Origin of the sequence: Mycolicibacterium arabiense (assembly GCF_010731815.2) — a bacterium.
GTDB lineage: Bacteria > Actinomycetota > Actinomycetes > Mycobacteriales > Mycobacteriaceae > Mycobacterium > Mycobacterium arabiense.
In genome coordinates this window covers 2,357,309-2,470,886 of the sequence record NZ_AP022593.1, presented here as the reverse complement: position 1 = coordinate 2,470,886, position 113,578 = coordinate 2,357,309, and the positions used below count along the sequence as shown (strand labels likewise).

Below are 113,578 nucleotides of genomic sequence, written 5' to 3'. Positions count from 1 at the left end.
GTACCGGCATCGCCCGTTACCGCGACATCCAGGTGCAGCCGACCGAGGAAGCACGGGCTGCTGCGTACACGATCCCGTCCTACGAGGATCAGTACTACAGCCCGGACTTCGGCCAGAGCTCCGGCCAGGCCGTGCCGCTGGACGACTACGGATTCAGCGACTACCGCTAGTCACCTACGACGGAGAAGCCCCCGCTTTCGAGCGGGGGCTTCTTCGTGTTTCGGGCGAGCAGACGCTAAAGCCCCTCATCCGTGCCGATCGAGGGGTTTTTACGTCTGCTCGCGGGGGTCGGTGGCCGAGTTATCCCCAGATCGTCAACGGGGCGGTGTCGCGACCGACGTCGCGGCGGCAGCCTTGAGGCGTGTACGTACACGACCTGATCGACCAGGCGGGCGGCTTGGTGACGACGTCACAACTCACTGCAGTGATGTCGCGGAAGATGCTGGCCACCCACGTTCGTACCGGGGACATCGTGCGGGTGTGCCACGGCGTGTATGCCCGGACGCCGCCGGACATCATGGGAACGCTGGCGGCGCTGGACTTGATGGCTGGCCAGTCGCTCGTCGCCTGCATGGGTACCGCGGCATGGCTGTACGGATTCGACACCGAGCGCGACGGCCGGGTCCACGTGCTCGATCCCGCGGTTCGGCTGCGCCCCACCACGGGCGTCATGGTTCACCAACGCGCGGGCGCCCCGCTGCGCCGAGTCGAGGGCAGGCTTACGACGGCGCCGGCATGGACCGCCGTCGAGGTGGCGCGGACCTTGCGGCGGCCGCGCGCACTTGCCACGCTCGACGCCGCACTGCATGTCGAGGCGTGCACGGTGGCCGAACTCGAGGCGGCGGTGCACGAGCAGAAGGGGCGGCGAGGGATCGTCGGAGTGCGAGAGATGTTGTCGTACGCGGACGGTCGCGCCGAGTCGCCGATGGAAAGTGAAGCACGCTTGGTCTTCATCGACCACGGTCTGCCGCGACCGGAACTGCAATTCGAGATCCTCGATCATTGCGGCCACCTCTGGCGAGCCGACTTCGCCTGGGTCGACGCGAAGGTCGTCGCCGAATACGACAGCATGGAGTGGCACGCGAACCCGCAGGCCTGGAAGCGCGACCGGATCAAGGCCGAGCGGTTACGGGATTGCGGGTACACCACCGTTCCGATCGTCGTGGACGACGTCCGGCGTCAGCCCTACGAGTTGGCGAGCCGGATTCGCCGCCTCGTCACGTGAATGAGGTCGGCGCGAGCAGACGCAAAGTCCCCTGAGTCAGTCCAAGGGAGGGGCTTTTGCGTCTGCTCGCGGGAGGAAGCGGGCCAGCGAGGGACGTCGGTGACACGACCTAGACTGGCGGCGTGTTGATCGGCTCGCATGTCCACAACGACGATCCGCTGGCCGCCGCAGAGGCGGACGGCGCCGACGTCGTCCAATTCTTCCTCGGCGACCCGCAGAGCTGGAAGAAGCCCAAGCCGCGCGAGGACGCGGAGGTGCTCAAGGCGTCGACGACGCCGCTGTACGTGCACGCGCCCTATCTGATCAACGTGGCGTCGGCCAACAACCGCGTCCGCATCCCGTCGCGCAAGATCCTGCAGGACACCTGCGACGCCGCCACCGAGGTGGGCGCCACCGCGGTCATCGTGCACGGCGGACATGCCGACGACAAGGACATGGAGGCCGGCTTCGAGCGGTGGGCCAAGGCGCTCGACCAGCTCAAGACCGACGTGCCCGTCTACCTCGAGAACACCGCGGGCGGCGACCACGCGATGGCCCGCCACTTCGACACCATCGCCCGGCTGTGGGACCGCATCGGCGACATGGGCATCGGCTTCTGCCTCGACACCTGCCATGCCTGGGCCGCGGGGGAGGCGCTCATCGACGCCGTCGAGCGGATCAAGACCATCACCGGACGCATCGACCTGGTCCACTGCAACGACTCTCGCGACGCCGCGGGGTCGGGCGCCGATCGGCACGCCAACTTCGGCATGGGCCAGATCGATCCGCAACTGCTCGTCGCCGTAGTCAAAGCCGCCGACGCGCCGGTCATCTGCGAGACGTCGGATGAGGGACGCAAGGACGACATCGCGTTCCTGCGGGAGAACCTCGGCTGACGTGTCACAGACGGCGGCGCGGTCGGGTTAGAGCGCGGTCGCGTTCTTGGCCGCTTCGATAGCGTCGTTCTCCGCGATCACCGTGACGACGGTCGACACGGCGGTCTTCGGGGTCCAGTCCGGGTTGAACAGGCCGAACGATCCCTCGACCGGATCGCCGTCGGCCCTGTCGAGCAGGGTGTGGATGAACGACGGCCCCGCATACGACAGCGTCCGCCAGCCCCGGAGGAAGTCGCCGATGTAGGCGGCCTGGTTGGCGTCGGACACCTCCGACGACGGCTGTCCGTACTCGGTCGCCCAGATCTTCTTGTGACCGTCGCCATTGGCGACCATCAGCGCGTAGATCCGATTGGCCTGCGTGATCGGCGCCTCGTACATGTACCCGCCCTGGGAGAACGGGGTCGTGTACTGGTACGGGTGGAATGACAGGGCGTCGAAGTAACCCGCTGCGCCGGCGGCGTACATCCCCTCGACGAACTTCACCGGGTTCACCGTCAGGCCGAACCAGTCGATCGTCGAACCCACCGATGCGGCGACGACGACGGCGTTGGGGTCTGCAGCCTTGATCGCGGTGTAGGCCGCCTTCAGCAGCGCGGTGTACTGGGCGGCGTTGGGCCCGGGCGCCCAGAACGTGATGGCGTTCGGCTCGTTCCACACCTCCCACGCCGTCACCTTGCCCTTGTAGCGGGCAGCCGCGGCACCGGCGAACGCGGCGAACTGCGCGTTGTCGGCGGGCATCCCGGCCAGCGGCAACGTGTTCGGGACCGACGCCCACACCGGCGGCGAGTTGAGGATGCCGAGCACCTTGATGTTCCGGGCTGCCGCCCCGTTGATGACGCGGTCGACCGCGCTCCAGTCGTTCCAGCCCTGAATGGGTTGGACGGCGGCCCACGGCACCAGGACGCGGAGGTCGGTGATGCCGACGGACTGCAGCGCGTCGAAGGCCTTGTCCAGGTCGGCCTGCGAGTAGAACAACAGATCCGGCACGTGGATGGCGACGCTGGTCGCCCGCTGGTCGATGGAATTCGCCGCGGGCGGCACGATCGTGACCGACACCGTCGTGGTCGTCGACGCGCCCAGCGCGTCCCGCACCGTCACGGTGAACACGTCGGTGTCGACTCCCGGGGTCACCAGTGCGGTGTAGCGGGCGTCCACCGAGGGTGTGTAGGTGTAGGCGCCGGTGACGGCGTCGACCTTCAGGACGCCCTTCTTGGGGCCCGTGACCACGGTGTAGGTGAGTGCGTCGCCGTCCGGATCGCTCGCCGTGACGACGCCCGTCACGGTTCCGATCGCCGACGACGAACTGCCAACGGTGGCACCGCCGGTCACCGGCGGGCGGTTGCCTGCCGGGTACGGCGCGATGGGCGCCGACAGGGTGAACGTCGCCGTGCCGCCGTACCCGTCCGAGACGGTGATGGTGAGTGCCTCGACCTTCGAGGCGGCGGTGGCGTCCGGCGCCGAGGCGGCATCGCGCGCTGCCGTCGTCGGGGTGTAGGTGAAGCTGCCGTTCGCTCCGATGACCAGTGTGCCCTTCTGCGGCGTCCCGGCGGTGAACGTCAGAGGGTCGCCGTCGGGGTCGACGGCGGTCAGGGTGCCGGTCACGATGCCCGTCTTGCCATCGGTCTGGGTCACGGTGGCCGAGCCGCCGGTGGGCTTGGCGTTGGCAGGGCTGATGCTCACGGTCACCGCCGTGGTCACGACGCCGCCGTGCCCGTCGCTGACGGCGACGGTGAAGGTGTCCTGCTTGTCGGCGATGGTGGCACCGAGCTTCGACGCGGCGTGGCGTGCGGCGGCAGTGGGGGTGTAGGTGAACCCGCCTGTGGCCGTAAGTGTCACGGTGCCCTTGCTGGGTCCGACGGACGTCGAGTAGGTGAGGCCGTCCCGGTCCGGGTCGGCGCCCGTGACGCTACCGGTGACGACACCCGTCGAACTGTTGGGCGTGCCAACGGTCTTGGTGATCGTGGGCACCGCGTTCTTGGGGCTGATGTCGACCGTGACGGTGGTCGTGACGACGCCACGCCTGCCGTCGGTCACCGTCACGGTGAACGTGTCGGTGGTGACGCTGGCCGGCGCGCCGACCGTCGAGGCGTTGTGCCTGGCGGCAGCGTTCGGCGTGTAGGTGTAGCCACCCGTGGCCGTGAGTGTCAGGGTTCCCTTGGTCGGGGCTCCGGAGACGGTGTAGGTCAACGGATCCCCGTTGGGATCGGCTACCCCGAGGGTGCCGGTGACGGCGCCCGTGGTCGCGTTCGGTGCGCCCTTCGTCGGGGTTCCTGCCACCGGGGCTGCGTTCGGTGCGGTCAGCGTGACGACGTGCACGGCGCCGGAGGCGCGGTCGGTCACGTACAGCTCGGTGCCGTCGGGGCTGACGGTGGCGCTCGGACGTTGGGAAGCGTCGACGATCGGGTGGGTACCGACCGCGCTGAGCAGGGTCCCGGTCGACGTCGAGAACGCGCCAACGCGACCCGCTGCATCCGTCACCACCAACGCGGTGCCGTCACGGCTGACGGCCAGGGAAACCGGTGGCAGGCCGCCGATCGGGATCACGCTGGTCACGGTGCGGCTGCTGACGTTGATCACCGACACAGTGCCGTCCTCGGTGCCGACGTACAGCTTTCCGTTGTCCGGGCTGACCACCGATGACGTTGCCTTGCCTGCCAATCGGGTGACCTGGGTGGTCGTCGTCGAGGTGGGGGCGAACGACAGGACGGCGGTGCCGCCGGTGGGCGTGTCGGTGGTGACGTAGACACGCGTGTTGTCGGGGCTGGCGGAGATGCTCGTCGGACGGTAGCCCGTCGGCATCTTGGTCGTCGTGACGATGGCGTTGGTCGAGGTGTTGACGCGCACCACCTTGGCCGAGTCGTAGCTCGCGACGTACAGCGATGCCCCGGTGGGGCTCATCGTCAGCGCGGTGGGCTTGGTGACGGCGAGGGTTGCCTTGACCAGTCCGGTCGCGGTGTCGATGACCTTGACGGTGTTCCCTGCGGAACTGGACACGTAGAGGCGGGTGCCGTCCTGCTTGACGGCCACGCCGTCCGGTGTACTCCCGACCGACCAGGTGCCGATGACCTTGGCGGTCGTCGTGTCGATCACCGTGATGGTGCCCGCGTCCCGATTCGTCACGTAGACACGGGTATTGGTGGCTGCAACCGCGCCGGCGCCGTTCACTCCGGTGACGTCGGTGCGGACGCCGACCGGGATCGCGCTGATGGGGATGTCGATCTGGACAGGGACCTTGTTGACGCCGTCGGAGACGGTGACCGTCATGGCGATGGTGCCTGCCCCTAGGGGGTTGACGCCCGCGATGATCCGCTGCGCTGCCGTCGGGGTGTAGGTGAACGTCGACGTGGTGGCGTTGTAGACGAACGTCCCGGCAGAGGGTTTGGCGGTGACGGTGATGGTCGGCTTCACGCCCTCGGGGTCGGAAGCGACGATCGTGCCCGTCACGGCGCCGGTGAGGGGGTTGGGCACCAGGAACGTCCCCGTGGCCGTCGGAGCTTGATTCACCACGGCCGCGGCGACGACCTGGGCTGAGGCCAACCGCATGGCCGTGGGCGCGGGTTCGGTCACCGCTGCGGTGCCGATCTCGCGGCGGGCGGCCGCGAGGAACATCCACGCCAGCGGCGATTCCGTCCAACCGCGCTGCATCGCCGACAGCCATGACGTGAGCGCGGGGGCCACGACATTGCTCAGGACCGTCGATACGACGTTCTGCACGGGAGCGACGGCGACGGCGGGTGCCGGGGGAGTCGGGGTCAGCGACACCGGGGCGATGGTCGTGGACGAGGGCGCCTGGGCTGCGGGCGCGGTCGTGACGGTCGACGGCGTTTGCGCCGAGGTGGCCGGGGTTGCGGACGACTTCGGTTCCGTGGCCGACGAGGAGGTGGCCGCAGTTCCGCCGACGGTCGCGACGGGAGCGGTGTCCCGGGGTGCCGTGTCGCCGTCGTCGTGCCGCGGCTTGTTCTTGCCGTCCGGCTCCGTCGGGTTCGAGCCGTAGGTCGACGTCTGCGCCCCACCGGAGTGCGAAACGATCACGCCGGGTGCGACGTCCACGGTCGTGGCCGAACCGGCGGTAGGCGCGGGTGTGGGGGTTCCGGTCGTCGCGGTAGTCCCGGGCAGGGTCGGGGTCTGCGGCCCGGCGTCGACCGTCGACGGCGCGGCCGTGTCGGTGGCCGACGGTGACGAGCCGGCGGCGGGTGCGCCGCTGCCGGTGTCCTGGGTCGCCGAGGTCGTCGCGTCACCAGTTGCTTCCGGGCTCGCCCAGGCGATGCCCGCCGGTGTGGCGATGGCGGTGCCGACGCCCAAGGCGACGGCAAGGGCGCCCACTCGACCTACGAAATTGCTGTATTGCATGACCCTCGACCCCATTGCTCTGCTGCGAACACCTGCGACCGCGGACGCAATCGCCGGAAGATGGACGTCAGCCGCACCGGGCTGACGCTGCCGTTAGTTTACCCTTTTGTGACCGTTGCTGCTCAATCTTGAAATAGGTTTGCTGTACCCATCAAGATCGGCTGAATGCACTGATCAGACGCGTTTTTGCAAAGGGTGCCGCAATGGCGAAAAGTGTTTGCCGGGAGGAATCAAGACAATGGTACGAAAATTGTTTGGTCGGTTAAGTTTGGGATGACTGGTCAACGGTTACTTCGGGCCTTCAAGATCGTTCGAGAACTTTGCGGAAGACGAGCCCCGGCAAATCCGATCCGCGGCATGGAGCCGACGACGAGCCGGGCATGGCGACAGTGAACCTCCGCTAAACGGAAGACCGCCACGACGTGAACTAGCCTGACGAGGTGTCCGCAGTCGACCAGGCGTTCGCGCTCACGCCCGCGCCGGCCTCGGACAAGCGAACGCGGCCGTGGATCCTCGTCTTGCGGTGGGCCGCGATCGCGACATGGGCGTTCGTCATCGTCTACCGCACCGTCACCGACGGCTTCGCGTTCAACCGGGAACTGCTACTCCTCTACATCGCGACGGGCTTGCTCGTCGCCAGCATCGGGCGCGGCCGTCGCATGCTCTACGTCGTCCGCGACTGGCTGCCGTTCGCGGTGGTCCTGCTCGCCTACGACCTGAGCCGCGGCGCTGCGACGCTCGTCGGCAGGCCGACGCTGTGGCACTGGCAGGCCGATGCCGACCGGTGGTTGTTCGGCGGGACGATGCCCACGGTCTGGCTGCAGGAACGCCTCAAGGTGCCCGCCACCCCGTGGTGGGAGGTGGTCATCAGCACCGTCTACATGTCCTTCTTCATCCTTCCGTACGTGGTGGCGGCCGTCCTGTGGCTGCGCAACCGCGACGAGTGGAAGGCCTTCGTCAAGCTGTTCGTCGGGCTGTCGTTCGCGGCGCTGGTCGTCTACGCGCTGGTGCCCGCGGCGCCGCCGTGGGCAGCTGCCCGGTGTACGGCGGCCGACGTCGCCGGTGGTCCGTCCGGACCGAGGTGCATGTTCCGTTCCGCGCGCGGCGTTCCCGACGGCGGAATCCTCGGCGCCATGCAGACCAGCCAGGACGGCGCGAATCCTTGGATCGAGCGGATCGTCACGCGCGGCTGGGGCAAGCTCAACCTGCATTCGGCCGGCGCGCTCATCGACCAGGGGCAGGCGAACGTGAACCTCGTTGCCGCGATCCCGTCGCTGCACGCCGGGATGTCCGCCGCCATCGCCGCGTTCCTGTGGCACCGGGTCAACAAGAAGTGGCGCCCGGTGCTCGTCGCCTACGTACTCGTCATGGCGTTCACGCTGGTCTACACCGCCGAGCACTACGTCGTGGACATCCTGCTGGGCTGGGCGTTCGCGTTCGTGGTCGCCGTGGCGATCAACCGGCACACCGCGTGGCGGCGTCGGCGGTCAGACGCCCGTGAGATAGACCTTGCGCAGAGTCTCGGTGACCGTCCAGACGGTCTCGGCGCCGGCCGCGAGCCGGACCACGTCGCCAGCCTGCAGATGCAGGGTAGGGCTGTCGTCGGCGAACGCGACGGTGGCTGACCCGGCGAGTACCACGAACACCTCCTCGGCCTCGACGTCGCTCATCTGGCCTGGCGTCATCTCCCACACGCCGATCTCGAGCCCTGCCAGTTCGGTCACGGGTCGAGCGGCGGTCGTCGGCGCACCGTCGAGTGACTGTTCGGCCGGGACCGGCGCGCGGTCGAGGTCGATGGTGGCAGCATGGACGACGGTGTTCGGTTGCACCCGAACACTGTGCCGCCTGGGCCCGCGCGTGTCACGTCGGGGAAACGACCGTATTACGCATCTTGTGCGATTGTCGGCAAAATGTAACAGTGGGGGCATGGCTGATACCCACGTCGTCACCAATCAGGTTCCGCCGCTGCAGGACTACAACCCGGCGACCTCGGAGGTGTTGGCGGAGGCCCTCGTTCGCGAGGGCGGCGGGTGGGGTGCCGACGAGGTCAACGAGCTGGGCGAACTCTGCGGGACCGCGCAGGCGCAGCGCTGGGGTGAACTGGCCGATCGCCACCGTCCCGTGCTGCACACCCATGACCGCTACGGCAACCGCGTCGACGAAGTCGAGTACGACCCCGCCTATCACGAACTCATGACCGTCGCCGTGACCCACGGTCTGCACGCGGCGCCGTGGGCGGACGACCGGCCGGGTGCTCACGTGGTTCGCGCGGCGAAGACGTCGGTGTGGACACCCGAGCCCGGCCATCTCTGCCCCATCTCCATGACCTACGCGGTCGTGCCCGCGCTGCGCTACAACCCCGAACTCGCCGCGGTTTACGAGCCGCTGCTCAGCAGTCGCGTCTACGACCCGGAGATGAAGATCCCCAACCGCAAGCGCGGCATCACCGCCGGCATGTCGATGACCGAGAAGCAGGGCGGTTCCGACGTCCGGGCGGGGACCACCGAAGCCGTGCCGAACGGCTTCGGCACCTACAGCATCACCGGGCACAAGTGGTTCACCTCGGCGCCCATGTCCGACGTCTTCCTCGTGCTGGCCCAGGCTCCCGGCGGGCTCACCTGCTTCCTGTTGCCGCGCGTGCTTCCCGACGGCACCCGCAACCGGATGTACCTGCAGCGGCTCAAGGACAAGCTCGGCAACCACGCCAACGCCTCCAGCGAGGTCGAGTACGACGGCGCGATCGCCTGGCGAGTGGGCGAAGAGGGCCGGGGCGTGCCGACCATCATCGAGATGGTCAACCTCACCCGGCTCGACTGCACACTCGGCAGCGCGACCAGCATGCGCACCGGCCTGACCCGTGCGGTGCACCACGCGCAGCACCGAAAGGCGTTCGGCGAGTATCTGATCGATCAGCCGCTGATGCGCAACGTCCTGGCCGACCTCGCCGTCGAGGCCGAGGCGGCGACGATGCTCGCGATGCGGATGGCCGGTGCCACCGACAAGGCGGTGCACGGCGACCAGCGCGAGACCCTGTTGCGGCGCATCGGGCTGGCCGCGGGCAAGTACTGGGTGTGCAAGCGCGCCACCCCGCACGCGGCGGAGACCATGGAGTGCCTCGGCGGCAACGGCTACGTCGAGGAGTCCGGGATGCCCAGGCTGTACCGGGAGGCCCCGCTGATGGGCATCTGGGAGGGCTCGGGGAACGTCAGTGCACTGGATACGTTGCGCGCCATGGCAACCCGGCCGGAATGCGTAGAGGTGCTGTTCGACGAACTCGCGACCGCCGCGGGTCAGGACCCCCGCTACGACGCACACGTGACGGCGCTACGCCAGACACTCGGGTCCGCGGGCGACGTGGCGACGATCCAGTACCGCGCGCGCAAGGTCGCCGAGGACATCGCGCTGGCGCTGCAGGGCTCGCTCCTGATCCGGCACGGGCACCCCGCGGTAGCAGAGGCGTTCCTGGCCAGCAGGCTCGGCGGGCAGTGGGGCGGTGCGTTCGGGACCTTGCCGACCGGCCTGGACCTGGCGCCGGTCATCGAGCGCGCGCTGGTCAAGGGATGACGGCCCGCCGCGAGCGTGCGCGAACTCGGGTTCTGGGGCGGCGTGTCGCCCGCAGACACGCACACTCGCCGAGGGTGGTGACGACCGCATGACGCACGCGATCCGGCCGGTCGACTTCGACGACCTCAAGACGATGACATACGAGGTGACCGACCGCGTCGCTCGGATCACCTTCAACCGGCCCGAGAAGGGCAACGCGATCGTCGCCGACACCCCGCTGGAACTCTCCGCACTCGTCGAGCGGGCCGACCTCGATCCGGCGGTGCACGTGATCCTGGTGTCCGGCCGGGGCGAGGGGTTCTGCGCGGGGTTCGACCTGTCCGCCTATGCCGAGGGTTCGTCGTCGGCGGGTGGCGGCAGTCCCTACGAGGACACCGTGCTGTCGGGCCGCACCCAGGGCATCAACCACCTGCCCGATCAGCCGTGGGATCCGATGATCGACTACCAGATGATGAGCCGGTTCGTCCGCGGGTTCTCCAGCCTGATGCACGCCGACAAGCCGACGGTGGTCAAGATCCACGGTTACTGCGTGGCGGGCGGCACCGACATCGCACTGCACGCCGATCAGGTGATCGCCGCGTCGGACGCCAAGATCGGCTATCCGCCGATGCGCGTCTGGGGAGTGCCCGCCGCGGGCCTGTGGGCACACCGGCTGGGCGATCAGCGCGCGAAACGCCTTCTCTTAACCGGTGATTGCATCTCGGGAACCCAGGCGGCCGAGTGGGGGCTCGCCATCGAAGCACCCGAGCCTGCCGACCTCGACGAGCGGACCGAGCGCCTCGTCGAGCGGATCGCCGCGATGCCGGTCAACCAGCTGATCATGGCGAAGCTCGCACTGAACACCGCGCTGCTGCAGCAGGGCATCGCCACCAGCAGGATGGTCAGCACCGTCTTCGACGGCGTGGCTCGGCACACTCCCGAGGGGCACGAGTTCGTCGCCCGGGCACGCGAACACGGCTTCCGCGACGCCGTGCGGGCTCGCGACGAGCCCTACGGCGACGCGGGACGCCGCACCTCCGGGGTATGACCGATGTCGCCGCCGCGCAGGGACCACGCCCCTCGCGCGGGGACGCGCCGACGGCGCTGGCGCGCATGACCGCGCGCTCGGTGGTGCTGAGCGTCCTCCTGGGAGCCCACCCCGCATCGGCATCGGCGGCCGAACTCATCCGCCTCACAGCGGACTTCGGGATCCGCGAGTCGACGCTGCGGGTGGCCCTGACCCGGATGGTCGGGGCCGGCGACCTGATCCGCTCTGCCGACGGGTACCGGCTGTCGGCGCGCCTGCTAGCACGGCAACGGCGACAGGACGATGCGCTGGACCCGAAGCCCAGGCCGTGGGATGGGACGTGGACCACCGTCGTCGTCACCAGCGTGGGTACTGACGCACGCAATCGGGCGGCACTGCGGACCACCCTGTGCGAGATGCGGTTCGGCGAACTGCGGGAGGGCGTCTGGATGCGCCCAGCGAACCTCGATCAGGCGGTGCCCGATGCGCTGCGTGACCGGGTGCGCGTGCTGACGGCGCGGGACGACGACCCCGTCGACCTCGCAGGCCGCCTGTGGAACCTGTCGGGCTGGTCGGCGACCGGGCACCGGCTCCTCGACGAGTTGCGTTCTGCACCAGCCATACCCGGCCGTTTCACCGCCGCGGCCGCCATCGTGCGTCACCTGCTGACCGATCCCGTGCTGCCCGACGAGCTGCTGCCAGCCGATTGGCCCGGCGCCGCACTGCGGGCCGCGTACCTCGACTTCGCCGCCGATCTGACGGCGCGACGCGACGACACCGAGCTGATGGAGGCGACATGACCGGAGAGATCAAGGACGGCGGCGTTCGGGTGGAGCGCCACGGCCCGGTGACCACGGTGATCATGAACCGGCCTGCGGCCCGCAACGCCGTGAACGGGCCTGCGGCCGCCGAGTTGTACGCCGCGTTCGACGAGTTCGATCGCGACGACGATGCCTCCGTCGCCGTCCTGTGGGGGGACAACGGGACGTTCTGTGCCGGAGCCGATCTCAAGGCGTTCGGCACGCCCGACATGAATCCGGCGCACCGCACCGGCCCCGGCCCGATGGGACCGACCCGAATGGTGTTGTCGAAGCCGGTGATCGCGGCGGTCAGCGGATACGCCGTGGCCGGCGGGCTCGAACTGGCGCTGTGGTGCGACCTGCGGGTGGCCGAGGAGGACGCCACCTTCGGCGTCTTCTGCCGGCGGTGGGGCGTGCCGTTGATCGACGGGGGCACCGTGCGTCTGCCCCGGCTCATCGGTCAGAGTCGGGCGATGGATCTCATCCTCACCGGCCGCGCGGTCGGGGCGCAGGAGGCGCTGCAGATGGGTCTCGCCAACCGGGTCGTCGGCAAGGGCGACGCGCGCCGCGCAGCCGAGGAGTTGGCGGCCGAACTCGCTGCGCTGCCACAGCTGTGCATGCGCTCCGATCGGCTGTCGGCGATGGGGCAGTGGGGCATGTCCGAAGCCGAGGCCATCGACACCGAGTTCGCCAGCCTGTCCCGGGTCTCGTCCGAATCACTAGCTGGCGCACGGCGTTTCGCCGAGGGCGCCGGGCGGCACGGCAGCCAGGACTGACCGCGCGGGCTCAGCCCCTGTCGACCTTGTTGCCCGAGCCGCGGTCCTCGACCTTCGGCTCACCCTCGCGGTAGCTGACCGTGTTGTTCAGGCCGACCACGGTGAGGCTGTCGTCGACCCTGTCGAACGTGATCTTGTTGTCGGCCCCGCCGACGTTCACGCTGGCGCACGTGCCCTTGACGGTGAGGGTGTTGTTGGAGCCACCGACGTTGAGCGACTTGCCATCCGAGCAGTCGATGTCCGCGGTGGTGCCGAACGAGCCGTAGTTGATGGTGTTGCCGATCTCGACCTGTGCGCCCGAGCTGCCTGCAGATCCGGAGGGGGAGTTCGAGTCGCTGCCGTCGGCGCCGCAGCCGGTGAGTCCCCAGGCCGCGGCGGTGATGCTCAGCGCTGCGATCAGGATCCGGGAGTGGGCGCGCATGCAGTCCCTCGCTTCGTCGGCGGCGGCGTCAATTCGACGCCGCACCAAGACTACGCGGGGACGCGGTCGATCCGGTTGGTCATGCCGAGTTCGCGTCCGCGGTCCCAGACCTTCGGCGCGCCGGTGCGGTAGTACACCGTCTGATCGAACCCGTAGACCGTGATGTCGTTGACGACGTTGTCGGCGATGACGGTGTTCGAGGAACCCTGCACCGAGACGCCCCAGCACGAGCCCTTGGCGGTGATGAAGTTGCTGGTGCCCACGATGATCAACGCCGCGTCGTTGCAGTCGATGGTCTGGGAGATGCCCTGCCCGGTGATGTGGGTGTCACCGTTCTTCGCGGCCGCCGACGGCGCACCGGCGATCAGCCCGGAGGCCACCGTCACCGAGACCGCGGTCATCGCGACCGCGAGCGTGCCCGCCGACTTCGGCGCCTTGATGCTCATGGTGCTCCCCTCGCCGACAGCGATTCCGATCGTCGCAGCCTACGTTGCCCGACCGCGCCCGCGTCAGCGGTTCGCAGCAACCAACCCGGGTCGACCGGTGAACCGAGCCGGCGGCCAGGTGAACGGTTAGAGTCATTAGTTGGTCCACGCCCCCGCGGCGACCGAAGAACCGACCCCCGACCGAAGGACGCGTGACTCATGGCAGCTCGGTCGGAGGCAGTCTCCGCGGGCGGCCGCACGAAGAGTCCCACCAGAACCACCAAGCTGAGCCGCGACGCCATCGTCAACGCCGCCCTGACGTTCCTGGACCGCGAAGGCTGGGACGCACTCACCATCAACGCCCTGGCCAACCAGCTCGGCACCAAGGGGCCGTCGCTCTACAACCACGTACAGAGCCTCGACGACCTGCGGCGGACCGTTCGGATGCGCGTCATCGACGACATCATCGGCATGCTGAACAACGTCGGGCAGGGGCGTACCCGCGACGACGCCGTGGTCTCCATGGCCAGCGCCTACCGCAGCTATGCCCATCACCATCCGGGGCGCTACTCGGCGTTCACCCGGATGCCACTGGGCGGGGACGACCCCGAGTACACCGCGGCCACCCGCGCCGCGGCCGGGCCGGTCATCGCGGTGCTCGTCTCCTATGGGATCGACGGCGAGAACGCGTTCTATTCGGCGCTCGAATTCTGGTCGGCGCTGCACGGTTTCGTGCTGCTGGAGATGACCGGCGTCATGGACGACATCGACACCGACGCGGTGTTCACCGACATGGTGTTGCGGTTGGCCGCCGGCATGGAGAGGCGATGAGCGCACGTCTCAGCGCGTCGCCGCACGTCGGCCGGGATCGTCGTCTAACGTCGCTGGCGTTCACCGTGACGCGGTGACCCGCCCGAGCGAACGCCGGGTGACGGGTGCCCCAACTTCGACTTCGACGAAGTGGACCCATGTCACCTGCAGCGATGGCGCCATGGCGGCGCTTTGACCTGCGCCATGCGCGACGGGTATCGTGGACACTCGTGCCTGGCCAAGGCGCTTGCGATCGAAGAAGTACCTGCAAGCATGCCTGCACGCCGGGCCAATTCGCATGTTCACCGCGCATCGAAGCAATGATGCGCGCGAGCGCGCGACACGCCCGGTCGCGGGGGACGCGACAGGACTGAAACCGCAGTACAGAGACTTGAGCACGACCCGAATACAGCAAGCAGCACCACGGAGAGACACAGAAAGCCGGTACATGCCAACCATCAACCAGCTGGTCCGCAAGGGCCGCCGCGACAAGATCGCCAAGGTCAAGACCGCGGCCCTCAAGGGCAGCCCGCAGCGCCGCGGTGTGTGCACTCGCGTGTACACCACCACCCCGAAGAAGCCGAACTCGGCGCTTCGCAAGGTGGCGCGCGTGAGGCTGACCAGCGCGGTCGAGGTCACCGCCTACATCCCGGGTGAGGGCCACAACCTGCAGGAGCACTCGATGGTGCTGGTGCGTGGCGGTCGTGTGAAGGACCTCCCCGGTGTGCGCTACAAGATCATCCGCGGCTCGCTCGACACCCAGGGTGTCAAGAACCGCAAGCAAGCCCGCAGCCGTTATGGCGCCAAGAAGGAGAAGAGCTAATGCCGCGCAAGGGGCCCGCGCCGAAGCGCCCGCTGGTCAACGACCCGGTCTACGGATCGCAGCTCGTCACCCAGCTCGTCAACAAGGTGCTGCTGGACGGGAAGAAATCCCTCGCCGAACGCATTGTCTATGGTGCGCTCGAACAGGCCCGTGAGAAGACCGGCACGGACCCCGTGGTGACGCTCAAGCGCGCCATGGACAACGTCAAGCCGGCCCTCGAGGTTCGCAGCCGCCGCGTCGGTGGTGCCACCTACCAGGTGCCCGTCGAGGTCCGTCCGGAGCGTTCGACGACCCTCGCACTGCGCTGGTTGGTCGGCTTCTCCAAGCAACGCCGCGAGAAGACCATGGTCGAGCGCCTGGCGAACGAACTCCTCGACGCCAGCAATGGCCTCGGTGCCGCAGTCAAGCGCCGCGAGGACGTTCACAAGATGGCCGAGGCGAACCGGGCCTTCGCGCACTACCGCTGGTGATCTCCGGCCCGCGGTCGTGCTGACCGCAGGGCGCTACACACACCTAACTAGCAAGCGAAAGAGTGGGATTTAGCCGTGGCACAGGACGTGCTGACCGACCTCACCAAGGTCCGCAACATCGGCATCATGGCGCACATCGACGCCGGCAAGACGACGACGACCGAGCGCATCCTCTACTACACCGGTATCAGCTACAAGATCGGTGAAGTTCACGATGGCGCGGCCACGATGGACTGGATGGAGCAGGAGCAGGAGCGGGGCATCACCATCACCTCCGCTGCCACCACCTGTTTCTGGAATGGCAACCAGATCAACATCATCGACACCCCCGGGCACGTCGACTTCACCGTCGAGGTGGAGCGTTCGCTGCGCGTGCTCGATGGCGCCGTCGCCGTCTTCGACGGCAAGGAGGGCGTCGAGCCCCAGTCCGAGCAGGTGTGGCGCCAGGCCGACAAGTACGACGTTCCGCGCATCTGCTTCGTCAACAAGATGGACAAGCTGGGCGCCGACTTCTACTTCTCGGTCCGCACCATGGAAGAGCGCCTCGGCGCCAACGTCATTCCGATTCAGCTGCCGATCGGCTCCGAAGGCGACTTCGAGGGCGTCATCGACCTGGTCGAGATGAACGCCAAGGTGTGGCGCGGCGAGACCAAGCTCGGTGAGACCTACGAGACCATCGACATCCCCGCCGAACTGCAGGAGCGTGCCGACGAGTACCGCACCAAGCTGCTCGAGGCCGTCGCCGAGACCGACGACGCGCTGATGGAGAAGTACTTCGGTGGCGAGGAACTGACGGTCGCAGAGATCAAGGCCGCCATCCGCAAGCTGACGGTCAACTCCGAGGCCTACCCGGTGCTGTGTGGCAGCGCGTTCAAGAACAAGGGCGTGCAGCCCATGCTCGACGCCGTCATCGACTACCTGCCCTCGCCGCTGGACGTCGAGTCGGTCAGTGGCCACGCCCCGGGCAAGGAAGAAGAGATCCTCGTCCGCCGTCCGTCGACCGACGAGCCCTTCTCCGGCCTGGCGTTCAAGGTCGCGACGCACCCGTTCTTCGGCAAGCTGACCTACGTCCGCGTCTACTCCGGCACCGTGGAGTCCGGCAGCCAGGTCATCAACGCGACCAAGGGCAAGAAGGAGCGTCTGGGCAAGCTGTTCCAGATGCACTCCAACAAGGAGAACCCGGTCGAGCGGGCCTCCGCCGGGCACATCTACGCCGTGATCGGTCTGAAGGACACCACCACCGGTGACACCCTGAGCGATCCGCAGCACCAGGTCGTGCTCGAGTCGATGACCTTCCCCGATCCCGTGATCGAGGTCGCCATCGAGCCCAAGACGAAGAGCGACCAGGAGAAGCTGTCCCTGGCCATCCAGAAGCTCGCCGAAGAAGACCCGACCTTCAAGGTGCACCAGGACGACGAGACCGGCCAGACCGTCATCGGCGGCATGGGCGAACTGCACCTCGACATCCTCGTCGACCGCATGCGTCGCGAGTTCAAGGTCGAGGCCAACGTCGGCAAGCCGCAGGTCGCCTACAAGGAGACCATCAAGCGCGCGGTCGACAAGGTCGAGTTCACCCACAAGAAGCAGACGGGTGGCTCCGGCCAGTTCGCGAAGGTCCTCGTCAGCATCGAGCCCTTCTCGGGTGAGGACGGCGCGACCTACGAGTTCGAGAACAAGGTCACCGGCGGCCGCATCCCGCGCGAGTACATCCCGTCGGTGGATGCCGGTGCCCAGGACGCCATGCAGTACGGCGTGCTGGCCGGCTACCCGCTGGTGAACTTGAAGCTGATCCTGCTCGACGGCGCATACCACGACGTCGACTCCTCGGAGATGGCCTTCAAGATCGCCGGATCCCAGGTGCTGAAGAAGGCTGCCGCGCAAGCGCAGCCGGTCATCCTGGAGCCGGTCATGGCCGTCGAGGTCACCACCCCGGAGGACTACATGGGTGAAGTGATCGGCGACCTGAACTCCCGCCGTGGCCAGATCCAGGCCATGGAGGAGCGCAGCGGTGCGCGCGTCGTCAAGGCGCAGGTTCCGCTGTCCGAGATGTTCGGCTACGTCGGCGACCTCCGGTCGAAGACCCAGGGCCGGGCGAACTACTCCATGGTGTTCGACTCGTACGCCGAAGTTCCGGCGAACGTGTCGAAGGAGATCATCGCGAAGGCCACCGGTCAGTAGTCCGGTACTTTGCAGACCACACAACTGAACACATCAACACACCTGCTTTAAGTAAAAGCACCAACAAGTCCAGGAGGACACCACAGTGGCGAAGGCGAAGTTCGAGCGGACGAAGCCGCACGTCAACATCGGGACCATTGGTCACGTTGACCACGGCAAGACCACGCTTACGGCAGCAATCACGAAGGTTCTGCACGACAAGTACCCCGATTTGAACGAGTCGCGCGCATTCGACCAGATCGACAATGCGCCCGAGGAACGTCAGCGTGGTATCACGATCAACATCTCCCACGTGGAGTACCAGACGGAGAAGCGCCACTACGCGCACGTCGACGCACCTGGTCACGCTGACTACATCAAGAACATGATCACCGGTGCCGCCCAGATGGACGGTGCAATCCTCGTGGTCGCCGCCACCGACGGCCCGATGCCGCAGACCCGTGAGCACGTGCTGCTCGCCCGCCAGGTCGGCGTGCCCTACATCCTGGTCGCGCTGAACAAGGCCGACATGGTCGACGACGAGGAACTCCTCGAGCTCGTCGAGATGGAGGTCCGCGAACTGCTGGCCGCCCAGGAGTTCGACGAGGACGCCCCCGTCGTGCAGGTCTCGGCGCTCAAGGCCCTCGAGGGCGACCCGAAGTGGGTCGAGTCCGTCGCTAAGCTCATGGAGGCCGTCGACGAGTCCATCCCGGACCCGGTGCGCGAGACCGAGAAGCCGTTCCTGATGCCCGTCGAGGACGTCTTCACGATCACCGGCCGTGGCACCGTGGTGACCGGTCGCGTCGAGCGTGGCGTGATCAACGTGAACGAGGAAGTGGAGATCGTCGGCATCAAGACGACCACCACCAAGACGACCGTCACCGGTGTCGAGATGTTCCGCAAGCTGCTCGACCAGGGTCAGGCCGGCGACAACGTCGGTCTGCTGGTTCGTGGCATCAAGCGCGAGGACGTCGAGCGCGGCCAGGTCGTCGTGAAGCCCGGCACCACGACGCCGCACACCGAGTTCGACGGCAGCGTCTACATCCTGTCGAAGGACGAGGGTGGCCGTCACACGCCGTTCTTCAACAACTACCGTCCGCAGTTCTACTTCCGTACGACGGACGTGACCGGCGTGGTGACCCTCCCCGAGGGCACCGAGATGGTGATGCCCGGTGACAACACCGACATCTCCGTCAAGCTGATCCAGCCCGTCGCCATGGACGAGGGCCTGCGCTTCGCGATCCGCGAGGGTGGCCGTACCGTCGGCGCCGGCCGTGTGACCAAGATCAACAAGTAGTCGTTGGTCTGAACCAGTACCGCTGAAGCGGCGCTCACCTTCGGGTGGGCGCCGCTTTCGCGTCAGCGGGCCTGCGACCCGCTACGCTGCGCTGATGACTGAACCCCCCGTGGTCGCGGCGTCTGATGCCGACGGCGAGGCGACGGGCGCCGCGCGGGCGCGGTTCACCGTGCACGCATTCACCGACGTCGGGCTGCGGCGCCGCCGCAACGAGGACGCCGTCCTGGTCGGCGGGTGGCTGTGCCAGACCCACGACGGCACCCTGGTCACGATGAACTTCGCGCCCGCGCCGCCATTCGTGTGCGCCGTGGCCGACGGCATGGGTGGTCACGCCGGGGGCGACCTGGCCAGCCGGGTCGCGATGAACCTGGTGGCCGCTGCGTTCCGAGACTGGCGCGGTGCCGACGACGTGTCGGATGCACTGCTCGCGATCAACGATCAGGTCCGCGCGGTCGGGATCGAGACCGAGCTGCAGGGGCTGGGCACCACCATCGCCGGGTTGTGCTTCCTGACCGACCAACTCGTCGTCTTCAACGTGGGGGACAGCAGGATCTACTCGATCTCCAACGGCGCTCTCGAACAGTTGTCGGTGGACGACTCCGTCTTCGACACCAATGGCCGACCGACGAACATCGTGACCCAGTCGATGGGGCAGGTTGCGCCGGTGCGTCCGCACGTCCTCGAACTCCCGCTGCGGGAGGGCACGTTCCTACTCTGCTCGGACGGCGTGAGCGGGCTGATGAGTGACGACGAACTGCACGACGCGATCCAGCCTGCCGACGTCGCCGACTGGGGCGCCCGGATCGTCGAGACGGTGCGTGCCAACGGCGCCGACGACAATCTCTCGTTCGTCATCGTCGAGGTCGCGGCGACCTAGCGTCCTGTCCAGTTTGGGATCGGTAGCCGACGCACCGGCGTTAATCTGACCTGCGAATAAGTCAGTCGACGCGAGGAGCGAGTCATGTTGTGGCGGTACGTGAAGGCACAGCTGATGGTGCTGCTGTGCGGCGGCCTGGTGGGTCCGATCTTCCTGGCGATCTTCTTCGCCACTGGCCAGGACCCGTTGATGAAGTGGATGTTCTGGGCGGGCCTGCTCGTCACGGCCATTGACGTCCTGGTTGCCCTCGCGCTGGCCAGCTACGGTGCAAAGCGGGCCGCGAGAACCGAGATGCTGGAGTCCAGCGGCGTCGTCGCGCTGGCGCAGATCACCAACATCCACGAGACCAACACCCGGATCAACGAACAGCCGCTGGTCAAGCTGGACCTGCGAATCGAGGGGCCGGGCCTCACGCCGTTCACGGCCCAGGACTCCGTGGTGGCGTCGATCTCGCGGCTGCCGATGATCACCGGCCGCAAGCTCGTCGCGCTCGTCGACCCCGCCACCAACACGTTCCAGATCGACTGGAACCGCAGCGGATTGATCAACGGCCTGGTGCCCGCACAGTTCACGCTCGCGGAGGACAACCGCACCTACGACCTGTCGGGGCAGGTCGGGCCGCTGATGGAGATCATGCAGATCCTCAAGGCCAACGGCGTGCCCATGAACGGCATGATCGACATCCGGTCCAATCCGGCCGTGCGCCAGCAGGTCATGAGCGTCGTCCGTCGCGCCGCGGCCCAGCAGGCGCCGCCGGCGCAGATGCCCACGCCGGCGGCGACAGCCCCGGCGCCGGCCGGGGGATTCGGCGCCCCGCCCGTGTCGGTCTCGCAGCGGTTGCAGGAACTCGAGACGCTGCGCGCCACCGGCGCGATCACCGAGTCGGAGTACGCGTCGAAGCGGCAGGAGATCCTCGCGGACCTCTAGCCACTTTCGCCGAAATGGCATTCCCTGTCGTTGAGCAGGTTCCTCACCGACGGGGAACGTCATTTCGGCGGAAATTCCAGTGAGCGGGCGTTACTAGAACACGTTTCAGTTCGGCTGCTAGCCTGAGCGCGCGGGTTTGACGAAAGGACTGGCGATGGCGGCAGGCAACGGAACGCTCGAGGGACGCGTGGCATTCGTGACCGGGGCTGCTCGCGGCCAGGGTCGGGCCCACGCGGTGCGGCTGGCCCAGGAGGGCGCCGACATCATCGCCATCGACATCTGCGCGCCGGTGTCCGACACGATCACCTATCCCGCCGCCACCAGCGAGGAACTCGCCGAGACCGTACGGGCCGTGGAAGAGGCCGGACGCAAGGTGCTGGCCCGTGAGGTCGACATCCGCGACCTCGCCGCCCAGCAGCAAGTCGTGGCCGACGGTGTCGAGCAGTTCGGCCGACTCGACATCCTCGTCGCCAATGCAGGCATCCTCAGTTGGGGCCGCATGTTCGAGATGTCCGAGGAGCAGTGGGACACCGTCATCGACGTCAACCTCAACGGCACCTGGCGCACCATCCGCGCTGCCGTGCCCGCGATGATCGAGGCCGGCAACGGCGGGTCGGTCATCATCGTCAGTTCATCGGCGGGACTGAAGGCCACCCCGGGCAACTCGCACTACGCGGCCTCCAAGCACGGGCTGACCGCGATCACGAACTCGCTCGCACTCGAGGTGGGGGAGTTCGGCATTCGGGTCAACTCGATCCACCCGTACTCCATCAACACGCCCATGGTCGAACCCGACGCGATGATGGAGGTCTTCAAGAACTACCCGACCTACCTGCACAGCTTCGCGCCAATGCCGCTCAAGCCGGTCAACCACGACGGCAAGCCGGGGCTGCAGGAATTCATGTCACCGGAAGAGGTTTCGGACGTGGTGGCGTGGCTGGCAGGCGACGGCTCGATGACGATCTCGGGATCGCAGATCGCCGTCGACCGCGGCACGATGAAGTACTGACCGCTTTTCGACGGATCAGTTCGGCAGGACCAGCACTGGCACGGGGCTGTGCCGGACGATCTTGGTGCCCTTGGATCCGAGGAACACGCGCGCGATCGGGCCCTGGGGCGACGTACCGAGTGCCAGCAGCTCACCGTCGACCCATTCCGCGGCGTCGAGGGCCTGCGCCCAACCGTTGCCCGTCACGACCTGAAGCTCCACGTTGTCACCGACGACGCCGTCGGTCCGCAACGCCTGCAAGGTCTCTCGCGCCTGCGCGGCCCACGACTCCAGGATCGAGTCCTCCGCGTGCAGCCCCACCTCCGGCGGAAACATCGTGCGCCCCCTCACGGCGAAGGTGATGACGCGCATCGGCACGTCGAGCCGGGCCGCCAGGGCCGTCACGCGTTCGACGACCTGAAGCGACCCCGGTGTGCCGGGATAGGCACACGTGATCCTGGTCAGGCCATGCGTTTTCGAGCCCCGGTAGCCCCGTGGACTCACGGCCAGCGGCACCGGCGACGAATGCAGCAGCCGGTCCGCCGTCGACCCGATGACCACCTGGCCGAGCTGCCCGTCCGAGGCGGACCCGAGCACCAGCGCCTCGGCGCCCAATTCCCCGACCGCATCGACGAGTCCGCCCGACGCCGAGCGGTGTGCGAACTTGTGGAACGTCACCTCGAGTTGGGGGTCGATCGTGCCGATGCAGTCGCGGGCCTGGGCGGCGGAGTCGGCGGCCAGCCGGTCCGCGTAATGCGCGTACTCGGCGTCGATGCGTGCGGGCGATGGCGTGGTCCACGGCTTCGGGACCACGGTGACGACGGACAGCGACGTCTTGAGCGTCCTGGCCGCCTCCGCCCCGAGGTGCAGTGCGGACAGACCGGCCTTGCCTGCGAGGTACCCGACGACGACAGTCATGCGCGATCCGCCTGCGCTACTCGCTGGGAAGTCACGGCTCGTCCCGCGGCGTCACGACGTCCACACCGGGTGCCGCGGATTCGATGATGCCGTCACCGCCGTCGTTGAGCGCACTGTGGTTGCGCCCCCAGACGAAGTAGAACGCCAGCACCACGGCCACCCATGCACCGAACGCGATCCACGTGTACCAGTGCAGGCTGTAGAGGATGTAGGCGCAGGCGAGGATCGACAGGATCGGCGTCACCGGGTACAGCGGGACCTTGAAGCCGCGCGGCAGATCGGGTTCGCGCCTGCGCAGGATGATGACCCCGACCGACACCACGATGAAGGCCGTCAGCGTTCCGATCGAGACCATGTCGGCGAGCTTGTCGAGCGGGATGAACCCGGCCAGCAGGCTCACCACGATCGCCACGATGATCGTGTTGTTCACCGGCGTCATCGACCGCGGGTTGACCTTCGCAAACATGGCGGGCAGCAGGCCGTCGCGGCCCATCGCGAACAGGATGCGGGTCTGGCCGTACATCGTCACCAGCGTCACCGAGAAGATCGAGATCACCGCGCCCGCAGCGATCACCGTGCTGGCCCATTGGCTTCCGGTGATCTGGTCGAGGATGACCGCTAGGCCCGCTTCCTGACCCTCGAACGCCTCCCACGGTTGGGCGCCGAGCGCGGCGAACGACACCAGCAGGTAGAAGCCGGTGACGATCAACAGAGCGGCGATGATGGCGCGCGGCATCGTGCGCTGGGGATCCTTCACCTCGTCTCCGGCGGTGGAGACGGCATCGAGACCGATGTAGGAGAAGAAGATCGTGCCCGCGGCGAGGCCGACGGCCGCGGAGCCCATCGGGGCGAAGTCAGCGAACCGGTTGGTCTGAAATGCCGTGAACGCGATGACGATGAACATGGCCAGCACGCTGAGCTTGATGATCACCATGATCGTGTTGGCCCTGGCGGATTCCGACGCGCCGCGAATCAGCAGCAGCATGCACATGACGACCAGGATGATCGCGGGCAGGTTCACGATCCCGGGCTCGGCGTCCCACGGCGCTGCGGTGATCGCCTGCGGCAGGCTGAACCCGAAGAGGTTCTCCAGCAACTTGTTCAGGTACTGACTCCACCCCACCGCGACCGCCGCCGTCGAGACGCCGTACTCGAGCAGCAGGCACGCGGCGACGCCCATCGCGACCAGTTCGCCCATCGTCGTGTAGGCGTAGGAGTACGTCGAACCCGATACCGGAACGGCAGAAGCCATCTCGGCATAACAGATGGCAGCGAGACCGGCGGCCACACCGGCGAGCAGGAACGAGAGGATGACCGCCGGACCCGCCTCGGGCACTGCTTCGGACAGGACGAAGAAGATGCCGGTGCCAACGGTGGCGCCGACGCCGAACATCGTCAGCTGGAAGACGCCGATCGTGCGCTTGAGGTGATCGGAGGCGCCATGGGCGACCGGAGCCCCGAGGACGGGACGGCGCCGCAACATCTGATCGGTCAGCTTCACCGGCGGGGATGTCATGCTGCCTCCAGGTCGGGGAGATTCAGGCGGGTGCCGACGTGACATGCCCCTCGGCCAGTACGGCGGCGAACTGGTCGACGACCCAGTCGATCTCCTCCTCGGTGATCACCAGGGGTGGTGCAAAGCGCAAAGTGGAACCGTGAGTGTCCTTGACGAGAACACCGCGGGCGGCCAGGCGCAAGCTGACGTGCTTGCCGGAACCGATCGCGGGATCGACGTCGACGCCCGCCCACAGCCCCAGACCGCGCACGGCGAGCACGCCGTGGCCGATCAACCCGTGTAGGCGCGCGTGGAGTCGCGCACCGAGTTCGGTTGCTCGGGACTGGTATTCGCCGCGGCGGAGCATCTCGACCACGGTGGTTCCGATCGCGGCCGCCAGCGGGTTGCCCCCGAACGTCGACCCGTGTTCGCCCGGGTGCAGCACGCCGAGGACGTCGCGGTCGGCCACCACGGCCGACAACGGGACCACGCCGCCGCCGAGCGCCTTGCCCAGCAGGTACACGTCGGGCACGACGCCCCAGTGGTCGCACGCGAACGTGCGTCCGGTGCGGGCGAGACCGGACTGGATCTCGTCGGCGATCATCAAGACGTTGCGCTCCGAGCAGAGCCGGCGGACCCGGGGCAGGTAGTCCTGCGGCGGCACGACGATGCCTGCCTCGCCCTGGATGGGCTCGATCAGCACGGCGACCGTGTGGTCGTCGATCGCGGCGGCCATCGCGTCCGCGTCACCGAACGGCACGGAGCGGAACCCGGGCGTGTACGGCCCGAACCCGCGCCGGGCCGTCTCGTCGTCGGAGAAGCTGATGATCGTGGTGGTGCGTCCGTGGAAGTTGTTGCGCGCCACGATGACGTTGCCCTCGCCTGCCGGCACGCCCTTGACGTCGGTTCCCCACTTGCGGGCCACCTTGAGCCCACTCTCGACGGCCTCGGCGCCGCTGTTCATCGGCAGCACCATGTCCTTACCGCACAGCTCGGCGAGCGCTGCGCAGAACGGCCCCAGCCGGTCGGAGTGGAAGGCGCGGCTGACCAGCGTGACGGCGTCGAGCTGTGCGTGGGCGGCGGCGATGATCTCGGGATTGCGGTGACCGAAGTTCACCGCGGAGTACGCGGCGAGGCAGTCGAGGAAGCGCCTGCCCTCGACGTCGGTGATCCACGCGCCGTCGGCCGTCGTGGCGACGACGGGCAGCGGCGAGTAGTTGTGGGCGGCGTAGCGGTCGTCGAGGGCGATCGCGGCCGCCGTGCGCGACGGCGCCTCGCTTCCCGCGCGCTCGCTCACCGCGGTGGCCATGTCGTCCAGGATGCTCATCGATATACCTCCAGCGTGCAGCATTTGACGGATCCGCCGCCCTTGAGCAGTTCGGACAGGTCGACGCCGATGGGCTCGAAGCCCGCGTCGGCGAGTTGAGCGGCGAACCCGGTGGCGGCAGCGGGGAGCACCACGTGCTTGCCGTCGGAGACCGCGTTGAGGCCGAGGACGAAGGCGTCGGCGCTCGCGACCTCGATGGCGTCGGGGAACAGATCCTGGATGCGCGCTCGCGCGTCGTCGCCGAACGCCGGCGGGTAGTAGGCGATGGTGGTGTCGTCGAGCACCGCCAGCGCGGTGTCGAGGTGGTAGAAGCGCGGGTCGACGAGTTCGAGGCTCACCAGGGGCAGTCCGATTGCGCGCTCGACCTCGTCGTGGGCGCGGCGGTCGGTGCGAAAGCCGTAGCCCGCCAACACGATCGAGCCGGCGACCAGGAGGTCACCCTGCCCTTCGTTGACGTGCTCGGTGTGCACCGGATCGAAGCCGTGCGCCGCCATCCACCGTGCATATGCCGCTGCCTCGCCCGCCCGCTGGGGGTAGGCGAAGCGTGCCACCACGGCACTGTCGCCGACGACGAGGCCACCGTTGGCGGCGTACACCATGTCGGGCAGTCCGCCGACGGGCTCGACGAGGTCCACGGTGTGGCCGAGCGAGAGGTAGGTCCGGCGCAGTTCGTCCCACTGACGCACGGCCAGATCCGCGTCGACCGAGGCGGTGACGTCCATCCACGGGTTGATGGCGTACTCGACGGCGAAGTAGCTCGGGGCGGTCATGGCGTACCGGCGCAGCGACGCAGTGCGTGAGCGCGGGGTGGTGGTGTCGGGTGTTGGTTGGCTGGCGACATCGGCGATCGTCATGAAAGCAACGATATGGACCGGGCTGTGCGCAATCAATCGCCACTCATTGCGCGTCGACCATCGATCCATTGCTTCAAGGCTATGCTGGCGGCGATTCGTTGCACGGAAGCGGAGGACTGCGGAGATGGACCGTTTGGACGAGACCGACGAGGCGATTCTCGCCGAGCTGACCGAGCACGCCAGGGCGACGTTCGCGGAGATCGGTGAGCGGGTGAACCTGTCCGCCCCCGCGGTCAAGCGGCGGGTGGACCGCATGCTCGACAACGGGGTGATCCGTGGCTTCACCACCGTCGTCGACCGCAGCGCCATCGGCCGGGGGACCGAGGCCTACGTGCAGGTGTTCTGTCACGGCACGATCGCGCCCGACGAACTGCGGCGCGCATGGGAGGACATCCCCGAAGTCGTTAGCGCCGCAACGGTCACCGGCACCTCGGACGCCATGCTGCACGTGCTCGCCCGCGACATGCGGCACCTCGAGGAGGCGCTCGAACGCATCCGCGCCAGCGCCGACATCGAGCGCAGCGAGAGCATCGTCGTACTGTCCAACCTCATCGAGCGCGCGCATCCCTGACCGGCATCGATCCGGGGTGGGGCACGACAGTCGGGCCCCATCGTGTAAGAAAGCCACCGTGAGCAACAGTGCAGGCATCGTCATCGTCGGTGGTGGTCTGGCGGCCACGCGAACCGCCGAGCAACTCCGTCGTGCCGAGTTCGCCGGTCCGATCACGATCGTCAGCGACGAGGACCACCTGCCCTACGACCGACCGCCGCTGTCGAAGGACGTGCTGCGCGGCGAAACCGACGACGTGCTGCTCAAGCCCGCCGAGTTCTATTCCGAACACCACATCACGCTGCGACTCGGTTCGGCGGCCACCGCGCTGGACACCGCGGCGCAGACGGTCACGCTGGCCGACGGCGACGTCGTCCCGTACGACGAACTCGTCATCGCGACTGGGCTGACGCCCAAGCGCATCCGGTCGCTGCCCGACCTCGAGGGCGTGCGCGTGCTGCGGACCCTCGACGAGAGCCTGGCGCTGCGTCGGCATGCCGGCTCGGTGAAGCGGGCCGTCATCATCGGCGCGGGCTTCATCGGCTGCGAGGTCGCGGCCAGCCTGCGCAAGCTCGGCGCCGAGGTGACCATCGTCGAACCGCAGCCCGCACCGCTCGCCTCGGTGCTCGGCCAGCAGATCGGCGAACTAGTGGCCAGGCTGCACCGCGCCGAGGGCGTCGACGTGCGCTGCGGCGTCGGCGTCGCAAGCGTGACCGGCTCCGGACACGTCGAGAAGGTGCAGCTGTCCGACGGCACCGAACTCGACGCCGACGTCGTCGTGGTCGGCATCGGCTCCCGGCCTTCCACGGACTGGCTCGAGGGCAGCGGCGTCGAGATCGACAACGGCGTGGTGTGCGACGTGCACGGCAGGACGTCGGCACCCAACGTGTGGGCCGTCGGCGACGTCGCGTCGTGGCAGGATGCCACGGGACATCAAGTGCGCGTGGAGCATTGGAGCAACGTCGCCGAGCAGGCCCGGGTGATCGTGCCCGCAATGCTCGGCGGCGACCCGCCCGACGTGGTCGTGGTGCCGTACTTCTGGAGCGACCAGTACGACGTCAAGATCCAGTGTCTCGGCGAACCCGAGGCCGACGACGTCGTGCACGTCGTCGAGGACGACGGCCGCAAGTTCCTGGCCTACTACGAGCGCGACGGTGTCGTCGTGGGCGTGGTCGGCGGCGGCATGCCCGGCAAGGTCATGAAGGCGCGCAGCAAGATCGCCAACGCCGCCCCGATCGCCGACGTCCTCCCCGCTTCGTAGCGATTCGTGCACGCTCCGTTGCGCTGAGCGCGCCGCAGCGTGCACGAATCGCTAGAACTGCCCGAGGTAGAACCGGCTGCCCTGGTCGTCGGTGCACAGCGCCGACAGGCCGTAGGACTGCCGCGACGGCTCCTCGATCACCGTCCCGCCGGCCTCCCGCACCCTGGCGACGGCGGCCTCGACGTCGTCGACCGTCCACATCGGGACCGTAACCGACCGGTCGCTTCCCCCGGCGACACCCGCCATCGGGTGGGTCTCCCTGATCTCCCAGCCGTCGTCGACGCGGCCCGGTTGAAACGACCAGAACAGCAACCGGCTGAAGAACGCCTTGAACTGCCCGGAGTCGGGCACGTGATAGGTGATGTACGAGAGTTCGCCGGGGCCTGCGCCATTGAGGTCCGGGCGGGGCAGTCCCGGCCGGGGCTGGAACACCGCGAACGGCCCGCCCGCAGGATCGGTGGCGTCGAGCACGGTGCCGAAGTCGAACTCGATGGTCTGCCCGACCTGACCGCCGCCGTCGACGATCGACCGGCTGGCGCCCGCCAGGTCTCCGACGGCGTAGCAGCACAGCATCGTCGGGGCGCCGGGCACCGAGAACAGTCCGATCGGCGCGACGGTGTTGGTGACGCGGTTCGTCGGGGCGTCGTAGACCCAGCCCAGCACCTGACCATAGAACGCGGCGGCGCGGTCGGCGTCGGGGGTCCACAGCGAGACGAAGCCGACGTCACCGTGCTGGATTGGCGTCGGTGCGCCGGTGGCAGGCCCGGTCAGCATCCAGCGGTGTCCGAAGGGGTCGACGATCGTCGCGTTGCGCGACCCGTGCCCCTCCCCGACGTCCTGCACCACGGTGGCGCCTCGCCCCCGGACGCGGGCCAGCGCGTCGTCGGTATCGGGCACGGCGAGCATCATGCTGACCGAAACGTTCTGTGCCGCAGGCGCTTTGAGACCCAACTCCGGGTACTCGTCGGCCAGGTAGAGGATGCCACCCGAGAGGGCGAGTTCGGCGTGGCCGACGCGGCCGTCGTCCATCACGAACGGCTCGCCGACGACCTCGGCTCCGAAGGCGTCGACGTACCACTGGATTGCGGCCCGGGCGTCGGGTACCGCCAGGTAGGGGATCGCGGCGCCGCGCGGGCTGATGGCCTCACGGGTCTCGTTGAGTTCGGCGAGCGCAGAATCGGTACCGCTCATCACGACGTCTCCTGTTCGATTGGGCAGTGCGAGTGCGGATTCCAGCCGTGACCGCAGGCTTGCGGCGAAGCCGGGGTCCGGCTGGACCGGAAGGTCACCGTCACGCAGGACGGTCAGGGGGTCGTTGCCGTCGGGATGGTCGAACCGGGTCATCGCGCCCCTCCTTCCGGGTAGTGCTTCTTGAAGGCGCGTCGGGCGCGCACCAGCAGTGCCTCGGTGGCATGCACGGTGCGGCCGATCAGCTCGGCGCACTCCGGCACCGAGCGGTCGTCCATGTAGCGCAGCGCGAGCACCGTGCGGTGGTGCTCGGGCAACCGGGCGAGCACGCTCTCGGCGACGATGCGGTCGACCTCGGCGTCCCACCGGTCCTCGCCGTCGGGCTCGGGCAGTTCGGCGACGGGGTCGGTGAAGCGGTCGTGCCTGCGGCGATAGTGGTCGGCCAACTTGTGGCGTGCCACGCCGATGAGCCACGGCACCGTGATCGGCGGCGGCGCCTCGTCACTGCGTGCGCTCCACTTCCGCGCGGCGTCCATCGCCGCGAGGAACGTGTCCGACGTCAGATCCTCGGCCGTCGCCCGGTCGGCGCACCTGCGTACGAAGTACCCGTACACCGATGGGAGCGCCTCGTCGTACAGCGTCAGCAAGGCACGGGGGGCGTCGTAGCCTTCCGCTTCGTTGCTCACACCCTCATCGTCGCCGTTGGGGCCCGAACTCCGACGCCCCATTCGCGAATTCGGCGCGCGAGTCCGCGCCCACTGCGGATCGGCGCGCCGAAGTCACAGGTCGCCGAGGCCCGCGCTGACGGTGTCGAAGGCGGCGGTCAGTGCGCCGGGCAGGGATGCCGACTCGTCGGCCAGCCAGTGCCCGTACGCCGCCAGCGCGACCCCGAGCATCGTCCACGCCACGGTCTGCGGGACCAGGTCGGCGACCCGTGCGTCGAGCCTGCGGGCGACGAACGCCGCGACGACGGTGCGCCATCCCGCGTACATCGTCATCGAGTGCGCCTGCAGGGCGTCGGTCTCGAGGATCACCCGCATCCGCTGCCGGTGCCGTGCCGTCTCCGCGTCGTCGAACTCGTTGAAGGCCAACAACGCCGAGCGCAGGGCGGCCCGTAGGGGAACGTCGTCCGGGACGGCGTCGAGCAGATCGCGCAGGTGACCGAGGTGGGCGTCGAAGTCGCCCCACGGGATGGCGTTCTTGGAGGGGTAGTAGCGGAACAGGGTGCGGCGCGCGATGCCCGCGGCCTGGGCCACGTCGTCGACGCTGACCTCGTCGAACCCGCGTTCGGCGAATAGATCGAGCGCTACGTCGGCGATGTGATCCTGCGTGGTCGAGCGGCGCCTGCCCACGCGCGGCGCGACGTCGCCGGCAGCGGGGGCCCGGCGTTCGGATGCATTCGCCACGAATTCGCCCTTCCGTTTCGGCACTCGATGCCATATTCTTGCGACCTGGGTCACAATCGACGAGACCCACGACGCGAAAGGTACACATCATGGAGCAGGCGCAGCAGGCATCCGTGCAAGATCACGTCCAGGATGAACTCGTCACCGAGAGCCTCGTCGAAGAGGTGTCGATCGACGGCATGTGCGGGGTCTACTGACCATGTCGGCGTCCACCGCGGCCTTCGAGTCGGGGTCGGAGTCGACCGTGCCCGACGGCCCGGTGGTCCCCGCGCCGCGGTTCGATCCCGACGCCGGCTGGCGGCTGCACCACCAGGTGGCAGTGCGGCCCGAGCCGTTCGGGGCGTTGCTGTATCACTTTGGCACCCGCAAGCTTTCGTTCCTCAAGAACCGGAAGATCGTCGAGGTGGTCAACGCGCTGGGTGATCATCCCGACGCGCGCGCAGCCCTGCGTGCCGCCGGCATCGACGACGACCAGCAGGCGCCTTACGTGCACGCGCTGGGCGTGCTCGTCCAGTCCAAGATGCTGGTCCCCAAGGAGACTTCATGACCACCGTTGAATCGGCGCCCGCCCCGGCGATACAGCACGTGCCCCGGCTCGTCGACCAGTTCGAGAAGGGTCTCGACGCGCCGATATGTCTCACGTGGGAATTGACCTACGCGTGCAACCTGTCGTGCGTGCACTGCCTGTCCGCATCGGGCAAGCGCGACCCCCGAGAGCTGAGCACGCAGCAGTGCAAGGACGTGATCGACGAACTCGAGCGCATGCAGGTGTTCTACGTGAACATCGGCGGCGGCGAACCCACTGTGCGATCGGACTTCTGGGAACTCGTCGACTACGCGACCGAGCATCACGTGGGCGTCAAGTTCTCCACCAACGGGGTTCGCATCACGCCCGAGGTCGCGGCGAAGCTGGCAGCCAGTGACTACGTCGACGTGCAGATCTCGCTCGACGGCGCGACCGCAGAGGTCAACGACGAGGTGCGCGGACCCGGTTCGTTCGCGATGGCGATCCGCGCGCTGGAGAACCTCGCCGCCGCGGGTTTCCGCGACGCCAAGATCTCGGTGGTCGTCACGCGGCACAACGTCGACCAGCTCGACGACTTCAAGGATCTCGCAGACCGGTACGGCGCGACCCTGCGCATCACCCGCCTGCGGCCGTCGGGCCGCGGCGCCGACGTGTGGGACGAACTGCACCCCACCGCCGCGCAGCAGGTTCAGCTCTACGACTGGCTGGTCGCCCGCGGTGAAGGCGTCCTCACCGGCGACTCGTTCTTCCACCTGTCCGGCCTCGGCGAGCCCGGCGCACTGGCCGGGCTCAACCTGTGCGGCGCAGGCCGCGTGGTGTGCCTGATCGACCCGGTCGGCGACGTCTACGCCTGCCCGTTCGCCATCCACGAGAAGTTCCTGGCCGGAAACATCCTCACCAGCAATGGTTTTCAGGACGTCTGGCAGAACTCGCAGCTGTTCAACGAGCTGCGCGAACCGCAGTCGGCCGGTGCGTGCAGCGGATGCGGCCACTACGACGCGTGCCGCGGCGGATGCATGGCGGCCAAGTTCTTCACCGGTCTGCCGCTGGACGGGCCCGACCCGGAGTGCGTGCAGGGTTACGGCGAGCCCGCGCTCGCGGCCGAACGCAGCAAGCCGAAGTCGAGTGTCGACCATTCCCGATCCGGTGGCCGCAAGGGTCCGATCCCGCTCAAACTGCTGGTCGTTCCACCGTCGGCGCCCCCCAAGTCGTACTGCAACGAAAGTCCCGTCTGACATGGCCCGTGACATCTGGTTCGAAACCGTGGCGATCGCGCAGCAACGCGCGAAGAAGCGTCTGCCCAAGTCCGTCTACTCGTCGCTGATCTCCGCGAGCGAGAAGGGCTTGACCGTCTCCGACAACGTCGAGTCGTTCTCCGAACTCGGCTTCGCCCCGCACGTGGTCGGTGCTGCGGAGAAGCGGGACCTGACGACAACGGTGATGGGACAAGAGATCTCGATGCCGGTGATCATCTCGCCGACCGGCGTGCAGGCGGTGGATCCCGAGGGTGAGGTGGCCGTCGCGCGCGCAGCCGCGGCGCGTGGCACGGCCATGGGACTGTCCTCGTTCGCCAGCAAGCCCATCGAAGAGGTGGTGGCGGTCAACGGCAAGGTCTTCTTCCAGATCTACTGGCTCGGCGGTCGCGAGGCGATCCTGGAACGCGCGCAGCGCGCCAAGGAGGCCGGCGCGGTGGGTCTGATCACCACGACCGACTGGAGCTTCTCGCACGGCCGCGACTGGGGCAGCCCGAAGATCCCCGAGCAGATGAACCTGCGCACCATGATCAAGATGTCGCCGGAGGTGCTCACCAAGCCCCGATGGCTCTGGGACTTCGGCAAGACCCTGAGCCCGCCCGACCTGCGGGTTCCCAACCAGGGACGGCGCGGAGAGCCCGGACCTGCGTTCTTCGAGGCCTACGGCGAGTGGATGGGCACGCCGCCTCCGACCTGGGAGGACATCGCGTGGCTGCGCGAGCGGTGGGACGGCCCGTTCATGATGAAGGGGATCGTCCGGGTCGACGACGCGAAACGTGCTGTGGACGCGGGCGTTTCGGCGATCTCGGTGTCCAATCACGGCGGCAACAACCTCGACGGCACCCCGGCGGCGATCCGTTGCCTACCTGCCGTCGCGGCAGCGGTGGGCGATCAGGTCGAGGTGTTGCTGGACGGCGGCATCCGACGCGGCAGCGACGTGGTCAAGGCCGTAGCGCTCGGCGCCCGCGCGGTGATGATCGGCCGGGCCTACCTGTGGGGTCTGGCGGCCAACGGTCAGGCCGGCGTCGAGAACGTGTTGGACATCCTGCGCGGCGGAATCGACTCGGCGCTCATGGGCATGGGTCACTCCTCGATCCACGACCTCACGCCGGACGACATCCTGGTACCCGAGGGATTCACTCGCACGCTCGGAGCCTGACCTCGGCGCCGTCGCACCCGATTGGGGCTGGCGTGGCTCACGGGGCTGACGTGATGGCCCATCGGGTGCCGACGCGCCCGAGGTGAAGATGGATGCAGTTCATACGCCAACAATCGGCGCACGGCAGGTGAATTCGGCCTACCATCGGCGGGTGGCTTTACCCGGGGGGCTTGGGAACTCGACGTCGAGGCAGCTGAGCAATCTGTCGCCCGCGTTGATCGTTCCCATTGGTGCGCTGGAGCAGCATGGGCCACACCTGCCACTCGACACCGACACCCGCATCGCCGTTGCCGTGGCTACGGCGGTTGCTGGCCGGCTGCCGGGCGACTGGACGCTCGCGCCTGCCGTGAGCTACGGCTCCAGTGGTGAGCACCAGGACTTCCCGGGCACCATCTCCATCGGTACGGCTGCGCTGCGACTTCTGCTCCTGGAATTCGGCCGGTCGGCGTGTCAGTGGGCCTCGCGCGTGGTGTTCGTCAACGGCCACGGCGGCAACGTCGCGGCGCTGCGGGAGGCGGTGGGTTTGCTGCGCGACGAAGGGCGCGATGCCGCCTGGTGCTCGTGCACCGTCCGCGGCGGCGATGCCCACGCGGGCCATACCGAAACGTCTGTATTGCTACATATTTCGCCGGAAGACGTGTGGCTCGACGAACGCGTTGCCGGAAACGGCGCGCCACTGGCCGAACTGCTGCCCCGGATGCGGGAGGGCGGCATCGCCGCGGTGAGTCCCGTCGGAGTGCTCGGCGACCCGACCACCGCCACCGCCGCCGACGGTGAGACGTTGCTGGGGGAGATGGTGAACGGCGCCGTCGCCGCCATATCCGCGTGGGCTCCGCGGCCCGACGGGATGCTGAGGTGACGGGGCCGCGCCTGCCCGACGGCTTCGCGGTACAGGTGGATCGGCGTGTCAAGGTGCTCGGTTCCGGTGCGGCGCTGCTCGGGGGTTCCCCCACACGACTGTTGCGGCTGGCCCCGGCCGCCCAGACCATGCTCCGAGGTGGCAGGCTCGAGGTGCACGATGCGCAGAGCGCCCAGCTGGCACGCACGCTCCTCGACGCCACCGTTGCGCACCCCCGGCCCGCGTCGGGCCCGTCGCATCGCGACGTCACAGTGGTGATTCCGGTGCGCGACAATGCATCCGGGGCCCAGCGGCTGGTGCGGGCGTTGCGGGGGATGCGGGTGATCGTCGTGGACGACGGCTCGGCCGTGCCGATCAGGCCGTCGGACTTCGACGCGCAGCGGTGCGAACTCCAGGTGCTGCGCCACCCCACCAGCAGGGGCCCGGCCGCCGCCCGCAACACCGGTCTGCAGGCAAGCGGTACCGACCTGGTCGCTTTCCTGGACTCCGACGTGGTGCCGCGCCGCGGATGGCTCGAGGCGCTGCTGGGGCACTTCTGCGACCCCGCCGTGGCGCTCGTCGCCCCCCGCATCGTTGCGCTGCACGAGCCAGACAACCTGGTCGCGCGCTACGAGTCGGTGCGCTCGTCGCTGGACCTCGGCCAGCGGGAGGCGCCCGTGGTGCCGTTCGGCACGGTGTCCTACGTGCCGAGCGCCGCAATCGTCTGCCGTCGGCAGACCCTGGCCGACGTCGGCGGCTTCGACGAGACGCTGCAGTCGGGCGAGGACGTCGACCTGTGCTGGCGGTTCATCGAAGCCGGTGCCCGACTGCGCTACGAGCCGATTGCCCTGGTAGGGCACGACCACCGCACCCAGCTCCGAGAGTGGTTCACCCGCAAGGCGTTCTACGGGTCGTCGGCAGCACCGCTGGCCGTTCGGCACCCGGGTAAGACGGCCCCGCTGGTGATCTCCGGGTGGACGCTGCTGGCGTGGCTGCTGCTCGCCATGGGTTCGGGCATCGGCTACCTCGCCTCCACGCTGGTGGCCGTGCTGACCGGGCGGCGCATCGCCAAGGCGCTCAGCTCGGTCGACACTGCGCCCAAGGAGGTCGCCGCAGTCACCGCCCATGGCCTCTGGGCCGCGGCGTTGCAGCTGGCGTCGGCGATCTGCAGACACTACTGGCCGCTGGCACTGGTCGCCGCCGTGCTGTTCAAACGGTGCAGGCAGGTGGTCCTGGTCGCCGCCGTGGTGGACGGTGTCGTCGACTGGGCCACCAGGCATGCCGACGCCGACGGCGACGCCCACCGCGTGGGGCTGCTGAGCTACCTGCTGCTCAAGCGTCTCGACGACATCGCCTACGGTCTCGGACTGTGGACGGGCGTCGTCCGCGAGCGTCACCTCGGCGCTCTCAAGCCGCAGATCCGGACCTGAGAATCCACGCGAGAAGGATCGACACCGTTGCACGCTGATGTGCTCGTCGTGGGCGCGGGCAGCGCAGGCTGCGTTCTGGCCGAACGACTCTCGGCCGACCCCGAATGCCGCGTGGTGGTCGTCGAATCCGGGCCCGGGCCGTCCGATCCGCGGGTCATGGCGCAGATCAGCGACGGGCTGCGACTGCCCATCGGCGACGCCAGTTCGGTGGTCCGCCGGTACCGCACGACGCTGACCGACCACCCGCCGCGCTCGACGACGATCATGCGAGGCGCCGTCGTCGGCGGCTCCGGCGCCGTCAACGGTGGCTACTTCTGCCGCGGACTGCCCGAGGACTTCGACGCCTGGCAGCTGCCCGGGTGGAGCTGGGACGACGTGCTGCCACACTTCCGTGCCATCGAGACCGACCGCGACGTCGACGGCCCGCTGCACGGCACCGATGGCCCGATGCTGATCCGCCGCGTGCACGAATTCGAAGTGGGGGCACGTGCTTTCGTCGATGCCGCGCGCGAACTCGGTTACCCCTGGCTCGAGGACCTGAACGGGTCGTCACCCGGCGCACCACTGGAGCCCGGTGTGGGAGCGGTTCCGCTCAACATCGATCGAGGTACCCGCGTGGGCCCCGGCGGCGCCTTCCTCGGTCCGGCCGCTGGCCGGCAGAACCTGCGGGTGCTCGACCGGACGGACGTCACCCGGTTGCGCATCGAGCGGGGCAGAGTCGTCGGCGCCGAGTGCCGCGGACCCGACGGGGACGTCTTGGTAACCGCCGACCGAATCGCGTTGTGCGCGGGCGCGATCGGATCGGCGCACCTGCTGATGCTCTCGGGTGTCGGTCCGGCGCGCACGCTGACCGACGCGGGAGTGCCCGTGGTGGCCGACCTCCCCGTCGGGACCAGATGCGCCGACCACCCCGAACTGGTGTTGCCCGTCGACTGGCCCGCCGCCCCAGGGCGTCCGCCGCTCGAGGCGGTGCTCGTGACCGAGGACGGTCTGGAGATCAGGCCGTACACGACGGGCTTCGGCGCGATGACGGGCGGGCCAGGCGACGACCCCGAGGATCGCCCACATCTCGGCGTGACGTTGATGCGGCCCCGGGCGCGGGGTGTCATCACCATCGTGTCCGCCGACCCCGCCGTGCCGCCGCTGATCGAGCACCGCTACGACGCGGAACCGGCCGACGTCGCCCTACTCGAGGCCGGCGCCGAGCTGGCCCACGACCTCGCGGGCACGGGATACACGGCGCGGCAATCGTTCTGGTCGACGTCGCAGCACCTGTGCGGGTCGGCACCGATGGGCCTCGACGACGACGCGGTGCTCGACCCGCAGTGCCGAGTGCGCGGCGTCGAGGGGCTCTGGGTCGTGGACGGCTCGGTGATGCCGAGCATCACCGGGCGGGGTCCGCACGCGACGATCGTCATGATCGGCCACCGCGCAGCCGAATTCGTCAGTCGCTGACCGGTTCCGGAGCGTTCCGTCGCCGCGTGAGCTGCTGCACTGCCTTGAGTTGACGGCCGTCCCGGCCTGGCGCCCAGAGTCCCACCAGCACCGCCGCGACGGTGATCACCGACGCGAGGACCAGCAGGGAGGCGTTCATCGACTCCACGAACGCCGACTGCGCGATCTCGGCCAGCCGGGCGCCGGAGGGTCCCATCTGGTCGGCGACGGCCAGCGCCTGGGCCAGTGAGTCCGTCGCGGGCGCCCGCACCTGCTCGGGCAGACCGCCGAGTCGTGACCCGATCAGGTTGCCGTACTGCGCGGCCAGGATCGAGCCGGCCACCGCGATGCCGAGGGCGGCGCCGATCTCGCGGGTCGCGTCGTTGACCGCCGAAGCGACGCCCTGCTTCTCGTCGGGTACCGCACCCATGACCGCCGACGTCGTTGGTGCGGTGCACAATCCGATGCCGGTGCTCATGACCAGCAACGGCCATGCGAGCTGCAGGTAGGGGGAGTCGATCTCGAGCAGGCGCATCGACATCAGCCCCGCGGCGATCAGGATCAGTCCCACGGTCAGGACCAGCCGCAGCCCCAACCGGGGTAGATACCAGTTGTTGGTCGCGCTGAGGATCAGGACCGGTCCGATCAGCGGGGCGATGGCGACCGCCGTCTTCAGCGCGCTGTAGCCCATCACCAGCTGGATGTACTGAATGGACACGAAGAAGAAGCCGAAGTTGGCGAAGAACAGGATCGTGATGCCGACGGCCCCGGTGGCGAAGTCCGGCCTGCCGAACAGCCGGACGTCCAGAAGCGGATGGGTCAGGCGCAGTTCGACCACGGCGAAGGCCGCGGCCAGCGCGAGGCCCGCGGCCATGCAGCCGTAGACCAGCGGGTCGGTCCATCCACGCACCGGCGCCTCGACGACGCCGAACACGAAGACCGCCACCGCGCCGCCGATCAGGGCCGCGCCGCGCCAGTCCAGCGGCGTGGCGTTCTCGTCGCGCGAGGACGAGACGGTGAGGGTCAGGACGAACAGGACGGCGGCAGCACCGGCGAAGCACCAGAAGATCGACTGCCAGGCGAAGAAGTTCAGCAGCAGCCCCGAACCCAGGAAGCCCAGCACGGCACCGGAGCCGACGACACCGGCCCAGATGCCTACTGCCTTGTTGCGCTCCGACTTCGGGTAGGCGGCGGTCAGCAGGGACAGCGTGGCGGGCATGACGAACGCCGCGCCGGCACCCGCGACCGCCCTGGCGACGATGATCTGCATTGGGCTGTCGAAGATCACCGGCGCGAACGAGGCGACGGCGAAGATCGCAAGGCCGATCTGCAGTGCGCCGCGGCGGCCGTACCGGTCTCCGACCGCACCGGCGGGCAGCAGCAGGCAAGCGAGCACCAGCGTGTAGCCGTCGACCACCCAGGTGAGTTGGGTCTGGGTGGCGGAGGTGTCGACCGCGATGTCACCGAGCGCGGTGTTGAGGGCGATCATCGACGAGACGACCAGGCTGACGTCGAGGCAGGCGACGATCAGCAGCCAGACGCGGGCCCGAGATGACATGGCGGCCATGGCGGCGTCGGTAGGCTGATCTGGCCGGGCGAGAGCGTCGACCACGCGCGACTCCCTCCGGATGGGATATTTTCAAGACATTCCGTCTTGATGCGAGACTAACAGTCTTGTTTCCCGCGTTGGAGGTGACTCAAACCGATGACCGCTGGACGCACCGACCCCAGGCCTGCTCGGTCGCGGGCCCGCTTGCTCGACGCGGCCACGGCGCTGCTGAGCGCGGGCGGCCCCACGGCCGTGACCGTGGACGCCGTCACCCGCGCATCCAACGTCGCGCGCGCCACGCTTTACCGTCACTTCCCGAGCGGGAACGATCTGGTGGCAGCGGCGTTCCACGCGCTGATCCCGCCGGCGCCCATCCCGCCCGACGAGGGCTCGCTGCGCGACCGCCTGGTGGCCATGGTGCAGGCCCAGGCCGAACTCATCGCGGAGGCGCCGGTCAGCATCGCCGCGATGTCGTGGCTGGCACTCGGCGGCGACATGGAGCAGCTGCCCTGGGGCCGCCACAAGGGATCGGCAGAGAGCCAGGAAGTGCAGACCCTGCGCGAACGGGTGGCCGAGCAGTACGCGGCACCGTTCGACGCCGTGCTCGACAGCGACGTCGCGATCGCCGCGCTGGGCGAGGTCGACCGGACCCGCGCCGCAGCGCTGCTACTGGGGCCCATCGTGCTCGGCAAGCTGAGCACGCTGCCCGACTTCGACTACCGGCAGATCGCCGAGGTTGCCGTCGACGGCTTCCTCGCCACGCACGTGATCAACCGCGAAATTACTTGAGCGAGTAGCGAATCGGCAGGTGCTTGAGCCCGCCGACGAAGGTCGTCGCACTCAGCTCGGCGGTGCCCGTCAGCTCGATCGACTCGAGTCGCGGCACCAGTTCGGTGAACAGGCTGTTCATCTCCATCCGGGCCAACGCGGCGCCGAGACAGAAGTGGACGCCGTACCCGAAGGCGACGTGCTTGTTCGGGTCACGCCCGACGTCGAAGCGGAACGGCTCGTCGAAGACGTCCTCGTCGCGGTTGCCCGAGACGTAGGCCAGATACACCGAATCACCCTTGGCGATGTCGACCCCGCGGACCGTGGTGTCCGCCGTCGCCGTGCGCATGAACTCCTTGACCGGCGTGGACCAGCGGATCATCTCCTCCACGGCGGTGCCCATCAGACCGGGGTCGGTACGGAGCCGGTCGAGTTCGGACGGGTTCTCGATCAGGGCGAGCAGGCCACCGGAGATCGCGTCCTTGGTCGTGTCGTGGCCCGCGCTCGCGACGATCACGTAGTACGAGGCGGTGTCGATCTCCGACAGCGGCTCCCCGTCGATGCGCCCGTTGGCGATGGCGGACGCGAGATCGTCAGTCGGGTGTTCCCGCCGCGCCGCGGTCAATTTCGAGAAGTAGCCGAAGAAGTCGAGCAGGACGGCCATCTGCTCCTCGGGCGTCGTGCCCCGCTTGTACTCGTCGTCGTCGCCGCCGAACATCTCCTGGGTCAACATGTGCATGCGCCCGTAGTCCTCCTCGGGCAGGCCGAGCAGCGACATGATCACGTACAGCGGGAACTGCACGGCGATGTCGGTGACGAAGTCGCAAACCGGACCGATGTCGCGCATGTGGTCGACGTAGCGCTTGGCCAGTTCGTCCACCCTGACCTTGAGGTCGCGCATGGCCTTCGGCCGGAACCAGTCGGCGCCGATCGCTCGCACCTTGCGGTGGTGCGGATCGTCCATGTGGATCAGCGTGCGCAGTCCCATGCCCGCGTCGAGCTGCGCCTTGGCGTAGTCGTCGGCGGCAGCGGTCGAGAGCAGTGGTCGCGGTTCGCTGATGAACAGCTCGTTGTCCCGCTCGATCGCCATGATGTCCGCGTGCTTCGTGATCGCCCAGAATGGCCGGTACGGCGGATTGTCAATCCAGGCAACGGGATTGTTCGCGCGCAGGTGGGTCAGCGCGGTATGTAGCCGCTCGTCGTCGGCGTATGCCTTCGGGTCCGCAAGGACCTTCGCTGCTTCGTCCATCGTGGGCGTGCTCATGTGACTCCTCGCTTGCGGGCTGCGCAGTTGACGGGTGTCAACGGAGTCTAGGTGCGCGGGCGGGCGGCCACGGCCGGTTTGCGCGGATCGACTCCGAGCGCATCAGTACGCTCGGCGATCGTGGTGTCCCTCCGGCGGTGTCGTCCGATCGCGTTGCTCGCCGTCGCGCTCCTGATCGGGGGTTGCGGGGGAGCGGGATCGTCGACGGACTCCTCCGCACTGCCACCGGATCCGGCCGTCGTGACCACCGCGCAGGGCGACGTGCGCGGTGTCGTCGCTCCCGATCACCGGTTCTTCGGTGGTCTGCCGTACGCCGCGCCGCCCGTTGGCGCGCTGCGGTGGCAACCGCCCGCACCCGCGCAGCCGTGGACCGGCCTGCGCAAGGCCACCCGCGTCGGGCCGCGCTGCATCCAGGACGTCGGCGATCCCGAGATCGGCCGCCAGACCGACGAGGACTGCCTGACGCTGAACGTGTGGACACCGCCTGCGAACCAGGACGAGCGCAAGCCGGTGATGGTGTGGATCCACGGCGGCGCGTTCATCAACGGCAGTAGTGGCATCTACGACTCGAAGTGGCTCACGACGCGCGGTGACATCGTCGTCGTCACCCTCAACTACCGGCTCGGCGCACTCGGGTTCCTCGCGCACCCCTCGCTCGGGCCCGCGGGTGCGGTCGGCAACTACGGGCTGGCCGACCAGCAGGCCGCACTGCGCTGGGTGCACGACAACATCGCCGCGTTCGGGGGCGACCCCGACAAGGTCACGATCGCGGGGGAGTCCGCGGGCGGGATGTCGGTGTGCGACCACCTCGTCGCACCCGGGTCGAAGGACCTGTTCGACGGAGCGATCATCCAGAGCGGCCCGTGCCAGGCCCAACTGGCACTGCCGGAGGCGGAGCGGATCAGCGTCGACTACGCGCGCGACGTCGGGTGCGGTGACCCGGCGACGGCCGCCGCGTGTCTGCGCGCGGTGCCCGCGAAGCAGTTGCGCGACCCCGTCGAGTACTTCCGGATCGGCGACGACGCCCTCAGCGGTCCCGTGACGGGCACGACGACCCTGCCCGTCGACCCGATGGCCGCCTTCGCCGCGGGGGACGCCGCGCGCGTGCCGCTCCTGATCGGTAGCAACCGCGACGAGTTCACCCTCTTCCTCGCGCTCGAGTACCTCCGCGGCCAGGACCTGCTGCCCGCCGAGTACCCGGGCGTGCTGGCGCAGACCTTCGGCCGCGGTGCCGACGCGGTCGCGGCCAGGTATCCGCTGGACCGCTACGGCGGCAGCGCACCGCTGGCCTACTCGGCTGCCGTCACCGACGGGGAGTTCACGTGCGTCGACCAGCGCATCACCGCCGACCTCTCCCGCGAGTCGCCGGTGTACGCCTACGAGTTCAACGACCGCAAGGCGCCCACTCCCGAGCCGTTCCGGACGTTGCCCTTCCCGGTCGGCGCGAGTCACTCACTCGAGCTGCGGTACCTCTTCGACGTCGGCGGGGCGCCGCCGCTGAACCCTGCCCAGCAGACGCTGTCAGACCAGATGATCGACTACTGGAGCGAGTTCGTCCGCACCGGAGCGCCCGGGGTCGAGGGTCTACCGGAGTGGCCCGAGGCCGGCGACGACCCCGCGCGCAGCGACCGGCTGTCGTTCGTCCCCGACGACACCCACGTCGCCGACGACTTCACCCGGGTGCACCAGTGCGACTTCTGGGCCACCCTCCAGCGCTAGCGGTGCACCGAGCCTGCTGTCAGATCGCGATCTGGCGGGAAAACGCGATCTCCCCGCAGTCTCGGCGGGGGTTGGGCCCGGCTCGGGAGCGGCCCGGTAAAGTCGCCCTGACCGCACGTTGAACGTGCTCGCATGGCTTCGCCGGGGGATTTGGACGACGCCCGGATCTGAGGCATACTGTTCGGGTTGCCTCGAGCCGGGACGGGGACCTTCGGGTCTGCCTGGTAGAGGCATGCGACCAGTGTCCTCAGGGATGCATCCGGTCCCAACCTCGAACGTGACGAAATCAGTCGCGAGCGAGTGCGCGTGAGGGCGACACACCCGACCGCGGGGGTCGGTGAACCACAGATACGTAAACAGCGGCGGCACAGCCAGCGCGCGCACCTCGGGGCAACCCGGGGGCGGCGCAACAGACCAGGCCCTGACGGGGCCCGTTAGTAGTGAGGTAGGAGAAGCGTGGCGGGACAAAAGATCCGCATCAGGCTGAAGGCCTACGACCACGAGGCCATTGACGCCTCTGCGCGCAAGATCGTCGAGACGGTCACCCGTACGGGCGCCAGTGTGGTCGGCCCGGTGCCGCTGCCGACCGAGAAGAACGTGTACTGCGTCATCCGGTCTCCCCACAAGTACAAGGATTCGCGGGAGCACTTCGAGATGCGCACCCACAAGCGTCTCATCGACATCCTCGACCCGACGCCGAAGACCGTTGACGCACTCATGCGCATCGATCTGCCGGCCAGTGTCGACGTGAACATCCAGTAGGAGAACCAGAAACCATGGCACGTAAGGGAATTCTGGGCACCAAGCTGGGCATGACTCAGGTGTTCGACGAGAACAACAAGGTCGTTCCCGTCACGGTCGTCAAGGCCGGCCCCAACGTGGTGACCCGCATCCGCACCCCCGAGCGCGACGGCTACAGCGCCGTCCAGCTCGCGTACGGCGAGATCAGCCCGCGCAAGGTGACCAAGCCGGTCACCGGTCAGTTCGCCGCGGCGGGCGTCAACCCCCGCCGTCACCTCGCCGAGTTGCGGCTCGACGACGAGGCTGCTGCGTCGGAGTACGAGGTCGGTCAGGAGCTGACCGCCGAGATCTTCGTCGACGGCGCGTTCGTCGACGTCACCGGCACCAGCAAGGGCAAGGGCTTCGCGGGCACCATGAAGCGGCACGGGTTCAAGGGTCAGGGAGCCTCCCACGGCGCCCAGGCCGTGCACCGTCGTCCCGGCTCGATCGGTGGCTGCGCCACCCCGGGTCGCGTCTTCAAGGGCACCCGGATGTCGGGCCGCATGGGCTCCGACCGGATCACCACGCAGAACCTGAAGGTCCACAAGGTCGACGCCGAGAACGGCGTCATCTTGATCAAGGGCGCCATCCCCGGCCGCAACGGCGGACTCGTCGTGGTTCGCAGCGCGATCAAACGAGGTGAAAAGTAATGGCAGCGAAGAGCATTGACGTTCGCACCCCGGACGGCAAGACCGACGGCAGCGTCGATCTGCCCGCCGAGCTGTTCGACGTCGAGCCGAACATCGCGCTGATGCATCAGGTCGTCATCGCGCAGCTGGCCGCCAAGCGGCAGGGCACGCACTCGACCAAGACGCGCGGCGAGGTCTCCGGTGGCGGCAAGAAGCCGTACCGCCAGAAGGGCACCGGCCGCGCCCGCCAGGGCTCGACGCGTGCGCCGCAGTTCACCGGCGGTGGCGTCGTGCACGGCCCGCAGCCGCGCGACTACAGCCAGCGGACCCCGAAGAAGATGATCGCCGCCGCACTGCGCGGGGCGCTCTCGGACCGGGCCCGCAACGACCGGATCCACGCGGTCACGGAGCTGATCAGCGGACAGACGCCGTCGACGAAGGCGGTGAAGACGTTCCTCGGATCGCTCACCGACCGTCGCAAGGTGCTGATCGTGATCGGCCGCAGCGACGAGATCGCCGCGAAGAGCGTGCGCAACCTGCCCGGCGTGCACGTGATCTCGCCGGACCAGCTCAACACCTACGACGTGCTCGACGCCGATGACGTCGTGTTCAGCGTCGAGGCCCTGAACGCGTACATCTCGGGCGCGAAGACCAAGAGCACAGAGGAGGTGTCTGCCTGATGGCTACCGTGACCGATCCCCGCGACATCATCCTGGCCCCGGTCATCTCGGAGAAGAGCTACGCCCTGATCGAGGACAACGTGTACACGTTCATCGTGCACCCCTCCTCGAACAAGACGCAGATCAAGATCGCGATCGAGAAGATCTTCGACGTGAAGGTCGACTCCGTGAACACTGCCAACCGGCAGGGCAAGCGCAAGCGGACCCGCACCGGCTACGGCCAGCGCAAGGCCACCAAGCGCGCCATCGTGACGCTGGCCGCCGGCAGCAAGCCGATCGATCTGTTCGGAGCACCGGCCTAATCGGCCGGGAGTTAAGGATTCACTAGACATGGCTATTCGCAAGTACAAGCCGACGACCCCCGGTCGCCGCGGTTCGAGCGTCTCCGACTTCGCCGAGATCACCCGATCGACGCCGGAGAAGTCGTTGGTCCGCCCGCTGCACGGCACCGGCGGTCGCAACGCCCACGGTCGCATCACCACCCGGCACAAGGGTGGCGGCCACAAGCGCGCCTACCGCGTCATCGACTTCCGTCGTCATGACAAGGACGGCGTCGACGCCAAGGTCGCTCACATCGAGTACGACCCCAACCGCACCGCGAACATCGCACTGCTGCACTACCTGGACGGCGAGAAGCGCTACATCATCGCGCCGCAGGGACTGAAGCAGGGCACGATCGTGGAGTCGGGCGCCAACGCCGACATCAAGCCCGGCAACAACCTGCCGTTGCGCAACATCCCCGCCGGTACCGTCATCCACGCCGTGGAGCTGCGGCCCGGTGGCGGCGCGAAGATGGGCCGCTCCGCCGGTGTCAGCATCCAGCTGCTCGGCAAGGAAGGCACCTACGCGACGCTGCGCATGCCCAGCGGTGAGATCCGCCGCGTCGACGTGCGCTGCCGCGCCACCGTCGGCGAGGTCGGCAACGCCGAGCAGGCGAACATCAACTGGGGCAAGGCCGGCCGCATGCGCTGGAAGGGCAAGCGCCCGACCGTCCGTGGTGTCGTCATGAACCCGGTCGACCACCCGCACGGTGGTGGCGAGGGCAAGACCTCCGGTGGTCGTCACCCGGTGAGCCCGTGGGGCAAGCCAGAAGGCCGCACCCGCAAGAACAAGCCGAGCGACAAGCTCATCGTCCGACGCCGGCGCACCGGCAAGAACAAGCGCTAGGCCGGGAAGGAAAGAGCTATGCCACGCAGCCTCAAGAAGGGTCCGTTCGTCGACGACCATCTGTTGAAGAAGGTCGACGTTCAGAACGACAAGAATACGAAGCAGGTCATCAAGACCTGGTCGCGTCGATCGACCATCATCCCTGACTTCATCGGTCACACCTTCGCCGTCCACGACGGTCGCAAGCACGTGCCGGTGTTCGTCACCGAGTCGATGGTCGGACACAAGCTGGGCGAGTTCGCCCCGACGCGAACGTTCAAGGGTCACATCAAGGACGACCGGAAGAGCAAGCGGCGCTAATGACCACTGCAATCACTGAATACCCGTCCGCGACGGCGAAGGCGCGCTTCGTGCGCGTCTCGGCGTCCAAGGCACGCCGGGTGATCGACCTGGTACGCGGCAAGTCCGTGTCCGACGCGCTGGACATCCTGCGGTGGGCACCGCAGGCCGCCAGCGAGCCGGTGGCCAAGGTCATCGCGAGCGCAGCTGCCAACGCGCAGAACAACGACGGACTCGACCCGTCGACGCTCGTGGTCGCCGCCGTCTACGCAGACGAGGGCCCGACCGCCAAGCGCATCCGTCCGCGTGCCCAGGGCCGCGCCTTCCGGATCCGCAAGCGCACCAGCCACATCACGGTGATCGTCGAGAGCCGCCCGTCGAGGGACCAGGGCTCGAAGGGTGCCGGATCGGCTGCCGCAGCGCGCGCACGTCGTGCGCAGGGCAGCAAGGCCAAGAGCACGCAGGGACAGGCTCCGGCCAAGGCGTCCGCCAAGAAGGCCGATACGAAGGCCGACACGACTACCGAAGCGTCTGACGCGAAGGGAGGCTCGGAGTAGTGGGCCAGAAGATCAACCCCCACGGCTTCCGGCTCGGCATCACCACCGAGTGGAAGTCCCGGTGGTACGCCGACAAGCAGTACTCGGACTACGTCAAGGAAGACGTCGCGATCCGCAAGCTGCTGGCCACGGGTCTCGAGCGCGCCGGCATCGCCGACGTCGAGATCGAGCGCACCCGTGACCGCGTCCGCGTCGACATCCACACCGCGCGTCCCGGCATCGTCATCGGTCGCCGCGGCACCGAGGCCGACCGCATCCGCACCGACCTGGAGAAGCTGACCAAGAAGCAGGTCCAGCTCAACATCCTCGAGGTGAAGAGCCCGGAGTCGGTCGCGCAGTTGGTCGCTCAAGGTGTCGCCGAGCAGCTGAGCAACCGCGTGGCGTTCCGCCGTGCGATGCGCAAGGCGATCCAGTCGGCGATGCGCCAGCCCAACGTCAAGGGCATCCGCGTGCAGTGCTCGGGCCGCCTCGGTGGCGCCGAGATGAGCCGCTCGGAGTTCTACCGCGAAGGCCGGGTGCCGCTGCACACGCTGCGCGCCGACATCGACTACGGCCTCTACGAGGCCAAGACCACGTTCGGTCGCATCGGTGTGAAGGTCTGGATCTACAAGGGCGACATCGTCGGTGGCAAGCGCGAGCTGACCGCCGCGGCACCGGCAGGCGCCGACCGTCCCCGTCGCGAGCGTCCGACGGGTGCCACCCGTCCGCGCCGCAGCGGCGCATCGGGCACGACGGCCACGAGCACCGAGGCCGGCCGCGCTGCGTCCGGTTCGGCCGGGGACGAATCGCCCGCCATCGCCGAGGCGACCGTGGGCACCGAAGCTGCCGCAGGTGCAGCCGAGAGCACTACGCAAGAGTCAGGGAGCTAGCACATGTTGATTCCCCGCAGGGTCAAGCACCGCAAGCAGCACCACCCGCAGCAGCGCGGCATCGCCAGCGGTGGCACCTCGGTGAGCTTCGGTGACTACGGCATCCAGGCCCTCGGCCATGCCTACATCACCAACCGGCAGATCGAGTCCGCTCGTATCGCCATCAACCGGCACATCAAGCGTGGCGGCAAGGTGTGGATCAACATCTTCCCGGACCGCCCGCTGACCAAGAAGCCCGCTGAGACCCGCATGGGTTCCGGCAAGGGTTCGCCGGAGTGGTGGGTCGCGAACGTCAAGCCCGGCCGCGTGCTGTTCGAGCTGAGCTACCCCGACGAGAAGGTCGCGCGCGAGGCACTCACGCGCGCCATCCACAAGTTGCCGATCAAGGCACGCATCGTTACCAGAGAGGAGCAGTTCTGATGGCAGTGGGAACTTCGCCTGGCGAACTGCGCGAGATGACCGACGACGAGCTGACCGGTCGGCTCCGGGAGTCGAAGGAAGAGCTGTTCAACCTTCGCTTTCAGATGGCCACCGGCCAGCTCTCGAACAACCGTCGGCTCCGCACGGTGCGACAGGAGATTGCGCGCGTCTACACGGTGTTGCGCGAACGTGAGCTGGGTCTGGCGTCTGGACCCGTTGGTGAGGATTCGTAATGGCAGACAACGGTAGTGAAACCAAGAGCGGTGCGAAGGGTCCGGCGTACACGCCCAAGACCGAGAAGCCCCGCAACCGTCGCAAGACCCGTATCGGCTACGTGGTGAGCGACAAGATGCAGAAGACCATCGTCGTCGAGCTGGAGGATCGCAAGAGCCACCCGCTCTACGGCAAGATCATCCGCACGACCACCAAGGTCAAGGCGCATGACGAAGACGGCGTCGCCGGCGTCGGCGACCGGGTGTCCCTGATGGAGACCCGTCCGCTGTCGGCGACCAAGCGCTGGCGCCTGGTCGAGGTCCTCGAAAGGGCCAAGTAACACACGCCTTACGCACACGCCCGGTCCGTATAACGGACCGGGCGTTTTGCGTTGCCATCCGCCCCGGGGGGATATGGTGAGGATGACTAATTGTCACGTGTGTCAAAAATTGGGGGTCATGTCCGGTGGACAAGCGCGCATACGGCATGAGCGGGGTGGTCGCCGCTGCGGGCATCGGGTTGGCTCTGGTGACCGGTCCCGGCATCAGCGCCGCGGAACCGTCGGCATCGGATGCACCCGGACCCAGTTCGTCGTCGCCGTCGGCCGGCGCGTCGAACGCCGATGCCCCGTCGTCGAATACGACGCCCTTGCAGGGCTCTTCGGCCACGGGTCCCGCGCGGGACGGTAGCGGCGCGTCCGACACCTCCGCTGACTCCGACCCGGCCACCGACTCCGAACCGGCCACCGACCCGGTGACCGATCGCGACGAGTCCGACGATCCCGCCGATCCGGAACCCGAGGTTCCGTCGGATGCGGACGGGGATGCCACGGGAGAAGTTCCGGTCGAACCCGACGGCGACGTGACCGAACCTCGGGAGCCGGAGCCCACCGGCGGCGCCGACGGCGACCACGGATCGGACACGGCCGTGTCGACACCCTCACCGGCGCAGCATCAACCCACTCCCACGAACGCCACCAACGCCCCGGTGGGCGGCTCGAATTCCGCCTCGGGCACGGACGTCGAGACCGATCGGCCGACGGAACCGGCGTCGCCATCTGTCGAGATCGTGGTGATCGCCGAACCGGCCGACCCCAGCCCGGTCTCGGAGACGACGACACCCGAAGTCGCCGTGATCGCCGCACCCGATGTGCCAGAACGGCTTTCAGCGCAACCCGCCGGCATCGTCGCGACCCTGCTGAGCACGATCGACGCCACCGGTGCGCCAGGACCCGTCGAATCGCCATCGCTGTGGGCCGTCCTGGCATGGGTACGCCGACAACTCGGCGTCGCGACCATCTCCCAGACCGGCAATCAGTCGACGACGTCGGCGACGACCTCCACCGCGCCCGTCACCACCATCAACGTAAAGGACTACGGCGCAGTCGGAGACGGGATCACCGACGACTCTGCCGCCATCAAGGCCGCGCAGGCGGCGCTGTCGTCGGGCGAGCGGCTGTACTTCCCGCAGGGGAACTACCGGTTCGCCCAACAGCAGCCCGCCGGCAACGCAGCGGTCCTGCTCAAGGGACTGTCGAACGTGACGGTCGAGTTCGCGCCCGGTGCCCGGCTCTTGATGGACAACCTGGACGCCGCCGGACACGGCACGAGCCACGGCATCCGCATCGAGGGCTCGGCGTCCCACGTGGCGATCATCAACCCCACCGTCGAGTGGGTCACCCGGCCATCCGCACGCAGCTTCGGTGACGGAATCTCGGTGCTCGGCTGGCCATCCGACTCCCCGCCGCCGGCGGGTTGGACGGGCTCGACCGGCACCGTGCAGTTCGTGTCGATCGTCAACGCTCGCGTGGTCAACGCACCGCAGACCGGAGCGGTCGTGATGGGAGCGTCCGACGTGACCGTCACGAACTTCACCGCCATCGGAACGCTGGCCGACGGGTTGCACTTCAACGCGAATCGCCGCGTCACGGTCGACGGTCTCGTCGCGCAGAACACCGGCGACGACGGTCTGGCCTTCGTGACCTATTACGACCCGACTCAGCAATGGACCTACGGACCCGGAGACGGTCCGTTCAATCAAGCCGGCCTCGGCGAATGGAACAACGGCGGTTCCGTCGCCTCCCACATCACGGTGACCGGTGGCTCCGCCAGCGGCGTCCGGGTCCAGGGTGGCTACGACATCACCATCAGTGACGTGACGGTGACCGGCAAGGACTACGGAATCCAGCTCAACTCCGCCAAGGCGGTCGGCCCGGGTGACTGGACGAGCCTCGCGTCGCGCGACATCCACTTCTCAGACGTGACGATCGACGGCGCCCAGACCGGAATCGTGCTGGCCACCAATAACATCGACGGCACTGAGGCCTCCATGTGGTGGGACTTCGGAGGCTCGTCGTTTACCGACGTCGTCATCCGCGGTTCGAAGAACTGGTCGCTCGCCGTCGAGACCCCCGCGGTGACGACGAGCAAGTTCGCCGGCATCACGCTGCGCAACGTCTACGCCGAGAGCCTGGCCGCCAGCGGACCGACCGTCGGCGGCAACGGCGGAATCCTGCTGGCCTCGCTGCGCGACTCGGTGATCGACGGCGTACGACTCGTCGCCGACCACCCGAGTGACGTCATCGTCACGGGCGCTGGCGCGATCCGCGGGGCGCTCGACGTCGCCGGCCTCCCGTCGGCGAACCTGACGATCGACGACCTGGTGCTCGAGGGTCCCGGACGGATCCTCGTCCAGGACATCGCCGGAGTGACGTTCGGCAACGTGTCGTCCAGCGGTGCGGACGGCAGCGCCGTCGTGCTGTACCGGGTCAAGGACGCCTCCTTCGAGAACATCACGGCGTATCTGCCAGGACGCGGCACCGGGTCGGGCTACGGCGTACAGATCCTGCAGGTCTACGACCTCGACATCGCGAACATCACGGTGACGATGGACGACCACGTCGGGACGTCATGGTGGGCAGTGGAACTCGGCGGCGGCAACCCGGATCAGGACGTCGCAGGCCAAGGTGTCCGCATCGAGAACGTCACGTACGTCAGCGGTCGCGACGACGTGGACTCCGACATCGTCGTCCAGGGCGGCCCCTACGGGCCCGTCGACTGGTACATCAATGCTCAGTGGCGCCACGAAGGCGAGGCCACGCCGCAGTGGCGATCAGCGACGTACGGCGACACCACCCCGCTCTGACACGCGCTCTGCACCCGCTACTTCTGCACCCCGGTCTCGTGATGCCCGCGCTCGGTGTTCACCCGCCACGGGTCGACTTCGGCTCCGAAGTACCGGTCGACGCTGTGCATCGCGCTCAGCATCGCGTGGTCCTGATTGTCGTAGCGATGCATGCCATTTCGGCCGATCGGGTGCAGCGTCGGATGGCTCTGTCGGAGGTAGTCGCGAATGCGAGCGACGTTCCGTTCGCGCGTGGGATCGTAGACCGGATAGGCGAACCGCGACCGGACGATCATCAGGTGGTCGATCACCGGGTCGTCGAAGCCGAGTGCACGCAGGTCCTGCTCGACGATTGCGCCCAAGCCCGCGTCGCTCGCCACCCACGTGTCTTCGTCGGGCAGGGTGAAGTACTCGAGGCCGAGGTAGCTGCCCTTCCAATCGTGCGGGGCGAGCGCACGGGACCAGTGCCCGTAGTTCTGGATTCGTCCGACCCGGAACTCACTGCCGGGGGTGTAGACCCAGTTGTAGGGCATGTCGTACTGCTGGCGCAACGCAACGGCCACCGTGATGACCGCGCGATGGCGCAGGGCCGCCGCGACCGCACGGATGTGCCTGGGCGGCGCCGGGTCCAGCGTCTCGACCAGCAACCGCAGCGGCATACTCGAGAACACGGCGTCCCCGGAGACGGTCTGGCCGTCGTGTAGCTCCAACGTCCAGCCCCGGCCGTCGTACCGCACGGCGCAGACCTGGGAATGGAGATTGGGAATGGTGCCCGACTCTGCGAGCCTCGCCGCCGCTGCCTCCCACAGTTGGCCGGGACCGAACCGGGGGTAGCGAAACACGTCCTGCTCAGCCGGATCGTCCGCCCGGGGTGTGCGCCAGGTAATCGGCTTGATGCGCTGGTTCGCCCAATCGCTGGCGATCTCCGCGGGATCGGCCAGCCAGGTCTTCCGCACGTAGCCGTCGAAGAACTTCCGATACCAGTGTCGGCCGAACTCGTGGGTGCCCCACTCGCGGAAGCTGGCCGTGCCGGGGGTCGGGACGTCATGCCAGAGCCGGGACCACAGCAGGCTGCCTGCGCCGCGCATTCCCTTCGCGATGCCCATCTGCGTCAACAGATCACGCCCGACGAGCGGGTACCGGACGAAGTGACCGTCGACGAGCATGGCCGAGCGCCGGGGCACCGAGATCCACTCGTCGGGCGGGAGTAGCGACTTCCAGAGGTCGAGGATCTCCTCGCTCTGGGTGAAGAACCGGTGACCTCCGGGGTCGATGCGCCATTCTCCGTCGGTCGGCGTGCGGGCCAGACCGCCGACGTGGTTCGTCGCCTCGAAGATTCGCGGTGTGGCTCCCCGTTCGACCAGCTTCAGGGCAGCGGTGAGCCCGGCCGGACCCGCGCCGACGATCAACGGGTTTCCGTTCGACACCACGGTGACTACCGACCCCGGAGTTGGGGCAGGCGTCGGTAGTCGGCGACGATGTCGTCGATGCGGCTACCCGTGAGGTCGTTCAAGGGCGTCGTCAAGAAGATCAGTTGCGCGTACTGACTCTGGAACGGCAGGAACCCGCTCAGCAGTGGCTCCGGAGTCGTTCGGATGACCAGGTCGACCGCGCCGATCTCGAAGGCAGCCGAGATGTCACATCCGTCGCGCTCCGCCCGACGCTGAGCGGCGCGCAGTTCGTCGGCTGCGTCATAGGCGGCGAGCACGTTGATCCGGAAGTCCTCGCCGGTCATCGCGGCCTCGACATGTTCTGCCGCTGCGACGTACTCGGCAGGCAGTGCCGTGCGATCGCCGTGCAACCGCACGCTGCACGCGGAGCCGTCGAAGTGCTGGGGGACCAACGTATTGAGGAAGTGCAGCGACGCCGAGTACACCGCATCGAGTTCGTCGTCGCGGCGCCCCAGGTTCGCCCGACTGAGGTTGTACACCGATACCGTCGCAACGTCGTTGCGCTGCAACGCCAGCAGGATCTCGACGACCTTCTCCGCACCGCGCAGGTACGCCTCGGACAGCGATGTCCCACGGGTCTGCGCCCACCGCCGGAGTCCGTCGGGGATCACGCCTACGTGTGCGGGGTGAGCGGAGATGCTCAGTCCTCCGCACTGCGGAGCACTGCCAGGACAGTGAGGACGAGGATCTTGAAGTCGAGGTTCAGCGACCAGTTCTCGATGTAGTAGTTGTCGAACTCGGCGCGGTCGGCGATCGACGTCTGCCCCCGTAGTCCGTGCACCTGAGCCCAACCGGTGATGCCCGCCTTCACCCGGTGGCGATCGCCGTAGCGTCGCACCTGCATCTCGAACAGCTCCACGTACTCGGGCCGTTCGGGACGCGGGCCGACCAGGCTCATGTCACCGCGCAGGACGTTGACGAGTTGCGGCAATTCGTCCAGTGAGGTCTTGCGCATGATCTTGCCGATCCGCGTGCGCCGGTCGACCCCCTCGACCCCGCCGGGCGCGGCGCCAGCCGCCAACTCGAAGTCGTCCTTGGCCGGGTCGAGGGGACGCATGCTGCGGAACTTCAAGCAGCCGAAGACCTTGCCGTCACGGCCGATCCGGTCCTGGCTGAAGAAGATCGGCCCCGGCGAACTGAGCTTGACGAGCAGCGCCAACCCGAGGAACACCGGTGAGATGAGGAGCAGGCCGAGGCCGGCAGCCGTCCGGTCGCACGCGTGCTTGACCGCGAACTGCCAACCCCTCGGGTCGACCCGGCAGAGGACCATCAGCGGTACGCCGCCCAAGTGCTCGACCCAGGCGCCCCCGCTGACGGCGTCCATCACCCTGGGCACCACCCGAACCCGCATGCCGAGGTTCTGCGCCTCGTGCGCGGTCCGCGCGAGGCGCTCGTCGGACACCGTCGAGGGCGCCAGGATGAGTTCGGCGGCGCCGGTTGCGCGAGCGGCGATCTCGAGGTTGTCGATGGTGCCGAAGTACGGCACGTCGAACCCGTCCGCTTCGGTCGGCCGGGAATCGTCGAGTAGGCCGACGGGATGCAGTCCGTAGTCGGGCACCTGACGCATCCGTGTGACGAGCTGGTGGGTGATCGGGCCCGAGCCCACGATCAGCGCAGGCGATCCGAAGCGGTACCTCCGCCGCAGGTATCGCTGCGCCAGGGACCTGATGAGCCGAACTCCAGGTATGAGAATTGCTGCGCACAACCAGATTCGCACCATCACGTCGCTGGGACGGACGTACTCGCCGATGACTTGCCCCGGCGTGAACGGCGGCACCAGCAGCAGCATGATCGTCAAGGTCGCCAGCGTGGCGACGGCCACCGACGTCTCGACCGGTTCGAAGTCGTCGAGGAAGCGATGGTCGAGGCGTCGCCGGTACATCGAGCGCGTGCCGAGGATGACGACGACCACCGGCACGAATATCCACGAGTACAGGGCGATGTTGCGGTCACCGACGGGGCCGGGGGTCAACCACTGTGCCAGCAAAACCGCCCACACCGCCGCCCAGACGTCGAGCGCCACCGTCAGGGCACCGTAGCCGGACTCGGATCGAAGGCGTTCGAGGAAGCGGTGCGGGGTAGGGGCGTCGCGGCCGGACGGCGGACGCACGGCGTTCGTCGGCAGCGTGACGCGCTGCCGACTCGGCCCCGAACGGGCCTTCGCCTTCACGTCCATTTGCATGCAGCACATCCCCCGCCGACTCCGAGGTAACCAACCTTAGGGGCGCCGAGCCGACTCCGCAGAGTAATTAGCGGCTGGGTCAAGAAATTTGTTCAGCATCGTAAAAGAGTGCCATCGTCCGCGATAGCTGGACGGCAGTGGTCAGCGGGCGGAATCGGACGTGGCGCCGAAGATGCGTTCGGTCGCCAGCGCCGCAAGGTCGCTCAGCACTTGGACGTGCCCCGTGCCCCACAAGCGTGGCTTGGTGTCGAATACGCACAGCGTGCCGATGGCATTTCCATCGCCATCGATGAGCGGAATGCCCAGGTAGGCCACCAGGGTCCCATCGCGGACGGCAGGGTGGTTCTTGAACACCGGGTCCGCCCGCGCGTCCTCGAGAACCAGGGGTGCGCGGTTTGCTACGGCGTATTGGCACATCGACCGGCTGAGCGGCGTCTGCCTTTCCTGCGGAGACGTGATCTTCATGCCCGCTGCGCTCTTGAAGAACTGACGATCGGAATCGACCAGCGACACCAGGGCGAAGGGCGCGTCGAGTGCATCGGCTGCGGCGCGGGTGATCCGGTCGTAGATCTCCTCAGGCGGCGAATCCAACAGTCCGGTGGCATACAGGGCGCGCAGCCGGCTCGGGTCGGTTATCGAGGCGGTTACGCTCGGCATGGCGGATTCGGCAAAGACGCCGGCGTTGGAGAGGTGGGTCAGCAAATCGTCGATGACCGGGCTGTCGACGCGTCGCTGGTCGGCGATCATGCGCGACGCCACGGCGCGGACGACGTACTGATCGACGTCCTCGCCGGCCTCCCGAGCCCGTTCAGCGAGCAGCGAGTTGAGCCAATCGTCGAAAGCCTCGAGCCCGCCGGTCACTCGCTCACGGTAACCGAACATCGGTGATCTGGTGTACTGCTAAGCATTTACCACTTCCGCGTGAGCAGGCACGTGGTACCGATGCGGTGCAGATTATCGACAGCACCGTAATCTTTGGTCGTCCGATCGACGAAGGAGGCGACGTGCTGGAAGCCCGAATCAGCGGCCGCCCCGTCGACCTCCTCTTCGATGCTCGCCACGTGCATCAGAGCGGCATCGGTACCTACATCCGGACCCATCTGCCACATCTCGAGGACTCCGCGGCTCGCCAGGGTCTGTGCTTGGCAGTCCTGGCAGGTCGGGACTCCCTGCCCGAACTGCGCCCCAGCACCGACGTCGTCGTCGCGTCGGATCCGGCCGCACCCATGTACTCCGCGGCGGAACAGCGGGTGTGGCGTGACGCGTTCGACCAGATCCGTCCGCGGGCGGTGTGGCTGCCGCACTACCCGTACCCGGCGGCCCGGCTGAAGCCCCGCCACCGCAGGATGCTGACCTACGTCACCGTGCACGACACCATTCACGTCCTGCCGCAGAGCATCAGCGGCCAGAGCTTTGCGTACCGCATGTACGCGCAGTTGATGCTGCGCGCCGACGCCCGGTCGTGCAGGCGCATCTTCACGCCGTCAGAGGCGACCGCAGCTGCGGTGCGGAGCATCGCGTCGTCCGCGCGGGTCCAGGTGGCGCCGATCCCGGTCGACGAAGCATGGCTGGAGCCCGCCGATCCGAGCCGGTCTCCGGTCGACGGCCGCTACCTGCTCTACGTAGGAAACACGAAGCGATACAAGAACTTACCGCTGTTGCTCGAAGCGTTCTCCGATGTGGCCGACACCGTTGCGCACAAACTCGTCATCGCCGGGGGAGGCGCCACGGTGCGGACCATGGACGAACGGGTCCGCCAACTCGCCGAGGACCACGGCGACCGAGTCGTGTTGATCGGACAGGTCGAGTTCGCGGTACTGCGGGCCTTGGTGGCAGCGGCGGAACTCCTGGTGATGCCGTCCCTGCACGAAGGCGCGGGATTGCCTCCACTGGAGGCGATGGCGTCGGGCACGGCCGTGCTCTCCTCGGACATCCCGGTGCTCCGCGAGACGTGCGGTGACGGCGCCGACTACTTCGACCCGCACGACCGCGAGGGCCTTGCCCGGCTGATGCGCCGATACTGCGAAGACGACGTGGCGCGCGCCGAACTCGCGCTGCGGGGACTCTCCCACGTCACGACGCGGCAGCAGCGGATCGACCCCGCACTCGCCGCTGACTCGATCTGCCGGGAACTGGCCTCGAGTACGCGGTGAGCACCACGAGGCGCCGGATCCTGGCCGGTCTGCCCGCCGCAGCCGCCCTCACTCTCGTGGCGGGATGCCGGGGCGGCGGCAGTGCGGTGGTCGACGTCAGGGCCCACGGCGCCGTGGGTGACGGGATCGCCGATGACTCGCGGGCCATCCGGGACGCGGCCGCGGCGGTGCGATCAGGTGGCACACTCCATTTCCCGGCAGGCACCTATCGTTTCGCGCAGCGTCACCCACCGGGTACCGCGGCGATCGTGATCTCCGGTGTCTCCGACGTCGCGGTGGTCTTCGAACCCGATGCGGAACTGTTCATGGACAACCTCGATCCGGCCCTGGGCACCGGCACCAGCCACGGCCTCCTGGTCCGCGGGCCTGCCTGGCGAATCGCGTTGCGCAACGTCAACATTCGCTGGGCGTCCGGTGCCCGCCGTTCCATGGGGGACGGGATCAGGGTGATGGGCTGCCCCGCTCCCAGTTCCAGCGCGCCGCGCCCGTGGTCGAGGCCCAGGCCGCCCGTGGCCGGTGTGACGTTGACGGGCTGCACCGTGCGGTCGAGTCCCCAGGCCGGCGTGATCATGATGGGGGTGTCCGGCATCGCAGTCGCCGGCCTCCGAGTCTCCGGCAGCCAGGCCGACGGGCTGCACTTCAACGCCTGCCGACGGGCAGAGATCAACGGGTACACCGCGCGCGACACCGGCGACGACGGACTGGCCCTCGTCACGTACTTCGCCGATCGGTTCGCCATCGACGCTGCTGCACATACGTTTTCGTTCCCAACGCTGACCGAATGGTCCAACACCGACTTCACCATCGCCAACGTCAGCGTCACCGGGGGCACCGCGAACGGCGTCCGCGTCGCAGGCGCACGACGGGTCACCCTCGGCGCACTCGCGGTTGCCGGGGTGCGCACCGGATCCGCGGTCATGGTCGACTCCGCGGCACCGGGCACCGACGTGGGATGGAACTACGTGGCCAGCCGCGAGGTGCGCGTCACCGACGTCACCGCAACCGACTGCGACACCGGCATTCACCTACTGGCCCGACCCAGCGATACCGGTGACCCGCGCTTCACCGACTTCGACGTACACGTCGACGACGCCAAGCTCGACGGGTGCACCAACTGGGCGGTACGCGCGGAGACGCTGAGCGGACGCGACGTCAGTGGCCTCTCGATCGACGACTGCAGCATCTCGTCGACGTCGACGACGGGCGGCAGCGGGGGCGTCGGCATCGACGACGCACGAGGAATCACGTTCGGACGACTCGACGTTCGGCACGCCACCCCGGTCACCGTGTTCTCGTTGGGCAACGCCAAGGCGCTCGCCGTCGACCAGATGGCCGTCGTGATCGACCAGACCGAGGCGCCCGCGGCCACTCCGGCGCCCTGCGTCGTCCTCGACTCCAGTACGGGCTTCATCGACGAACTGCGCGTCCGCTGGCCTGCAGCGCCTGCTCCCTGGGTGCCCGTGCGGATGTCCCCGGCCGACCACTGCGGCAGTGCCGACCGCCGTGACGCACCCGTCGGCATCGGAACTCTGGACGTCAGCCCGCCGGTGGTCGAGTCGACGGTCGGGTGCTCCTAGCGGCTAGACGCGTTCGGCTCGCGGTGGCCGGACCCGTGCCGCCAGCAGTGCGCTGCCTGCCGTGAGCAACAGCAGGAAGACCACGATGCCGTAACTCAAGATCTGCACGCGCCACACCTCGAGGAAGCAGTACGCCACCACGCCCGACGATGCGGCGATCACCGGGCTGAAGCTGAATATTCGGGCGAAGGCGTAACCGGCGAAACCGTAGGCCACGATGGTGTACAGCCAGCCCCAGCTCCCGTACTCGGAGTAGATGTCGGCGAACACCGAGTTGGTGAAGAAGTTCCCCGCGAACGACACCGAATAGCCGTAGACCGACGCCTGTTTCCAGCTGTCGTCCTTGGCCACCTTGTTGAATTGCAGGAACGTGGGCTGTATGGCGTCCAATGACGTCACCGGACCGCCCTGGTTCTCCCACGCGCCGCTCATCACCGCGGTGGAAACGCCGAGCTGGACCTGCGCGGGCACGGCGAGGTAGGCCCCGGTCTGGTACAGGTTCATCGCCACCGGGTTCGACACGCCCGCCTCGCGGTAGTAGTTCGCGTTGCGGAAGTAGTTGAGTGCGGTCAGCACCGCGAATCCGGTGAGCACGATCAATGCGACCGCCACCCACGTCCGCGCTCTCGAACCGCTCGCCGGCGACCGTGGTTCCCGGCTCCTGACCCACGCGGCGAGGTAGACCGCGCAGGCCATCATCAGCGCCAGCCGGGAGGCAATCATCGCGTTGGCGACCAGAAGCAGGACCGCGGCGACCATGTACGGCCACCCGATGACCTTCTTGCGCCAGAGATGAACGCCGATGGGAGCAGCCAGGATCGTGGCGTACCGCAGTGTCTGCGGACCCGCGAAACCCGACAGCGCATTGCTGAAGTCGTTGGCGGTCTGTTCGCTCAGCGATTCGACGATCGCGGCGATGCCGCCCACCCTCATGAACGCGTAGCCGACGCCGATCGCACCGGCCGCCAACAGGATGAAGAAGTACCGCCGCTCGAACCAGGAGGTGTTGGTCCGCTCGGTGCCGAGCAGCGGGCGGGTCCGCTGGGCGCCCAGCAGGAAGCCGACCGTCGACACCATCACGATGGCGCCGTACCACAGCAGGAGCAGGGCAATGCCTCCACCGGTGGCGTTGGCCGGGGTCGAAAAACCGTTCAGCGCCTCGGACATCGTGCCTGCGAGCCCGAGTTCGCGGGTGGCGACCAGACCCCACCACGCGAGGAACGACGCGGTGACCGGAGCGAGGATGAAGACCGCGGGCCGGAACCACGCCGGTGCCAGACGGGGGGCGTCGGTGTCGCGCACGACGGGGTCGAGGCCCGTCGCCGTGGTGGTCACCCGCCGAACCGTTCGCGGACCCGCCGAGGGCCGAACGAGGCGGCATACTCGGGTGCTCCTCTGACCGCGGCGCGGTGGTAGACGACGGCGGTGATCGCCTCGGACACGACGAACGCCAGGAAGATCGCCGAGATGTCCTCCCACACCAGCAGGAAGCCGACGCTCACCGCGAGGTAGACCACCGTGCTGGCGGCGCGAATCCAGAACACCAGCACCGTCTCACCCGCCTTGCGGAGCGCCGCGAACGGCACGGTCGAGACCAGGGTGACGACCTTCCAGAGACACCCCAGCAGCATCGCGACGGCTCCCACGGCCTGCCACGCAGGTCCGAAGACCAGGCTGCCGAGCCCCCCGAACGCGGCGATCAAGACCACGGCCATGCCGACGGCGAACACGGCGACGAACGCCTTGAGTTCGCCGCGATGACCGTGTGCCAGCAGGCGATACCTGCCGTACGCCAGGATCGGCTCCACCGCGCCGGCGACCGTCGTGATGACGCGGAAGGTGACCGAAGCCACCGGCCCGACCATGACCAGCAGGACCGAGGTGATCGCGGGTTGCACGGCACCCACGACGGCGGTCTCGCCGGTGACCCAGCTGGATCGCCGGACGTCCGGTGGAAAGCCCATGTGCGGCATCGATCGTCGAGGGTGATACCGCACCACGACGGCCAGGAACGCGCCGAGCGCGAGCACCCGTACGCAATGCGGGTTCTGATGGGCCGAAAGCGCAAGCGCGCCGACGCTGCTGACGATCAACGCCCCGGCACCGAGTCCCTCGCGCTTCCATTCGCCGGTGACGACGCCGATGGAGCGGGACATCAGGAGGCCGGTCATGATGCCGATGGAACTGGCCATCAGCACCGGCGACGACGCGACCGCCGGCCCGACGGCCAGCAGCCCCGCGGCGGCGAGGGCGACGGCCACCACCCAGGCCGGCAGCCCCAGCGGTCCCTCGACGCCCGGCGTGGCCAACCGGCCCTCCACGACGAAGGCGTTGAAGAGCTGGGCGACGTAGACGCCGACGGCGAGGGCCAGCGCGAGGAAGCCCTGCGTCTCGATGGGGGCGATGCGCGCATAGATGGCGATGAAGATCGCCGGGAACACGTTGAGCGCCAGGCCGGCGCCGACCTGAACGGCCGTGTGCAGGTGCCGGGCGTCAGGCATCGCCCCACCCGGCCGGCCGATCCGGTGGCGTCCTGCCCATCACCGGGAGTTCGGCCGTTCGCCCGCGTCGTCCGAGATCACCGGCGGATCAGCGGCTTCCGCGGTCGCCCGCCGCCTGCCGAACCGTTGGCGCTGGGACCGGTGGTGGGTGAACACGGCGACCACGGGCGCGGAACTGGCCGCGGTGGCCGATCGCAGCGCCAGCGCGGCAGGCACCGTGTCGGCGTCGAGTCGTGCCACCAGCACGATGTCGGTGGCGGACCCGATGACGTCCGGGGACAGCGTCGAGTCACCGACGGCGCCTCCCAGGACGACCCGCGTCGTCGGCGACGGCTCCGAGCCGGGCCTCGAGTGCTGGCCCTGGCCCGACGGGGTCGTCGCGTCTGCGAGCGGCTGATTCTCGGCGGCCGCGAACTCCAGCAGCGACGCCACCACTGACGCCCCGGAGGACTCCGATGCCCCGATCACCAGGACGACGCGACTCGGTCCGGGGGAGGGGCACTGCGCGAAGAGGGTGCGTGCCAGGCGCCTGTGGTCGTCGGTCCAGTCGTCGTCGGACGGCAGGTCGAGGTCCACCGCAGGCAACAGCACGCCGTCCACACCGTCGGTCATCGTCTTGACCAACGAACCGCGGCCTGAACGCCGTCGCCGGGCGAGCAGGACCGCCATGACGCTCGCGCCGCCGAGGAGCGCACCGAGGAACACCCCGATGACCCATTGCGCCGAACTCGGCTCGTTCGGGATCGGTGGCTGCACGACGAGCAAGTTGCCGGCCTCGGCTGCCTGCAATTCGATGCTCTCGCGAACCCGTTGCAGTTCCAGTGTCCGCGTGGGGTCCGCCGCGTTGCGCCGTTGCCACTGTTCGAGCCTCGGCAGGATCATCCGCATCTGCTCGTCGACGCGCTGCTCGAGTTCCTCGCCGTAGAGGTCGATGGCCGTCTGGACCGTTCGGATGGCGTCGTCGCGGGATCCGCTGCTGTGGCTGATCGTCACGATCGACGACTCGCTGGCTTGGGCGATGTTCAGTTCGGCGGGATCGTCCATGGCCATCTTCCTGGCCACGGCGGCGGCGAAGCCCTCCCCGGACAGGTAGGCGATCTCGCCGGCGACGAATGTCGTTGTGTTGCCTTGATTGTCGGGGGTGATCTGACTGGCCCCACCCGCAATGGCAGTGAGATCAGCCGGATTGTGCAGACGCAGGAAGGCGGTCGCGGTGGTGTCGGAGGCCGGGGTGCCGAACGCCAACCCGCCGATGAGGCCGCCCACGCAGGCACCGATGATCGCGGCCAGGATCAGCTTGGTCATCGCGAAGCGGGTTTCGAGTGACGTCATCGTCGCGATCGCGGGCGCTTTCGACACGCTTGCAGACAACTTCTCGGCGCTCCGTCCTGGGCCTCACAGTGCGATCAACATCGTAGTCGAGGCCGTGCGCTACGCCGGTCGAACACCTCGACGATGCGCAAATGCGCCGGCGGCTCGACGCGTCATTTCCGCAACGCATGTCGCCGCCGTGCAAATACAGCAAATTCGTAGTTGCCCGCTTGGCTCTCAATGCCACCAATGTTAACGAAATCGACGGCGGCTGCGCGTCGTTTGCGCAGGTCTCGAAGTGGCGCGGTGACGGTTGAATTGCCCGGCGCGCGTTCTCCACCGCGGCACACCGTTTGCCGGTATCGTCCGACGCCGGGAATGAGATTCGAGAAGCCCACTCACCGAAACTGGAGCGGCAGTGTCTCTTGAGTTCAGGCCACCATTCCGGCGGCGCAAGCGTGACAACGGCATTGGCGTGGCACTGGCCATGCTCCTGTCGATGCTGCTCGTCACCGCACTCAGCGGCGCTGAGGCGGCGCACGCCGATCCACTGAACTCGAACCTCGAGCCCGGTGCCGAACTGTCCCTGCCATGGACCGGACTCGGGTTGCCGTCGGAGATCACCCTGGCCGGGGTCAACACCAACCAGGACTTCACCGTCCCGGTGCCATCCGGTTTCGCCGTCACCCGACTGCGCGGTCTCATCCACTCCCCGGTCGACTTCGGTGCGGGTTTCGTGGAGATCGTCGACGGCACCGGACGATTCCTCGCAACCGTCGACCTCCCCGCCGTCACGCCGAGCCAAGCCGTCGTGCCATTCGACGTCGACGTCTCCGCGGCCGCGGTAACCGATGCGCGGCTCGCGCTCTCGCTGACGGTGCGAGAGCCGGGGCGACCCGCCCAGGAACGGTGTGGGCTCGGCGAGCGTGTCGTCATCAGCGACCTCACGGCGGTGTTCGCCGGGGCCGAGCCAGCACCGACCACGATCGCGGCGTTCTTCCCGTCCGTCCTGCAGCGCGTCGTGATCCACGCCCCGGTCGACGCCGACGATGCCGAACGCCAGGCTGTGCTGACACTCGCCTCGGCGATCTCCCGCATGTACCGGGCGCAAGCGGTGGCGATCACCGTTGTCAACCAGCCCCGCGGTGCCGCGCCACCGCCGGCACCCCAGCTCACCCGTGCCATCGTCGTCGAGCGCGGCGATGCCGGCCTCGAGGTCGTCAACGCCGACCGGGCCAACGTCTTCCTGAAGGTGACCGGTCGCGGTGACCAACTCGCCGATCAGGCGTCCCTCGTGGTCAACGAGTTGCAGTCGCTGGCACAGGTTCCGGACGCGCGGGTCGACAAGGCGGGCTCGGTGACCGCCTCCGGCCCGCAGGCCGACGAGATGAGCTTCGCCGACCTGGATCTCGCAGGCGAGACCGCCGTCCTGCGAACCGGCAAGCTCACGGTGGGCGTCGACCGAGCCGCGCTGGGCGCCCGCGTCGCCGGCGTAAAGGTGCATCTGCTGGCCACCCACACCCCCGTCTCGGCCATGGATTCCGCGACGTTGATGGTGAGCGTGAACGGGCAGGCGGTACACGCCACACCGCTCAACGACAGCGGGCGCGTCGACGCCACGTTCGAGGTGCCCGGCGAATTCCTCAGGCAACGCGTCGGTTTCGAGTTCGACCTGACGTTCAGCCCGCGCCAGCTGTGCAGCCCGACCATTGCGCCGATGGCCTTCCAGCTCGACCCCAGATCGACCATGACGGTGCGGCGTGACGGCCCACCGCTGGGCGGTTTCGACGCCGTGCCCTCGGAGCTGACCCCCGAGTTCCTCGTGGCGCTCGACGGAAGCAACGCCAACCAGCTCGACTACGCGACGCGTGTCGTGGCCGAGATCGCGCGCCAATCCGGCAACGACCTGGCGCCCCGTGTCGTCGACGTCAAGGCCGCGGCCGACGCCAGCAACGGCGCGCTGATCGTGGCGAACGCCGCGACGATCAAGCAGACGTCGATGCGCCCGCCGATCGGTGGCGAGGGCAGTGACGTCCAGGTCGACCTGCGCGACGAACTGCGTGCCGACATCAATCGCGGGTTGGCCTCAGTTCAGGTGTTCGCCGACGAACCCCGGCAACGCACGGTCGTCCTCGTCACCACGAGTGGTGCGTGGTCGCTGGTGGAGCCGCTGTTCTCCTTCCTCGACCAGCTGCCGGGAGGATGGGCCAGTGTCGACGGGAACGTGCTGGCAGCCGGCACCGACGGAACCGTCACCACCCTCACGATCCAACCCGGCGACGCCGCGCAGGCGGCGGCACCCGAGGGCGGGACCGACCGTTCGGTGTGGCTGGCGGTAGGCGCCGGATTGCTCCTACTCGCCGCGCTGGCGCTGGGTGCCGCGCTGTTGTGGCGGCGCAGGCGCACGCCCGCGACGGACGGAGCGGTTCGGCACGAAACCCGCTGATCCAAGCGCATTTGGGGTCCCGCAGGCAACCCACCCATTCGGAACGAGGCGTGATGACATCGGAATTCAGCGGACACATAGAACTCGACGTCCGCGACTCGACACCGGACTGGGGCCCCTACGCCGCGCCCACCGCGCCGCCCGGGTCACCCAACGTGCTCTACCTGGTCTGGGACGACACCGGCATCGCCACCTGGGACTGCTTCGGCGGACTGGTCGAGATGCCCGCGATGAGCCGGCTGGCCGAACGCGGCGTACGGCTGTCGCAATTCCACACCACCGCTCTGTGTTCGCCCACTAGGGCATCGCTGCTGACCGGTCGCAACGCCACGACGGTCGGCATGGCCACCATCGAGGAGTTCACCGATGGTTTCCCCAACTGCAACGGCCGCATCCCCGCCGACACCGCACTGCTGTCGGAGGTGCTCGAGGAGCGGGGCTACAACACCTACTGCGTGGGCAAGTGGCACCTGACCCCGCTCGAGGAATCGAATCTAGCTGCCACCAAACGGCATTGGCCCCTGGCGCGCGGCTTCGAGCGGTTCTATGGCTTCATGGGCGGCGAGACCGATCAGTGGTATCCCGACCTCGTGTACGACAACCACCCGGTCACGCCGCCGGCCACCCCGGAAGAGGGCTACCACCTGTCGAAGGATCTCGCGGACAAGACGATCGAGTTCATCCGCGACGCCAAGGTGATCGCGCCCGACAAGCCGTGGTTCTCCTACGTCTGCCCGGGCGCCGGGCACGCGCCGCACCACGTCGCCAAGGAGTGGGCCGACCGGTACGCCGGTAGGTTCGACATGGGCTACGAGCGCTACCGCGAGATCGTGCTCGAGAACCAGAAGGCGCTCGGCATCGTCCCGCCGGACACCGAGCTGTCGCCGATGAACCCCTACCTCGACGTGACCGGTCCGAACGGGGAACCGTGGCCGACGCAGGACACGGTCCGGCCGTGGGACGGACTCGACGACGACGAGAAGCGACTCTTCAGCCGCATGGCCGAGGTCTTCGCCGGGTTCCTCACCTACACCGACGCCCAAATCGGCCGGATCCTGGACTATCTCGAAGAATCCGGGCAGCTCGACGACACGATCGTCGTGGTGATCTCCGACAACGGCGCCAGCGGTGAGGGTGGGCCGAACGGGTCGGTCAACGAGGTCAAGTTCTTCAACGGGTACATCAACACCGTCGCCGAGAGCATGCGCTTCTACGACGAACTGGGAGGTCCGCAGACCTACAACCACTACCCGATCGGGTGGGCGATGGCGTTCAACACGCCCTACAAGCTGTTCAAGCGCTACGCCTCGCACGAGGGCGGCATCGCCGACACCGCAATCGTGTCGTGGCCCAACGGAATCAAGGCCCACGGTGAGGTCCGCGACGCCTACGTCAACGTCTGCGACGTCACGCCCACCGTCTACGACCTGCTGGGCATCACTGCGCCCGACGAAGTAAACGGAATCCGACAGAAGCCGCTCGACGGCGTCAGCTTCAAGGCAGCACTGGACGATTCGGCCGCAGACACCGGGAAGCACACCCAGTTCTACGCGATGCTCGGCACCCGCGGCATCTGGCACGACGGCTGGTTCGCCAACACCGTGCACGCCGCCAGCCCAGCGGGCTGGTCGCACTTCGACTCCGACCGCTGGGAGCTGTTCCACATCGCCGCCGACCGCAGCCAATGTCACGACCTGGCTGCCGAGCACCCCGAGAAACTCGAAGAACTCAAGCAACTCTGGTTCGACGAGGCCGCCAAGTACAACGGCCTGCCGCTGTCGGACCTGAACATCTTCGAGACCATGATGCGCGAACGGCCTTATCTGGCAAGCGGGCGCAACCACTTCACCTACTACCCGGACGCGTCCGAGGTTGGGATCGGGGCGGCCCTGGAACTGCGCGGCCAGTCCTTCTCCGTGCTGGCCGACGTCACCATCGACAGTGCCGACGTCGAGGGCGTGATCTACAAACAGGGTGCCGGGCACGGTGGACACGTGCTGTTCGCCCGCGACGGCCGGTTGCACTACGTCTACGACTTCATGGGCGAGGACGAGCAGGAAGTCGTTGCTGGCGAACCACTTCCGCTCGGCGCGCACGTGGTCGGGGTGCGGTACGACCGCACGGGCACCGTCGAGGGCAGCCATACGCCGCTCGGCGACGTGTCGATGTACGTCGACGGTCGAGTCGTCGCCACCAGGTCCGGTGTCCGCACGCACCCGGGCACCTTCGGCCTCGCAGGCGGTGGGGTCGCCGTCGGCCGCAACCCAGGACAGGCCATCTCCGATTCGTACCGGGCACCGTTCCCGTTCACCGGCGGCACGATCGCGAAGGTGGTCGTCGACACCTCCGGCACGCCGTACGTCGACGTGGAACGCGAACTCGCCCAGGCATTCGCGAAGGACTGATGAGGACCCGGCACGCAGGCATCGTCACGCTCGCGTGTGCGGCGGCGGTGCTCGTGTCGGGGTGCGTGCGCGTCACCGACGGTCTCCCGGTCTCCGACGGATCGGCCGAGCCGGCCGCCGCCGCACCGGGGACGTCGACGGGTCCGGCCAATCAGCCCGAGCCGGGCATCATGCCGACGTCCGGGGCGCCCGTGCCCGCGGGAGCCGTCGCCTGCGCCCCCGAGGTGGCGCCCCGGGTGGGATACGTCGCCACCGTCGACGATCCCCGGGCACCGCAGATCGTCATCGGCGTCCCCGAGGGCTGGAGCTTCGCGGGCGGCACGGGCGACGTCGCGGGAACCCTGACCGGTCCCGATCGCATGACGGCGACCGTCACCATCGCGACCACCGATCTCGACCCCGCCGCCGCGTTCCGCGGCTACGCCGACGACATCATGGAGCAGTCGGCGGTCAGCACCGTCAGCGTCCTGCCGGGGGAACTGTGCTCCTACAGCGGCCAGAAGCTGATGGGCTCGTGGTCGGACATCCCCGTGACGGCCGTCGAGTTCCGCGACCGACTCGTCCACCTACCGACCGACACCGCGAACTATCTCGTCAGCGTGCACGTCGAAGCGCCGTCTGGAGTCGACGGTCTCGACGCCGCGGGCGACGTGCTCACCGCCGACTTCGAGGTCCGGATGCCGTGATCCAATGCTGACCGACCTGATCCCGCTGCGCGGCGGCGCCTTCCCGATGGGCTCGGCCGACTTCTACCCCGACGAGGCCCCGGTCCGGACGATGACCGTCGAGGACTTCGCGATCGAGCGCCACCCCGTCACCAATGCCCAGTACGCCGAGTTCGTCGCCGACACCGGGTACGTCACCGTCGCCGAACGCGAACTCGACCCGGCGCTGTACCCGGGCGTCGCCGCCGCGGACCTGCAGCCCGGCGCCCTAGTCTTCCGGCCGACGCCAGGCCCCGTCGACCTGCGCGACTGGCGCCTGTGGTGGGACTGGGCGCCCGGAGCGAGTTGGCGGCACCCGTTCGGCGGGGACAGCGGCATCGACGCGATCGCCGATCACCCGGTGGTGCAGGTGGCCTACACCGACGCGGCGGCGTATGCCCGGTGGGCGGGGCGCAGGCTGCCGACCGAGGGGGAGTGGGAGTACGCCGCGCGTGCCGGCGCCACGACGACCTATCCGTGGGGCGACGACGTCATGCCGGGCGGGACGCTGATGGCCAACACCTGGCAGGGCCGGTTCCCGTACCGCAACGATGGCGCCGCGGGCTGGGTCGGCACGTCGCCGGTGGGCACGTTCCCGGAGAACCGGTACGGCCTGGTCGACATGATCGGCAACGTGTGGGAGTGGACGACGACGCGGTACTCGGCCCGGCACCAGGCGGCGCCGGACGCAGGGCGTGGCTGCTGCACGCCGAGCCTCGAGCCGGACCCGTCGATCAGCCAGACGCTCAAGGGCGGTTCGCACCTGTGCGCCCCGGAGTACTGCCACCGGTATCGTCCCGCCGCGAGATCGGCCCAGTCCCAGGACAGCGCGACCACACACATCGGCTTCCGCTGCGTGGTGTCCGGATAGCCGCGCCCGGTAGGGTCGTCGGCGTCGAGCGTGCGCGGAGTCGGGTTTTCGCACGGCGTGTCGCCCGCAGACACGCACGCTCGCCGGGGTAGCAGGTGGGCGTCGAGCAGCGATTTGGTGCATTCGACGTGCTCACCTAGTATGTAGGGGTTGCCTTGGGCAGACCTCGGCTGTTCTCGAAGATGTGAATCCTCATCGTCATGAACGGCCCTGCGTGCCCTTAGACAACGAAGACCGCGTACGCCGAGGGTTTTTTGCTGCTCGTCGTGCATCGAAATCGAGGAGATCGAGTGATTCAGCAGGAATCCCGGCTGAAGGTCGCCGACAACACGGGTGCCAAGGAAATCTTGTGCATCCGCGTTCTCGGTGGCTCGGGTCGGCGATACGCCGGCATCGGCGATGTCATCGTGGCGACCGTCAAGGACGCCATCCCGGGCGGAAACGTCAAGCGGGGCGACGTCGTCAAGGCCGTCATCGTCCGCACCGTCAAGGAGCGTCGCCGCGCCGATGGCAGTTACATCAAGTTCGACGAGAATGCGGCCGTGATCATCAAGGCCGACAACGATCCGCGTGGCACCCGCATCTTCGGCCCGGTCGGGCGCGAACTGCGTGAGAAGCGCTTCATGAAGATCGTCTCGCTGGCTCCGGAGGTGTTGTAAGTGAAGGTGCACAAGGGCGACACGGTCCTCGTCATCTCGGGCAAGGACAAGGGCGCGAAGGGCAAGGTCCTCGAGGCCTACCCCGGCCGCGAGAAGGTCTTGGTCGAGGGCGTCAACCGAATCAAGAAGCACACCGCCGTCTCGAGCAATGAGCGTGGCGCGTCGTCGGGCGGCATCGTCACCCAGGAAGCCCCCATCCACGTGAGCAACGTGATGGTGGTCGACTCCGATGGCAACCCGACCCGCATCGGCTACCGCCGCGACGAAGAGACCGGCAAGAACGTTCGGGTGTCGAAGAAGAACGGCAAGGACATCTAGACATGACCACCGCAGAAACCACCGAGAAGACGATCCCGCGGCTCAAGCAGCGCTACCGCGACGAGATCAAGGACTCCCTCAACAAGGAGTTCGAGTACGCCAACGTCATGCAGATCCCCGGCGTGGTCAAGGTCATCGTCAACATGGGCGTCGGCGACGCCGCCCGTGACGCGAAGCTGATCAACGGCGCGGTCAACGACCTCGCGCTGATCACCGGCCAGAAGCCGGAGATCCGCAAGGCCCGCAAGTCCATCGCACAGTTCAAGCTGCGCGAGGGCATGCCGATCGGCGCCCGCGTCACGCTGCGCAACGACCGCATGTGGGAGTTCCTCGACCGCCTGGTGTCGATCGCCCTCCCGCGTATCCGCGACTTCCGCGGCCTGTCGCCCAAGCAGTTCGACGGCAACGGCAACTACACCTTCGGGCTCAACGAGCAGTCGGTGTTCCACGAGATCGACGTCGACAGCATCGACCGCCCCCGTGGCATGGACATCACCGTCGTCACCTCGGCGACGACCGACGACGAAGGCCGCGCGCTGCTGCGTGCGCTCGGCTTCCCGTTCAAGGAGAACTGAGCATGGCAAAGAAGGCGCTGGTCATCAAGGCCAACAAGAAGCCGAAGTTCAAGGTGCGCGGCTACACCCGCTGCAACCGCTGCGGTCGCCCGCACGCGGTGTTCCGCAAGTTCGGCCTGTGCCGAATCTGCTTGCGGGAGATGGCACATGCCGGCGAGCTGCCGGGCGTGCAGAAGTCCAGCTGGTAACACCACGACCGCTCGGACGACCAGTTCGAGCAGCGACGAGAGCCCGCGCCCCGCGCGAGCACACAGGCCAAGAGACCACTTAGAACAGCATTGCGGTAGGCCCCACAGATACCACTGAGGGAACCGCCGCGAGGAAGGTGAGCCGGTTGTCATGACGATGACTGACCCGATTGCAGACTTCTTGACGCGTCTGCGCAACGCCAACTCGGCGTATCACGATGAGGTGACCCTGCCCCACAGCAAGATCAAGGTGAACATCGCCGAGATCTTGAAGTCGGAGGGTTACATCACCGATTTCCACACCGAGGATGCCCGTGTGGGCAAGGCCCTCGTCGTTCAGCTGAAGTACGGCCCTAGCCGTGAACGCAGCATCGCGGGACTGCGCCGGGTGTCCAAGCCCGGTCTGCGCGTCTACGCGAAGTCCACCAACCTGCCGCGGGTGCTGGGAGGCCTGGGCGTGGCGATCATCTCCACGTCCTCGGGTCTGCTCACCGACCGCCAGGCAGCACGACAGGGCGTGGGCGGCGAAGTCCTCGCTTACGTCTGGTAGGGGAGAGACAAACATGTCGCGCATTGGAAAGCAGCCGGTCCTGGTTCCATCCGGGGTCGACGTAACGATCGACGGTCAGAACGTCTCGGTGAAGGGTCCCAAGGGCACCTTGGCACTCGAAGTCGCCGAGCCGATCTCCGTGTCCCGCAACGACGATGGCGCCATCGTGGTTGCGCGTCCCGACGACGAGCGGCGTAGCCGCTCGCTGCACGGGCTGTCGCGCACCCTGGTGGCCAACCTCATCACCGGCGTGACCGAGGGCTACACCACGAAGATGGAGATCTTCGGTGTCGGCTACCGCGTCGCGCTCAAGGGCAACAGCCTCGAGTTCGCGCTCGGGTACAGCCACCCCGTGGTGATCACCGCCCCCGAAGGCATCACCTTCGCGGTGGAGACGCCCACCAAGTTCTCGATCACCGGAATCGACAAGCAGCAGGTCGGTCAGATCTCGGCGAACATTCGTCGCCTGCGCCGCCCGGACCCGTACAAGGGCAAGGGCGTTCGCTACCAAGGCGAGCAGATCCGCCGCAAGGTCGGAAAGACAGGTAAGTAGAAATGCCCGCTACTCAAGGAAGCCAGGCGACCGCGAAGCGGAAGCCCGTCGGCCAGAACATCTCCGAGACGCGTCGCGTGGCACGCCTGCGCAGGCACGCCCGGCTGCGCAAGAAGGTCGCAGGCACCGCACAGATGCCTCGCCTGGTGGTCAACCGCTCGGCGCGGCACATCCACGTGCAGCTCGTCGACGACCAGCAGGGCATCACGCTCGCAGCTGCGTCGTCCATCGAGGCCGACGTGCGTGCGGTCGACGGCGACAAGAAGGCGCACAGCGTTCGCGTCGGACAGCTGATCGCCGAGCGCGCCAAGGCCGCCGGCATCGACACGGTGGTCTTCGACCGCGGTGGGTACTCCTACGGAGGCCGCATCGCTGCGCTGGCCGACGCCGCGCGGGAAGGCGGGCTCAAGTTCTGATGCACAGCTTCGCGAAGATTATTGGAAGGACTGCATGATGGCCGAGCAGGCAACTGGTGCCGGCGGGCCCGGCAATACTTCGGACAACCGCGGCGGCGGACGTGGCGACAACCGTGGTCGTCGTGACGACCGCGGTGGCCGTGGTGGACGTGACGGCGGCGAGAAGAGCCAATACCTCGAGCGCGTCGTCGCGATCAACCGCGTGTCCAAGGTGGTCAAGGGTGGTCGGCGCTTCAGCTTCACCGCGCTGGTCATCGTCGGCGACGGCAAGGGCATGGTCGGTGTCGGCTACGGCAAGGCCAAGGAAGTTCCCGCCGCCATCGCCAAGGGCGTCGAGGAAGCTCGAAAGGGTTTCTTCCGCGTGCCGCTGATCGGCGGGACGATCGTCCACCCGGTGCAGGGTGAGGCCGCCGCGGGCGTCGTGATGCTCCGTCCGGCCAGCCCCGGTACCGGTGTGATCGCCGGTGGCGCCGTGCGTGCCGTGCTGGAGTGCGCAGGCGTGCACGACATCCTGGCCAAGTCGCTCGGTAGCGACAACGCGATCAACGTGGTGCACGCCACCGTCGCCGCGCTGAAGATGATCCAGCGGCCCGAAGAGGTCGCAGCCCGACGCGGACTGTCCATCGAGGACGTCGCGCCTGCGGGCATGCTCAAGGCCCGCCGCGAGGCGGACGCGGTTGCAGCATCGGCTGCACGTGAAGGAAGCGCATAGTCATGGCTGAACTGAAGATCACCCAGGTGCGTGGCACCGTCGGTGCTCGCTGGAAGCAGCGCGAAAGCCTGCGGAGCCTCGGACTGCGGAAGATCCGCCAGTCCGTCGTCCGCGAGGACAACGCGCAGACGCGCGGCCTGCTGGCCGTCGTGAACCACCTCGTCGACGTCGAGGCAGTGGAGGACGCGAAGAAATGACCATCAAGCTGCACGATCTGAAGCCCGCCCCCGGGTCGAAGACCGCCAAGACCCGCGTGGGTCGTGGTGAGGGCTCGAAGGGCAAGACCGCAGGCCGCGGCACCAAGGGCACCGGGGCCCGCAAGAACGTCCCCGTGGGCTTCGAGGGTGGCCAGATGCCGATCCACATGCGGCTGCCGAAGCTCAAGGGCTTCCGCAACCGCTTCCGCACCGAGTACCAGGTCGTCAACGTCGGTGACATCAACCGGCTGTTCCCGCAGGGTGGCACCGTCGGCATCGACGAACTGGTCGCCGCCGGCGCAGTGCGCAAGAACACCCTGGTGAAGGTGTTGGGCGACGGCAAGCTGTCGGTCAACGTGAACGTCACCGCGCACAAGTTCAGTGGAAGCGCCCGCGACAAGATCACCGCCGCAGGCGGATCGGCGACCGAGGTCTAGCCTCGACTCACCGCACACGCAAAGAACCCCCGCCCATGGCGGGGGTTCTTTCGTTTGGGCGCCCGGATCGTCACGCCGGGCTGATCGGGGTCGTCGGTAGGCTCGAACCATGTTCAGCCTCCTGTCCGGCGTTCCGGGCACCGACGAAATCCGAGCGCTCGCGCGCAAGGTCGACACCGCCCGACACCACGGCGTGCCCAACGGCTGCGTCCTCGAACTCGACCTGCAGAGCGTGCCGAACGAGACCGGTGGCTTCGACCCCATGGCGCTGCTCTCGGGCGGCCGCCCCCTCCTGCTGCGCGAGGCGATCGCCGCCATTCACCGCGCCGCCGAGGACCGCCGCGTCGCCGGGCTGATCGCCAGGGTGCAGGTCGTCGCCGCCGCACCCGGACCCGTGCAGGAGCTGCGCGAGGCCATCGCCGCGTTCACCGAGGTGAAGCCGTCGGTCGCGTGGGCGGAGACCTACCCGGGAACGATGTCGTACTACCTGGCGTCGGCGTTCCACGAGGTGTGGATGCAGCCATCGGGCACGGTGGGCCTGATCGGCTTCGCCACCAACGCCCTGTTCCTGCGCGACGCGCTCGACAAGGCAGGCGTGCAGGCGCAGTTCGTGGCCCGCGGCGAGTACAAGTCGGCCGCCAACCTCTTCACCCACAGCGAGTACACCGAGGCGCACCGCGAAGCCGACACCCGCCTCGTGGAGAGCCTGCACGGCCAGGTCCTCGCCGCGGTCGCCGAATCCCGGCACCTGAGCGCGGCCGACGTCGACGCGCTCGCGGACAAGGCTCCGCTGCTGCGCGACGCCGCCGTCGCCGGACGACTCGTCGACCGCGTCGGCTTCCGCGACGAGGCCTACGCCCGCATCGGTGAATTGGCGGGCGACGGACCGGAATCCGCCCACGCCGACGGCCCGGACGCACCGCCGCGCCTGTTCCTGTCGCGCTACGCCCGCGCGCACGGACCCGCGGGGCCATCAGTCCCCGGCCGGAAGGCCAAGCCCACCATCGCCGTGGTGACGCTGCACGGGCCGATCGTCAGCGGCCGCGGCGGACCTCAGCTGTCCCCGCTGGGCACCTCCAGCGCGGGCGGAGACACGATCGCCGCCGCACTGCGCGAGGCCTCCGCCGACGACTCCGTGTCCGCGGTCGTGCTGCGCGTCGACAGCCCCGGCGGCGCCGTGACCGGGTCGGAGACCGTGTGGCGTGAGGTGACCCGGTTGCGCGAGGCGGGCAAGCCCGTCGTCGCGTCCATGGGTGGGGTCGCCGCATCCGGTGGCTACTACGTGTCGATGGCCGCCGACGCGATCGTGGCGAACCCCGGCACCATCACCGGATCCATCGGCGTGGTCACCGGCAAGCTCGTGGCGCGTGACCTCAAGCGGCGCCTCGGCGTCGGGTCTGACGCCGTGCGCACCAACGCCAACGCCGACGCCTGGTCGCCGAACGCCCCCTTCACCGACGAGCAGCAGGCCCACGTCGAGGCCGAAGCCGATCTGTTCTACACCGACTTCGTCGAACGCGTCGCTCACGGCCGCGGGATGTCCGTCGAGGAGGTGCACGAGGTCGCGCGTGGCCGGGTGTGGACCGGCGCCGACGCCAAGGAACGTGGACTGGTCGACGAGCTGGGTGGGCTGCGCACCGCCATCGACCGCGCCAAGACGCTGGCCGGCATCGACGCCGACACCGACGTCAAGGTGGTGAACCTGCCTGGCTCGTCGTTCCTGGAGATGCTCAGGCCGAAGGCGTCCTCACAACCGGCCGCGGCGTCGCTGCCCGACGCACTGGGCGCGCTGCTCGGCCGGTCGGTCGCCGGAGCGGTGGCCCACACCGAGCGGTCGTTCACCGGGGCGACCGCGCTGTGGTTGGGCGATTTCCGGTTCTAGGGGTGCCACGGACCCTGGAAGCCCATTTCTGGGAAATCTAGGGTTTCCCCCGATTCATCGGGGGTGGGTCGTGAGTAGCGTCGTCCTTGCGAGTCGGGCTGCCGCCGGGGGACGGACGCCACGACGAGTCGAAGCGCCGAGGATTCGGTGTGTGCGGTGCTTGGCCTACCACTGGGGGGTGGCAGGCAGTCCGTCCGCCACTGGGGGGTGGCGAGGCGGGCGGCGTTGGGGAAGTCGGCGAACACTTCCCCAACGCCAAGCGCCCACCGGTCAGCCGTAGGTCGCGCTGAGGTAACTCATGTCGGCGAACGCGGCCATCAGACCGTCGTCCGGGAAGTCGAAGCCATTCGACTCGTGCGCTTCGCGCGCCCCGGCGGCAGTGACGTTCCATCCCTTCGCCGTCAGGTACTCGACGACGTCACTGCGATCGCCCTGGTACACCAGCTCGGCCATCTCGATGTCGGAGCCGATCTCCCGCATGCGATCGGTCAGCTGCTTGGTCCGGTCGTCGGTGACGGCCGAGAGGTCGGGCACGTGCTCGGTCGCCAGCCTGCTGCCGGGCGCCGAGAGTGCGGTGATCTCGTCGAACAGGCGATCCTGCGCATCGGCGGGCAGATAGATCAGCAGGCCCTCGGCGCTCCACGCCGTCGGCTGTGACGGGTCGAAGCCGTTGTCGCGCAGAGCCTTCGGCCAGTCCTCGCGCAGGTCGATCGCGATCGTGCGGTGTGTGGCGGTGGGTTCGGCGCCCAGTGTCGCCAGGGACGTCGTCTTGAACTCGATGACCTCCGGTTGGTCCACCTCGTACACGACGGTCCCGTCGGGCCACGGCAACCGGTAGCCGCGGGAGTCGAGACCGGACGCCAGGATCACCGCCTGCCGCACGCCTGCAGCCGCCGCGTCGAGGAACATCCGGTCGAACCACCGCGTGCGCACGGCCATGCCCTCGGCCGCGCGGCGCATGGTGAACGCCGGGTCGATCGCGGCGAGGTCGATCTCGCCGTCGAGCATCCGGATGAAGAAGTCGGCGCCGACCGCCCGCACCAGTGGCTCGGCGAAGCGGTCGTCGATCAGGCCGTCGCGGTGACCCAGCGCTCGTTGGGCCGCCACCATCGTCGCCGTCGCGCCGACGCTCGATGCCAGATCCCAGCTGTCCCCGTCGGTACGTGCCATGGGTCGTTCCTCCTAGTCCCTATTACCTAGTCCTTGATGGCGGTCAGGTAGCCGCCGCCCATCGACGCCAGCTCGTCGTCGGGCAGTTCGAAGCCGTTGGCGGCGTACTCGTCGCCGGTGCTGCGCACTTCGACGCGCCAGCCGCGGGCCGCGAGGTAGTCGGCGGCGCCGTTGCGCTCGCCGAGGTAGAACAGGTCGCTCAGGTCGATGGTCGACCCGGCCCGCCGGGACCGTTCGGTCAGCTTCTGGGCCCAGTCTGCGGGCAACGACGACATGTCCATGTGTTCGGTGGCCAGCCAGCTGCCGGGTCCCGACAGCGCATCGACCTCGTCGAACAACCGGTCCTGCGCGTCGGGCGGCAGGTAGACGAGCAGGCCCTCGGCGATCCAGGCGGTCGGTGCACCCTGGTCGAACCCGGCGGCCCGCAACGCCGTGGGCCAATCCTCGCGCAGGTCGATGCCCACGGTGCGCCGCTGCGCGGACGGGGCGGCGCCCAGGTCGGCAAGCGTGCGGGTCTTGAACTCGATGACCTCGGGCTGGTCCACCTCGTAGACCACCGTGCCGTCCGGCCACGGCAGCCGGTAGGCGCGGGTGTCGAGACCCGACGCCAGGATGACGGCCTGCCGCACCCCGGCGTCGGCGGCGCGGGTGAAGAGACCGTCGAAGAACCGGGTGCGCACCGCGATCTGCTCGTTCATCGTGCGGCGGTTGAGCAGGGGATCGGTCTCGGCGCCGGGCGCGACGTTCCCGTCCATGCGGTCGACGAACTCTCGAACTCCGACGGCGCGTACCAACGGCTCGGCCCAGGGGTCGCCGAGCAGTGCGTCGGGCCCGCGGGATGCGGACGCCCGCATCGCGGCGACCGCGGTGGCGGTGGCCCCGACGCTGGAGGCGAGGTCCCACGAGTCGCCCTCGTACCTGATGTTGGTGTCTGCCATGGTCGTTCTCCTATCCCTTGGTTGCGGTGATGGACAGCGAACCCCGCAGGGGGTCGGGCAGTTCGCCGTCGCCGATGGTGCGGCCGTAGTGCGTGAACGTGTCCTGCCGGGACCTGGCGTGTACCTGCCAGCCCAGGCCGGTCAGGTAGTCGGACACCGGGGTGCGCTCGCCGCCGTAGAACAGGTCGCCCAGGTCGAGGTCGAGACCGTGAGCCCGCCACGCCGAGTTGATGGCGTCGGCGCGCTGCGCCAGCACCGCGCCCCCGTCGGGGTGGTACTCGGTGGCGAGGCTGCTGCCTTCCGCCGACAGCGCGGTCACGTCGTCGAACAACCGGTCCTGGGACTCTGGCGGGAGATAGACCAGCAGGCCCTCGGCGCTCCAGGCCGTCGGCTGCGCCGGCTCGAACCCGTATTGCCGCAGTGTCGCGGGCCAGTCGTCGCGTAGGTCGACCGGAACGGCCCGGCGGTGGCAGGTGGGCATCGCCCCCAACCGGGCCATCGTCGCGGACTTCGCTCCGATCACCCGCGGTTGGTCGATCTCGTAGACGACGGTGCCGTCGGGCCACGGCAGGCGGTAGGCGCGGGAGTCCAGACCCGACGCCAGGATCACGACCTGGCGGATGCCTGCGGTGGTCGCCGTGAGGAAGAAGTCGTCGAAGAAGCGGGTGCGCACGGCCATCAGCTCGGTCATCAACCGCGCGGCGCCGCCGTCGGCTTCGTCCACGGCGATGACGCCGTCGATGAGCTTGGTGAAGAACTCGATGCCGACCGCGCGCACCAGAGCGTCGGCGTACGGGTCGTCGATGAGGGCGTCGGGCTGGCGGGAGGCGAGCGCCCTGGCGGCGGCCACCATCGTCGCGGTTGCGCCCACGCTCGAGGCGAGATCCCAACTGTCGTCGTCGCTGCGTGCCACGCTGACCCCCGTCGATTACTTAGCTGACTTAACGAGCTGCACCGACTGTACGCTCGCAAGCTGGGACTAACCGGTGAGCGCCCCCGGTTCGGTGGATGCAGGCCGGACCGTGGGCAACTGTTACTCTCGTAGACTGTTTGACACGCGACTTCGCAGGCTGTGTGCCTGCGGCAGGATCGCGCCGGACGTAACCCATACGCTGGTCGTACCAGCCCCATTTGCACGCCGCGGCTCGGACTCGGCTGCGCAGGAGGAAGAGTGCTCTCGGCTTTCATCTCGTCGCTGCGGACGGCCGATCTCAGACGCAAGATCCTCTTTACTCTGGGCATCGTCATCCTCTACCGGGCGGGCGCATCGCTGCCGTCGCCAGGCGTGAACTACCCCAACGTCCAGAAGTGCATCGAGCAGGTCAGCGGTGGTGACTCCGCACAGATCTACTCGTTGATCAACCTGTTCTCCGGCGGGGCGCTGCTGCAGCTGTCGGTGTTCGCGGTGGGCGTCATGCCCTACATCACCGCGAGCATCATCGTGCAGCTGCTGACGGTGGTCATTCCGCGCTTCGAACAGTTGCGCAAGGAAGGCCAATCCGGCCAGGCCAAGATGACGCAGTACACCCGCTACCTCGCGGTGGCGCTGGCGCTGCTGCAGGGCACGTCGATCGTGGCGCTGGCCGCCAACGGCGGACTGCTGCAGGGCTGCACGCTCGACATCATCCAGGACTCGGACATCTTCACGCTGGTCGTGATCGTGCTGGTCCTGACCGCGGGCGCATCGCTGGTGATGTGGATGGGCGAGCTGGTCACCGAGCGCGGCATCGGCAACGGCATGTCGCTGCTGATCTTCGCCGGCATCGCCGCACGCATCCCGGCAGAGGGCCAGACCATCCTCGAGGGCCGCGGTGGCGTGGTCTTCGCCCTGGTCTGCCTCGCCGCACTGCTGATCATCATCGCCGTCGTGTTCGTCGAGCAGGGTCAGCGCCGCATCCCGGTGCAGTACGCCAAGCGCATGGTGGGCCGCAAGATGTACGGCGGCACGTCGACGTACCTGCCGCTGAAGGTCAATCAGGCAGGCGTCATCCCGGTCATCTTCGCCTCGTCGCTGATCTACGTGCCCCAGCTGATCACCCAGCTGATCAGCAGCGGCAGCGCCGAGGCCGGCACCGGGTGGTGGGACAAGTTCGTCGCGAACTACCTGACCAACCCCGCCAGCCCCGTGTACATCGCGATCTACTTCGGCCTGATCGTGTTCTTCACCTACTTCTACGTGTCGATCACGTTCAACCCCGACGAACGCGCCGACGAGATGAAGAAGTTCGGCGGCTTCATCCCAGGCATCCGGCCCGGCAGACCAACGGCTGACTATCTGCGCTACGTCCTGAGCCGCATCACGCTCCCTGGCTCGATCTACCTCGGCGTGGTGGCCGTGCTGCCGAACCTCTTCCTCGAGATGGGCAACTCGGGATCGGTGCAAAACCTGCCGTTCGGTGGTACTGCGGTGCTCATCATGGTCGGCGTCGGTCTGGACACCGTGAAGCAGATCGAGAGCCAGTTGATGCAGCGCAACTACGAAGGGTTCCTCAAGTGAGAATCGTTTTGCTGGGGCCGCCCGGCGCGGGCAAGGGGACGCAGGCCGAGAAGCTCGCCGAGAAGCTCGCGATCCCGCACATCTCGACGGGGGACCTGTTCCGCCACAACATCACGAACGAGACCGAACTGGGCATCGAGGCCAAGAAGTACCTCGACGCCGGTGACCTGGTCCCGGCCACGCTCACCAACGCGCTGGTCGACGACCGGCTCGACGACTCGGACGCCGCCGAGGGCTTCATCCTCGACGGCTACCCGCGCTCGGTGGAGCAGGCCGAGGCGCTGAGCGAGATGCTGGCCAAGCGCGACCTGAAGCTCGACGCCGTCGTGGAGTTCCGGGTGTCCGAGGACGAACTCCTGAGCCGCCTGAAGAGCCGCGGTCGCGCCGACGACACCGAGGACGTCATCCTCAACCGGATGAAGGTCTACCGCGACGAGACGGCGCCGCTGCTCGACTACTACTCCGACGAACTCAAGACCGTGGACGCCGTCGGCAGCCTCGACGAGGTGTTCGCCCGAGCGCTGCGCGCGCTCGGCAAGTAGGCGTGATCGGCCTGCCCGGGCTGCGGGGACGCAAGGTCGTCCCGCAGCGCACCAATGGAGAACTCGACGCCATGGCTGCGGCCGGCGCGTTGGTCGCCGCAGCGCTGAAGGCGGTCCGCACCGCCGCCGCGCCGGGCATGTCGACGCTGGAACTCGACCGCGTCGCCGAGAGCGTGATCCGCGACGGCGGCGGAATCCCGTCCTTCCTCGGCTACCACGGCTTCCCCGGGAGCATCTGCTCGTCGGTCAACGACCGGGTCGTCCACGGCATCCCGTCCGACGACGACGTCATCGCCGAGGGTGACCTCGTCTCCATCGACTGCGGCGCGATCCTCGACGGCTGGCACGGTGACGCCGCCTTCACCTTCGGGATCGGCCAACTGATCCCCGCCGACGAGGCACTGTCCGAGGCCACCAGGGCCTCCATGGAGGCGGGCATCGCGGCGATGGTGCCCGGCAACCGGCTGACCGACGTCTCGCACGCCATCGAGACCGGCACGCACGCCGCCGAGGATAAGCACGGCCGCAAGTACGGCATCGTGTCCGGCTACGGCGGTCACGGCATCGGACGCGAGATGCACATGGACCCGTTCCTGCCCAACGAGGGTGCGCCGGGTCGCGGCCCCCACCTGGCCCCGGGCTCGGTGCTCGCCATCGAGCCGATGCTGACCCTGGGCACCACCCGGACCAGGGTCCTCGACGACGACTGGACGGTCGTCACGACCGACGGCTCGCGTGCTGCCCATTGGGAACACACCGTGGCCGTCACCGAAGACGGCCCGCGCATCCTCACGCTCGAGGCGTAGCCGAACAGCCGTGCCCACCGAGAATCAGGCCGGCAAACCGGATCCGATCGCGCTGGCCCGGGTCAATTGGGAGAGCGCGGGCTGGGGTGACGTGGCCGATGGCATGGTGGCGGTCACCTCGGTCATGCGGGCCCACCAGATCCTGCTGGCCCGCGTGGAGAACGCGTTGCGGCCCTACGACCTGAGCTTCTCCCGCTTCGAACTGCTGCGGCTGCTGGCCTTCAGCAGGACGGGCGCACTCCCGATCACCAAGGCGTCGGACCGGCTGCAGGTGCACGTCACCAGCGTCACGCACGCCATCCGGCGACTCGAGGCCGACGGGCTGGTGGAGCGCACCCCGCACCCGACCGACGGTCGTACCACTCTGGTGCGGTTGACCGACCTCGGCCGATCGACGGTCGAGGACGCGACGGTCACCCTCAACAAGGAAGTGTTCGCCGACATCGGCATCACCGACGACGCATCGCGGACGCTGGCCGCGGCCATCGAGTCGCTGCGCCACCATGCGGGCGACTTCTAGCCCAGCCGCGTCGCGATCTCGGCGGCGTGCTGGGACAGCCAGTCGCGGAAGGACAGTAGCTCCGGGTTGAGATCGCGCACCGCGTCGAGATCCCGGTCGCCGACGAACCGGGCGGAGTTCTCCGCGTAGTACTGGAACATGTTGCCCATCTCGATCGCGCCCGGGAAACCCTGCGCGCGGAAGTCGTCCCAGCCGACCGGGAGATAGGCGACCGGCTCGCCGAGGGCGTCGCTCAACGCGGCTGCGTACTGATTCCCTGTGAGGTGATCTCCTGCGATGCTCACCGTCTTCCCGACGAGGTCCCGGCCGCGCTTGAAGACGGCCGCTGCGGTCTTGCCGATGTCGGCGACGGCGATGCCCGACAGCGGTTGGTCGGCCATGGGAAGGGCCAGTACCAGTTCGCCATCGTCGGTCCGTCGGGGCGCCATGGCGCCGGCGAAGCCCTCGAAGAAGAACGTGGTCCGCAGGAGGGTCGTCGGGACCTCGTACTCGACGAAGATGGCGTCGGCCTCGGCCTTGGCGTCGAAGTGCGGGACTTTGTAGCGTCCCTCGACAGTCGGTACGCGGCCGTCGGTGCCGAGGACGTCCCTGGTGTCCTCGAGCGTCGACCAGACGACGTGCTCCACTCCGGCCTGCTTGGCTGCCAGCGCGGCGTGGTCCGCCTGGCTGAGTTCCATCTCGGCGCGGGTCCGTCGGGCTTCCTCCTCCGGTGTGCGTTCTGCCCAGTAGTTGGTGACCACGTAGACGCCGTGCGCGCCGTCGAACGCCGTTCGCAGGCTCGCCCCGTCGTCGAGGTCTGCCGCCACCACCTCGGCGCCCGCGGCAGCCAGCTCACGGGCCGTCTTGGAATCCGTACTGCGGGTCAGGGCTCGGACCGCGAATTCGCGGTCGGGATCGTCGAGGAGCGCGCGCACCAGGCCGCCGCCCTGCGAGCCGGTTGCTCCGAGGACGGCGATGAGCTTCTTGTCGGTCATTGAACTGCCTTTCGTAGACGGTTAGGTTGATGTATCAACCCATGGCTCGACCATAGACCTTTGGGTTGATATGTCAACCCGGTGCGCTAAAGTCGTCGCATGGCCTCCCAGCTGACCGACGACGAACAGGCGGCATGGCGCAGCTTCGTCCAGATGCGGCACCTCCTGGAACGCCACCTCGTCAGACACCTGCAATGCGAGTTCGGGCTCTCGGACTCCGACTTCGAGGTGCTCGTCAACCTCTCCGACGCTCCGGCGGGACGGATGCGCGCCGTCGAACTCGGCCGGGCCACGCAGTGGGAGAAGAGCCGGATGTCGCATCACCTCAGCCGGATGGAGAAGCGCGGCCTGATCAAGCGCGAGGCAGCCGAGGGGTCGGCGGCGCGCTATCCGGACGTCGTCCTCACCGACGCGGGTCGCGCCGCGATCGAATCGTCGGCACCGGCCAACGCCGCGCGGGTCCGTGAACTGTTCGTCGACGTCGTGGGTCCCGACCGACTCGCGGTGCTGCGGGAATTGTCCGACGACGTCGTCGCCGCGATCGAGGCGCACATGCAGCACGACTGCCCGCCGGAAGTCCGAGGCGGGTGACGCCGGCCCGGCCGGCTCAGCTCGGCGAGGGCAGCGGAATGGTCGCGGTCACCGTCGTGCCCGACCCGGGGCCGGAGCGGATGTTGAGCCTGCCGCCGACGATGTCCGCGCGCTCGGCCATCGAGAGCAACCCGTAGCCACCCATCTCGTCACCGCCGAGCGGGTTCTCGAACCGGTCGAAACCCACTCCGTTGTCCACGATCTCCAGGCGCGCGACGTCGCCGCTGTCACCGGGCTCGACCGCGAACGTCAACCGCGCGTTGGATGCCCGAGAGTGCTTGACGACGTTCTGCAGGCATTCCTGGGCGATGCGGTAGAGGGCCAGTTCCACGTGATCGGGCAGCCGGGTGTCGGCGAGGTCGACGTCGACGGCGACCTGGGGGATGGAACGGGCCAGGCTCGCCAGACCGCCCGCCAGGCCCAGGTCGTCGAGCACCGGGGGTCGCAGTCCACCGATCGCTGCGCGGGCCTCGCCGAGGGTCAGCGCGACGAGTTCGCGGGCCAGTGCGAGTTGTTCTGCGGCAGTTGACAAGTCGTCCCGGCCGCCTCCGATCGCACGGCTGGCGGCGTCGAGCCGGTAGGACAGCGTGACCAGGCGCTGACTGATGCCGTCGTGGATGTCACCGGCCAACCTGCGCCGCTCCATCTCCTGGGCCTCGATGACCTGCTCGACGAAGTTCTCATGTGCCCGTTCGCGGGCCACCAGCTGCCGGTGCAGCCGCGCCTGATGCATGGCGCCTGCGATCAGCCTGCCGATGACGGTCAGCAGTTCCACGTCGCGGTCCTCGAAGTCCCGCTGCGCCACGGTGTGCACGTTGAGCACACCCACCAGCCCGCCGGGATCGGTCTCCATCGGCACCGACACCATGGACGTGAAGTCCGAACCGCGTAGCGACTCGAACGGCCGGTACCGCGGGTCGGACTCCTTGTCCGCGATGATCACCACCGGTTCACGGTGGCTGGCCACCCATCCGGAAACGCCCTGCCCCAAGGGAAGTCGGATCTTGCCGACCTGGCTGTCGAACGGCGGCGTGGCGCCGGTGAGGGTCAGCGAGCGCTCGGTGTCGTCGAGCACGTGGACGAAGCAGACGTCGGTCGCGGTGGCGGCGGTGATCATCCGCGCTGCGGCGGCGGCAAGCGGTTCGACGCCGGGGCCGCTGGATGCGGCCCTGATCAACTCGCGCAGCAGGGCCAGCTCACGGTCGGCGGTGAGGACGTTTCTCGGCGTCCGGCTGGCAGGCGCGAAGCGGCCAGGGGCGTCAGGGCCGGTCACCGGTAGATGCCCTCGCGCAGCGCGGTGGCGACGGCGTTCGTGCGGTCGCTGACTCCGAGCTTGCGGTAGATCGATCGCAGGTGCGTCTTGACCGTCTCGTCGCCGATGACCAATTTGGTGGCGATGCCCTTGTTCGAGAGCCCGTTGACGACGTAGGACAGGATCTCGCTCTCCCGCTGGGTGAGACCCTGTCGCGCGCCCGGCCAGAACTCGTCGCGCTGCAGGCGCGCCGCGGTGTCGACGGCCCGCGCGGCCATGCCGGGGTCGATGGCCGTCTCACCCCGTCGCACCAGCTCGAGCTGGCGCACCAACTCGTCGCTGCTGATGCTCTTCAGCAGGTAGCCCGACGCGCCGACCCGCAGCGCCTGGAAGAGGTACTGCTCGTCGTCGTACACCGACAGCATGACGACCTTGCGACCGGGATTGCGACCGCGCAGATCTGCGCACAGGTCCAGCCCGCTCGCGCCCTGCATGCGGACGTCGCAGAGCACGATCTCCGGATCCAGGTCGTCGACGACCTGCAGTGCCCGCTCCGCGCCGATGGCCTGACCGACCACGTCGACGCGGTCGCCGAACGTGGCCAGCATTGCCTTGAGGCCCTCGATCACCATCTCGTGGTCGTCGACCAGCATGAGCCGGACCGGGGAATGGGCGTGGCTCCCCTCGGGCGGCATGGCCCTCACCTTAGGTCCGAAGGCGTCGTGGCCGGTCCAAGACGGCGCAGCCGCTCTCACCGAGTTAGCCACCCGAATCCCCCGGATGGGGGAGGCCGCCGAGTGTGACGTGGGACACGCTGATGCCCATGTCGGTTCATTGTGAGAAGCGGGCGTTCTGGTGGGACTCGGGACGACCCGCGGATGCTGCGGTCGAGGCGTTGCAGGCAGTGATCTTCGACCTGGACGGAGCGCTCGCCGACATCGAGCGCGACGGCCAGCGGGCGGCGTTCAACGTCGCGTTCGCCGAGCATGGCCTGGACGTGCACTGGACGGTCGAGGAGTACGGGCGGCTGGTGCGCATCGGCGACGAACGGCGGCGTATTGCCGCAGCGCTGCGCAGGCGCGGCTTCGGCCGGGTCAGCTCGGAGATCGCCGCACACGTGCACCGGACCAAGACCGACGTATTCGAGCAGTTGGTCCTCGGCGGTGACGTGACACCCCGCGCGGGACTCGAAGACCTGGTGAACAGTCTGTTCTTCGCGGGTGTGCCGGTGGCCGTGGTCAGTCGGGGCGAGCGCGCCTGGGTCGGCCCGCTGGTGCGGCAGCTCATCGGCGACGGCATCGCCGAGACCATCGTGACGCCCGACGACCTGCGCACCCCGGTGCCGGAGCCCGACCTGCACGGCCAGGCCCTTTGGGAACTGGGCCTCGGGCCGGAGAGTGCGCTCGCGGTGGTGGGCACCGGCCGCGGCTTCCGCGCAGCGCGGGCGGCGAAGGTGCCGACGCTGGTGGTCGCGACGGGGTACGCGGTGGGCGGCGACTTCGCCGACGCCGTCGAGGTCCGCACCAGCTATGACGGCCTGCTCGCCGCGGGCTGCGAGCACCTGCACCGGCGGTGGCAGCACCGGTCGGGTGGTCGCTAACCCTTGCGGAGCATCTCGATGACTGCGCTGAAGTCCTTGTCGGCGTTGTCCTGGGTGAATTCGGCATAGATCCGCGCGGCGTGGCTGCCGAGCGGCGCCGCCGCACCGGTCGAGTCGACCGCGGCCATCGCCAGGCCCAGGTCCTTGTGCATCAGCGCGGTGGCGAAGCCGGGCTTGAAGTCATTGTTGGCAGGCGACGTCGGCACCGGCCCCGGAACCGGGCAGTTGGTGTGCACCGACCAGCAGTTGCCCGTCGCGCCCGTGATGACGTCGAACAGGGACTGAGCGGACAGGCCAAGCTTCTCGGCCAGGACGAACGCCTCGCCGATCGCGATCTGCTGCACCGCCAGCACCATGTTGTTGCACAGCTTGGCCGCCTGCCCGGCACCGGACGCACCGCAGTGAATCACCTTGCCTGCCATGGGATCGAGGATGGGACGTGCGGCCGCGACGGCTTCTTCGGAGCCGCCAACCATGAACGCCAGCGTGCCCGCGGTGGCGCCCTTGATGCCACCCGAGACCGGCGCGTCGATCTGCTCGAAACCGGCCGCCGTCGCGTCGGCGTTGATCTTGCGGGCGTCGTCGACCGAGATGGTGGACGTGTCGACGAACAACGCACCGGCCTTCGCGGCGGGTAGCACCTCGGCGTAGCACCGCTTGACGATGTCACCGTTGGGCAGCGACGTGATCACCACGTCGGCATCGGCGACCGCTTCGGCGCCACTGTCGAAGGTGTTGGCGCCCTTGGCTTCTGCCGCCTCCCGTGATGCGGCGACGGGATCGAAGCCCCGCACGGCGTGCCCGGCCGCGACCAGGTTGCCGGCCATCGGGCCGCCCATGTTGCCCAGCCCCAGGAATGCGATCGTCGCCATACTTGAACTCCCGTCTACGTCGCGCGGATGCGAGCAGCCTCGGACCGCCCGATGACCACGCGCATGATTTCGTTGGTGCCCTCGAGGATCCGGTGCACGCGCAGGTCGCGCACGATCTTCTCCACGCCGTACTCATTGAGGTAGCCGTACCCGCCGTGCAGCTGTAGCGCCTGGTCGGCCACGGTGAAGCAGGAGTCGGTGACGTAGCGCTTGGCCATCGCGCACAGCGTCACCTTGTCGGGGTGGCCGTCGTCGAGCGCGGAGGCTGCTCTCCACAACAGGCTGCGCGACGCCTCCAACGCGGTCGCCATGTCGGCGAGGGCGAAGCGGATCGTCGGCTCGTCGAGCAGCGACCCGCCGAAGGCCACGCGGTCGCGGACGTAGGCAGCGGCCTTATCGTAGGCGGCCTGGGCCCCACCCAGTGAGCAGGCGGCGATGTTGATGCGGCCACCGTTGAGACCGTTCATCGCGATGCCGAACCCGGCGCCCTCGCCGTCGGAGCCGCCCAGCATGGCGTCGGCCGGGACCCGCGCTCCCTCGAACACCACCTGGGCGGTGGGCTGTGCGTTCCAGCCCATCTTGTACTCATCGGCGCCGAAACTCAGTCCCGGCGTGTCCTTCTCGACGACGAACGCCGAGATGCCGCGCGGCCCGTCACCGCCGGTGCGTGCCATCACGACGTACACGTCCGATGCGCCCGCGCCCGAGATGAACTGCTTGACCCCGTCGAGGACGTAGGAGTCACCGTCGCGAACCGCCCTGGTACGCAGCGCGCCTGCGTCGGAACCCGCGCCGGGCTCGGTGAGGCAGTAGCTCGCGATGAGCTCCATCGACGCCAGCCGCGGGACCAGGCTCTTGCGCTGCTCGGCCGTGCCGTGGGTGTCCACCATCCACGTGCACATGTTGTGGATCGACAGGAACGCCGCGACCGTCGGGTCGGCGTAGGACAGTGCCTCGAAGATGCGCACCCCGTCGAGGCGTCGCAGTCCACTGCCGCCGACGTCGTCGTTGCAGTAGATCGCCGCCATGCCCAGCTCGGCCGCCTCGCGCAGCACGTCGGTCGGAAAGTGCTTGGTGGCATCCCATTCCAGGGCATGCGGTGCGAGGCGCTTCTCGGCGAACGCGGCCGCCGTCTCGGCGATCACGCGTTCGTCGTCGTCGAGGCCGTGTAGGTCCATGAAGGGCGCGGCCTACTTCATCGTGGGGATGGAGAACTCGGCCCCATCCTTGATGCCCGACGGCCAGCGCGAGGTGACGGTCTTGGTCTTGGTGTAGAACAGCACCGAGTGCGGCCCGTGCTGGTTGAGGTCGCCGAAGCCGGACCGCTTCCAGCCGCCGAAGGTGTGGTAGGACACCGGAACTGGGATGGGGACGTTGACGCCGACCATGCCGACCTGAACCTTGGCCACGAAGTCGCGGGCGGCGTCGCCGTCGCGGGTGAAGATCGCCACGCCGTTGCCGTACTCGTGCTTGGACGGCAGTGCGAGGGCCTCGTCGTAGTCGTGGGCGCGCACGATGCAGAGCACGGGTCCGAAGATCTCGTCGGTGTAGATGCTCATGTCCGAGGTGACGTGGTCGAACAGGGTGGGGCCGATGAAGTAGCCGCCCTCGAGGCTCTGGTCGTCGAAGGTCAGCTCGTCACTGGCTCGCTCGCGGCCGTCGACCACGAGTTCGGCGCCTGCCTCGACACCCTGGCCGATGTAGTCCTTCACGCGCTCCAGCGCGGCACCGGTGACCAGTGGCCCGTAGTCGGCCTTCGGGTCGAGGCTGTGACCGACCCGCAGGTTGTTGATCCGCTCGACGAGGCGCGCCCGCAGGCGGTCGGCCGTCTCCTCGCCGACCGGAACGGCGACGCTGATGGCCATGCAACGCTCGCCGGCGCTGCCGTAGCCGGCGCCGATGAGGGCGTCGACGGCCTGATCGAGGTCGGCGTCGGGCATCACGATCATGTGGTTCTTCGCGCCGCCGAAGCACTGCGAACGCTTTCCGTTCGCCGCGGCGGTGGAGTAGATGTACTGCGCGATGTCGGAGCTGCCGACGAACCCGACGGCCTGGATGTCGGGGTGGGCCAGGATGGCGTCGACGGCCTCCTTGTCGCCCTGGACCACCTGGAAGACGCCCGCGGGCAGGCCGGCTTCGAGGAACAGCTCGGCCAGCCGCACCGGTACCGAGGGGTCGCGCTCGGAGGGCTTGAGGATGAACGCGTTGCCGCAGGCCAGCGCGGGGCCTGCCTTCCACAACGGAATCATCGCGGGGAAGTTGAACGGGGTGATCCCTGCGACCACGCCGAGCGGCTGGCGCAGCGAGTAGACGTCGATGCCGGTCCCTGCGCCCTCGGTGTACTCGCCCTTGAGCAGGTGCGGGATGCCGATCGCGAACTCGATCACCTCGACGCCGCGCTGGATGTCGCCGAGCGAGTCGGCGACGGTCTTGCCGTGTTCCTTCGACAGCAGCACCGCGAGCTCGTCGGCATTGGCGTTGACCAGTTCGACGAACTTCATCATCACGCGCGCCCGCCGCTGCGGGTTCCACGCCGCCCACTCCCGCTGCGCGGCCACCGCGGAGGTGACCGCGGTGTCGACGTCGGCCGCCGAGGCGAGCAGGACCTGCGCCTGCACCTCGCCGGTGCTCGGGTTGAGGACGTCGGCGGTGCGGGTCGACGCGAGATCGCTGCGCTGGCCGTCGATGAAGTGCTGGATGCGAGTGCTCATGAGGTGCCCCTAGGCCGCCGATGGCGTAGTGCGGATGTGATTACTAGGAAATCCTAGTAATCGGTCGGCGCGGTCGCAAGGGGGTGGAGGAGACCGTCGGTGGGACGCGCGGCGACGGCTACCCGCCGGACGCTCGGCGACGCAATTCGTCGACGAACGCGCGGGTGTCGTCCCACGTCGGGAGGAGGCCGGCGGCCTGGACCTCGGTCAGCGTGGGCGCCGCCGCATCCCGGTCGGACAGCACGAGGTCGGTCACCGGCCAGTCGATGCCGACGGCTGGATCGGTCGCGCGGACGGTGTGTTCACGGCCGGGTGCGTACGGCGCCGAACACAGGTAAGCCACCGTCGATTCGTCCTCCAGCGCCAGGAACCCGTGCGCGAGCCCCTCCGACAGGTACACCGATCTGTGCTCGCGGTCGTCGAGCAGCACCGAGTCCCAGCGGCCGAACGTGGGTGAGCCGACCCGGATGTCGACGACCACGTCGAACACCGAACCGCGCAGGCACGTCACGTACTTCGCCTGACTCGGCGGCAGTTCGGCGAAGTGCAGGCCGCGCAGGACCCCCTTGGCCGAGACCGACGCGTTCGCCTGCGCCAGGTCGAAGCGGTGGCCGGTCATCTCGGTGAAGGTGGCGTCGGTGAACCATTCGAAGAACCGGCCGCGCGAGTCGGGGTGAATGGTCGGCGTGATCTCCCAGGCACCGGGAACGGACAGCTCCCGCACCGTCACTGACCACGCTCCGCATAGTTGGCCTCGACGCCGTCCTTCAGTGGACGCCACCAGGATTCGTTGCTCCGATACCAGTCGATGGTCTCCTCGAGACCCGATTCGAAGTCGGTGTGCTTTGGCGCCCAGTGCAGTTCGTCGTGCAGAAGCGACGGGTCGATGGCGTAGCGCAGATCGTGGCCGACGCGGTCGGTGACGTGGTCGAAGTCGTCGGGATCGCGGCCCATCAGCCGCAGCAGGGTCCGCATCACCGACAGGTTGTCCCGCTCACCGTTCGCTCCGATGAGATACGTCCGTCCGATCGTGCCGCGCTCCAGGATCAGCCACACCGCGCGGTTGTGATCGTCGACGTGAATCCAGTCGCGCACGTTCGCGCCCGTGCCGTACAGCTTCGGTCGTCGGCCGGACAGGACGTTGGTGATCTGACGCGGGATGAACTTCTCCACGTGTTGGTACGGCCCATAGTTGTTGGAGCAGTTGGAGATCGTCGCCCGGACCCCGTAAGACCGCACCCACGCGCGCACCAGCATGTCGGCTGCGGCCTTGGTGGCGGAGTACGGGCTCGACGGGTTGTAGGGCGTGGCCTCGGTGAAGCGTGATCCGTCGTCGAGCGGTAGGTCGCCGTAGACCTCGTCGGTCGACACGTGGTGCAGGCGGACGCCGTGGCGGCGGACGGCCTCCAGCACGGCGAAGGTGCCGATGACGTTGGCGCGCAGGAACGGTTCCGGATCGGCCAGCGCGTTGTCGACGTGCGTCTCGGCGGCGAAGTGCGCGACCGCGTCCGACTCGGACACCAGGGCATTCACCAGTTCGGTGTCGGACACGTCGCCGCGCACCAGCGTGATGTCGTCGGCCACCGGATCCAGCGCCTCGGCACTGCCCGCATAGGTGAGCGCGTCGAGCACCGTCACCGTCGCCTCCGGGTGCTCGCGCACTACCGCGTGCACGAAGTTGGCACCGATGAAGCCTGCACCACCGGTGACGAGCAGTCGCATGAACGAATCCTATCGGCGCCGAGGAGGTCAGTAGGCGCCGCGGCCGGCGAGTACGGCGTTGACGGTAGCGGCCGCGATGGCCAGATCGGCGGCCATCGACCAGTTCTCCACGTACGACAGGTCGAGCCGCACCGAGTCCTCCCACGACAGGTCCGATCGCCCGCTCACCTGCCACAGTCCCGTGATCCCCGGCCGGACCAGGAGACGCCGTCGGACGTCGGCGTCGTACGCGTCGACCTCGCGGGGGAGCGGCGGACGCGGACCGACGACGCTCATCTCGCCGCGCAGTACGTTGAGGAACTGCGGCAGTTCGTCGATGCTGTAGCGCCGCAGGAAGTGGCCGACGCGGGTTACGCGCGGGTCGTCGCGGATCTTGAACAGCAGGCCGTCGGACTCGTTGAGGTGCGTGAGCGTGGCCGTCATCGCATCGGCGTCGGCGACCATGCTGCGGAACTTGATCATGCGAAACGGCTTGCCGTCGAGGCCGATTCGATTCGCGCGGTAGAACACCGGCCCCCGGCTGGTCAGCTTCACGGCCAGTGCGGCGCCGAGAAGCGCAGGCAGCAGCAGGGTGAGGACCAGCAGTGAGAAGCCGACGTCGAAGGCGCGCTTGCCGATCCGCTTGGCCCCGTCGTACTGCGGCTTCTCGACGTGTAGGAGGGGGAGCCCGCCGCCCGCGCGCAAGGTCAGCCGGGGCTCCGCCACGTCCACCATGCCCGGTGACATGACGAGGTCGACGTCGAGGGCCTCCAGCTGCCACGACAGTGAGCGCAGTTCGCTCGCCGTCAGGTCGCCGGACAGGACGACCACGGTGGTGGCTCCTGAGCGGCGCACGGTCTGCGCGAAGTCGCTCTCCACGGGCTCGCCGTCGTCGGTGCCTTCGGCATGCTGGCGCAAGACGCTGGGGGAGCAGGAGCCTATGAGCCGGTAGCCGTGCGTCGGATGCTTGGTCAGCGAGTGGGCGAACTCGTCGACCGCCCGCAGACTGCCAACGGCGAGAACGGGATTGGCGAACCTGCCCCTGCGGTGCTGCGCGCTGACGTACCGACGGGCCACGTGCCGGTTGAGGGTGAGTGCAGTCATGCCGAGCGGCAGTGCGATCGCCAGGTAGCCGCGCGAGAGGTCCAGCTTGAGCAGGCTCGAGATCAGTGCGACCCCCACGAAGGTCGTCATCGTGGCCGTCCAGACGCGCCGGTACTCCTCGGTGCCGACGCCGAGCACACTGCGCGCCCGCGTGCGGAACGCTCCCAGCAGCAGCAACCAGCCCGCCGCGATCCCGCCGGACACCATGCTGAACGCGGGCCCGTCCTCGTTGTACCCGAACCGCAGTAGTTGCGACGCGAACACCGACGCCACGACGACCACCGTGTCGGACACCCTCAACCACGACGCGTAACGGCGTTGCCACACCCGTAGCGGCGTGACTTCGGCAATGTGACGGTCACGTGGCGCGGCCGTCCTCGCCTCGGCTGAGGACACAGTCGTGGACATGTCGTGAAACCCCCCGGCTCACTTGAGAACTACGGGCGCCATCGTGTCACAGAATTGGGGGGCACGACAGTAGCCCAGATCCAGTCCCAGGGACTAGATCTGGCAACCATCGTTTGGTCGCAGCTGGGTTTGCGGAGGCTGGACGGCAGTCGGCCGGGGCTACGACTCCTTGAGCCCCAACGGGCCCGCCAGTTCGGTCAGCGTCGGGATCAGCTTGTCCCAGCCGCCCAGCACCTGGATGGCCACGTGGTCGGCGCCCGAGCCCAGGTGCTCGTCGAGCCGGGCGGCCACCGCCTCGGCCGTGCCGTGCGCGACCACCGCGTCGATCAGCTTGTCGCTTCCCGGCTTGGCGATGTCCTCGTCGGTGAAGCCGAGCCGCTTCCAGTTGTTCAGGTAATTGCTCAGATTCAGGTAGAAGTCCACGGAGCCGCGGCCCACCTCGCGGGCCTCCTCGACGTCGGTGCTCAGCACGACCTTGTGCTCCGGTGCGAGGTAGACGCTGTTGCCGAGGATGTTGCGGGCCTGGCCGGTGTGCTCAGGCGTGGTCAGGTAGGGGTGCGCGCCGGCACTGCGCTGAGCCGAGAGCTTGAGCACCTTCGGGCCCAGGGCGGCGACCACCCGCCGGCTCGTCGGCACCTTGGCGGTGTCGAGCGCGTCGAGATACTCGACCAGCACGTCGTAGGGCTTGCGGTACTCCTCGGTGTGCTCCGGGTGACCGATGCCGACGCCGAGCAGGAACCGGCCCGGGTAGGCCTCCTCCACGCGGTGGTAGGCCTCGGCCACTTCCTCGGCCTTGGCGGTCCACACGTTGACGATGCCGGTCGCGACCTGCAGCGTCTCGGTCGCCTCCAGCAGCGGTTCGACGTAGCTCAGGTCGCCGGCGGGCGAGCCCCCGATCCATACCGCGCCGTAGCCCAGTTCCTCGATCTGTGCGGCCTGCTCGGGCTTGGGTGCGCCGAACGTCCAGACGCCGTAGCGGCCGAGGTTGGGCTTGAGGTCGACGGGCTGTGTCATTCGGGTGGTCCCTTCAATCGATCAGGCAGGTCAGCGCAAGCCGAGTGCGCCGGCCAGCTCGGCCAGCGCCGGTACAAGCTTGTCAGTACCCGTTAGAACCTGAACAGGCACGTGATCTGCACCCGCTTCCAGATGCTGGCGCAGCCGGGCGGTGATCTCCTCGGTGGTGCCGTAGGCGACGACGGAGTCGACCAGCGCGTCGCTTCCCGGCTTGGCCACGTCGGCGTCTGTGAAGCCGAGCCGCTTCCAGTTGTTGAGGTAGTTCGTCAGGCCGAGGTAGACCTCGAGGGCCTTGCGGCCGACCCTGCGGGCCTCGGCGGCGTCGGTTGTCAGGACCACCTTGTGCTCCGGTGCGATGAACGCCTCCGCGCCGAGCAGCTCGCGCGCCTGGGCAGTGTGCTCCGGCGTGGTCAGGTACGGGTGCGCGCCCGCGCTGCGCCGGGCCGAGAGCTTCAGCACCTGGGGCCCGAGCGCCGCGACCACCCTGCGCTCCTTGGGCACGCCGTGCTGGTCCAGTTCGTCTAGGTACTCGGTGAGCGCGTCGTAGGGCTTCGCGAACTCGGTGTGCGCCTCGGGGTGGCCGACGCCGATGCCGAGCAGGAAGCGACCGGGATACGCGGCCTCGAGACGGTGGTAGGACTCCGCGACCGGACCGGCTGCGGCGGTCCAGATGTTGACGATGCCGGTGGCGAGCTTGATGTGATCGGTGACCTCGAGGACGGGGTCGACCCAGTCGAGTTCGGCGGGCGGCGACCCGCCTGCCCAGATGGCGCCGTAGCCGAGCGCCTCGATCTCGCGCAGCTGTTCTGGGGACAGCTGGCGGAACTGCGAGTAGTGGCCGAACACGCCGAACGTGCCGAGATCCGGTTTCGACGAGCGCTCGGGTGCGGTGGCATCTGCGTGGGTCATGTTCGGGTCAACCCAGCCCCTGCCGACGCCTATTCCGATCGACTCGCGCGGATCCGAACTATTCCGTCCCGGCCGCGGCGAGTTCGCCGGGTGTCGGCGTGATCGGCGGGGGTGCCTGCAGCGGCAGCGTGACGATGAAGCGAGTGTCGCCGGGCTTGCTGTGCACCGACATGTTGCCGTGGTGCTTCTCGACGACGATGCGCCACGCCAGGTCCAGGCCGAGCCCGGTGCCCTCGCCGAACGGCTTGGTGGTGAAGAACGGCGTGAAGATGCGATCGATGATGTCCTGGGGGATGCCGGGTCCGTCGTCGCAGATCTCCACGCGGATCATGTCCTCGTTCTCCCGCGCGGTGCGAATGGTCAGCGTGCCGTGCCCGTCCATCGCCTGGAGCGCGTTCTCGATGAGGTTCGTCCACACCTGGTTGAGATCGCCTGGGTAGCAGACCAATTCGGGCAGCGTTTGGTCGGTGTCCTTGACCAGGGTGACCGGCCTGCCCTTGCCCTGGTGGCCGATCTTGTCGCCGAACATCATGATCGTGCTGCGCAGCAGTTCGTGGACGTTGGCGCTCTGGTAGGCGCCGCGGTCCATCTGCGAGTAGTGCTTGGCGTCGGTCAGCAACGCCGAGATGCGCTTGCTGGCCTCGGCGATCTCGTTCATCCGCAGCTCGGTGTCGATGGTGTACTTCAGCCAGCCCAGTGCGCCCTGCAGCGATGCGGTCGCGTCGACCTCGTCGACCGAGGCGAGGATGCGCTCCAGCCAATCGGTGTCGAGGCCGGCGTCGACGAAGGTGGGGGCGTAGTCCCACGCGCCGATGATGTCGTGCTCTTCGAGCCAGTCGCCGATCGCATCCTCGCGGTCGGACGCCTCGAGTGCGGACAGCTCGACGGACTTGGACTTCGCGACCTGTTCGGCCACTTCCTCCTGGATGCTCACCAGGACGCTCAGCGCCTCGGGGGTGAACTTGCCGTTGGCGAGCATCGCGAGCTTGTGGCGCATCTTGCCGACCGTCTCGCGCAGGTCCGAGGTCGCCCGCGCGGTGGCCGCGGCGGGGTTGTTCAGCTGGTGGGTGAGCCCGGCGGTGATGGTGCCCAGCGCCAACAGCTTCTCGCGCTGGCCGATGATCTGGCTCTGCCTGCGCCCGCCCACCATGTGACCTTCGAGCAGGTGCACGGCCATCGGGAACTCCGAACGCATGAAGGCCGCGAATGCCTCGGCGTCGAGCACGAAGAACCGGGACGGCTTGGTCAGCCGCACCGACGCCTGATAGGTGTGCTCCTCGCCCGGTACGTAGGCCGACCAGGCCCCGCAGTAGACACCGCGCTGCGAGGTGCGGCCGGTCTGGATGTCGACCCCGCCGGACCGCTTGGTCATGACGAGTTCACCCTCGAGCATGACGTAGAAGCACGTCGCGGGTTCACCCTCCGTGCACAGCGGGCCCTCGGGGAACCTCTCGATGCTGCCTGCCTGGCACAGCACGTCGAGCTGCTCGTCGCTCAGCTTCTCGAAGAGGAACAGCGTGCGGAGTTCGTCGCGGACGCAATGCTCGCCCATGTGTTGGTCCTTTCAGGCCTGAGTGATCAGGCTTCTGCGAGATACCGGTGCACCAGCATCACGGCCATCGATCCTTCGCCGACGGCGGCTGCCACCCGCTTGGCCGACTCGGACCGCACGTCTCCGGCGACGAAGACTCCGGGCACACTCGTCTCCAAGTGATGCGGCGGGCGGTCCAGGGTCCAACCGACCACGTTCTGTAGATCGGGCCCCGACAGGATGAAGCCGTGATCGTCGCGGGCTATTCCCGCCTCCTCCAGCCACTCCGTGCGCGGCGTCGCGCCGATGAAGCAACACATGCGGTCGCAGCGCACCGTCTCGCGCTGCCCGGTCTGCTTGTCGAGCAGCACGATCTCGGAGAGATGGCCGTCGGTGGCACCCGTATCGACGACCTGGGTGCAGGTCCGGATCTTGATGTTCGGGGTCTTGGTGACCCGGTCGACCAGATACTGCGACATGCCGGCCTCGAGTGACGGGCCGCGGATCACCATGGTCACCGACTTCGCCGTCTCCGACATGTACATCGCGGCCTGGCCCGCCGAGTTGGCGCCGCCGACGATGTAGACGTCCTCGCCCGCGCACTCGCTGTTGTCCGACACCGATGCGCCGTAGTAGACGCCGCGGCCGATGTAGTTGTTGGCGGGGTTGTCCGGATCCTCCCAGCAGCCCGCGATCTCCAGCTGGCGGTAGTCGACCCCGGTGGCGAGGATGATGGCGCGGGCGCCGACGGTGTCCTCCTCGTTGAGCCGGATCGAGTGCGCCGCGCCGACGCCATTGATCTCGAGCTTCCCGGCTTCCTGAGTGGTGATGACCTCGGCGCCGAAGCGTTCGGCCTGCCGGCGCGCCGACGTCGTCAACTCCGCTCCGGAGACACCGGTCGGAAACCCGAGGTAGTTCTCGATCTTCGAGCTGCGCCCGGCCTGCCCGCCGGTGGTGGCCTTCTCGATCAGCACGGTCTTGAGCCCCTCGGACGCGCCGTACACGGCGGCGGCGAGGCCTGCCGGGCCGCCGCCGATGACCGCGAGGTCGTACATCTCGAGCTGCGGGCTGGTCGACAGGCCCAGCAGTTCGGCGAGTTCGACGTCGGTGGGCTCGACGAGGCAGTCGCCCTTCTCGGTGATGACGACGGGCAGCCGGCTGCCGTCGAGGCCCGCGGCGTCGAGCAGCTGCTTGCCCTTGGGGTCGTCGGCGTTGACCGATCGGAAGGAGTACTCGTTGCGCGCCAGGAACTGCCGGACCTGCCACGACCGCTCGCTGTAGCGGTGGCCGATGACCTTCGTGTACGGCATGCCGCGGTCGCCGACGGCCCGCCACTCCTCGAGCAGCCCGTCGATCACCGGGTAGAGCTTCTCCTCCGGCGGGTCCCACGGCTTGAGGAGGTAGTGATCGAGGTCGACGACGTTGATCGCGTCGATCGCGGCGTGCGTGTCGGCGTAGGCGGTGAGCAACACCCGCTTGGCGTACGGGAAGACGTCCATGGCCTTCTCGAGGAACTCGATGCCGCTCATGTGGGGCATGCGGTAGTCGGCGACGAAGACCGCGACGGTCTCGCCGCGCAGCTTCAGTTCCTTCAATGTGTCCAGCGCGTCTGCGCCGGACTCGGCGCGCACGATGCGGTAGCGCTCGCCGTAGTGCCGGCGCAGGTCGCGTGCGACCGCTCGGGAAACGGCCGGATCGTCATCAACGGTGAGGATCGCAGGCCGTCGTTGCGGGTGTTCGGGTCCACTCATCACCGATCATTATGCGCTGGTGGTCCAGCGGATATCGGGTCAGCGGCACGGTTCGGCCCACGGCGAACACGCACGCTCGGAATGCCTAGGCTCGCTGGGATGACGATTCTCGAGTTCTCCGACTCCGTTCTGATCGAACGCACGCCCGACGAGGTCTACGCGCTGGTGTCCGACGTCACCCGAATGGGCGACTGGAGCCCCATCTGCAAGGCCTGCTGGTGGGACGATCCGGCCGCGGGTGCGCAGCCCGGCGCGTGGTTCACGGGGCGCAACGAGCTGCCCGAACGGACCTGGGAGACCCGCAGTCAGGTGGTCGTCGCCGAGCCGGCGCGCGAGTTCGCGTGGGAGGTCAACGAGGGGTGGGTCCGCTGGGGCTTCCGGCTGGAGCCGACGGGGGAGACCGGCACGCGGCTGACCCAGGACTGGAGATTCCTGCCCAAGGGCATTGCCGGGTTCGGCGAGAAGTTCGGCGAGCGTGCCGAGGCCGAGATCGCCCAGCGCAGCGACCAGGCGACCAGCGGCATCCCCGTGACCCTGGCGGCGATCAAGGCGTCCGCCGAGGGAAACTGAGCGGGGCTCAGGCCTGCGGGTCCACCACGTTTCGGGCGGTCGGGCCCCAGGTCACCGACGACTGCTCGTCGCCGGCGTGGCCGTCACCGTGCCCATCGCCACGGTGCCCGTTGCGGCTCTCGAGCAGCGCGGCCAGGTCGATGCCCGAGGACTTGAGCGCCTCGACGATCTTCGCCACCGCCAGGGGACTGACCCCGAGCAGGCCGCCGACGGCGTCTTGGGCGTCACCCGCGCCACCGATGATCGACAGGCGTTCGATCTCGGCGAGCGGCATGGCGGCGGCCTCGGTCGCCTTCACGACCGTCGCCAGCACGTCGGGCAGCGTCAGCAGGCGCGCCGCGTCCGGGCTGTAGCTGTTGAGTGCCACCGCGATCTCCTTCTTGCCCGCGGCCTCGGCGACCAGCCGCGCCTTGATGCCGTCGGCCTCGGCCTGCCGCTCGACGCGCAGTGCGTCGGCGGCGGCCTTGCGTGCATCGGCCTCGGCCTGACCGGCCTGCCGTGCCGCCTCCGCCTTGGCCTCCGCGGCGAGGATCGATGCCTGGCGCTGACCCTCGGCGCGGGCGATGTCGGCTTGGCGCTGCGCTTCGGCAGGCGCGATGACGTCGGCTTGCAGGGCGGCGGTGGCCTGTTCGCTACGGCGCTGCTCGACCTCGATGCGGGCCTGCACCCGGGCGGCCTCGGCCTGTTCGGTCGCGATGCCGACGTCCTTCTGCGCCCGGGCGTTCGCGAGTGGCCCGGCCTGATCGGCCTGGGCGTTCTCGGCTTCGGTCTGCGCGCGCAGCCGGGCGAGTTCGACGTCGCGGCGCTGGTTGGCCGTCGCGATCGCGGTGTCCGCCTCGGCCTGGGCGACGGACCCCTCCTGGCGCGCCTTGGCGGACTGGATCTGCGCGTCGCGCTCGGCTTCGGCCGTGCCGACGGCGGCGTCGCGCTTGACCTCCGCGATGCGTCGCTGGCCGAGCGACTTCAGGTAGTCGTTGGCGTCGGAGATGCCCGCGATCTTCAGCACGTCGACCTCCATGCCGATGCGCGACAGGTCACCGCCTGCCTCCTCGACGACGCTGCGGGCCAGGGTGTCGCGGTTGGAGTTGAGGTCCTCGACGGTCATCGTCGCGGTGATGCCGCGCAGCGAGCCGGCGAGGATCTCGTTGATCTGGCGCTGCAGCTCGTTGAGATCCGAGGTGAGGAAGCGTTGCACCGCGGTCTGGACGGCCTCGTCGGCCGAACCGATGCGGACGAGGCCCACGGCCTCGACGTTGACGGGCACGCCGTTGTTCGACAGTGCGTTCTGCAGGTTGATGCTGACGTTGAACGGTTCGAGGCTCATGATGTCGACCCGCTCGATGCCGGGCATCCGGAACCGGGCGCCGCCGCGGACCACCTTCGGGGTGCCGCGGCCGGTGAAGACGGCCACCTCGTTGGGTGGCACCTTGATGTAGTTCTTGACGTAGATCAGGGGGAGCGCGACGAACAGCAGCAGGGCTGCCACTACCGCGACGATCACGATCATCAACGTGGACATGGAATCAGTGCCTTTCCAGCGGTGGGTCGGTGTCGGGAACGCCGACGACGCGCACGGCGTCCGCTTCGACGTCGGAGATGTAGACGCGGGTGGACTTGAGCAGCGCCTGCGGTTCGTCGGTGACCGCGCGTGAGCGCACCCGGTTGCCCTCGGGGTCGACGAAGGAGACTTCACCCCACCCGTCGACGGGGATTTCCAGCGTGACGGTGCCGAGCGTGCCGATGTAGGACAGTCGGCCGGTGTGGGAGTTGGACTGCTGGCGGCGCAGGTAGGGCAGTGCCACCCCCTGCAGGAGCAGCAGCAACACTGCAGCGCTTCCGACGGCGATGCCACCGGTGACCACGGGGCCGAGTCCGGCCCACGTGGCGATCAGGCCGCCGGCCCCGGCACCGAGCAGCGCGGCCGAGATGCTGGTGAGGCTGAGAAAGGGCATGCCGTCGGTCGACGACCCGTGGCCGGCGCCGGCGTCTGCGCCGCCCCCGCCGATCTCTGCCAGCAGCAGTGACGCCAACACGGCGATGCCGCCGACGACGAACGCCACCACGTACACCGCAGTCAACTGACCCCCTTCAGTCGTGCGTCGGCGTCGAGACGACCCGCCGCGCAGCCTGCCCCCGTCCCCGGTGTTGATGATCTTGCCATCGGACCGCTACCGGCGGCGACGGTGATTTTGGGCAGGACGCCGAAGCGAGTAGCATGGACCAACGGTGCGGCTTCCGCGCCGACTTTCTGCGTGCACTGCCTCTGGACCATCGAGATCGTCGATGGAATCCACCCGGTCCGGATCACGTTCCTAGTCGGATCGAAGGTTGCGCTGAAACGGGCGTAAACGAATACGAAACCAAAAGCAAGGATCGCCACACAGTATGGCCAAGAAAGACGGTGCCATCGAGGTCGAGGGCCGCGTTGTCGAACCCCTGCCCAATGCGATGTTCCGCATTGAGCTGGAGAACGGCCACAAGGTACTCGCCCACATCAGCGGCAAGATGCGGCAGCACTACATCCGCATCCTGCCCGAGGACCGGGTCGTCGTGGAACTCTCCCCGTACGACCTGACCCGGGGCCGCATCGTGTACCGGTACAAGTAACCCACGTCCCGACCGATACCAAGAGCAGGGACACGCGTTCGCGCGAGTTCCCCAATAGACCCAGAAGGATCGACCAGCCGTGAAGGTGAACCCTAGCGTCAAGCCGATCTGCGACAAGTGCAGGGTGATCCGCCGGCATGGGCGGGTCATGGTGATTTGCTCCGACCCTCGCCACAAGCAGCGGCAGGGCTGACACAGCCCTCGATGAGCGCTTGCGCGAAGAGCGCAGGTACAGCACCACCCACAACTGAATGCAGACCTCCCAGTACCAGTGGGCGAGTACGTCGCTCATTCAACGTCCGGCACGGAGGCCGGACCCCGTGAGGGGAACGGACTGGGACAAGACCTCCGCAAACAGAAGGAACACTGCCTGATGGCACGCCTATTGGGCGTCGATCTCCCGCGTGACAAGCGCATGGAGATCGCGCTGACCTACGTCTACGGCATTGGCCGTACCCGCTCACAGCAGATCTTGGACGGCACCGGCATCAGCCGGGACCTGCGCACCAAGGACCTCACCGACGACCAGGTGACCCAGCTGCGCGACTTCATCGAAGGCAACCCCGACATCAAGGTCGAGGGCGACCTGCGTCGTGAGGTGCAAGCCGACATCCGCCGCAAGATCGAGATCGGCTGCTACCAGGGTCTGCGGCACCGCCGCGGTCTCCCGGTCCGCGGCCAGCGCACCAAGACCAACGCGCGCACCCGCAAGGGTCCCAAGCGCACCATTGCCGGCAAGAAGAAGGCCAGGTAACCGCACATGGCACAAGCGAAGAAGGGCGGCACCGCCGCCAAGAAGGGTCAGAAGACCCGCCGCAAGGAAAAGAAGAACGTCCCGCACGGCGCCGCTCACATCAAGAGCACCTTCAACAACACGATCGTCTCGATCACCGACCCCCAGGGCAACGTCATCGCCTGGGCGTCGTCGGGACACGTGGGCTTCAAGGGCTCGCGCAAGTCGACGCCGTTCGCCGCTCAGCTCGCCGCCGAGAACGCTGCCCGCAAGGCGCAGGAACACGGCGTCAAGAAGGTCGACGTCTTCGTGAAGGGTCCGGGCTCCGGCCGCGAGACCGCCATTCGTTCGTTGCAGGCCGCAGGCCTCGAGGTCGGTGCGATCTCCGACGTCACCCCACAGCCGCACAACGGCTGCCGTCCGCCCAAGCGGCGCCGGGTCTAGGTAGAGGAAGGATTTAGAGAATGGCTCGTTACACCGGACCCGTCACGCGCAAGTCGCGTCGCCTGGGCGTCGACCTCGTCGGCGGAGATCAGTCCTTCGAGAAGCGCCCCTACCCGCCCGGCCAGCACGGTCGCGCGCGGATCAAGGAGAGCGAATACCGCACGCAGCTGCAGGAGAAGCAGAAGGCCCGCTTCACCTACGGCGTGATGGAGAAGCAGTTCCGCCTCTACTACGAGGAGGCCAACCGTCACGCAGGCAAGACCGGCGACAACCTGCTCCGCATCCTGGAGAGCCGGCTCGACAACGTCGTGTACCGCGCCGGGCTCGCCCGCACGCGTCGCATGGCCCGTCAGCTCGTCAGCCACGGCCACTTCCTGGTCAACGGCGTGAAGGTCGACATCCCCAGCTACCGCGTGTCGCAGTACGACATCATCGACATCAAGGAGAAGTCGCTCAACACGCTTCCCTTCGAGTTGGCGCGGCAGACCGCGGGCGACCGCCCAATCCCGGGCTGGCTGCAGGTCGTCGGCGAGCGTCAGCGGATCCTCGTCCACCAGTTGCCCGAGCGTGCGCAGATCGACGTGCCGCTCACCGAGCAGCTCATCGTCGAGCTCTACTCGAAGTAATCGTTGCGCGGCCGTCGGCCGTCGTAGCAGTTGGTCGGCCGCCCGGCCGGCCAACACCCAGTCGGCATCAAATAGCGGATGTCGAGAAGGAGATAGAGAAACACCATGCTGATTTCACAGCGCCCCACACTGTCCGAAGAGACCTTGGCCGACAACCGGTCCAAGTTCGTCATCGAGCCCCTGGAGCCCGGCTTCGGGTACACCCTGGGCAACTCGCTTCGGCGCACGCTGCTGTCGTCCATCCCGGGCGCAGCGGTCACCAGCATCCGCATCGACGGCGTGCTGCACGAGTTCACCACCGTTCCCGGGGTCAAGGAAGACGTCACCGACATCATCCTGAACCTCAAGGGCCTGGTCGTGTCCTCGGAGGAGGACGAGCCCGTCACCATGTACCTGCGCAAGCAGGGCCCGGGTGCGGTCACCGCCGGTGACATCGTGCCGCCGGCCGGCGTCACGGTGCACAACCCCGACATGCACATCGCGACGCTGAACGACAAGGGCAAGCTCGAGGTCGAGCTCGTCGTCGAGCGCGGCCGCGGTTACGTGCCCGCCGTGCAGAACAAGGCGTCCGGCGCCGAGATCGGCCGCATCCCGGTCGACTCGATCTACTCGCCGGTGCTCAAGGTGACCTACAAGGTCGAGGCCACCCGCGTCGAGCAGCGCACCGACTTCGACAAGCTGATCCTGGACGTCGAGAGCAAGAACTCGATCACCCCGCGTGACGCGCTGGCTTCGGCCGGCAAGACGCTGGTCGAGTTGTTCGGTCTGGCACGGGAACTCAACGTCGAGGCCGAGGGCATCGAGATCGGGCCGTCGCCGGCCGAGGCCGACCACATCGCCAGCTTTGCGCTGCCGATCGACGACCTCGAGCTGACCGTCCGGTCGTACAACTGCCTCAAGCGCGAGGGCGTGCACACCGTCGGCGAGCTGGTGTCGCGCACGGAGTCCGATCTGCTGGACATCCGCAACTTCGGCCAGAAGTCCATCGACGAGGTGAAGATCAAGCTGCATCAGCTCGGTCTCTCGCTGAAGGACAGCCCGGCCACGTTCGATCCGTCGGAGGTCGCCGGCTACGACGTCGCCACCGGCACCTGGAACAGCGATGCAGGTTACGACCTGGACGACAACCAGGACTTCGCCGAGACCGAGCAGCTCTAACCGCCCGGGATATTCCCACCCAGCTTCGCCCGCCCGAACACAACCGTCCCGGTTCTACCTGACACGGGAACCGGCCCCATTTAGGAGATAGTCGCAATGCCCAAGCCCACAAAGGGTGCCCGTCTCGGCGGGTCGTCCTCGCACCAGAAGGCGCTCCTGGCCAACCTGGCCACGTCGCTCTTCGAGCACGGCCGCATCAAGACGACCGAGCCCAAGGCGCGGGCGTTGCGGCCGTACGCCGAGAAGCTCATCACCCACGCCAAGAAGGGCACGCTGCACAACCGGCGTGAGGTGATGAAGAAGATCCGCGACAAGGACGTCGTGCACGTCCTGTTCGCCGAGATCGGACCCTTCTTCGCCGACCGCGAGGGCGGCTACACCCGCATCATCAAGGTGGAGCCACGCAAGGGCGACAACGCCCCCATGGCCGTCATCGAGCTGGTGCGGGAGAAGACCGTGACCAACGAGGCCGACCGGGCACGCCGCGTGTCGTCGTCCAAGCAGCCGGTTGCCGCCGCGGCAGCGCCGCAGGCAGCCGTCGAGCCCGAGGCCACCGACGGCCCCGTGGTCGACGAGGGCACCGAAGCCGACGCCAGCGTCGCAGTGACCGAGGCCGAGGATGCCGCAGTCGACGACGCCCCGGCCGCTGACGCCGACGCCGATGCCGACGAGGCCAAGGCCGACGACGCCAAGTAACGAAGCACGCACCATGCCCGTCATCGATTCCGATGGCGGGCATGTTGCGTTCACCCGGCTTCGCCTCGACATCTCCTACGACGGCACCGATTTCGCCGGCTGGGCGACACAGGCCGGGCAGCGCACGGTCGCCGGGCTGATCGACGAGGCGCTGTCCACGATCTTTCGCAGCCCCATCGTGACGCGGGCGGCGGGCCGTACCGACGCAGGCGTGCACGCCACCGGGCAGGTGGCCCACGTCGACATCCCGGCCGACGCGATCCATCTCGCCCACCCGCGCACCCCGCGCGCCGGGGATGCCGAGTTCCTGCCGCTTGTGCGGCGTTTGGCGAAGCTGCTGACCGACGACGTCCGGGTGCGCGACGTGGTGCGGGCTCCGGACGGGTTCGACGCGCGGTTCTCGGCGCTGCGCAGGCACTACGAGTACCAACTATCGACGGCACCGTTCGGGGTGGAGCCCCGCGCCGCCCGGTTCGTCACGCCGTGGAATCGACCGCTGGACCTCGACGCGATACGCGAGGCATCGCGAGAGCTGTTGGGCCTGAACGACTTCGCGGCATTCTGTCGACCCCGCGAGGGTGCGACGACCATCCGCGATCTGCAGCGGCTGGACTGGACGCGCGACGGCGACCAGCTCACCGCCCACGTCACCGCCGACGCATTCTGCTGGTCGATGGTCCGTTCGGTGATCGGTGCGCTGCTGGCGGTCGGCGAGGGCAGACGCGAACCTGCCTGGTGCGCAGGGCTACTCAGCTCGACGGGTCGGTCGAGTGAGTTCGCCGTCGCCCCAGCGCGTGGACTGACCCTGGTTGCCGTCGACTACCCGTCCGACGACCTGCTGGCAGCACGCACCTCGGTGACGCGCGACGTCCGCCGCGGTTAGATCTTGCTCGCGGTGAAGTCCACCGCGTTGCCGATGCCGCCGGTCAGCAGGTAGGCCAGCTGGAGGTGGCTCAATGCCGCCGGGCCGCCCGAGCAGATCGGATCGCCGGGGTTGCATACGTCGATCGACTTGCCGTTGAAGGCCGGGCCGGGGGTCACCGGGATGTTCAGCAGCCGACTGGCGTTGCCGATCAGTACGACTGCCGCGATGTGCTGATCGGCGCCAGGCGGGAGCGTGTTGTTCAGTACGTCGTTGGTGACTGCGGCGCCCAGCGAGTAGCCGCCGACGACGATCTTCGTGTTGGGGCAGTTGTCGACGATTGACCTGATCTGCGACGTCATGTCCGAGACGCCGGGACCGACGTCCTGGTGGGCGGGGTAGTTCACCGGTGAGGCCGCGATGTCGCGCCCGGTCTTGTCCCGCAGCTGCCCAACGAACGCCTGGCCGACGTCACCGAGTCCGGGCGCTTCGTCTGTGCCGCGGGCGAATACGACGTTCACGTCGGCGCACGGCGATGCAGTCGCGGTCGGCAGCGACCCGTCGGGCGAACCCAGGGCGATTGTTCCGCCCAATGCTCCTGCCGCGATCACCGCGGCTCCCGAGATGATCGCCAAGCGGCGGCGCGTTTGTCCGAAGTTCGATGTCACCACACCGATGGTATCCGTCGGAGAGCGTTGCTCGTTACAACGAGCGGCGGCCTCAGACCCGACCGGCGGCGAAGTCCACTGCCTGGTTGACCATGCCCGCCTCGATGTACGCGGGGGCCAGGTGGTCGGGCCAGTTGTTCTCCCACGTGTTCGGGTCGGCCGGGTTGCAGACCGGATCCGCCCCGTGGCACAGCTCGATGGTCCGCTCGCGGTAGAGCGGGTTGAAGTTGGTGATGGGGCCGATCCAGGCGGACCCGTTGCCGAACAGGGCGACGGCCGCGATGTGCTGGTCGGCGCCGGGCGGCAGGGGTTGGTCGAAGCCGAAGAACGCGAACGGCAGCGCCAGCGCGACGTCGGTGACGGCGGCGCCCAGCGAGTAGCCGCCGAGCACGATGCGGGTGTCGGGGCAGGCCGCCATGGTGCTCTTGATCCGGCGGCTCATGTCGTTGGCGCCCACGTCGATCTCGTTGTCGGCGGGGTACTGCACCGCGTACAGGTTGACGTTCTTGCCCGTCTTCTTGCGCAGGCCGTTGGTGAAGGCGTTGCCGATCTGCCCGGCGCCTGCCGGCTCCACGCGACCGCGGGCGAAGATCACCTCCACGGCGGGACAGGCTGCCGATGCCGTCGGGATCGAACGGCTGCTTACGATGCCAGGCGCGACCAGTAGTGCGCCTGCGACGAGTGCGATGACGACGGGTGCGATGACGTGGCGACGGATCACCGCACCGATGCTAGCGGAGTGTTTTGACGAGTTCGTAGGCATCGACGTGGGCATTGGCGCGCTTCGGGCTACAGCAAACCGGCGATGAAGCCGGCAGCCTGATCGGTCGGCCCCGGAGCGTAGGCGCGGTGTGCCGGGACGCTCTCGCCGTTGAGTTGGCAGACCGGGTCGTCGAAGTTGCACAGGTCGATCGAGCGGCCGGCCCACACCGGGCTGGTGGTCAGCGGGAGCCCGAGCTTTGCCGAGGGATTGCCGAACACTGCGATACCCGCGACGAAGTCCGGGGTGTTGGGCGGCAGCGGGTTGGTGAAGCCGATCGCCGGGATCGGCACCGCGGCGATCACGTCGACCACGGCAGCGCCCTGGGAGTAGCCACCGAGGACGAGTCGGGTGGTCGGGCACGCGCCGATCATGTACTGGATGTGGGCACTGGCGTCGTTGGCGCCGGCCGCAGCCGCCAGGAAGTCGTAGCTTGCCGGGTAGTTCACCGCGTACGCGCCGACCGACCGCCCGCCGACCTTGCCGCGCAGCGAGTCGACGAACGCACCACCGATGCGGCCGAGGCCGGGTGCTTCGTCGGTGCCGCGTGCGAACACCACCTCGATGTCCGGGCAGTCGGCGGCCGAGGCGGTGCCGAGTCCGCCGACGGGCGACGTGGCGGCGACCGGCGCGACGAGCAGTGCGCCCGCGGTCAGGGTGGCGGCAGCAACGGCGACGAGAGCGCGCCGGACAAGATCAAGGGGCACGCTGAATGGTAACGCCTAAACAGGCTAAACAAGTCCCGCGACGAAGGCGGCGGCCTGCGGGATGAAGGGCGACGTCTCGTAGTCCGAGTGCGCGAAGGGGTTGCGACCGCGGGAGCAGATCGGGTCGCCGTCATTGCAGAGGTCGATCGCCCGTCCCGCGAATGCGCCGCTGCCGTTGAGCGGGAGGCTGAACTTCGCCGACGGGTTGCCGAACACGGCAACCGCGGCGACCATGTCGTCGAGGCTGGCAGGCAGGGGGGCGGCCGAGCCCACGTCGCCGATCTTGTTGCCCAGGGGCGGAACGCCCGCGAGCATGTCGACCACTGCCGCGCCCTGCGAGTAGCCGCCGAGCACGACGCGGGTGTTGGGGCAGCCTGCGGCCAGGGCCGTGATGCGTGCCGTGGCGTCGTCGGCGCCCTCGGCCGCGGTGAGGAAGTCGTAGGTCGCCGGGTAGTTCACGCCGTACGCGGACACCGTGCGGCCACCGAGTTGGGGTGTCAGCGCGTTCACGAAGGCCTGGCCCACCCGCCCGATGCCTGCGGGTTCGCTGGTGCCGCGGCCGAAGATGACCTCGACGTCCGAGCAGGCGGGCTCTGCGACCGCGGGTGCGGCGGTCACGACGGCTGCCACTGACGCGACGGATGACACGAGGGCCGCCAGTCGGACAGCCGTTTTGATCGAGATCACGCCGTCATCTTCACATATGGATGTCAGCTACGCCGAACGGTTTGCTCTATGTCAGATGACCCGGTGGGTGTCTCCGGCCAGGTTGCCGCGTCGACCTTCTCGGTGCGGTCGCCCTGGCGTGCGAGCGTGAGACCCAGCAGCACGACGGCGCCGCCGATGGCTTGCGTTACCGAGATGGCCTCACCAAGCAGCGCCCACGCGGCGAGCACGGCGAACAGCACCTCGGACAGCCCGACCAGCGAGGCGAAGCGTGGGCGTAACCGAGCGATGCCGATGATGCCGAGGGTGTAGGCGATGGCGGTGGGTATGAGTGCCAGGAGGATCACCGGCACCAGCCATGACGTGGTCCAACCGGCAATGACGGTCTGATTGGCGGTGAACGTCATCGGCATCACACCGGACGCGCCGAGCAGGGCGACCGCGGCGGCGCCGACGACGAGACCGCCCGCGGCCAGCGTGATGGGTTCCAGGCCGGTGCCGTCGTCGTCGCCGCCGCCCACCTTGTCGGATAGCAGGAAGTAGCAGGCGGCGCAGACGGCCGCGGCAAGGCCGAAGCCGACGCCGACGAGGTTGATGTGCGCGCCGGCGAACACGTCGAGGACGCCCATGATGCCGACGATGGCGAGTGCGACTCCGGCCAGGACGAGGTTGCTGGGCCTGCGCCGGGTGGTCGCCCACAGCCAGCCGACGACCAGCAGCGGTGCGGTGTATTCGAGCAGGAGCGCGACGCCGACCGAGAGGTGTGAGACCGCGTTGTAGTAGAAGAGCTGGGCTCCGGCGATCGGTACTAGGCCGTACGCGATGACGGTCTTGGCGTGCCGGAGTGCCTCGCGGACCCAGTTCGGCCGCATGATGGAGGCGAACACGGCCATCGCCACGGCGCCACCGGCCAGCCGGGCGGTCACCGCGGCGGTCGGCGTCCAGCCTGCCTCCATCAGCGACTTGGCCAGGGGGCCCGACATGCCGAAGGCGAGCGCGGAACCAACCGCGAACAGGAGGCCGACTCGAAAATGGCCGGCAGTCTGCGTGCGGTCCGATCGGGTCGCGGTCACGAGCCACCTCCATCATCTCGGCGACGGATCTCACGAACGGGATTGTCATGAGTAAAATCCGTGTTGCTCATGACGCTAGCCGGGAAGGGAGTCAGGAGTCAAATGATTTTCAGTCATGACACCGAACTGACCCTGCGCGCTGCGTGCGTCCTGATCAACACCGACCGCGTGGACGGGGAACGGCTGGCCGAAATGGCCGCCCTCGACGAGTACCTCGACGGCTTCGGCTGGACGGGCCGCCGGGACCGCGACGACGCAGAACTCGCGTCCGTGCGCGGACTGCGTGAGCGGCTCGGCGAGATCTGGGCCGTTGCCGAGGACGAAGAGCGCACCGTGGAGCAGGTGAACGCGCTGCTGTCGGACACCCGCGCCGCACCGTGGCTCACCCGCCATCCCGAGATGCCCGAGTGGCACCTGCACCTCGCGTCCGTCCAGGACCCGTTGTGGCAGCGCATGGGCGCCGAGATGGCGATGGCCCTGGCCGACCTGATCCGAGTCGGGGAGTTGCGCCGGCTCAAGATCTGCGCGGCGTCCGACTGCGAGGCGGTACTGGTCGATCTGTCCCGCAACCGCTCCCGCATGTTCTGCGACACCGGCAACTGCGGTAACCGGCAGCACGTGGCCGCCTATCGGGAGCGGCGGAGCAAGAATTAGGTGACTCGAGGGATCACCGCTGCCGGTTAGGGTCGGTGGCGGGGGATTCAATGGCCGGTCACACGTCGTCGTGGATGCAGTTGAGCGCACAACGATTCCGCGTGCGCCGCCTGGAACACGCACTGGTGTGCAGAGACGTTGCGATGCACGACGATCCACTGCGGTCGCAATCCCTGGCCTTCGTCGCGGGAGCGGTGCTGGCGGTGATCGTCGTCGCGGCGTGCGTCGTCGTGGCCGTCGTCCGACCGCACGGCACGGTGGGGTCGGCTCGGATCGTGCTGGTGCGCGAATCCGGCGCGCTCTACGTGCTCATCGGCGAGACGTGGCATCCCGCTGTGAATCTCGCGTCGGCGCGGCTCATCACGCGCAGCGCCGACGAACCCAGGGTGGTGGGGGAGCGTGCGCTCGACGGCGTCCGGCGGGGCCCGGTGGTCGGAATCCCCGGTGCGCCCGATCCGCTCGGTGTGCCGCAGGCCTGGGACGTCTGGACTGTGTGCGATGGCGTCGACACCGTCGTCGCCGCGGGTTCGGGTTCGTCGCCAGCCGACCACTTCGACCCGGATCGCACCGTACTCGTCACGCCCCGTGGCGAAGGGCCGGCGCTGACGTACCTGCTCTACGAGGGGCGCCGCGCGAGGGTCGACCTGCGGGAGACCGCCGTCGTGCGCGCGCTGCGGCTCGATCACGTTGTGCCGCAGCCAGTATCGCGAGCCCTGCTCGACACCGTCCCGGAGGTGGCGCCAATCACCGTGCCCCGGATCGATGGGGCGGGGCAGGCGGGACCGGGCGCCGTCGGCGAGCCGGTCGGCTCGGTCGTGCGGGTGCTGGGAGCAGCAGGGGCCGAACACTACGTGGTACTGGCCGACGGCATGCAACGCGTCGGCGAGGTCGCAGCCGACGTCATCCGCTTCGCCCGTGCCGAGTCCACCGCCGTGGCAATCACGGTGGCGCCGGCCGCCGTCGCCGCCACCGCGCTGGTCGACCGGCTGCCCGTGGCGGACTTCCCCGCTCGTGCCCGTCCGGTGGTCGGTGCATCGAGTGAACTCGTCTGTGCCCGGTGGCGCGCCGGCACCGCGGACGCACCCTCGACGACGACCGTCCTCGTCGGCGCGGCACTGCCCGCAGACGCCGACACCGTCGCGCTCGCGCAGGCCGACGGCGCAGAGCCGCGGGTCGACCGGGTTCGGCTGCCGCGCGGCCGCAGCTCATACGTGGCATCGTCGCCGATTCTCGGGCCGGGTGGCAACACCGGACCACGGCACCTCGTCACCGACGCCGGCGTGGTGTTCGGCGTGCGCGATGACGCCGCAGCGACAGCGCTCGGGTTGCCCAGCGCGCCGGTGGGTGCGCCGTGGCCGGTGTTGGCGTGGTTGCCCCGTGGACCGGAACTCGCCATCGAGGACGCGTCAGTCGCGCGTGACGCCCCGATCGCTACCCCGCGCTGACCGGTTGCGCGGCAACAGGATCGCCGCGGCCGCGACCGCGATGCACACGGCGGCGCCCGCGAGTGCCACGCCGCGGGTGCCCGTGGCCGGGGCCGGCAGGGCCGCCGGGCCTGCCACCGCGACGGGCTGTGCGGGCACGGGTGGCGCGGACCCCGCGCTCACCGCGGCGAGGGCGTCGACGACGCCGTGGCCCACCAGCGGGTTCCACCCGGACGACGGCCGCAGTGCGGTGTCCTCGATGCGTTGCATCACCTGCCGGGCCGTGAGTTCCGGTGAGCGGGACCGTACGAGTGCGGCGACGCCCGCTACGACGGGCGCGGCGTAACTCGTTCCGGACAAGGGTGCCTCACCGGACGCGCCGGGCACGACGTCGGTCAGCCCGTCCCCGTCCGGGGCCAGTGACACGACGTCTTCGCCGGGTGCGGCGACGTCCACCCAGGGCCCGGCGAGGGTGAACGCCGACGGGCGCCCGTCGCGGTCGACGGACCCGACGGTGAGGACGTAGTCGTCGTACCACGACGGGCTGGCCGCGACGCCGACGCCGTCCCAGTCCGGCGTCCCGCCGTTCGTCGGGTTCTGCCCGTCGCACCCGCCGTCCCCGCCGGTGTTCCCGGCAGCGGCGACGACCACGACGTTCTTGACGTCGACGGCGTAGGCCAGCGCTGCGCCGAGTGCCTCGTCGGCGATGGACAGGTCCGCCGACGCGCACGCGACGGTCGACACGTTGATGACCGTGGCGCCGGCGTCCGCGGCCGTGCGCACGGCGGCGGCCAGTGTCCGCACGTCGCCGACGCCGCCGGTGGCCTCGCCGGTGCGTCGGAATACCGCGCTGGACTGTCGGATGGTGAGAATGGCTGCGGCGGGAGTGATTCCGGCGAAGTCGTCGGCCGGTGCGGCGCCGATGATGCCCGCGACGAAGGTGCCGTGCGCGTCGCAGTCCTCGGTGCCGTCACCGTTCGAGACGTAGTCACCGCCCGCCAGCAGTCTCGGCAGCAGGCGATGCCGGGCGACGCCGGTGTCGATCACGGCGACCGTCTGACCGGCACCGTCGGCGAGGCGCCACAGCGTCCGCAGTGAGGCCAGCGGAAACTGCGGGCGACCCGCCCCGCCTGCCCCGGGATCCACCGATCGGCAGGGTGCGCTTCGTTCGGTGGGTGCGGGCGGGGCCGGCGCGGCAGCCACGGGCAGGGCGGTCGGGTCGACCGGTGGCGGCACCACCGCAGCCGCGCTCGCGGGTCCTATCGTCAGCAGCAGTGTCGTCAGTGCCACTGCTGGTGCGGATCGCGTCACGGCGCGTACCAGCCGCGCGCCGCCGCATAGAGGCCGCCCACCCAGCACGCCAAGGGGATCACGGCTGCGAGGGAGGCGTACTCGGCCGCGGCGGCGACACGCCGCACGGCAGGTCCCGGCGCGTGCACCGCGTTGGCGAGGAATCCCAGACCGACGAACACCAGCGCGTAGCCGGGCGCCACCGCCGGCGCGG

The 113,578-nt window shown here is 68.4% G+C and carries 117 protein-coding genes and 2 pseudogenes (2 of these 119 cut by a window edge); 74 read left to right on the top strand and 45 right to left on the bottom strand.

Features of this window, described 5'->3' with window-relative positions; translation table 11 throughout:
- The 3 genes from G6N61_RS13590 to G6N61_RS13580 all read left to right on the top strand — a co-directional run.
- Positions 1-170, top strand: the end of a protein-coding gene (locus G6N61_RS13590) for a DNA-directed RNA polymerase subunit beta' (protein ID WP_163919003.1). It extends 3,784 nt beyond the left edge of the window; only the last 170 of its 3,954 coding nucleotides appear in the window; its start codon lies beyond the left edge, outside the window; its stop codon occupies positions 168-170.
- 191 nt (positions 171-361) lie between these two features.
- Complete coding sequence (locus tag G6N61_RS13585) at positions 362-1,225, top strand: type IV toxin-antitoxin system AbiEi family antitoxin domain-containing protein (protein ID WP_163919002.1); 864 nt, start codon at positions 362-364, stop codon at positions 1,223-1,225.
- 122 nt (positions 1,226-1,347) lie between these two features.
- On the top strand, positions 1,348-2,100 hold the full coding sequence (locus G6N61_RS13580) for a deoxyribonuclease IV (protein ID WP_163919001.1): 753 nt from the start codon (positions 1,348-1,350) through the stop codon (positions 2,098-2,100).
- 27 nt (positions 2,101-2,127) lie between these two features.
- Here G6N61_RS13580 and G6N61_RS13575 read toward each other — a convergent pair whose 3' ends face one another.
- On the bottom strand, positions 2,128-6,423 hold the full coding sequence (locus G6N61_RS13575; RefSeq protein ID WP_163919000.1) for a cadherin-like domain-containing protein: 4,296 nt from the start codon (positions 6,421-6,423) through the stop codon (positions 2,128-2,130).
- A gap of 467 nt (positions 6,424-6,890) precedes the next feature.
- Between G6N61_RS13575 and G6N61_RS13570 the strand changes: the two genes are divergently transcribed.
- Positions 6,891-8,075 carry a phosphatase PAP2 family protein gene (locus tag G6N61_RS13570; protein WP_163918999.1) on the top strand — a complete coding sequence of 395 codons (1,185 nt, stop codon included), beginning with the start codon at positions 6,891-6,893 and terminating at the stop codon, positions 8,073-8,075.
- Here G6N61_RS13570 and G6N61_RS30840 read toward each other — a convergent pair.
- Positions 8,013-8,378 (bottom strand): annotated as a pseudogene (locus G6N61_RS30840) (cupin domain-containing protein); the annotation flags it as partial. The gene G6N61_RS13570 and the pseudogene G6N61_RS30840 sit on opposite strands and share 63 nt — an antisense overlap.
- On the opposite strand from G6N61_RS30840, the gene G6N61_RS13565 reads away from it, so the two are divergent.
- From G6N61_RS13565 to G6N61_RS13550, 4 genes are all read left to right on the top strand, one after another.
- Positions 8,377-10,014, top strand: a complete 1,638-nt coding sequence (locus G6N61_RS13565; protein WP_163918997.1) for an acyl-CoA dehydrogenase family protein — start codon at positions 8,377-8,379, stop codon at positions 10,012-10,014. The pseudogene G6N61_RS30840 and the gene G6N61_RS13565 sit on opposite strands and share 2 nt — an antisense overlap.
- Before the next feature lie 88 nt (positions 10,015-10,102).
- Positions 10,103-11,041 (top strand): crotonase/enoyl-CoA hydratase family protein, encoded by a 939-nt coding sequence (locus G6N61_RS13560; protein ID WP_163918996.1) that lies wholly within the window; start codon positions 10,103-10,105, stop codon positions 11,039-11,041.
- Positions 11,042-11,097: 56 nt separating this feature from the next.
- Entirely contained in the window at positions 11,098-11,820 is a 723-nt protein-coding gene (locus G6N61_RS13555; protein ID WP_179973675.1) for a PaaX family transcriptional regulator C-terminal domain-containing protein, read from the top strand.
- On the top strand, positions 11,817-12,596 hold the full coding sequence (locus G6N61_RS13550) for a crotonase/enoyl-CoA hydratase family protein (protein ID WP_163918995.1): 780 nt from the start codon (positions 11,817-11,819) through the stop codon (positions 12,594-12,596). The genes G6N61_RS13555 and G6N61_RS13550 overlap by 4 nt, the downstream gene beginning before the upstream one ends.
- A 10-nt stretch (positions 12,597-12,606) precedes the next feature.
- On the opposite strand, the gene G6N61_RS13545 is transcribed toward G6N61_RS13550, so the two are convergent.
- Positions 12,607-13,017 (bottom strand): DUF3060 domain-containing protein, encoded by a 411-nt coding sequence (locus tag G6N61_RS13545; protein WP_163918994.1) that lies wholly within the window; start codon positions 13,015-13,017, stop codon positions 12,607-12,609.
- Positions 13,018-13,067: 50 nt separating this feature from the next.
- Positions 13,068-13,418 (bottom strand): DUF3060 domain-containing protein, encoded by a 351-nt coding sequence (locus G6N61_RS13540; protein ID WP_163924804.1) that lies wholly within the window; start codon positions 13,416-13,418, stop codon positions 13,068-13,070.
- 243 nt (positions 13,419-13,661) lie between these two features.
- Between G6N61_RS13540 and G6N61_RS13535 the strand changes: the two genes are divergently transcribed.
- From G6N61_RS13535 to G6N61_RS13500, 8 genes are all read left to right on the top strand, one after another.
- Positions 13,662-14,273, top strand: coding sequence for a TetR/AcrR family transcriptional regulator (locus G6N61_RS13535; RefSeq protein ID WP_163918993.1), 612 nt, complete (start codon positions 13,662-13,664; stop codon positions 14,271-14,273).
- 427 nt (positions 14,274-14,700) lie between these two features.
- Complete coding sequence (gene rpsL, locus G6N61_RS13530) at positions 14,701-15,075, top strand: 30S ribosomal protein S12 (protein ID WP_003929602.1); 375 nt, start codon at positions 14,701-14,703, stop codon at positions 15,073-15,075.
- A complete protein-coding gene (gene rpsG, locus G6N61_RS13525; RefSeq protein WP_048630016.1) occupies positions 15,075-15,545 on the top strand; it encodes a 30S ribosomal protein S7 in 471 nt (156 codons plus the stop codon). The genes rpsL and rpsG overlap by 1 nt, the downstream gene beginning before the upstream one ends.
- Positions 15,546-15,620: 75 nt before the next feature.
- Positions 15,621-17,723, top strand: coding sequence for an elongation factor G (gene fusA, locus G6N61_RS13520; RefSeq protein ID WP_163918992.1), 2,103 nt, complete (start codon positions 15,621-15,623; stop codon positions 17,721-17,723).
- Positions 17,724-17,808: 85 nt separating this feature from the next.
- A complete protein-coding gene (gene tuf, locus G6N61_RS13515; RefSeq protein WP_163918991.1) occupies positions 17,809-18,999 on the top strand; it encodes an elongation factor Tu in 1,191 nt (396 codons plus the stop codon).
- A 94-nt stretch (positions 19,000-19,093) separates the two neighbouring features.
- Complete coding sequence (locus G6N61_RS13510) at positions 19,094-19,876, top strand: PP2C family protein-serine/threonine phosphatase (protein WP_163918990.1); 783 nt, start codon at positions 19,094-19,096, stop codon at positions 19,874-19,876.
- 84 nt (positions 19,877-19,960) lie between these two features.
- Positions 19,961-20,803, top strand: coding sequence for an SHOCT domain-containing protein (locus G6N61_RS13505; RefSeq protein ID WP_163918989.1), 843 nt, complete (start codon positions 19,961-19,963; stop codon positions 20,801-20,803).
- Between the two features lie 154 nt (positions 20,804-20,957).
- Positions 20,958-21,812, top strand: a complete 855-nt coding sequence (locus G6N61_RS13500) for a mycofactocin-coupled SDR family oxidoreductase (protein ID WP_163918988.1) — start codon at positions 20,958-20,960, stop codon at positions 21,810-21,812.
- A gap of 15 nt (positions 21,813-21,827) precedes the next feature.
- Here G6N61_RS13500 and G6N61_RS13495 read toward each other — a convergent pair whose 3' ends face one another.
- Genes G6N61_RS13495 through ddaH form a run of 4 tightly spaced genes read right to left on the bottom strand, consistent with a single transcriptional unit; the run spans position 21,828 to position 26,385 of the window.
- Positions 21,828-22,709: a universal stress protein gene (locus G6N61_RS13495; protein ID WP_163918987.1), complete on the bottom strand. Its 882-nt coding sequence runs from the start codon at positions 22,707-22,709 to the stop codon at positions 21,828-21,830.
- Between the two features lie 31 nt (positions 22,710-22,740).
- On the bottom strand, positions 22,741-24,225 hold the full coding sequence (locus G6N61_RS13490) for an amino acid permease (protein ID WP_163918986.1): 1,485 nt from the start codon (positions 24,223-24,225) through the stop codon (positions 22,741-22,743).
- A 22-nt stretch (positions 24,226-24,247) separates the two neighbouring features.
- The gene (gene rocD, locus G6N61_RS13485) at positions 24,248-25,531 is read right to left on the bottom strand and encodes an ornithine--oxo-acid transaminase (RefSeq protein WP_163918985.1); all 1,284 of its coding nucleotides are present in this window, start codon (positions 25,529-25,531) and stop codon (positions 24,248-24,250) included.
- Positions 25,528-26,385 (bottom strand): dimethylargininase, encoded by an 858-nt coding sequence (gene ddaH / locus G6N61_RS13480; protein ID WP_163918984.1) that lies wholly within the window; start codon positions 26,383-26,385, stop codon positions 25,528-25,530. Before ddaH ends, rocD begins: the two co-directional genes overlap by 4 nt.
- Positions 26,386-26,509: 124 nt before the next feature.
- Between ddaH and G6N61_RS13475 the strand changes: the two genes are divergently transcribed.
- Together G6N61_RS13475 and G6N61_RS13470 are read left to right on the top strand one after the other, a co-directional pair.
- Positions 26,510-26,956, top strand: coding sequence for an Rv2324 family transcriptional regulator (locus tag G6N61_RS13475; protein ID WP_163918983.1), 447 nt, complete (start codon positions 26,510-26,512; stop codon positions 26,954-26,956).
- Positions 26,957-27,014: 58 nt separating this feature from the next.
- Positions 27,015-28,196, top strand: coding sequence for an FAD-dependent oxidoreductase (locus G6N61_RS13470; protein WP_163918982.1), 1,182 nt, complete (start codon positions 27,015-27,017; stop codon positions 28,194-28,196).
- A 51-nt stretch (positions 28,197-28,247) separates the two neighbouring features.
- Here G6N61_RS13470 and G6N61_RS13465 read toward each other — a convergent pair whose 3' ends face one another.
- The 3 genes from G6N61_RS13465 to mftR all read right to left on the bottom strand — a co-directional run bounded on the left by G6N61_RS13465 (position 28,248) and on the right by mftR (position 30,790).
- Positions 28,248-29,540, bottom strand: a complete 1,293-nt coding sequence (locus tag G6N61_RS13465) for a VOC family protein (protein ID WP_163918981.1) — start codon at positions 29,538-29,540, stop codon at positions 28,248-28,250.
- A complete protein-coding gene (locus tag G6N61_RS13460) occupies positions 29,537-30,070 on the bottom strand; it encodes an RNA polymerase sigma factor (RefSeq protein ID WP_235887528.1) in 534 nt (177 codons plus the stop codon). The genes G6N61_RS13465 and G6N61_RS13460 overlap by 4 nt, the downstream gene beginning before the upstream one ends.
- A gap of 93 nt (positions 30,071-30,163) precedes the next feature.
- Entirely contained in the window at positions 30,164-30,790 is a 627-nt protein-coding gene (mftR, locus tag G6N61_RS13455) for a mycofactocin system transcriptional regulator MftR (protein ID WP_163918979.1), read from the bottom strand.
- Between the two features lie 89 nt (positions 30,791-30,879).
- Between mftR and mftA the strand changes: the two genes are divergently transcribed.
- The 7 genes from mftA (at position 30,880) to mftG (ending at position 37,451) form a co-directional block, all read left to right on the top strand.
- Complete coding sequence (gene mftA / locus G6N61_RS13450) at positions 30,880-30,987, top strand: mycofactocin precursor MftA (RefSeq protein ID WP_163918978.1); 108 nt, start codon at positions 30,880-30,882, stop codon at positions 30,985-30,987.
- Positions 30,988-30,989: 2 nt separating this feature from the next.
- The gene (mftB, locus tag G6N61_RS13445) at positions 30,990-31,337 is read left to right on the top strand and encodes a mycofactocin biosynthesis chaperone MftB (RefSeq protein WP_163918977.1); all 348 of its coding nucleotides are present in this window, start codon (positions 30,990-30,992) and stop codon (positions 31,335-31,337) included.
- Positions 31,334-32,551, top strand: coding sequence for a mycofactocin radical SAM maturase (mftC, locus tag G6N61_RS13440; RefSeq protein ID WP_163918976.1), 1,218 nt, complete (start codon positions 31,334-31,336; stop codon positions 32,549-32,551). The genes mftB and mftC overlap by 4 nt, the downstream gene beginning before the upstream one ends.
- Before the next feature lies 1 nt (position 32,552).
- The gene (gene mftD, locus G6N61_RS13435) at positions 32,553-33,728 is read left to right on the top strand and encodes a pre-mycofactocin synthase MftD (protein ID WP_163918975.1); all 1,176 of its coding nucleotides are present in this window, start codon (positions 32,553-32,555) and stop codon (positions 33,726-33,728) included.
- 127 nt (positions 33,729-33,855) lie between these two features.
- A complete protein-coding gene (gene mftE, locus G6N61_RS13430; RefSeq protein WP_163918974.1) occupies positions 33,856-34,587 on the top strand; it encodes a mycofactocin biosynthesis peptidyl-dipeptidase MftE in 732 nt (243 codons plus the stop codon).
- A complete protein-coding gene (gene mftF / locus G6N61_RS13425) occupies positions 34,584-35,996 on the top strand; it encodes a mycofactocin biosynthesis glycosyltransferase MftF (protein ID WP_163918973.1) in 1,413 nt (470 codons plus the stop codon). The genes mftE and mftF overlap by 4 nt, the downstream gene beginning before the upstream one ends.
- Positions 35,997-36,023: 27 nt before the next feature.
- Positions 36,024-37,451, top strand: coding sequence for a mycofactocin dehydrogenase MftG (mftG, locus tag G6N61_RS13420; RefSeq protein ID WP_163918972.1), 1,428 nt, complete (start codon positions 36,024-36,026; stop codon positions 37,449-37,451).
- Here the strand turns inward: mftG and G6N61_RS13415 are convergent.
- The gene (locus G6N61_RS13415; protein WP_163918971.1) at positions 37,441-39,042 is read right to left on the bottom strand and encodes an MFS transporter; all 1,602 of its coding nucleotides are present in this window, start codon (positions 39,040-39,042) and stop codon (positions 37,441-37,443) included. The two genes, mftG and G6N61_RS13415, sit on opposite strands and share 11 nt — an antisense overlap.
- 93 nt (positions 39,043-39,135) lie before the next feature.
- Between G6N61_RS13415 and G6N61_RS13410 the strand changes: the two genes are divergently transcribed.
- Complete coding sequence (locus G6N61_RS13410; RefSeq protein ID WP_163918970.1) at positions 39,136-39,768, top strand: TetR/AcrR family transcriptional regulator; 633 nt, start codon at positions 39,136-39,138, stop codon at positions 39,766-39,768.
- Here G6N61_RS13410 and G6N61_RS13405 read toward each other — a convergent pair.
- Positions 39,761-41,011 (bottom strand): cytochrome P450, encoded by a 1,251-nt coding sequence (locus tag G6N61_RS13405; RefSeq protein WP_163918969.1) that lies wholly within the window; start codon positions 41,009-41,011, stop codon positions 39,761-39,763. The two genes, G6N61_RS13410 and G6N61_RS13405, sit on opposite strands and share 8 nt — an antisense overlap.
- A 117-nt stretch (positions 41,012-41,128) precedes the next feature.
- On the opposite strand from G6N61_RS13405, the gene G6N61_RS13400 reads away from it, so the two are divergent.
- From G6N61_RS13400 to G6N61_RS13340, 13 genes are all read left to right on the top strand, one after another.
- Entirely contained in the window at positions 41,129-42,730 is a 1,602-nt protein-coding gene (locus G6N61_RS13400) for a carboxylesterase/lipase family protein (RefSeq protein WP_407666487.1), read from the top strand.
- Positions 42,731-43,186: 456 nt separating this feature from the next.
- Positions 43,187-43,492 carry a 30S ribosomal protein S10 gene (rpsJ, locus tag G6N61_RS13395; protein ID WP_003883485.1) on the top strand — a complete coding sequence of 102 codons (306 nt, stop codon included), beginning with the start codon at positions 43,187-43,189 and terminating at the stop codon, positions 43,490-43,492.
- A gap of 14 nt (positions 43,493-43,506) precedes the next feature.
- The gene (gene rplC / locus G6N61_RS13390) at positions 43,507-44,160 is read left to right on the top strand and encodes a 50S ribosomal protein L3 (protein ID WP_163918968.1); all 654 of its coding nucleotides are present in this window, start codon (positions 43,507-43,509) and stop codon (positions 44,158-44,160) included.
- Entirely contained in the window at positions 44,160-44,819 is a 660-nt protein-coding gene (gene rplD / locus G6N61_RS13385) for a 50S ribosomal protein L4 (protein ID WP_163918967.1), read from the top strand. The genes rplC and rplD overlap by 1 nt, the downstream gene beginning before the upstream one ends.
- A complete protein-coding gene (gene rplW, locus G6N61_RS13380) occupies positions 44,819-45,121 on the top strand; it encodes a 50S ribosomal protein L23 (RefSeq protein WP_163918966.1) in 303 nt (100 codons plus the stop codon). The genes rplD and rplW overlap by 1 nt, the downstream gene beginning before the upstream one ends.
- Positions 45,122-45,149: 28 nt before the next feature.
- On the top strand, positions 45,150-45,986 hold the full coding sequence (gene rplB, locus G6N61_RS13375) for a 50S ribosomal protein L2 (protein WP_163918965.1): 837 nt from the start codon (positions 45,150-45,152) through the stop codon (positions 45,984-45,986).
- Positions 45,987-46,004: 18 nt separating this feature from the next.
- Entirely contained in the window at positions 46,005-46,286 is a 282-nt protein-coding gene (gene rpsS, locus G6N61_RS13370) for a 30S ribosomal protein S19 (RefSeq protein WP_163797122.1), read from the top strand.
- Positions 46,286-46,822 (top strand): 50S ribosomal protein L22, encoded by a 537-nt coding sequence (rplV, locus tag G6N61_RS13365; RefSeq protein ID WP_163918964.1) that lies wholly within the window; start codon positions 46,286-46,288, stop codon positions 46,820-46,822. The genes rpsS and rplV overlap by 1 nt, the downstream gene beginning before the upstream one ends.
- Positions 46,822-47,691, top strand: coding sequence for a 30S ribosomal protein S3 (rpsC, locus tag G6N61_RS13360; protein WP_163918963.1), 870 nt, complete (start codon positions 46,822-46,824; stop codon positions 47,689-47,691). The genes rplV and rpsC overlap by 1 nt, the downstream gene beginning before the upstream one ends.
- A gap of 3 nt (positions 47,692-47,694) precedes the next feature.
- Entirely contained in the window at positions 47,695-48,111 is a 417-nt protein-coding gene (gene rplP / locus G6N61_RS13355) for a 50S ribosomal protein L16 (protein ID WP_163918962.1), read from the top strand.
- The gene (gene rpmC, locus G6N61_RS13350; protein ID WP_163918961.1) at positions 48,111-48,344 is read left to right on the top strand and encodes a 50S ribosomal protein L29; all 234 of its coding nucleotides are present in this window, start codon (positions 48,111-48,113) and stop codon (positions 48,342-48,344) included. Before rplP ends, rpmC begins: the two co-directional genes overlap by 1 nt.
- Positions 48,344-48,664 (top strand): 30S ribosomal protein S17, encoded by a 321-nt coding sequence (gene rpsQ / locus G6N61_RS13345; protein ID WP_163918960.1) that lies wholly within the window; start codon positions 48,344-48,346, stop codon positions 48,662-48,664. Before rpmC ends, rpsQ begins: the two co-directional genes overlap by 1 nt.
- A gap of 125 nt (positions 48,665-48,789) precedes the next feature.
- Entirely contained in the window at positions 48,790-51,468 is a 2,679-nt protein-coding gene (locus tag G6N61_RS13340; RefSeq protein ID WP_235887526.1) for a glycosyl hydrolase family 28-related protein, read from the top strand.
- Between the two features lie 17 nt (positions 51,469-51,485).
- On the opposite strand, the gene G6N61_RS13335 is transcribed toward G6N61_RS13340, so the two are convergent.
- The 4 genes from G6N61_RS13335 to G6N61_RS13320 all read right to left on the bottom strand — a co-directional run bounded on the left by G6N61_RS13335 (position 51,486) and on the right by G6N61_RS13320 (position 55,941).
- Complete coding sequence (locus G6N61_RS13335) at positions 51,486-52,877, bottom strand: NAD(P)/FAD-dependent oxidoreductase (RefSeq protein ID WP_163918959.1); 1,392 nt, start codon at positions 52,875-52,877, stop codon at positions 51,486-51,488.
- A gap of 5 nt (positions 52,878-52,882) precedes the next feature.
- Positions 52,883-53,509 (bottom strand): undecaprenyl diphosphate synthase family protein, encoded by a 627-nt coding sequence (locus G6N61_RS13330; RefSeq protein ID WP_235887525.1) that lies wholly within the window; start codon positions 53,507-53,509, stop codon positions 52,883-52,885.
- A gap of 29 nt (positions 53,510-53,538) precedes the next feature.
- On the bottom strand, positions 53,539-55,080 hold the full coding sequence (locus G6N61_RS13325; protein ID WP_163918958.1) for a sugar transferase: 1,542 nt from the start codon (positions 55,078-55,080) through the stop codon (positions 53,539-53,541).
- A 141-nt stretch (positions 55,081-55,221) separates the two neighbouring features.
- Positions 55,222-55,941, bottom strand: a complete 720-nt coding sequence (locus G6N61_RS13320; RefSeq protein WP_235887524.1) for a GAF domain-containing protein — start codon at positions 55,939-55,941, stop codon at positions 55,222-55,224.
- Between the two features lie 143 nt (positions 55,942-56,084).
- Between G6N61_RS13320 and G6N61_RS13315 the strand changes: the two genes are divergently transcribed.
- A complete protein-coding gene (locus G6N61_RS13315; RefSeq protein ID WP_163918956.1) occupies positions 56,085-57,233 on the top strand; it encodes a glycosyltransferase family 4 protein in 1,149 nt (382 codons plus the stop codon).
- Positions 57,230-58,810 carry a glycosyl hydrolase family 28-related protein gene (locus G6N61_RS13310; RefSeq protein ID WP_163918955.1) on the top strand — a complete coding sequence of 527 codons (1,581 nt, stop codon included), beginning with the start codon at positions 57,230-57,232 and terminating at the stop codon, positions 58,808-58,810. Before G6N61_RS13315 ends, G6N61_RS13310 begins: the two co-directional genes overlap by 4 nt.
- Before the next feature lie 3 nt (positions 58,811-58,813).
- Here the strand turns inward: G6N61_RS13310 and G6N61_RS13305 are convergent, their stop codons facing one another.
- From G6N61_RS13305 to G6N61_RS13295, 3 genes are read right to left on the bottom strand one after another with little or no spacing between them, the layout of a single operon-like run.
- On the bottom strand, positions 58,814-60,145 hold the full coding sequence (locus G6N61_RS13305) for an O-antigen polymerase (protein WP_235887523.1): 1,332 nt from the start codon (positions 60,143-60,145) through the stop codon (positions 58,814-58,816).
- Positions 60,142-61,311, bottom strand: a complete 1,170-nt coding sequence (locus G6N61_RS13300; RefSeq protein WP_163918954.1) for a hypothetical protein — start codon at positions 61,309-61,311, stop codon at positions 60,142-60,144. The genes G6N61_RS13305 and G6N61_RS13300 overlap by 4 nt, the downstream gene beginning before the upstream one ends.
- A 39-nt stretch (positions 61,312-61,350) precedes the next feature.
- Positions 61,351-62,643 carry a hypothetical protein gene (locus G6N61_RS13295; protein WP_163918953.1) on the bottom strand — a complete coding sequence of 431 codons (1,293 nt, stop codon included), beginning with the start codon at positions 62,641-62,643 and terminating at the stop codon, positions 61,351-61,353.
- A 131-nt stretch (positions 62,644-62,774) separates the two neighbouring features.
- On the opposite strand from G6N61_RS13295, the gene G6N61_RS30555 reads away from it, so the two are divergent.
- From G6N61_RS30555 to sppA, 16 genes are all read left to right on the top strand, one after another.
- Entirely contained in the window at positions 62,775-62,939 is a 165-nt protein-coding gene (locus tag G6N61_RS30555; protein WP_220101439.1) for a hypothetical protein, read from the top strand.
- A gap of 101 nt (positions 62,940-63,040) precedes the next feature.
- Positions 63,041-65,068, top strand: a complete 2,028-nt coding sequence (locus tag G6N61_RS13290; RefSeq protein WP_163918952.1) for a cellulose biosynthesis cyclic di-GMP-binding regulatory protein BcsB — start codon at positions 63,041-63,043, stop codon at positions 65,066-65,068.
- Positions 65,069-65,121: 53 nt separating this feature from the next.
- The gene (locus G6N61_RS13285) at positions 65,122-67,473 is read left to right on the top strand and encodes an arylsulfatase (protein ID WP_163918951.1); all 2,352 of its coding nucleotides are present in this window, start codon (positions 65,122-65,124) and stop codon (positions 67,471-67,473) included.
- Positions 67,473-68,159, top strand: a complete 687-nt coding sequence (locus G6N61_RS13280; RefSeq protein WP_163918950.1) for a hypothetical protein — start codon at positions 67,473-67,475, stop codon at positions 68,157-68,159. Before G6N61_RS13285 ends, G6N61_RS13280 begins: the two co-directional genes overlap by 1 nt.
- Before the next feature lie 4 nt (positions 68,160-68,163).
- Entirely contained in the window at positions 68,164-69,048 is an 885-nt protein-coding gene (locus G6N61_RS13275) for a formylglycine-generating enzyme family protein (RefSeq protein ID WP_163918949.1), read from the top strand.
- A gap of 290 nt (positions 69,049-69,338) precedes the next feature.
- Complete coding sequence (gene rplN, locus G6N61_RS13270; protein ID WP_029115811.1) at positions 69,339-69,707, top strand: 50S ribosomal protein L14; 369 nt, start codon at positions 69,339-69,341, stop codon at positions 69,705-69,707.
- On the top strand, positions 69,708-70,025 hold the full coding sequence (rplX, locus tag G6N61_RS13265; protein ID WP_163918948.1) for a 50S ribosomal protein L24: 318 nt from the start codon (positions 69,708-69,710) through the stop codon (positions 70,023-70,025). It abuts the gene before it with no gap.
- Between the two features lie 2 nt (positions 70,026-70,027).
- Entirely contained in the window at positions 70,028-70,600 is a 573-nt protein-coding gene (gene rplE, locus G6N61_RS13260) for a 50S ribosomal protein L5 (protein WP_163918947.1), read from the top strand.
- A 2-nt stretch (positions 70,601-70,602) separates the two neighbouring features.
- On the top strand, positions 70,603-70,788 hold the full coding sequence (locus G6N61_RS13255) for a type Z 30S ribosomal protein S14 (protein WP_163918946.1): 186 nt from the start codon (positions 70,603-70,605) through the stop codon (positions 70,786-70,788).
- Positions 70,789-70,939: 151 nt separating this feature from the next.
- Positions 70,940-71,338: a 30S ribosomal protein S8 gene (rpsH, locus tag G6N61_RS13250; protein WP_163918945.1), complete on the top strand. Its 399-nt coding sequence runs from the start codon at positions 70,940-70,942 to the stop codon at positions 71,336-71,338.
- Positions 71,339-71,351: 13 nt separating this feature from the next.
- Complete coding sequence (rplF, locus tag G6N61_RS13245) at positions 71,352-71,891, top strand: 50S ribosomal protein L6 (protein ID WP_163918944.1); 540 nt, start codon at positions 71,352-71,354, stop codon at positions 71,889-71,891.
- 2 nt (positions 71,892-71,893) lie between these two features.
- Complete coding sequence (gene rplR / locus G6N61_RS13240; RefSeq protein ID WP_163918943.1) at positions 71,894-72,307, top strand: 50S ribosomal protein L18; 414 nt, start codon at positions 71,894-71,896, stop codon at positions 72,305-72,307.
- 37 nt (positions 72,308-72,344) lie between these two features.
- Positions 72,345-73,019, top strand: a complete 675-nt coding sequence (gene rpsE, locus G6N61_RS13235; RefSeq protein ID WP_179973620.1) for a 30S ribosomal protein S5 — start codon at positions 72,345-72,347, stop codon at positions 73,017-73,019.
- Positions 73,020-73,021: 2 nt separating this feature from the next.
- Positions 73,022-73,216: a 50S ribosomal protein L30 gene (gene rpmD, locus G6N61_RS13230; protein ID WP_163918941.1), complete on the top strand. Its 195-nt coding sequence runs from the start codon at positions 73,022-73,024 to the stop codon at positions 73,214-73,216.
- Positions 73,213-73,653, top strand: coding sequence for a 50S ribosomal protein L15 (gene rplO / locus G6N61_RS13225; RefSeq protein ID WP_163918940.1), 441 nt, complete (start codon positions 73,213-73,215; stop codon positions 73,651-73,653). The genes rpmD and rplO overlap by 4 nt, the downstream gene beginning before the upstream one ends.
- Before the next feature lie 109 nt (positions 73,654-73,762).
- Positions 73,763-75,535, top strand: coding sequence for a signal peptide peptidase SppA (gene sppA / locus G6N61_RS13220; protein ID WP_163918939.1), 1,773 nt, complete (start codon positions 73,763-73,765; stop codon positions 75,533-75,535).
- Between the two features lie 270 nt (positions 75,536-75,805).
- Here the strand turns inward: sppA and G6N61_RS13215 are convergent, their stop codons facing one another.
- Genes G6N61_RS13215 through G6N61_RS13205 form a run of 3 tightly spaced genes read right to left on the bottom strand, consistent with a single transcriptional unit; the run spans position 75,806 to position 78,556 of the window.
- Complete coding sequence (locus tag G6N61_RS13215; RefSeq protein ID WP_163918938.1) at positions 75,806-76,705, bottom strand: SAM-dependent methyltransferase; 900 nt, start codon at positions 76,703-76,705, stop codon at positions 75,806-75,808.
- 26 nt (positions 76,706-76,731) lie between these two features.
- The gene (locus tag G6N61_RS13210) at positions 76,732-77,643 is read right to left on the bottom strand and encodes a class I SAM-dependent methyltransferase (RefSeq protein WP_163918937.1); all 912 of its coding nucleotides are present in this window, start codon (positions 77,641-77,643) and stop codon (positions 76,732-76,734) included.
- 10 nt (positions 77,644-77,653) lie between these two features.
- Positions 77,654-78,556, bottom strand: coding sequence for a class I SAM-dependent methyltransferase (locus G6N61_RS13205; RefSeq protein ID WP_163918936.1), 903 nt, complete (start codon positions 78,554-78,556; stop codon positions 77,654-77,656).
- A gap of 258 nt (positions 78,557-78,814) precedes the next feature.
- Here G6N61_RS13205 and secY point away from each other — a divergent pair, with 258 nt between their 5' ends.
- The 4 genes from secY to G6N61_RS13185 are packed head-to-tail and all read left to right on the top strand — an operon-like array spanning position 78,815 to position 82,008.
- Positions 78,815-80,140, top strand: coding sequence for a preprotein translocase subunit SecY (secY, locus tag G6N61_RS13200; protein WP_163918935.1), 1,326 nt, complete (start codon positions 78,815-78,817; stop codon positions 80,138-80,140).
- Positions 80,137-80,682 (top strand): adenylate kinase, encoded by a 546-nt coding sequence (locus G6N61_RS13195; RefSeq protein WP_163918934.1) that lies wholly within the window; start codon positions 80,137-80,139, stop codon positions 80,680-80,682. The genes secY and G6N61_RS13195 overlap by 4 nt, the downstream gene beginning before the upstream one ends.
- 2 nt (positions 80,683-80,684) lie before the next feature.
- The gene (map, locus tag G6N61_RS13190; protein WP_163918933.1) at positions 80,685-81,488 is read left to right on the top strand and encodes a type I methionyl aminopeptidase; all 804 of its coding nucleotides are present in this window, start codon (positions 80,685-80,687) and stop codon (positions 81,486-81,488) included.
- A 10-nt stretch (positions 81,489-81,498) separates the two neighbouring features.
- The gene (locus G6N61_RS13185; RefSeq protein ID WP_163918932.1) at positions 81,499-82,008 is read left to right on the top strand and encodes a MarR family transcriptional regulator; all 510 of its coding nucleotides are present in this window, start codon (positions 81,499-81,501) and stop codon (positions 82,006-82,008) included.
- Here the strand turns inward: G6N61_RS13185 and G6N61_RS13180 are convergent.
- Complete coding sequence (locus tag G6N61_RS13180) at positions 82,005-82,982, bottom strand: NmrA/HSCARG family protein (RefSeq protein WP_163918931.1); 978 nt, start codon at positions 82,980-82,982, stop codon at positions 82,005-82,007. The genes G6N61_RS13185 and G6N61_RS13180 overlap by 4 nt on opposite strands.
- Before the next feature lie 99 nt (positions 82,983-83,081).
- Here G6N61_RS13180 and G6N61_RS13175 point away from each other — a divergent pair, with 99 nt between their 5' ends.
- On the top strand, positions 83,082-83,573 hold the full coding sequence (locus tag G6N61_RS13175) for a MarR family winged helix-turn-helix transcriptional regulator (protein WP_163918930.1): 492 nt from the start codon (positions 83,082-83,084) through the stop codon (positions 83,571-83,573).
- Positions 83,574-83,589: 16 nt separating this feature from the next.
- Here G6N61_RS13175 and G6N61_RS13170 read toward each other — a convergent pair whose 3' ends face one another.
- Both G6N61_RS13170 and G6N61_RS13165 read right to left on the bottom strand, forming a co-directional pair.
- Entirely contained in the window at positions 83,590-84,846 is a 1,257-nt protein-coding gene (locus G6N61_RS13170; RefSeq protein WP_163918929.1) for a GAF domain-containing sensor histidine kinase, read from the bottom strand.
- Positions 84,843-85,520: a response regulator gene (locus tag G6N61_RS13165; RefSeq protein WP_163918928.1), complete on the bottom strand. Its 678-nt coding sequence runs from the start codon at positions 85,518-85,520 to the stop codon at positions 84,843-84,845. The genes G6N61_RS13170 and G6N61_RS13165 overlap by 4 nt, the downstream gene beginning before the upstream one ends.
- 128 nt (positions 85,521-85,648) lie before the next feature.
- On the opposite strand from G6N61_RS13165, the gene G6N61_RS13160 reads away from it, so the two are divergent.
- A complete protein-coding gene (locus G6N61_RS13160; RefSeq protein ID WP_163918927.1) occupies positions 85,649-86,425 on the top strand; it encodes an HAD hydrolase-like protein in 777 nt (258 codons plus the stop codon).
- Here G6N61_RS13160 and mmsB read toward each other — a convergent pair.
- From mmsB to G6N61_RS13110, 10 genes and pseudogenes are all read right to left on the bottom strand, one after another.
- Positions 86,422-87,309 (bottom strand): annotated as a pseudogene (gene mmsB / locus G6N61_RS13155) (3-hydroxyisobutyrate dehydrogenase); the annotation flags it as partial. The gene G6N61_RS13160 and the pseudogene mmsB overlap by 4 nt on opposite strands.
- 2 nt (positions 87,310-87,311) lie before the next feature.
- A complete protein-coding gene (locus tag G6N61_RS13150) occupies positions 87,312-88,475 on the bottom strand; it encodes an acyl-CoA dehydrogenase family protein (protein ID WP_163918925.1) in 1,164 nt (387 codons plus the stop codon).
- Positions 88,476-88,487: 12 nt separating this feature from the next.
- The gene (locus tag G6N61_RS13145) at positions 88,488-90,008 is read right to left on the bottom strand and encodes a CoA-acylating methylmalonate-semialdehyde dehydrogenase (RefSeq protein WP_163918924.1); all 1,521 of its coding nucleotides are present in this window, start codon (positions 90,006-90,008) and stop codon (positions 88,488-88,490) included.
- Positions 90,009-90,126: 118 nt separating this feature from the next.
- Positions 90,127-90,738, bottom strand: coding sequence for a dTDP-4-dehydrorhamnose 3,5-epimerase (rfbC, locus tag G6N61_RS13140; RefSeq protein ID WP_163918923.1), 612 nt, complete (start codon positions 90,736-90,738; stop codon positions 90,127-90,129).
- Complete coding sequence (gene rfbB, locus G6N61_RS13135; RefSeq protein WP_163918922.1) at positions 90,735-91,730, bottom strand: dTDP-glucose 4,6-dehydratase; 996 nt, start codon at positions 91,728-91,730, stop codon at positions 90,735-90,737. The genes rfbC and rfbB overlap by 4 nt, the downstream gene beginning before the upstream one ends.
- 27 nt (positions 91,731-91,757) lie before the next feature.
- Positions 91,758-93,221: a sugar transferase gene (locus G6N61_RS13130; protein WP_163918921.1), complete on the bottom strand. Its 1,464-nt coding sequence runs from the start codon at positions 93,219-93,221 to the stop codon at positions 91,758-91,760.
- Between the two features lie 159 nt (positions 93,222-93,380).
- On the bottom strand, positions 93,381-94,235 hold the full coding sequence (locus tag G6N61_RS13125; RefSeq protein ID WP_163918920.1) for an LLM class F420-dependent oxidoreductase: 855 nt from the start codon (positions 94,233-94,235) through the stop codon (positions 93,381-93,383).
- Between the two features lie 30 nt (positions 94,236-94,265).
- Positions 94,266-95,144: an LLM class F420-dependent oxidoreductase gene (locus tag G6N61_RS13120; protein WP_163918919.1), complete on the bottom strand. Its 879-nt coding sequence runs from the start codon at positions 95,142-95,144 to the stop codon at positions 94,266-94,268.
- A gap of 58 nt (positions 95,145-95,202) precedes the next feature.
- Positions 95,203-96,696, bottom strand: a complete 1,494-nt coding sequence (locus tag G6N61_RS13115; protein ID WP_163918918.1) for an ATP-binding protein — start codon at positions 96,694-96,696, stop codon at positions 95,203-95,205.
- Between the two features lie 26 nt (positions 96,697-96,722).
- Positions 96,723-98,426, bottom strand: a complete 1,704-nt coding sequence (locus G6N61_RS13110; protein WP_163918917.1) for a response regulator — start codon at positions 98,424-98,426, stop codon at positions 96,723-96,725.
- 99 nt (positions 98,427-98,525) lie between these two features.
- Here G6N61_RS13110 and G6N61_RS13105 point away from each other — a divergent pair, with 99 nt between their 5' ends.
- A complete protein-coding gene (locus G6N61_RS13105; protein WP_163918916.1) occupies positions 98,526-98,996 on the top strand; it encodes an SRPBCC family protein in 471 nt (156 codons plus the stop codon).
- A 7-nt stretch (positions 98,997-99,003) separates the two neighbouring features.
- On the opposite strand, the gene G6N61_RS13100 is transcribed toward G6N61_RS13105, so the two are convergent.
- Positions 99,004-100,515 (bottom strand): flotillin family protein, encoded by a 1,512-nt coding sequence (locus tag G6N61_RS13100; RefSeq protein WP_235887522.1) that lies wholly within the window; start codon positions 100,513-100,515, stop codon positions 99,004-99,006.
- A gap of 4 nt (positions 100,516-100,519) precedes the next feature.
- Positions 100,520-101,074: an NfeD family membrane protein gene (locus G6N61_RS13095; RefSeq protein WP_163918915.1), complete on the bottom strand. Its 555-nt coding sequence runs from the start codon at positions 101,072-101,074 to the stop codon at positions 100,520-100,522.
- 307 nt (positions 101,075-101,381) lie between these two features.
- Between G6N61_RS13095 and infA the strand changes: the two genes are divergently transcribed.
- The 8 genes from infA (at position 101,382) to truA (ending at position 106,143) form a co-directional block, all read left to right on the top strand.
- Positions 101,382-101,603, top strand: a complete 222-nt coding sequence (infA, locus tag G6N61_RS13090) for a translation initiation factor IF-1 (protein ID WP_005140011.1) — start codon at positions 101,382-101,384, stop codon at positions 101,601-101,603.
- A 79-nt stretch (positions 101,604-101,682) separates the two neighbouring features.
- Positions 101,683-101,796, top strand: coding sequence for a 50S ribosomal protein L36 (gene rpmJ / locus G6N61_RS13085; protein WP_003879483.1), 114 nt, complete (start codon positions 101,683-101,685; stop codon positions 101,794-101,796).
- Between the two features lie 180 nt (positions 101,797-101,976).
- Positions 101,977-102,357 carry a 30S ribosomal protein S13 gene (gene rpsM, locus G6N61_RS13080; protein WP_163918914.1) on the top strand — a complete coding sequence of 127 codons (381 nt, stop codon included), beginning with the start codon at positions 101,977-101,979 and terminating at the stop codon, positions 102,355-102,357.
- Between the two features lie 6 nt (positions 102,358-102,363).
- A complete protein-coding gene (rpsK, locus tag G6N61_RS13075) occupies positions 102,364-102,780 on the top strand; it encodes a 30S ribosomal protein S11 (RefSeq protein WP_163918913.1) in 417 nt (138 codons plus the stop codon).
- A gap of 20 nt (positions 102,781-102,800) precedes the next feature.
- The gene (rpsD, locus tag G6N61_RS13070; protein WP_163918912.1) at positions 102,801-103,406 is read left to right on the top strand and encodes a 30S ribosomal protein S4; all 606 of its coding nucleotides are present in this window, start codon (positions 102,801-102,803) and stop codon (positions 103,404-103,406) included.
- 105 nt (positions 103,407-103,511) lie between these two features.
- Positions 103,512-104,564 (top strand): DNA-directed RNA polymerase subunit alpha, encoded by a 1,053-nt coding sequence (locus tag G6N61_RS13065; RefSeq protein ID WP_163918911.1) that lies wholly within the window; start codon positions 103,512-103,514, stop codon positions 104,562-104,564.
- A gap of 96 nt (positions 104,565-104,660) precedes the next feature.
- Positions 104,661-105,260, top strand: a complete 600-nt coding sequence (gene rplQ, locus G6N61_RS13060) for a 50S ribosomal protein L17 (RefSeq protein WP_163918910.1) — start codon at positions 104,661-104,663, stop codon at positions 105,258-105,260.
- A 13-nt stretch (positions 105,261-105,273) separates the two neighbouring features.
- On the top strand, positions 105,274-106,143 hold the full coding sequence (gene truA, locus G6N61_RS13055; RefSeq protein WP_163918909.1) for a tRNA pseudouridine(38-40) synthase TruA: 870 nt from the start codon (positions 105,274-105,276) through the stop codon (positions 106,141-106,143).
- Here truA and G6N61_RS13050 read toward each other — a convergent pair.
- From G6N61_RS13050 to G6N61_RS13030, 5 genes are read right to left on the bottom strand one after another with little or no spacing between them, the layout of a single operon-like run.
- Complete coding sequence (locus G6N61_RS13050; RefSeq protein ID WP_163918908.1) at positions 106,140-106,790, bottom strand: cutinase family protein; 651 nt, start codon at positions 106,788-106,790, stop codon at positions 106,140-106,142. The genes truA and G6N61_RS13050 overlap by 4 nt on opposite strands.
- 52 nt (positions 106,791-106,842) lie before the next feature.
- Entirely contained in the window at positions 106,843-107,553 is a 711-nt protein-coding gene (locus G6N61_RS13045) for a cutinase family protein (protein WP_163924799.1), read from the bottom strand.
- A gap of 26 nt (positions 107,554-107,579) precedes the next feature.
- A complete protein-coding gene (locus G6N61_RS13040; RefSeq protein WP_163918907.1) occupies positions 107,580-108,257 on the bottom strand; it encodes a cutinase family protein in 678 nt (225 codons plus the stop codon).
- Between the two features lie 24 nt (positions 108,258-108,281).
- Positions 108,282-108,917, bottom strand: coding sequence for a cutinase family protein (locus G6N61_RS13035; protein ID WP_276078465.1), 636 nt, complete (start codon positions 108,915-108,917; stop codon positions 108,282-108,284).
- A 50-nt stretch (positions 108,918-108,967) separates the two neighbouring features.
- Positions 108,968-109,996 (bottom strand): EamA family transporter, encoded by a 1,029-nt coding sequence (locus G6N61_RS13030; RefSeq protein ID WP_235887520.1) that lies wholly within the window; start codon positions 109,994-109,996, stop codon positions 108,968-108,970.
- 102 nt (positions 109,997-110,098) lie between these two features.
- Here G6N61_RS13030 and G6N61_RS13025 point away from each other — a divergent pair, with 102 nt between their 5' ends.
- Entirely contained in the window at positions 110,099-110,650 is a 552-nt protein-coding gene (locus tag G6N61_RS13025; protein ID WP_163918905.1) for a CGNR zinc finger domain-containing protein, read from the top strand.
- Between the two features lie 50 nt (positions 110,651-110,700).
- Positions 110,701-112,095: a type VII secretion protein EccB gene (gene eccB, locus G6N61_RS13020; RefSeq protein ID WP_163918904.1), complete on the top strand. Its 1,395-nt coding sequence runs from the start codon at positions 110,701-110,703 to the stop codon at positions 112,093-112,095.
- Here eccB and mycP read toward each other — a convergent pair.
- Positions 112,057-113,397 carry a type VII secretion-associated serine protease mycosin gene (gene mycP / locus G6N61_RS13015; protein WP_407666486.1) on the bottom strand — a complete coding sequence of 447 codons (1,341 nt, stop codon included), beginning with the start codon at positions 113,395-113,397 and terminating at the stop codon, positions 112,057-112,059. The two genes, eccB and mycP, sit on opposite strands and share 39 nt — an antisense overlap.
- Positions 113,382-113,578 carry the final stretch of a type VII secretion integral membrane protein EccD gene (eccD, locus tag G6N61_RS13010; RefSeq protein WP_163918902.1) on the bottom strand. It continues 1,048 nt past the right edge of the window, so the window shows 197 of its 1,245 coding nt (coding positions 1,049-1,245); its start codon lies beyond the right edge, outside the window; its stop codon occupies positions 113,382-113,384. The genes mycP and eccD overlap by 16 nt, the downstream gene beginning before the upstream one ends.

Coding starts and splice junctions, on each gene's coding strand:
- G6N61_RS13565 (WP_163918997.1), top strand. CDS start 8,377: ATGGCTGATACCCACGTCGTCACCAATCAGGTTCCGCCGCTGCAGGAC.
- G6N61_RS13560 (WP_163918996.1), top strand. CDS start 10,103: ATGACGCACGCGATCCGGCCGGTCGACTTCGACGACCTCAAGACGATG.
- G6N61_RS13550 (WP_163918995.1), top strand. CDS start 11,817: ATGACCGGAGAGATCAAGGACGGCGGCGTTCGGGTGGAGCGCCACGGC.
- G6N61_RS13545 (WP_163918994.1), bottom strand. CDS start 13,017: ATGCGCGCCCACTCCCGGATCCTGATCGCAGCGCTGAGCATCACCGCC.
- G6N61_RS13540 (WP_163924804.1), bottom strand. CDS start 13,418: ATGACCGCGGTCTCGGTGACGGTGGCCTCCGGGCTGATCGCCGGTGCG.
- G6N61_RS13535 (WP_163918993.1), top strand. CDS start 13,662: ATGGCAGCTCGGTCGGAGGCAGTCTCCGCGGGCGGCCGCACGAAGAGT.
- rpsL (WP_003929602.1), top strand. CDS start 14,701: ATGCCAACCATCAACCAGCTGGTCCGCAAGGGCCGCCGCGACAAGATC.
- rpsG (WP_048630016.1), top strand. CDS start 15,075: ATGCCGCGCAAGGGGCCCGCGCCGAAGCGCCCGCTGGTCAACGACCCG.
- G6N61_RS13510 (WP_163918990.1), top strand. CDS start 19,094: ATGACTGAACCCCCCGTGGTCGCGGCGTCTGATGCCGACGGCGAGGCG.
- G6N61_RS13505 (WP_163918989.1), top strand. CDS start 19,961: ATGTTGTGGCGGTACGTGAAGGCACAGCTGATGGTGCTGCTGTGCGGC.
- G6N61_RS13500 (WP_163918988.1), top strand. CDS start 20,958: ATGGCGGCAGGCAACGGAACGCTCGAGGGACGCGTGGCATTCGTGACC.
- G6N61_RS13495 (WP_163918987.1), bottom strand. CDS start 22,709: ATGACTGTCGTCGTCGGGTACCTCGCAGGCAAGGCCGGTCTGTCCGCA.
- G6N61_RS13490 (WP_163918986.1), bottom strand. CDS start 24,225: ATGACATCCCCGCCGGTGAAGCTGACCGATCAGATGTTGCGGCGCCGT.
- rocD (WP_163918985.1), bottom strand. CDS start 25,531: ATGAGCATCCTGGACGACATGGCCACCGCGGTGAGCGAGCGCGCGGGA.
- ddaH (WP_163918984.1), bottom strand. CDS start 26,385: ATGACGATCGCCGATGTCGCCAGCCAACCAACACCCGACACCACCACC.
- G6N61_RS13475 (WP_163918983.1), top strand. CDS start 26,510: ATGGACCGTTTGGACGAGACCGACGAGGCGATTCTCGCCGAGCTGACC.
- G6N61_RS13465 (WP_163918981.1), bottom strand. CDS start 29,540: ATGACCCGGTTCGACCATCCCGACGGCAACGACCCCCTGACCGTCCTG.
- mftA (WP_163918978.1), top strand. CDS start 30,880: ATGGAGCAGGCGCAGCAGGCATCCGTGCAAGATCACGTCCAGGATGAA.
- mftB (WP_163918977.1), top strand. CDS start 30,990: ATGTCGGCGTCCACCGCGGCCTTCGAGTCGGGGTCGGAGTCGACCGTG.
- mftC (WP_163918976.1), top strand. CDS start 31,334: ATGACCACCGTTGAATCGGCGCCCGCCCCGGCGATACAGCACGTGCCC.
- mftD (WP_163918975.1), top strand. CDS start 32,553: ATGGCCCGTGACATCTGGTTCGAAACCGTGGCGATCGCGCAGCAACGC.
- G6N61_RS13410 (WP_163918970.1), top strand. CDS start 39,136: ATGACCGCTGGACGCACCGACCCCAGGCCTGCTCGGTCGCGGGCCCGC.
- G6N61_RS13405 (WP_163918969.1), bottom strand. CDS start 41,011: ATGAGCACGCCCACGATGGACGAAGCAGCGAAGGTCCTTGCGGACCCG.
- rplC (WP_163918968.1), top strand. CDS start 43,507: ATGGCACGTAAGGGAATTCTGGGCACCAAGCTGGGCATGACTCAGGTG.
- rplD (WP_163918967.1), top strand. CDS start 44,160: ATGGCAGCGAAGAGCATTGACGTTCGCACCCCGGACGGCAAGACCGAC.
- rplW (WP_163918966.1), top strand. CDS start 44,819: ATGGCTACCGTGACCGATCCCCGCGACATCATCCTGGCCCCGGTCATC.
- rplB (WP_163918965.1), top strand. CDS start 45,150: ATGGCTATTCGCAAGTACAAGCCGACGACCCCCGGTCGCCGCGGTTCG.
- rpsS (WP_163797122.1), top strand. CDS start 46,005: ATGCCACGCAGCCTCAAGAAGGGTCCGTTCGTCGACGACCATCTGTTG.
- rplV (WP_163918964.1), top strand. CDS start 46,286: ATGACCACTGCAATCACTGAATACCCGTCCGCGACGGCGAAGGCGCGC.
- rplP (WP_163918962.1), top strand. CDS start 47,695: ATGTTGATTCCCCGCAGGGTCAAGCACCGCAAGCAGCACCACCCGCAG.
- rpmC (WP_163918961.1), top strand. CDS start 48,111: ATGGCAGTGGGAACTTCGCCTGGCGAACTGCGCGAGATGACCGACGAC.
- rpsQ (WP_163918960.1), top strand. CDS start 48,344: ATGGCAGACAACGGTAGTGAAACCAAGAGCGGTGCGAAGGGTCCGGCG.
- G6N61_RS13325 (WP_163918958.1), bottom strand. CDS start 55,080: ATGCAAATGGACGTGAAGGCGAAGGCCCGTTCGGGGCCGAGTCGGCAG.
- G6N61_RS13300 (WP_163918954.1), bottom strand. CDS start 61,311: ATGCCTGACGCCCGGCACCTGCACACGGCCGTTCAGGTCGGCGCCGGC.
- G6N61_RS13295 (WP_163918953.1), bottom strand. CDS start 62,643: ATGACGTCACTCGAAACCCGCTTCGCGATGACCAAGCTGATCCTGGCC.
- G6N61_RS30555 (WP_220101439.1), top strand. CDS start 62,775: ATGCGCCGGCGGCTCGACGCGTCATTTCCGCAACGCATGTCGCCGCCG.
- G6N61_RS13285 (WP_163918951.1), top strand. CDS start 65,122: ATGACATCGGAATTCAGCGGACACATAGAACTCGACGTCCGCGACTCG.
- G6N61_RS13280 (WP_163918950.1), top strand. CDS start 67,473: ATGAGGACCCGGCACGCAGGCATCGTCACGCTCGCGTGTGCGGCGGCG.
- G6N61_RS13275 (WP_163918949.1), top strand. CDS start 68,164: ATGCTGACCGACCTGATCCCGCTGCGCGGCGGCGCCTTCCCGATGGGC.
- rplE (WP_163918947.1), top strand. CDS start 70,028: ATGACCACCGCAGAAACCACCGAGAAGACGATCCCGCGGCTCAAGCAG.
- G6N61_RS13255 (WP_163918946.1), top strand. CDS start 70,603: ATGGCAAAGAAGGCGCTGGTCATCAAGGCCAACAAGAAGCCGAAGTTC.
- rpsH (WP_163918945.1), top strand. CDS start 70,940: ATGACGATGACTGACCCGATTGCAGACTTCTTGACGCGTCTGCGCAAC.
- rplF (WP_163918944.1), top strand. CDS start 71,352: ATGTCGCGCATTGGAAAGCAGCCGGTCCTGGTTCCATCCGGGGTCGAC.
- rplR (WP_163918943.1), top strand. CDS start 71,894: ATGCCCGCTACTCAAGGAAGCCAGGCGACCGCGAAGCGGAAGCCCGTC.
- rpsE (WP_179973620.1), top strand. CDS start 72,345: ATGGCCGAGCAGGCAACTGGTGCCGGCGGGCCCGGCAATACTTCGGAC.
- rpmD (WP_163918941.1), top strand. CDS start 73,022: ATGGCTGAACTGAAGATCACCCAGGTGCGTGGCACCGTCGGTGCTCGC.
- rplO (WP_163918940.1), top strand. CDS start 73,213: ATGACCATCAAGCTGCACGATCTGAAGCCCGCCCCCGGGTCGAAGACC.
- sppA (WP_163918939.1), top strand. CDS start 73,763: ATGTTCAGCCTCCTGTCCGGCGTTCCGGGCACCGACGAAATCCGAGCG.
- G6N61_RS13215 (WP_163918938.1), bottom strand. CDS start 76,705: ATGGCACGTACCGACGGGGACAGCTGGGATCTGGCATCGAGCGTCGGC.
- G6N61_RS13210 (WP_163918937.1), bottom strand. CDS start 77,643: ATGGCAGACACCAACATCAGGTACGAGGGCGACTCGTGGGACCTCGCC.
- G6N61_RS13180 (WP_163918931.1), bottom strand. CDS start 82,982: ATGACCGACAAGAAGCTCATCGCCGTCCTCGGAGCAACCGGCTCGCAG.
- G6N61_RS13175 (WP_163918930.1), top strand. CDS start 83,082: ATGGCCTCCCAGCTGACCGACGACGAACAGGCGGCATGGCGCAGCTTC.
- G6N61_RS13165 (WP_163918928.1), bottom strand. CDS start 85,520: ATGCCGCCCGAGGGGAGCCACGCCCATTCCCCGGTCCGGCTCATGCTG.
- G6N61_RS13160 (WP_163918927.1), top strand. CDS start 85,649: ATGTCGGTTCATTGTGAGAAGCGGGCGTTCTGGTGGGACTCGGGACGA.
- G6N61_RS13150 (WP_163918925.1), bottom strand. CDS start 88,475: ATGGACCTACACGGCCTCGACGACGACGAACGCGTGATCGCCGAGACG.
- G6N61_RS13145 (WP_163918924.1), bottom strand. CDS start 90,008: ATGAGCACTCGCATCCAGCACTTCATCGACGGCCAGCGCAGCGATCTC.
- rfbB (WP_163918922.1), bottom strand. CDS start 91,730: ATGCGACTGCTCGTCACCGGTGGTGCAGGCTTCATCGGTGCCAACTTC.
- G6N61_RS13130 (WP_163918921.1), bottom strand. CDS start 93,221: ATGTCCACGACTGTGTCCTCAGCCGAGGCGAGGACGGCCGCGCCACGT.
- G6N61_RS13125 (WP_163918920.1), bottom strand. CDS start 94,235: ATGACACAGCCCGTCGACCTCAAGCCCAACCTCGGCCGCTACGGCGTC.
- G6N61_RS13120 (WP_163918919.1), bottom strand. CDS start 95,144: ATGACCCACGCAGATGCCACCGCACCCGAGCGCTCGTCGAAACCGGAT.
- G6N61_RS13115 (WP_163918918.1), bottom strand. CDS start 96,696: ATGGGCGAGCATTGCGTCCGCGACGAACTCCGCACGCTGTTCCTCTTC.
- G6N61_RS13110 (WP_163918917.1), bottom strand. CDS start 98,426: ATGAGTGGACCCGAACACCCGCAACGACGGCCTGCGATCCTCACCGTT.
- G6N61_RS13105 (WP_163918916.1), top strand. CDS start 98,526: ATGACGATTCTCGAGTTCTCCGACTCCGTTCTGATCGAACGCACGCCC.
- G6N61_RS13100 (WP_235887522.1), bottom strand. CDS start 100,515: ATGTCCACGTTGATGATCGTGATCGTCGCGGTAGTGGCAGCCCTGCTG.
- infA (WP_005140011.1), top strand. CDS start 101,382: ATGGCCAAGAAAGACGGTGCCATCGAGGTCGAGGGCCGCGTTGTCGAA.
- rpsM (WP_163918914.1), top strand. CDS start 101,977: ATGGCACGCCTATTGGGCGTCGATCTCCCGCGTGACAAGCGCATGGAG.
- rpsK (WP_163918913.1), top strand. CDS start 102,364: ATGGCACAAGCGAAGAAGGGCGGCACCGCCGCCAAGAAGGGTCAGAAG.
- rpsD (WP_163918912.1), top strand. CDS start 102,801: ATGGCTCGTTACACCGGACCCGTCACGCGCAAGTCGCGTCGCCTGGGC.
- G6N61_RS13065 (WP_163918911.1), top strand. CDS start 103,512: ATGCTGATTTCACAGCGCCCCACACTGTCCGAAGAGACCTTGGCCGAC.
- rplQ (WP_163918910.1), top strand. CDS start 104,661: ATGCCCAAGCCCACAAAGGGTGCCCGTCTCGGCGGGTCGTCCTCGCAC.
- truA (WP_163918909.1), top strand. CDS start 105,274: ATGCCCGTCATCGATTCCGATGGCGGGCATGTTGCGTTCACCCGGCTT.
- G6N61_RS13045 (WP_163924799.1), bottom strand. CDS start 107,553: ATGCCTACGAACTCGTCAAAACACTCCGCTAGCATCGGTGCGGTGATC.
- G6N61_RS13025 (WP_163918905.1), top strand. CDS start 110,099: ATGATTTTCAGTCATGACACCGAACTGACCCTGCGCGCTGCGTGCGTC.
- eccB (WP_163918904.1), top strand. CDS start 110,701: ATGGCCGGTCACACGTCGTCGTGGATGCAGTTGAGCGCACAACGATTC.